A 112,403-nucleotide genomic window follows, 5' to 3' on the forward strand; every position below is an offset into this window, starting at 1 on the left:
CGCACCATGGTGTGCAGGTATTTCACATGCATATGGGATTCCTTTGAATGGGGTTTGGAGATATTGAACACGCAACCGTCTGGATTGGCCAGCCTGTTTGCAGTCGGGTGGCAATCACGGATGCGGGAAGTGGTGCGCTGAATTTGCCTGTGGATGGATCAATCCTCGCGGTTTCCAGCTTGAGACCCACAAGATATAGTTAAGAGGACGCGACAATTTTGAGTCGTTGCTCCAAGCGGATGCCTGCGCAGACGGCATTTGAAGTGGGGTGACTCTGAGGAGAAACGAGGCAGGCCGTGCAACAATATCATGATGCATTGAAGACCATTTTGGAGTTTGGCGAAGACACGGGCGACCGGACAGGCACGGGCACGCGTTCTTATTTCGGGATGCAGATGCGCTATGGCCTCGCAGATGGCTTTCCTTTGGTGACCACCAAGAAGCTTTACCTGCGCGGGATCATTCATGAATTGCTGTGGTTTCTCGCAGGCGACACCAACATCAAGTACTTGCAAGACAATCGGGTCACCATCTGGGACGAATGGGCCGATGAAAACGGGGATCTTGGACCGGTTTACGGCAAGCAGTGGCGCGATTTTGGCGGCGTAGATCAGATTGAAACGCTGGTTGAGATGATCAAAACCTCGCCTGACAGCCGCCGTTTGATAGTCTCTGCCTGGAACCCGCAGGATGTGCCCGATATGGCGCTGCCGCCGTGCCACACCATGTGGCAGGTGCGGGTGCTGAATGGCAAATTGCACCTGCAACTTTATCAGCGCTCTGCCGACATGTTCCTGGGCGTGCCGTTCAACATCGCCTCCTACGCGCTGCTGCAGCATATGCTGGCGCATGTGACCGGTTATGAGGTTGGGGATTTTGTGCATTCCATTGGCGATGCCCACATCTATTCCAATCACATTGAGCAGGTAAATCTGCAGCTGACACGCACACCAAAGGCGCTGCCGAAATTGGTGATTAAGCGGGATGTGAAGTCGATCTTTGACTTTACCTTCGAGGATTTTGAAATTGTTGGATATGAGCCGGACGCGGCTATTTCCGCACCAGTGGCGGTGTAAACTATGATCACACTTGTTGTTGCACGGGCCCAAAACGGTGCGATTGGGCGGGATGGGGACATACCATGGCGCATTCCACAGGACTTTAAACTGTTTCAGCGCGAGACCACCGGAGGCGCCCTGATTATGGGACGCAACACCTGGGACAGTCTGCCGGTAAAGCCGCTGTCAAATCGGCTGAATATTGTGGTGTCTTCACAGCCGGATGCGGCGGACATTGTGGTGCCCTCGATTGATGCTGCTGTCGAATATGCCGCAGCGCAAGGCTACGATCGGATCTACGGCATAGGCGGCGCGGGCATTTACAAGGAAATGCTCATTGCCGCCCATCGCCTGTTGATCACGGATGTCGACACCGAGATTGACGACGCAGACACCTTCTTTCCGGAGTTTGATCCTGCGAAGTGGCAGCTCATCACAAGCAGACCGCTTGAGGGCGCCACACCAAGCTGTACCGTGCGTGAGTATTTGCGCGTTTCTGAAACTGCTGCAGGGTGAGTGACTGGCATTCAAAAACACAGTAGCGCGCGTCAGCGAATTTGACAGTTTTCAAATGCGTGCAGTAGCTTAGCCAAAGCTATCTATGTTTCTAACAACAATTGGAGCCTGTGTTTATGAAAAGCCTTTCGCTTGCCACTGGAGTTGCATTGATGTTTGCCGCGCCGCTTTCGGCACAGAGCTGGAGCAGTAATGCTCCGGTCATTGGGCCGGTCAATCAGCCTGAAGGAGTGCTGATCCATCCCTATCCGACCCATACAAATTACTGCCCAAGTGGGCTTCAGCCAGTTACATTGGGTGGCGTGATTTGTTGTGGTACGCCCAACACCACCGAGCGTTTTGTAAATGCGAGCACGGGCCACAGGGGCTACAGAGCATCAAGCTGTCCACCTGGTGCGAAGGGCTGTTCATAGCAGTTTTCTGAGGAGGGGCTTTGCGCGGGGAGCGCAGGGCGGATGGGGCGCTAATGGCGCCCCAATCCATTAAAGCAGTTTGAGTTCGCCCGCCATGTCGCGGCCGTCCCGTCCTTGCGTCATTTCAAATTCAACTTTCTGGTTGTCGGACAGACCTTTAAGTCCGGACCGTTCGACAACGGAAATATGGACAAAGACATCTTTGCCGCCTTCTTCAGGTTCGATGAACCCGAAGCCTTTGGTGGTGTTGAACCACTTTACGGTACCGCGTGGCATACCGTTCTCCTCTTTATTCACTTTTAGTCAATTACGGCAAAATGCCGGAGCAACAGAAATCCCAAAATCCGAGTGCACGATTACGGAAGATTGAAACAAATGCGCCTGCCTGAGGATTGCATGGTGATGACAAAAATCAAGCAAAACCAACGTGAAACCCGAAATGAACTGGATTATACGGTCATTATGGCCATGCAAAGAGGGTGACATGACAACTGTCTACGGTTTGAAAAATTGCGATACCTGTCGTAAGGCAATGAAAACATTGGGGGATGTTGCCTTTGTCGATGTTCGTCAGGATGGGGTTCCTGATGTGGTGTTAGAAATAGCACACACACAATTTAAAGATGATCTGGTGAATAAGAGATCGACCACCTGGAGAAATTTGAGCGAAGACGAACGCTCAGAAGATCCGATTGCGCTTTTGAAAGCGCATCCCACCCTGATGAAACGTCCGCTTATAGAGCGCGGCGGGCGGTATTACCTCGGTTGGGGGAAAGACGTGCAGGCCGAACTTAGCTGAGGGCGCGAATATCGAGCTCAATTGCTCTCGGTGCCTTAGCCTTTTCAGTCGTAGAAGATTGAGTTTCTGCCAGAGTGCCGGAAAAGGTCAAAGAAAAAAGCCCGCGATTGTCTCGCGGGCATTTGTATTTCTGTAGGTTGGCGACCGCCCGGATCAGTCTCTGGAGGGCTTGCGGAACAGGGCGTCAATCGAGATTGGACCAGCGCCTTTGAAGACCAGCACCACAAAGAGCAGGATCCACATTACACGCTGGTCGATCAGACCCTGAGCGCTGTCAAACAGACCGCCAAGGGCAACACCGTGGCCCGTCACGTCCACCAGCGTTTGAACAATGATGAAGCCGATCATGCCAGCTGCGGCGAGGCGGGTCAGCAGACCAAAAACGATAAGCAGAGGCAGAACAAACTCAGCAATCGTGCCAGCAAGGATCACAATGCGCTGTAAGAAGTTCATTTGAGTGACGTCCCAGAGCACGGCTTCGGCTGCTTTTGGGAAAATCTGCCCGAATGCACCGGAAGACGGGGAGAAGATCGAACCGTCGATCTTCAGCATTGCCGAGTTCCAGAAATAGAAGAACAGCACTGCCAGAAAGCTCAGGCGGGCCAGCGTGGGAACGAGCCAATCCAGACGGTCAAGCCGGTCAAGAAGGTCGGTGTATTGGTCCAGTATACGTGTCATGCGATCCTCGGATTAGGATGGTAAATCAATAGAAATCAGGGCGTTGCCCGTTAGGAGTAGGCCGAGCGTGGCGCTCAGGTCAAATTCAGCCACTTCGTCGGTTGCGACAGCAGCCGCGGCGCCCAGTGTGCCGCCCGCGGTGAGCGCGGTGATAAATTCATAGGCTCCGGGTGCCAAAGCGTGGGGGACCGGATCATATTCAGGGCGCAGGATGATAACATCCTGGCCTCCGGCTTCAGGCTTTGGGCCATCTTGCATATTGAATGCCCAAATGGCGTGGATCGGCCAGGGAGAGCGCAGGAGTTTAACCGAGGGGGCGAAGGTCATTACCAGTTCGGTGAGGCGCTCAGGCGGGAGGGCCGCTAGGGCTTCGGGGTTCACCGCTTCTGCGTCCGCTGCGTGGTAGGAGCGGCGCATCGCCATCTCAAGGCGTGCGACATCTGCGAGGTAGCCGAGATGTGCCAGAGGCTCAAAGCCCGCCAGAAAATCCGGAAAGTCTTCGCCATAATGCATCATCATCGGCGAGGACGGTGGCGATTGGCGCAGAAACACGCCTGCAATCGCATTGAAGTTCTCACTGCCAATGAGTTTGGCGATGGTCGGAAAACCGGTGGCAAGCGCTTCTGTCAGAGAGACGGCCACATTGTTGCGATAGACGTCAAACCGCCGCCCGGCAGGCTGACCTTTGGCATCGGACAGGCCTTCAGGCCGCGCGCGTCCGCCATCAAAGATCGCGCCGCGAAATTCGTTCTGGGAGACGTTCATGCCGCAACACCGGTGGTAAGCTTGGCAAGGGCTGCATCTGCGCGCAGCGCTTCGTCGTGCAGGATCGGCCATTCCGGCACATCCGTGTCCCACTCGATCAGGATCGGTTTGGGGCCGGACAAGGAAAGGGTGTGGTCAAGCAGCGCCCAGACAGGATCAACAATCGGCGCGCCGTGGCTGTCGATCAGCAGTGGCTTGCCGTGATCATCTTCGTCTTCGTCATGGCCGCCGAGGTGAATTTCACCGACCATGTCCAGCGGATAATCCGCAATGTAGGCGCGCGGATCGTAGTCCAGGTTGGTTGCGGACACAAAAACGTTGTTCACATCCAGCAGCAAACCGCACCCGGTGCGTTTGGCGACTTCCCGCAGAAAATCAGGCTCCGACCATGTGCTTTCATCAAAAGCCAAATAGCTGGACGGATTCTCCAGCATCATCTGGCGATCAATGGTGTCTTGCAGCTGGTTTATGTGGTCGCACACGCGCTGGAGCGTGGCGTCGGTATAGGGCAGGGGCAACAGATCGTTCAGAAACGCGCCGTCATGGGTGCTCCACGCCAAGTGTTCGGAAAAAACAGTCGGGTTGAGCCAGTCAACAAGGTGTTTGAGGCGCGCGAGGTGATCGGCATCAAGTGCGCCTTCGCCACCGATTGACAGACCAACGCCGTGGACGGAAATCGGAAAACGCTCAGACAACTGGCGGAGTTGCGCGATGGGGCGGCCGCCATCTCCCATATAGTTCTCAGCGTGAATTTCGAGCCAACCCACGGTGCCGGGATCTTGGATCAGATCGGCGTAGTGCTGCGGCTTGTATCCAACGCCGGGACGGTTGGGCAATTTGCGGGGCGTTTGTTGTGCGTCAAACATCGCGTCACCTTGTTCTTGTGGCAGGTGTTGGGGGCAGGTTCTTTTGGAGTGGTGGCTTTGGGGCTCTGTAGAATTTCACCGGGTAATTTCACTGGCGGCTGGCGCGGAAATTTTCAAATAAGAATGCCTGGCATGATGCGCCATCGTGCTTGATCCTTTATACCACGCTGGGCTGCTGAGTGCTGCCCGTTAAGCGTAGTATGACAGTTCTTGGTCCCTTGCGCCAATATGGCAGGGGAAATGCGAAGCCCCATGTGGGGCGGGGCTTCGCAAGAAGGCCTTAGCTCTTCGGCAGGTCGCGATCCAGCGCTTCCAGGGAGCCGACACGTGGGGTGCCGTCTGCCAGTGCTGGCAGTTCCATGTCTACGCAGGTGCCTGCGTCAACCAGTTTCCAGGCGTTGCCCTGGTAATCAACGGTGGAGGTGCCTGCGCAGGTGGTGCCAGGACCGGCGGCGCAGTCATTGGCGCCTGCCAGAGACACACCGTAGCATTTCTCTTTGCCTGCGGCGGATGCGGTGGTTGCGTGCGCGGTCAGGGCTGCTGCGACGGCGCCGGCAACGGCGAGAGTTTTTACGGTTGTGGACATTGTATCTCTTCCCTCTTGATACAGTTAAATTCGGCCAGACGCGGCGTTTGCGCCTTAGCATGACTACAACATAGGTCGCCGCGCAGGTCACTTGCCAATCACACGACTGTGTGCCACGGCGATGTTATCTCATGTAACACTGTGGTCGGGAAGCTGGCAAAGATCTGCAACTGTTGGTGAATCTCTTGTGAATGCTGGGGGACTTTCCGGGCAAACTGCGGGGATTTTGGCGCTTGCGAAGGGTTTCGCCGACCAGCAGTTGCGAGGTCTCGCCGAAAATCACTGGCAATTGTTACAATTTTCGGTGGCAGGCAAAGCCTTACGACCCCCAAAATAGTGCAATGGCTTGCAAATGTTTCAGCTTTTGTCGCCTCAGCCCACATCAAGAAAGAAAAATGCGGCGCTCTGAGCGCCGCATTTTAGAATTTGTGGTGTGGAGCGATCACTGCATGTCGGGCGGGGTTGCCTCGACCGACAGCTGCGCCACGATTTCATCCAAGCTTTGCACCTTGCTCTGTTTCTCACCCAGGCGACGGGTGGATACGGTGCGCTCTTCAACTTCTTTTTTCCCGATGGCCAAGATCACCGGAACCTTGCCGACGGAGTGCTCGCGAACTTTGTAGTTGATCTTTTCGTTGCGCAGGTCAGCTTCTGCCCGCACGCCAGCGGCCTTGAGCGCCTCGACAACTTCCAAGCAATAGTCATCCGCATCAGATACAATCGCCGCCACAACCACCTGTCTCGGCGCAAGCCAGAACGGCAGTTTGCCAGCGTGCTCTTCGATCAGAATGCCGATGAAGCGCTCAAAGGAGCCCAGAGTTGCGCGGTGCAGCATGATGGGGCGATGCTTCTCACCGTCCGCACCAATGTAGGTCGCATCAAGACGCTCCGGCAGGTTGGGGTCCACCTGAAGGGTGCCGCACTGCCAGTTCCGGCCGATGGCATCGGTCAGGGTGAATTCCAGCTTCGGGCCATAAAATGCGCCTTCGCCTTCCAGGATCTCAAACTCGTGGCCAGCTGCGTTGCAGGCATCGCCAAGCGCCTTTTCGGCGTAGTCCCAGCTTTCGTCAGAGCCGATACGCTTTTCCGGGCGGGTGGAGAGTTTGATGGTCCAGTTGTCAAAGCCGAGATCGGAATAGACCTCTGACAGGAAGTCGATGAACTTCTTGGTTTCCGAAGTGATCTCATCCTCAGCACAGAAAATGTGGCCATCGTCCTGCGTAAAGCCGCGCACACGCATGATCCCGTGCAGAGCACCGGAAGGCTCATAGCGAGCGCAGGAGCCGAATTCAGCAATCCGCAGAGGCAGATCGCGGTAGGATTTCAGGCCCTGATTAAAGATCTGCACGTGGCAGGGGCAGTTCATCGGCTTCAGCGCGTTCACGGCCTTTTCGCGGGCGTGATCTTCGTCCACTTCGACGATGAACATGTTTTCCTGATACTTGTCCCAGTGACCGGAGGCTTCCCAGAGCTTACGGTCCACCACTTGCGGGGTGTTCACCTCGACATAGCCACCGCGTTTTTGCTTGCGGCGCATGTAGTCTTGCAGCTCGGTGTAAACGGTCCAGCCATTTGGGTGCCAGAAGATCTGACCGGGCGCCTCTTCCTGCATATGGAACAGGTTCATCTCGCGGCCCAAACGGCGGTGGTCGCGTTTTTCGGCCTCTTCCAGCATGTGCAGGTGGGCTTTGAGGTCTTCTTTGTTTTTGAAGGCCACGCCGTAGATACGCTGCAACATCGCGCGATCAGAATCGCCGCGCCAATAGGCACCGGCCACGCTCATCAGTTTGAACGCATCTGCGGGGATCTGGCCTGTATGCTGCAGGTGCGGGCCGCGGCAGAGATCCTGCCAGTGGCCGTGCCAGTACATACGCAGCGGCTCATCACCGGGGATGGCTTCGATAAGCTCAACTTTATAAGGCTCGTTGTTGGCCTGATAATGTTTGATCGCACGCTCGCGTTCCCAGACCTCTGTGGTCACGGGTTCACGCTTGTTGATGATCTCTTTCATCTTCTTCTCGATGAGGCCGAGATCTTCGGGTGTGAAGGGCTCTTCACGGTCAAAGTCATAGTACCAGCCGTGCTCGATCACCGGTCCGATAGTGACTTTTACATCGGGCCAGATTTCTTGAACCGCGCGCGCCATGACGTGTGCGCAGTCGTGGCGGATCAGTTCGAGCGCTTCGGCATCGCTGTCTTTGATGGTGTTGATTGCGATGCTGGCATCGGCCTCAATCGGCCATTGCAGATCCCAGTGTTTGCCATCCACAGTGGCAGAGACCGCTTTTTTGCCAAGCGAGGTGGAGATGGAGCTTGCGACTTCGGCAGGGGTCACCCCTGCTGCGAAAGAACGCGCGTTACCATCAGGAAATGTAAGGGAAATATCAGCCATTGGCGTCTAGCTCCTCGTCAGTTTGGCGCCCACGGAACGCCCGGTTGCGGGTATATGGTTCGTCGCTTAAATGAACCGTGCTGCCCCCCAAGTCAAGCGGGGTTAACAGTTGCGACTTGCACCGATAAAATTTGAAAAAATCTTAAGAGGATCCCCATGAGCGCCACCCAGTTCTTTGACAGCCCGCAAGGCCGCCGCATTGCCTATCACAAAACTGATGGGGCGGGGCCGACCGTCGTTTTTCTTGGTGGCCTGAAGTCGGATATGGAAGGCACCAAGGCGGTGCATCTGGAGGCTTGGGCCAAAGCGCGTGGACAAAGCTTTCTGCGGTTTGACTATTCTGGGCATGGGGAGAGCAGCGGCACCTTTGAAGAGGGCTGTATCGGCGATTGGCATGAGGATACTTTGGCCACGCTGGATGCGCTGACCGAAGGGCCGCTTGTTATTGTTGGCTCCTCCATGGGCGGGTGGCAAGCGCTGTTGGCGGCCAAGTCCATTCCGGAACGTATTCACGGTCTGGTGACCATCGCTGCAGCGCCGGATTTTACCGAAGATAGCTATTGGGCAGGCTTTTCTGACGAGCAGAAAGCAGAGCTAGACCGCGAAGGACAAGTGGCGCTGCCCTCTGATTATATGGAGCCCTACATCATCACCAAACGCATGATCGAAGACGGGCGGACCCGGCTTGTGCTGCGCGACCCGCTGTCGCTGCCATTCCCGGTGCGCTTCTTGCAGGGCACAGAGGATACGGCGGTGAGCTCGGAAGTGGCCTATCGATTGCTGGACCACGCTGAGGGGGAGGACATCCAGCTGCTGATGGTAAAGGGCAAAGATCACCGCTTTTCGGATGATGAGTGTCTGAGGTTGATCGAAACCAAAGTGGAAGAGGTGCTTGCGGCACCAGTGCAGAACTGATGCGCGCCTTTGGGAGGATTTTGGGGCGTGTGCTACTCGGGGTGATCCTGCTTGGTGCGGCGCTGTATGTTTTTGGCCCCTATGAGAAGGTTTCTCTAACGCCGAGTGCCTCTGCCAGCGACATTGGCGCAGATGTGGATGCCCATTTTGCTTCCCGCGAAGCTGCGTTTGATGATCTCACGCCCGGCGTGGCGAAACGTGTGGTTTGGCACAGGGAAGCGGGCCAACGCTCGCCTCTGTCGATACTATACGTACATGGATTTTCAGCGACCTCAGAAGAAATTCGTCCAGTGCCGGATCTCGTTGCTGCAGCCCTCAACGCCAATCTGGTTTACACACGCTTGCAAGGGCATGGCCGTGACGGTGCCGCGCTGAATGAGGCAACTGTGCAAGGCTGGGCCGATGACCTTTCTGAAGCGCTGGAGGTGGCGCGGCGTGTTGGTGACGAGGTTGTGGTCATCTCCACCTCAACCGGCAGCACATTGGTTGCAGGCATGGCCGAACAGAGTGCTAATATGGCGGATGTCAAAGGGCTGATCTTTGTGTCACCGAATTTCGGCATCAACAACCCTGCGGCAGCACTACTTACCTGGCCCGCGGCGCGCTATTGGGTGTCGCTGGTGGCGGGGGCAGAGCGCTCTTTTGAACCCAGTAATGACGCGCATGGCACTTATTGGACAACGCGTTACCCAACAACTGCTGTGTTGCAAATGGCCGCCTTGGTGAAAGACGTCTTTGCTATGGACCATTCCAAGAGTGCTCTGCCAGCGCTGTTTTGGTTTTCAGAGGATGACAAAGTGGTGGACGCGAGCAAGACAAAGGAGGTCGCCGCCCGCTGGGGCGGTGTAGCAACTGTCGCAATCCAGAATCTGGGGCCAGATGCAGATCCAGGCGCGCATGTGATTGCCGGAGATATCATGTCGCCTGGAGAGACGCAGAAGGCTGTGGAAGGTTTCGTGAATTTTATCAAAAGTTTATAGGGTGCAGCTATGACCAAGGTACAAATGGAACCGCGGGTAAGTCTAATCACACTTGCCGTGAAGGACATTGCGGCATCGGCGGCCTTCTATGAGGCGCTTGGATGGGAGCGGGAGCCGGGGAATGAAGGCGTGGTGGCCTTCAATCTGCTGGGGCAAACGCTTGGCCTTTATTCAAGAGCCGGGTTGGCCGAAGATTTAGGCATCCCTGAGGAAGCGATCGGCGGCTTTTCCGGCATAACGTTGGCGCATAATGTGCGCACAGCGGAAGAGGTTGCCCCTCTGCTTGCGGCGGCCGAAGAGGCCGGCGGGCGCATTTTGAGACCGGCAGGAGAAATCTTTTGGGGTGGATTCATTGGCTATTTTGCCGATCTGGACGGACATGTCTGGGAGGTGGCCCACAATCCGTTCTCTGAGCTCTCCAAAGAGGGTGCTTTCCGCTGGGGCGGCTATTGATCGCTTGACCTAAGCGGGCGCTATGGCACAGTTGCGCACAACAAAAAGAAGAACAGGGGGCAGTTATGCAAGAGCCGATTGTGCTGTTGCCGGGGATGATGTGTGATGCGCGGCTGTTTGCGCATCAGGTAACGGATTTGTCCAAAGATCACGCGGTGATGGTTGCGCCGGTTACCCAAGGGGAGCGGATCAGCGAGATAGCCTCTGCCTTGCTTCCGATTCTGCCGCCAAAGTTCGCCCTGGCCGGGCTGAGCATGGGCGGGATTGTCGCGATGGACATCCTGCGCAAAGCGCCGGAGCGGGTGACCCGTATCGCCTTGATGGACACCAATCCACTGGCGGAATCTCCAACCAGCGCGGCGGCATATGAGCCTTGGATTGTGGGCGCGCGGGCAGGGCGCCTTGATGAGGTGCTCAGCGATTTTATGCGGCCGGAATATCTTGCTCCAAGCGTCGCGCGCGCGGAGATCCTCAATCAAGTGCGTGACATGGGCATGGCGCTTGGGCCGGAGGTGTTTGTGCGACAGGCGCGCGCATTGCAACGTCGCCGCGACCAGCAGAGCGTTTTGCGCAAATGCAAATGCCCCGCATTGGTGCTGTGTGGCGAGCATGATGCGCTGACGCCGGTAAAGCGTCACAATTTTATGGCCGAGCTGATCCCCTATGCCAAGCTTGAGGTGATCCCTGACGCCGGGCATCTGCCGGTTCTTGAGAATCCGGCTGCGGTCACGGCAGCCTTGCGCACGTGGATGCGCCAGCCTTTTGTGCTGAAGTGATCAGGCCGCGAGGGGCGTCAGCTCTTGCATGACCTCCGCGGCTATTTTGAATGATTTCAGGCGGGCATCAGGGTCGTGGATCATATTGGTGATGATCACCTCGTCCGGTTTATGACGGGCGATCAACTCCGAAATCTGTTGGCGAACCGTGTCATGTGTCCCCACAGCCGTGACACGCAAAGCGTGGTTGACCATATGCGCTTCCACACGGTTGGCGACCTGATCAAAGCTGTCCACAGGCGCGGGCAGCGGGCCGGGTCTGCCGCGGCGCAGGTTCAGGAACCCTTGCTGCATTGAGGTGCGCAACCGGATCGCCTCGGCGTCGGTATCGGCTGCAAAGACATTCACAGCCATCATAAAACGCGGCTCTTGTGTGATCCCGGGCGTGAATCGGTGGCGATAGATCGCAGCGGCCTCTTCCAGGGCGTCAGGGGCAAAGTGGGAGGCGAAGGCGTAGGGCAGGCCAAGCTGCGCGGCGAGCTGCGCACCAAACAGGCTGGAGCCCAAAATCCACACCGGCACATGGGTGCCTGTCCCGGGCACGGCTTTCACCGGTTGATCCGGCGTGGCCTCGCCGAGGAACCCCATCAGTTCGATCACATCCTGCGGGAATTGATCTGGCCCGTTCAGGCCACGGCGCAATGCGGCGGCGGTGTTGGGGTCGGTGCCCGGGGCACGGCCCAGACCGAGGTCAACACGGTTCGGATAAAGCGTCGCCAATGTGCCAAATTGCTCCGCCACCTGAAGCGGGCTGTGGTTGGGCATCATGATGCCGCCTGACCCAACGCGGATGGCCGAGGTTGCGGCGAGCACTTGGCCGATCAATACCGCAGTGGCAGAGGAGGCAATCCCACCGGAATTGTGGTGCTCGGCCAGCCAGAACCGCCCGTAGCCCCAGGTTTCCGCGTGTTGGGCAAGGCTGATTGTGTGCTGCAAGGCTTCCGCAACAGAGGCCCCTTCCGGGATGGGGGACAAATCAAGGAGTGAAAAAGCTGTCATTGGAGCAATCCGGCCTGAGGCATTGGGAGGGATATAGGTGCGGTTGCCGCACGTACCAATGGAAGCAAGGCTTTGGCCAAAAGAAAAGAGCGGAAGTTGCGGCCCGCTCTTCGTTATTGGCATCAATAGACCTGATTACGTGCCATAGGCGCGCAGCTTGCCCATCACATCCTGCGCAGCACAGGTGAGCGCCTCTGCAATCACGTCGAGCTCTTCTTTCTTCAGGCGCGCTGGTAGGCGGACGTCACAGGCTGACATCAGCATCGTACGTGTCTTTGGCAGCTCGGGCATCTCGGGCATGAATTGCCAGTTCCAATACGCGCGGGCGTTGTCGGTAGACTGGCCAAAAACCTGTACCTTCACGCCGCGGGCATTGGCGGCCTCTTGGAAGGCGAGGATCTCTTCGTTGTTCATGCCTTCGAGGTTGAACTGGATTGAATCCGGTGCGCGCTCCTCTGGGGCCAGCTTTTCAGGCACTTGCAGCCAGGGAGAGGCGTTCAAAAGACCGGCCACATAATCGTGGTTTGCGCGGCCATCGCGCACGCGCCGGGCCACTTCGCCCAGCTGCGGGCGAATGATTGCGGCGGCCAGATTGGACAGGCGCAGGTTATAGAGCGGCAGTTGGTTCTGCCAGCGGCCAAAGGCCTCGGCCAGTTCGCCGGTATTGTCGCCCTCGCGCGCTTTGTGCTTCTTCCAGTTGTGTTCATAGGCGCCGGACATGATCACAGCGCGGGCGATCAGATCCGCGTCGTCAGAGACCATGATCCCGCCTTCGCCAGAGTTCACAAGCTTATAGGACTGGAAGGAAAAACAGCCGACGCGGCCAAGGGTGCCGATATTGCGGCCATGCCATGTGGTGCCAAGGCTGTGGGCCGCATCTTCGATCACCGGGATGTTGCGCGCCTCACAAAGCGCCATGATCGCGTCCATATCAGAGGTGTGACCGCGCATGTGGCTGATGATGACGGCAGAGATGCTGTCGTCGAGTTTTGCCTCAAAGTCAGCCAGATCAATGCGATAGTTGTCGCCCACTTCACACAATACGGGGATGCAATCTGCGTGCACAACCGAAGAAGGCACAGCCGCAAAGGTGAAGCCGGGCAGGAGCACACGGGCGTCGCGGGGCAGATCAAGCGCCTTCAGAGACAGGAAAAGTGCGGCGGAACAGGAAGAGACCGCCAGTGCATATTTGCTGCCCAGCAGCTCGGCGAATTCCGCTTCCAGCAAAGAAACAGGGGCGTTTTCGGCAGCCGTGTAGCGGAAGAGGTCGCCGGTTTGAAGAAGGCGTTCGATTTCCTCGCGTGCGGATTCCGGGATTGGCTCGGCGGCATATACATTGGGAGGCAATGTCATAGTTTTCAACTTTCTTAAGTTGGGTTTTCAAAAATATAAAACAATGCGTCGCGCCAAGCCAGCGAAATCACCCCGAGGGATGTGATGATTTCATGACATGTTGTCTCAGGGTGAAGAGGGATCAGATGCCGAGGCGGTCGCGCAGGGCGTACCAGGTCATCGCAAGTGCAAGCAGCGGGCTGCGCAGGCGCTGGCCGCCCGGGAAGGGCAAGGCCGGTACGCGGGCCATGGTGTCAAACCCGTCACTTTGCCCCGCCAGCGCCAGAGCGATCAGCTGGCCAGCGTGGGTGGCGGTGCCGACGCCATGCCCGCTATAGCCGGACGCGGTAAGAATATTGGGCGCAAGACGGCGCAGGTAAGGCATGCGCTTCATGGTGATCGCCAAAGTGCCGCCCCAGGCGTAGTCAATGCGCATGTCTTTGAGATGGGGGAAGATTTCCGTCATCGGTTTGCGCACAGTGGTGGTGATATCGGCCGGGAAACGGTAGCCATAGCTTTCGCCGCCTCCAAAGAGCAGCCGCTTGTCGTGGCTGAGCCGAAAGTAGTTGATCACAAATTTGCTGTCGGCCACTGCGACGTCTTGGGCCAGCACCCGCGCCGCATCAGCGCCCAGCGGTTCCGTGGCCGCGATGAAATTGTTGATCGGCATGACGCGGCTTGCAACTTTGGGCTCGAGATCCCCGAGATATCCATTACACGCCAGAACCAATTGATCTGCCATGATTTTTCCATCTGAGGTATGGACGGCGATCTTTGTGCCGCGTTCGATCTTTGTGACTTCGCTGGTTTCATGGATCACTGCGCCTGCCGCCGCCGCAGCGCGCGCGAGGCCAAGCGCATAAGCCAGAGGATGCAGGTGTCCTGCGCCCAAATCCAGTGAGCCACCGACATATTTGGGAGACGGGCACAGCGCTTGCATAGCGTCGCGATCCAGCGGTGAAATCTCTGTGTAGCCGTATTGTTCCTGCAGATGCGCAGCGTAGCGGTGTTCTTCTTCAACTTCCTTTGCGGAGAAACAGGCGTGGGCGACCCCGGGTTTATAGTGGCAGGCGATGCCATGCTGTTGGATGCGGGATTTGACGAGGCTCTTGGCGTCCTCTGCCAAGGCCCAGAGCTTGGCTGCATCCTCGGGTCCCATCAGGCTTTCCAGCCCGTCTTGCTCCATGCGCTGGCCGCTGCCGAGCTGACCGCCATTGCGCCCGGATGCCCCGAAGCCGACGCGGTGGGCTTCCAGCAGCACAACTTTGCGCCCAGCCTCAGCGAGATGCAGCGCGGTTGATAGGCCGGTGAAACCGCCGCCAATCACGCAGACATCTGCGCGGGTTTCCCCTTTTAAAGGCGCAAATGGGGGGAGTGGCGTGGCCGTGGCGGCGTACCAACTCTCAGGATATGTGCCTTTGCGATCATTGGCGTAGAGCAGGTTCATCGACATCGTGTGTCTGTTTCCTCTTGCCTTAAATATCCCCGCCGGAGGCAAAGCCGCCCCTAAGGCGGCTTTTAAAATCAAACGTTTAGAAGCAGGTGCTCACGCTCCCATGGGGAGATCACGGCGAGGAATTCTTCGTATTCGGCCCGTTTCACAATGCTGTAGACCCGGGCGAATTCTGGGCCGAGGACCTCGTGGAGGGCGGTGGCCTGATCGAAGAGATCGAGGGCGCCGCCGAGGATGCGGGGGATGGCTTCTTCGCCGTCATAGGCGTCGCCCTTGAATTGCTTGTCCGGACGCTCCTGCTCAATCAACCCTAGGTAGCCGCAAGCGAGGGAGGCGGCGATGCCGAGATAGGGGTTGCAGTCCATGCCCGCTATGCGGTTTTCGACGCGGCGGGCCTGGGGGCTGGAGAGGGGGACGCGGATGCCGGTGGTGCGGTTGTCACGGGCCCATTCCAGATTGATCGGCGCCGCGTGATCGCGCACGTAGCGGCGATAGGAGTTCACATAAGGCGCAAGCACGGCGATGGCGGCGGGCAGGTGGTTCTGCATGCCCGCAATAAAGTGAAAAAACGCATCCGTGTCGCCGCCCTGAGGGCCGGAAAAGATGTTCTGGCCGGTCTCAATGTCGATCACAGAGTGGTGGATGTGCATCGCACTGCCGGGTTCATCGGCGATCGGCTTGGCCATAAAGGTGGCGTAGCAATCATGGCGCAGGGCCGCCTCGCGGATCAGACGCTTGAAGTAAAACACCTCATCCGCCAGCTTGACCGGATCGCCATGCACCATGTTGATTTCGAGCTGGCCCGCGCCGCCTTCTTGGGTGATGCCGTCAATCTCAAAGCCCTGCGCTTCGGCAAAGTCGTAGATGTCGTCAATCACCGGGCCGAATTCATCAACCGCTGTCATGGAGTAAGCCTGACGGGCGGCGGCGGGGCGGCCGGAGCGGCCCATCATCGGCTTGATGCTTTGCGCGGGATCGGTGTTCCGCGCGACCAGAAAGAACTCCATTTCCGGTGCTACCACCGGCTCCCAGCCTTTGGCGCGGTAGAGATCTACCACGCGTTTCAATACGTTACGCGGGCTGAAGGGCACAGGGGTGTCGTCGGTGTTGTAGGCGTCGTGAATGACCTGAAGGGTCCAGTCGCCGGTCCATGGCGCGGCGGTGGCCGTGTTCCAGTCCGGGCGCAGGATCATGTCTTTCTCAATGAAGCCTTCCTCGCCCGCAGCTTCACCCCAATCCCCTGTGATTGTTTGATAAAACACGGAATCCGGCAGGTGGAAATAATCCTGACGGGCAAATTTGGTGGCGGGAACCGCCTTGCCGCGTGCAATGCCGGGAAGATCAGAGATGATACATTCGACTTCGTCGAGCCGGTGGCCTTCAAGATAGGCACGTGCAGCATCTGGTGTTTTGGAAAGCCAGTCGGTCATCGGGGTCTCTCTTGGCGGAAGAAGTCAGCAAATTGGTCGGCAATGGTCTGGCTGGCGGTGGCCTCATCAAGCTCGTCGATGGCGGCTTCGAGCACCTCATCAGGCACCACTCCACGGCCACGGGTGTTGATCAGACCGTCCACAAAATCGGCTGAAAATTCAGGGTGTGCCTGAACCGTCAGAGCGCGGTCGCCGTAGAGTATGGCCGCGTGTTTGCAGAAGTCATTGGTGGCAATGGTCACAGCGCCGGGCGCAAGCTCGACCACCTGATCCTGATGCCAGGCATTGAGGGCAATTTCGGTGCCCGCGAAGTCATAGGTCTGGCGGCCAACAGCCCAGCCACCCTCAAACTTCTCGACCTTGCCGCCAAGCGCCTGCGCGATGATCTGATGGCCGAAACACACGCCAACCATCGGGATATTGAGCGTCACCGCCTCGCGGATGAAATCCTCCAGCGGGGGAATCCAATCGTGATCCTCATAGACGCCGTGCTTGGATCCGGTGATTAGCCAGCCGTCGCACTCTTCAACCGTTGCGGGAAATTCACCATCGACCACCTTGTAGCCTGCGAACTCAAAATCCTGTCCGGAGAGCAGGGTTTTGAACATCTCGATGTAGTTGCCGTAGTGGGGTGCGAGCTCATCGGGAGTGTGTCCGGTGAGCAAAATGCCGATTTTCATGGGTCACCAAATTTGATCAAATTTACCGTAGCGCCGCCATGGGCGTCGCGCAAGCCTGTCATACACGTTCCAGATAGGTTTGCCAGTGTTGCTCTGCGGGGATGTCGGCGAGCTTGCGCAGTTCCTGGCGCTTGGTCATCACCAGATTGCGGATCAGCTCGGCAGGCAGGCAGCGGGCGACGAAGGCATCGTGTTCAAAGAGGTCAATGGCCGTCTCCCAGCTTTCGGCCAGCTGCGGTTGCTCCTGCGCATAAGCGTTGCCGACAACTGGAGCTGGCGGCGTCATGCGCTCCGCGATCCCGGTAAGGGCGGCGGAGAGCACCGAGGCCAGCATAAGGAAAGGGTTCACATCCCCGCCTGCAACGCGATGTTCGATGCGGCGCGCAGCTGGTGGACCACCCGGAATGCGCAGCGCGGCGGTGCGGTTTTCATAGCCCCAGCAGACCGATGTGGGCGCATGGGCACCCGGCGCAAAGCGGTCATAAGAGGGGCCGTGGGGCGCGAAGATCAGGGTTGAGGCACGCATGGCGGCAAGGCAGCCAGCAACAGCAAAGCGTAGCAGGTTGGAGCCTTCGGCCGTGCCATCGTCAAACACATTGGCACCTGTTTCATCCACCACGGAGAAATGGACATGCATGCCATTGCCTGCATCATCCGCATACGGTTTGGCCATGAAAGTGGCGGCAACCCCATGTTTTCTGGCGGTTGCGCGGATCAGTTGCTTGATCAGCAAGGCATCCTGCGCAGCCTTCATGGCGGGCTGGTGGTTCAGCGTGATTTCAAACTGGCCGATGCCGCCTTCGCAGGTCATGGTCTGCAGCGGGATGCCCATATCGGAGGCGGCCTGATAGAGATCGCTGAACAGCGCATCAAAACTGTCGAGTTCATCCAGCGACAGAATTTCGCTGGCGTCGAGGCGACGCCCGTCCCGTGGGCTGAGTGGCGGGCGCAGGGTTTTGCCGCTGTCATCCACCAGCGTGAATTCCATTTCGGTGGCGGCCATGACTGTCCAGCCGCGGGCGGCGTAGCGGTCCAGGACGTCGGCCAGCGCCGCCATGGGATCGCCCAGATACGGCGTGCCGTCCTCTTGCAGCATCTGCATCAGCGTCAGGGAAGAGGCGGTGGAGAGCCATGGCATTGGCACGGCGCCGCGTGTGCTGGGGGTCAGGATGCCGTCCTGATCGCCGCTTTCAAACACCAGCGGGCTGTCCTCGATGTCACAGCCCCAGATGTCGAGATTGAGGGCGGAGATCGGCAGGCGCGCGCCGCCCTTGGAGAGCTTTGCCTGATGTTCCGAAGGGATGCGTTTGCCGCGCAATTGACCGTTCAGATCTACGGCGGCGATGCGAAGTGTCGGAGGGAGCGCGCTGTCCATGGAGTACCTGCTTGGATAATTTGATCAAATTATCTTTGCCGTTGCGCGGCTTGTCCAGCGATTTCTCGTGATGTCGGTATCGCGTCGGTATTGCGGCTGTAACGCGACGGTGGAGAAAATACAGTAACGCCCGCCTTATAAGGGGCGGGCGCAACGTGATTTTTGCAAAGAGCGCAGGGGCGACTCAGCGAATGAGATTTGGCCGGATGCGCAGCTTTGGTGCCGCATTTTGAGGCAGATGCCGGTTCAGGCGGCGGTTCACAATTCCGAAAACCCAGATGATCACCAGAGTCAGGAGGATGAAATAGAGCGCCAGAATGGGGTAGGGCACGAAGGGGTTGTAGGTCTTATCCGCAAAGTAGTTCGCGTAATAGAGCGCATCGCCCTGTTGCCGCCACGCTGGGAAGCCTGAGAAGAACACCAGCGTTGTGGCATGGAACAGAAAGATTGCCTCGTTGGTGTAGGCGGGCCATGCCAGACGCATCATGGTTGGGAACATGATCCGGCGATAGCGATACCAGCCGGTGAAGCCATAGGCGTCTGCTGCCTCCACATCGCCTTTGGGGATCGAGCGCAATGCGCCGTAGAAGATCTCTGCCGAGTAGGCGGAGGTGTTCAGGAACAGCACGATCAGCGCGCCCAGTGCCGCGGAGGACAGCGGGTTGAAGATCGGCGAGAGGCCTTTGAGTGATAGGAACAGGAAGTAGGCGAAGAAGAACTGGATGAACAGCGGGCTGCCGCGGAAGAGGAAGATGAACCACTCCGCCGGTTTGCGCGCCAGCCGGCTGTCAGAGTTCTTGGCCACCGCCAGAAGGTTGGCAAAGAGGAAACCTGTGAGCACCGCCAGAACGCCGTAGTAGACGTTCCAGATCATGCCAGAGCCGATCAGGGTGAAATGCTCACAGAGGGTGAATTCACTGCGCGGCAGCAGGCGCTCGCCATAGCCCAGAGAGCGGAAGGCATAGGCCTGAATGGTCTCGATACAGCTCATGCGGCGCTCCCTGCTTTGCGTTGGGCTTCGCCATCCAATGTGGCCTGGCCGTGGGAGAGGCGTTTGGTGAGGCGGCCCAGGGCGATTTCAGAGACCCGTGTGAACAAGAGGTAGAAGATGAGCAGCGCGAGGAAATACCACATGCGCCAGTCGCCATGGGGGTAGTCGGTGAAGCGGGCGGTCTTGGACGCGCCCAGATCACGCGCCCAGTAGACGATGTCTTCGACACCGAGCAGGAACAGGAGTGGGGTGGCTTTGATCAGCACCATCCAGAGGTTGGAGAGGCCGGGCAGGGCGTAGATCCACATTTGCGGCAGCAGGATGCGCCAGAAGGTTTGCCGCGGGGTCATGCCATAGGCCTCTGCGGTTTCCAGCTGTGGGCGCGGGACAGCGTTCATGGCGCCAAAGAGCACATTGGCGGCAAAAGCGCCAAAGACGATGGCAAAGGTGAAGACCGCGACCCAGAAGCCGTAGATCTCATGCACCCATTGCGGGGAGGTGCTGAGCGGCATTTTGGCGATGTCACAGACCAGGAACTCGTTTCCTTGGCGGATCGGTTCGGACCAGTCCGGGCATTTCACCTTGTGGCGCAGCCATTCGATGCCCTGATCCAGAGCAATCACGAAGAAGAGGAAGAAGGCGATGTCCGGCACGCCGCGCACGATGGCGATATAGGCTTTGCCGATCCAGCGCAGCAGGAAGAAGCGCGCGCGAGCAGCCATGGCGCCGCCAAGGCCAAAGGCCAGCGCGGTCGGCGCGGTCACGGCCAGCAACAGAAGCACGGTGCCAAAAGAAGCGTAAAAGGCCATGTGCTTCCCGGTGGTGAGATAGCAGCTGAGCCAGGGCAGACTGTCTAGGACAGAGGGATCTGAGCAATAGGCAAAAATGGCTGGCCTCATTTGGTTTTCGCGCAGTACAGGCACAAAGCAGCCTCGGCGCGGGATTGGAAAAGGGGGGCAGCCGCCCCCCTTCGTGTTTGTGGATCAGCGAAGGGCTTAGAATTTGCCTTCGATTTCCCATTTGTCGAGCATCGCGTTGAGCGTGCCGTCTGCCTTCATGGAGGCGATGGCCGCGTCAAACTTGCCGCGCAGCTCGTCATCAGACTCACGGAACGCCATGCCGATGCCGCCGCCGAGATAGACGTCTTCGATGAAGGTCAGCTCGGTTTCAGCCACGAAAGGTGCCAGGAAGTCTTTGTCGGCCATCACGGCGTCGACTTCGCCTGCGTTCACAGCGGCGATGGTTTCGTCAGGTGTGTTGAATTCCACAAGCGTTGCACCAGTGGTGGCCACGTGATCGGACTGAATGGTGCCGGTTTGGGCCGCAACAACAGCGGATTTCACATCTACGTCCGCAGAGAGAGCGGCGTAGGCGGAAGGCGACGGACGCGTGTAGCCCTGTGTGAAGTCCATGGTTTCTTCGCGCTCATCGGTGATGGACATGCCCGCGATGATGGCGTCGTAGTTGCCGGACTGCAGGTTAGGGATGATGCTGTCCCAATCGTTGGTGACCCATTCACAGGTCAGCTCGGCACGTGCGCAGAGCTCGTCGCCCAGCTCACGCTCAAAACCGTCCACTTCACCAGAATCATTGATGAAGTTGTATGGAGGGTAGGCGCCCTCGGTGCCGAGACGAACGGTGTCCGCCATGGCGAAACCTGCGGTCAACGCCAGTGCGGCGGTGCTCAGGATCAGTTTGTTCATAGTGTTGCTCCCTATGGTTGGTAGATTATGTGGCGGTTGATGACAGGAACTGTTTCAACCGTTCTGATTTTGGATTGCCGAAAAGTTCGTCCGGCGCCCCTTCTTCTTCGATCAGGCCTTGGTGCAAAAACACAACGTGATCAGAGACATCGCGTGCCATCTTCATGTCGTGCGTCACGATCATCATGGTGCGGCCTTCCTCAGCCAGCGCCTTGATCACGCGCACCACTTCCTGCTCAAGCTCGGGATCGAGCGCCGATGTGGGCTCGTCAAACAGCAGCGCCTCAGGCTCCATCGCGAGCGCGCGGGCAATGGCGGCACGTTGCTGCTGACCGCCGGAAAGCTGTGCAGGGTAGGCATCATGCTTGTCCGCAATGCCCACCTTGTTGAGATACATGTGGGCGGCTTCCTCAATCTCGTCGCGATCGCGGCCCAGCACGGTGACAGGCGCTTCCATCACGTTTTGCAGGATGGTCATGTGGGACCAGAGATTGAATTGCTGAAACACCATCGACAGGTTGGTGCGGATGCGCAGCACCTGTTTGGGATCGGCAGGCTGGCGCGTGTGGCCATTGCCTTTCCAGCTGACCGGTTCGCCTTTGAACAGGATGTCGCCCTGCTGGCTGTGCTCCAGAAGGTTGGCGCAGCGCAGGATGGTGGATTTGCCGGAGCCGGACGAGCCGATCAAAGACACCACGTCGCCGCGATGGGCGGTGATATCCACGCCTTTGATCACTTCGAGATTGGCGTAGGCTTTGTGCAGGTCGCGGATTTGCAGAACGGGCGTGGCTTCGCTCACAGTGTCCCCATCAGTATCGGGTTGATCTTGGTGCCCCAATAGGGATGAAAATTTACCTAATTGCAACTTTCAAAAGGGCGGTTGAGACGCCAAGGCTGACGTTTTGATCCCCCCAAATGACCAAATGGTCAGGGTTCGGGCGGATTTGGCACAGCCTCATAAGCGCTTTGAGGCATGTCCACCAGCCCTTTGAGGATCAATTCTGACCGCTCAGTGGGCGAAAGCGCTGTTATTGCTGCACTTAAGGCTGCGCGGATGGGCGCGGGATCGCGGTAAATCGCGGAGATATAGGGCAAAGCTGGCGTCGGGGTGGTGCGCTCTATCGCGACAAGATCACGGGCAAAGCCATCGTGACGTTGCATCAACATCCAGCTCACCACATCCAGAGCGGCAAAATCTGCGCTGCCTTCGGCCACCAATTGTGCGGAGCGGCGGTGCGCACCGCTTTGAACACGCGGGCCGATTCGCAGGTTGCGGCTGTCAAAATGGTGCCAGGGCGCGGCCCAGCCCGATTGTGACAGCGGCTCGTTATAGGCCATGGTTGCGCCCTCAAGCGTGGCAAGGGGCTGGTCTGCCTGCGCGGCCGGATGGGATTTATGGACCACAATCACCGAATAATAGTGTCCGGCCGGCAGATCCGGAAGGCCATGGTCCGGCGCGCCAACCAGCGCGACTTTGCCAAGCAGTTGCGTGCGAAAGGGAAAGCCGCAGGTTTGGGCGAGCAACAGATCGGGGCTTTGCCAGAGCGCCCAGAGATCATCTGGAGTGCTACGCCGCGATGGCCCATCGCCATAGGCCTGCACAAAGCGGTGGCACAGCCGATCATGGGCCGCCGCGGTTTCCGGGCGGTCATACATCGGCAGGACAACACTCATCCCCGTGCGATCACACGTTGGCGGGCGCGGGCGCTTTCCACATCTGAGATGCCCAAGAGACTGGCCGCCAGCCGCAGCAGCGCGTCTTCGCGGCTGTCGCGCTCGCCATCGACCATTACCACCTGCCACATGGCCTCAATCACAGAGACCCGTTCTTCCAGTGGCACGGCGTCTTTGATGGCGCGGGTGAAGCGCACCGTGTCCGGGGCCTCGGACTCCAGCGTCTCGGCTTCTTTGCGCAACGAGGTGGCCTCAAACGGGGACAGGCCGTAGCGGCCGGCGATGATGCGCTCAATGCGCGCGGCCTCATCCGGATCATAGCTGCCGTCTGCGCGGGCAATGCGCACCAACAGCGCGCTCAGCGCCAGTCGGGCATCCATATCGGACAGGGGCTCAGGGGCGGGCGCCGTCAGGCGTTTCAGAAAATCTGCAAACATAGGCGAAGATGTAAGACCGTGCGGCGGGGGCGGCAAGTTCTGTTTCTCATTCGTCAAATATCCTGGGGTGGCCACCGCTTGCGGTGGCAGGGGCAAAGCCCCTGACCGGTCTGCGCCCCAAAATCCCGTTTGCAGTTTTCTCTGCATGCACTAGCGTGCCTGCCACTGTCTTTCAGCTGTCCCTCATGAGCCCAATACCATGGCCCGCCTGTCTCTGATCCTGTCTCTCATCGCGACGCTCTGCGTCGGCTTTGTGGTGCAACGCGTGGCGCTGGGGCTGTTTTTGTCAGAGGAGCTTGAAAAATCTGAAGGGCAGCTTTCGCTTTACCGCAGCACGGTTGTGGCGGAGCTGGAGCGGCACAGCCACCTGACCCATGTGCTGGCGCAGGACAGTTTTGTTTTGGACGCTTTGGCAGGTGAAGACACCGGCGCGCTCAATGCCCGGCTTGCGGATTTTGCCAGCAAGGCGGGCTTGGATGCGATTTATCTGATGGATGCCACGGGTGGCACGATCTCTGCCTCAAACCACAACACGCCGCGCTCCTTTGTCGGGCAAAGCTATGCGTTCCGGCCCTATTTTCAGGAGGCTTTGTCCGGCGGGCAGGGGCGGTTTTATGCGATTGGCACCACCACGGGGGAGCCCGGGTATTTCATTGCCGATCCGGTGCAGGGGTCTTCGGCGCTGGGTTCAGACGGGCAGGTGTCTGGTGTCATCGCGCTTAAGAAGAGCTTTGGCGATCTGGAAGAAAGCTGGGCTAATGCGGGGGAGCAGGTGATCCTTGCCAATCGGGACGGGGTTGTCCTTCTGGCGTCTGATCCCTCGTGGCGCTACCGCGCGCTGTCGCCTTTGAGCGCGGCTCAGAAGACCGAGATCGTCGCGGCGCGGCAGTTCCCCGGGCAGGCGCTGGATCCTCTGGACTGGGTGCCGAAGGGCGAAAATCAGGCGGATATCGCGGGCGAGCTGCGGCTGCATCTGGTGGCGCAGGATCTGCCGGATGGCTGGGAGCTGCATTATTTTGCCAGTGATGACCGGGCGGTGGCGCGGGCCTGGCTGGCGACGGCTGTGGTGGTTTTGCTGGCAGGATCGGCTTTGATCCTGTTTCAGGTGCAGCGTGCGCGGCGGATCGGGCGGGCGCTCAGGCGGGCGGAGCAGGAGGAGGCGCAGTTGCGTCAGGCCAATGCGCTGCTGGCGGTGGAGATTTCAGAACGCAAAACCGCGCAGACCCAGCTTCAGGCGGCGCAAAAGGAGCTGTCGCAAGCCAGCCGTCTGGCGGCGTTGGGGCAGCTTTCCGCCTCTGTGACCCATGAGCTGGGGCAGCCGATTGCCGCCATGCGCAACCATCTCGCGGCGGCGGAGCTGAACCCGAAGGGCGCTGCGGCGCTGGGGGCGGATCTGGGCGGGCTAGTGGCGCGCATGGAGGGCATCACACGCCAGCTCAAGTTCTTTGCCACCAGCGGCAAAGAGGGGTTTGAGGTGTTTGCGCTGCAATCCGCGATGGAGGCGGCGCTGACCCTTGTGGTGCCCAATCTGGAGGCGGGGGAAGTCACGGTCGCGCGGGATCTGGCGGAGGCGCCGATTTTGGTGCGCGGCAACCGGCTGCGGATTGAGCAGGTGATGACCAATATTCTGCGCAACGCCTGTGACGCCATGGAAGAGGAACCGCAGGCGGCGGTGCTGACCGTGCGGTTGTGGCAGAGCGACGGTTTTGCGGTGTTTGAGGTCACGGATACGGGGCATGGGCTGGCATCGGCCAACTTGCAGGATCTGCAGGAACCTTTTGTTACCACAAGAGAAAGTGGGCGCGGCATGGGGCTTGGTCTGGCCATTTCCGCCACCATCGTGAAAGATCACGGCGGCCGGATGGAAGCCGAAGACCGCGTGAGCGAGGGCACCTCAGAGCACAGCGGTGGCGCGGTGTTTCGGGTGTCGCTGCCGCTTGCCGGGGCAGGCACGGGGTTGACGGAAAGCGGCCCGCTTGCGGCGCAATGAAGGAGAGGCGCAGATGAACGACGGACCGACATACAGCCTGCTGATTGTGGATGATGACAAGGCGATGCGGCATTCGCTGCTGGCCTTGATGGAGGCGGCGGGCTGGCAGGCTGAGGCGGTGGCGCGGGGCGAAAAGGCTTTGGAGCGGCTGGCAACATTGGCGCCGGATGTGATCCTTTCAGATGTGCGTATGCCGGGGATGACCGGGATGGAGCTGTTGGCCGCATTGGATACCGAACTGTCCCCGCCGTTGGTTCTGATTTCCGCCCATGGGGATATTCCCATGGCGGTGGAGGCGATGCAGTCCGGTGCCTACAGCTTCGTAGAGAAACCTTATGAGCCGCGCCGTCTGCTGACCATTCTGACCCATGCGGCCGAACAGAGCCGGATGCGGGCCAGCAATCAGCGGCTTAAGGCGCGGCTATATGAGTTGTCGGGACTGGATCGGGTGCTTTTGGGGCAAACGCAGGCCGTGGCCAATCTGCGTGAAGAAGTGTTGGACCTTGCGCCCATGGAGGGCGCGGTGCTGATCCAGGGCGAGACGGGGACCGGCAAGGAACTGGTGGCGCGGGCGCTGCATGATTTGGGGCCGCGCGCCGAGCAGCCGTTTCTGGCGATCAACTGCGCGGCACTGAGCCCTGAGCGTTTTGAAGCGGAGATGTTTGGCACCGCGGAGGGCGGCAAAGGGCGGCTGCAGGCGGCGACTGGCGGCACGCTGTTTCTGGATGAGATTGGGGCCTGCCCACCCGCCGTTCAGGCAAAGCTGTTGCGGGTGATCGAAGATCAGCAGGTGTTCCCCGTAGGCGCGGCCACGCCGGATGCGGTGGATCTGCGGATCATCTCAGCCACCAATGAAGACGTGGACCAAGCCGTCGCGGATGGCCGGCTTCGGCAGGATTTGCTGTTTCGGATCAACACCTTCGTGATGCAACTTCCACCGCTGCGCCAGCGGCGGGACGATGTGACCCTGCTGTCGGCGCATTTCCTGGATGACTATGCGAGGGTGCATGAGATTGCTGCGCCGGAGCTGGATCATGAGGATGTGGCGACGCTGATGGCGCATGACTGGCCGGGCAATGTGCGCGAGCTGCGCAACGTCTGTGCGCGCCGTGTGATGCAGGCGCGCCGGGGCGGGGGCACCATGGCGGCGGCCTTGACCCAGACGGGCGGGCTTGAGGATGTGCCGGAAACCCTGCGGGAGGCTGTTGCCGCCTTTGAGCGGGAGCTGATCGGCAAGGCCATCAAGGGGCATGAGGGGCGGATGGACGCCGCTGCGGAGGCGCTGGGAATCGGGCGGCGGACGCTGAACGAAAAGATTGTGAAGCTGGGTCTGAAGAAAGAAGCGCTGCTTTGATGGGTTGCGCGCAAAGGCGCACAGCCAAAAAGTTTGCTGCGACGGATGCGCACAATCTTGTGTTGAGTGCGCGCCTTAAGGCGCTGAAACCTAAAAGAAATTGATGATTTTCTTGCCCTGCGGAAATCCGCAGGGCTGACGTCGTGTCCTGCGCAAAATCCTTCATTGGCAATCTGATGCGCGTTGCGGCATGCTTTGGCCATAAGCACTTACGCAATCGGGAGGAAATCATGCGTAAATTGATGAGCCGGACCGCCGTGGCGGCCCTGTCTATGGCCTTTGTCACCGAAGCAATGGCCACCGAGTGGAATGTCTCTGTCTGGGGCAAACGCCGCGCTTTCACCGAGCATGTTGAGAAACTGGCCGAGCTGGTGAGCGAAAAGACCGGCGGCGAGTTCACCATGAACATCAGCTATGGCGGTCTGTCCAAGAACCGTGAAAACCTCGATGGGATCTCCATCGGCGCGTTTGAAATGGCGCAGTTCTGTGCGGGTTATCACCGTGACAAGAACCGTGTGATCACCGTTCTGGAGCTGCCGTTCCTTGGCGTGGCGAACCTGCAGGAAGAGATGGCGGTGTCTGCGGCTGTTTACGGCCACCCGGCCGCAGCGGAAGAGATGGAGCAGTGGAACGCAAAGCTGCTGATGACCTCGCCCATGCCGCAGTACAACCTTGTGGGCACCGGCGATCCGCGTGACTCGCTGGCGGACTTTGACGGCATGCGCGTGCGCGCCACCGGCGGTCTGGGCAAAGCTTTTGAAGCGGTGGGCGGCGTGCCAACCTCTGTGACCGCGACCGAAGCCTATCAGGCGATGGAAAGCGGCGTGGTGGACACGGTGGCCTTTGCGCAGCATGCGCACCTGTCTTTCGGCACCATCAACCAAGCAGACTGGTGGACCGCCAACCTGAACCCCGGCACCGTGAACTGCCCGGTTGTTGTGAACATCGACGCCTATGAAGATCTGTCTGATGAGCACCGCGCGGCGCTGGACAGCTCTGTTCAGGAATCGCTGGATCACTATGTGGCGAACTACGGCACGCTTCTGGAGAAGTGGGACAGCGTTCTGGAAGAGAAGGGCGTGGCCAAGGTTGAGATCGACGATGCTGTGATCGCGGAGTTCCGGTCCAAAGCAGCAGACCCGATCCGCGATGCCTGGATCAAAGACATGGAAGCGCAGGGCATCCCTGGTCAGGAGCTCTATGATCTGGTTGTGAAAACTCTCGAAGATCACCGTGCAACCAACTGATAAAAATAATTAAAATTGCGGCCTCGGTGAGTTCCGGGGCCGTTTTGTATCTGACGTGTGTCAGGTAGAAGGGGGAAGGATATGGCCGGTGCCTCTGCCGTGCTTGAAGACAACAGTGTGCTCAGCAGACTGGATCGTCACCTGCTCAAGCTGGAACAGTTTTTTGCATTGCTGAGCGGCCTTGCCGTGTTCAGCCTGATGTTTTTGGCCGCCTATTCGGTGGGTGGGCGCAAGTTCTTTGCGTCGCCGCTGTCGGGATATGTGGATTATATCGAGGCGCTGATGCCGCTGATTGCGGTGATGGGGATCGCCTATGTGCAGCGTGATGGCAGCCACATCCGAATGGATATGGTGATTGGCAAGCTCAAGGGCCGCGCGCTCTGGGGGGCGGAGCTGCTGTCTGTGATCCTGATCCTTGGGTTGATGATTGCCCTGACCATGGGCAGCTGGGCGCATTTTGAGCGCTCTTTTGATTGCGCGCGGCCGCTGTGTTCGCGCGACAGCTCGATTGATATTGGCCTGCCGATCTGGCCCTCCAAGCTGATTGTGCCGGTGGCGTTTTCGGTGATGTGCCTGCGGCTGGCGCTGCAGGTCTGGGGCTATGGGCGTGCCTTTGTGCTGAACCTGCCAAGCCCGGTGGCGGTGCCACTGGTGCAGTCGATCGAAGAACAGGCCCGTGCAGAGGTCGATCAGCTTGGGGATGCTGACAATGGATAACATTACGATTGGCCTTTGGGTCACGGGCGGGATGCTCCTGCTTGTGGTGCTGGGGATGCGGGTGGCCTTTGCGGCTGCGCTGGCTGGCTTTGTCGGGATCGTCTGGATTTTCTGGGCCAAGTCCGGTTATGCGCCGGAAAAACTGCTCTATTGGAATGAGCGGCGGGAGATCTGGGACGGGGCGTTGGGCAAATCCATTGCCATTGCCGGATCGGTGCCGCATTCCAAAGTGTCCTCACAGGCGCTGAGCCTCATTCCGACCTTCATTCTGATTGGCTATCTGGCCTATTACGCCAAGCTGACCACAGCGCTGTTTGATGCGGCCAAGAAGTGGATCGCCTGGGTGCCGGGTGGGCTGGCGGTGTCGACCGTGTTTGCGACCGCAGGCTTTGCGGCGGTGTCCGGTGCCTCGGTGGCGACAGCGGCGGTGTTTGCGCGGATTGCGATCCCGGAGATGCTGAAGGTGGGCTACAACAAGCAGTTCGCTGCGGGCGTTGTGGCGGCGGGGGGCACCTTGGCCTCACTGATCCCGCCCTCTGCGATCCTCGTGATCTATGCCATCATTGTGGAGCAGGATGTGGGCAAGCTGCTGCTGGCGGGCTTTATCCCCGGTGCGTTTTCCGCTGTTGTCTATGGTGCGATGATTGTGGGCATTGCCATGATCTTCAAAACCGTTGGTCCCCCGGTGAGTGGCTTCACATGGCGCGAGCGTTTTGCCGCGCTGCCGCCGGCTTTGCCGATTGTTGCGGTGGTCGTGATCATCATCTTCTTTGTCTACAACCCGTTTGGCGATGCCTGGGGCACGCCGACAGAGGGCGGGGCCGTGGGGGCGTTCATCGTCTTCCTGCTGGCGCTGGTGCGCGGGATGCGCTGGCCGGAACTGAAGTCTGCGCTTTTGGATACGGCCAAGCTGACGGTGATGATTTTCACCATCATCTGGGGGGTGCTGATCTATGTGCGCTTCCTTGGGTTTGCGGATCTGCCCGGCGCGTTTTCGGACTGGATCACAAGTCTTGAGATGTCGCCGTGGCTGATCCTGATCTGTATCCTGCTGGCCTATGCGGTGCTCGGCATGTTCATGGATGCCATTGGCATGCTGCTGCTGACTTTGCCGGTGGTGTACCCTGCGGTGATGGCGCTGAACGGCGGTGAGACCGTGGCGGCGGCGGACAGCACCTTTGGCATGAGCGGTACGATGTGTGCGATCTGGTTTGGCATTCTGGTGGTGAAGATGGCGGAGTTCTGTCTGATCACCCCGCCGATTGGCCTCAACTGCTTTGTGGTGGCCGGGGTGCGCGATGATCTGTCTGTGCAGGATGTGTTCAAAGGTGTGACGCCGTTCTTCATCGCAGATGCCGTGACCATCGCGCTGTTGGTGGCCTTCCCGTCGATTGTGCTCTGGTTGCCAAGTTTGGCCTAGGGAACCGCCCAATATATCGACCAAGCCTGAAGCCACCCACATAGGCCAGCCCGCGACCCTGGGTGGGGGTGAAGCCCCCTCCCATGGGGAGGGTCGGGGGCTGGTCGGCTTCGCCGCCTACGAGATGGTGACGTTCGCGCGTTTCAGGTTTTAAGGGCGCTGCGATAAGCGGCTAAACAACAGAAAGGGCGTCGATCACATGAAGATCGGCGCCCTAAATTTTAAAGATCATTTGATTTAATCTAGGTCATTGTCCAAAAATATCTGCAACGGCTGTATCCGGTCACATAGGCCAGTCCCCGGCCCAGGGTGGGGGGGAAGCCCCCTCCTGAGGGGAGGGGCCGTAAAGAAGGACTGGGGCTGGTCGGCTTCGCCTCCTGCGCGCTGGTGGAGGCCAAGCGTTTAGAAGTTTCAGAACAATGTTTTAAATCAACCGACAGGGCTGTCTTCGGGCTTGATGCCGAGCATTGCCTCGATTTCATGCAGGCTGGCGTCTTCTTCGGGTGCGTGTTCGCCGTCGGCTTCGATCACTGAAACGAGCTTTTGCACCACTTCCAAACGATGTGGATAATCCACGGTTTCGCGGATCAGGGTGGCAAAGTCCGGCGTGCCGGGGGCGGCGTGTTCGAGCTTTTCGCAGGTGGCGCGCAGTTTGGCGGCTTCAACCGGGTTGAGATCAAAAGACGCGGCAAGGATCTTGTCGATCGCACCGATTTCTTCCACGTCATAGTGGTTGTCTGATTTGGCCACCCGCACCAGCAACGCGCCAAGGGCGAGCTTTTCGTCAGGTTCGGGAAGAGGCGGGGTGTCTGGTGTTCCACGCAGGCGGTGAAGAAGCTGGTCCCAGATCATCCGTCGTAACCCTCCACAATGACAATGTCGCCGGTGCTGACCGGGTCGCGCAGGGATTTGGCGTATTGGTAGTCTTCTGAGTGATAACAGGCCAGCGCCGCCTCATAGGAGGGGAATTCAATCACCACATTGCGGCTGCGCGCGCTGCCTTCGGGGTTTTCGAATTTTCCGCCGCGGATCAGGAAACGCGCGCCGTGATCCGCAAAAGGTTTGGCATTGGCCTCAATGTACTTCTTGTAGCCTTCGGGGTCATCCACATCGACGCGCCCGATCCAATATCCTTTGGCCATTCTGCCCTCCCTGATCGCGGTATTTCTGAAGGTGAGCGTGCCAAGCGCGCACGGGAATGGCAAGTCAGGTTTGCATCAAATACCTGCGGGTTGTTTGCGCACATAGCGCCAGAGGCGGCCATCCAGCACCAGAAGGCCCAGAGTCAGCAGGGCAAAGCCTGCAAATGCGCGTGGGTGCAGGGTTTCTCCCAGAAACAGGGTGCCAAGCAGGATCGCAAACGGCGGAACAAGCAGTGTGACCAGAAGCAGGTTGCCGCTGCCTGCGGTGGCAAGCAAGCGGTAGTAGAGCAAATAGGCCGCAGCGGTGCCCAGAGCCGCACCATATGCGATGGAGGCCCAGGTGGGCGCGGAGAGCGACAGGGTGATCGGGCCTTCAACAAAATGCGCCAGCGGCAACGACATCAGCGCGGAGCAGGTGAGCATGCCTGCGGCAGCAACTGTAGGGGAGTATCCGGCGAGATGTTTGCGCCCCCAGATACTCGCCAATCCATAAGACAGTGTGGCCAGAAGGGCGGCAATCTGCGCAATGGAGCGATGATCAAAATTGGTAAGGTGGGTGAGGCCAATAGCCGTGGCCACGCCGAGAAAACCAATAAAGACCCCAAGCGCCTTGGGGAGAGTGAGAGGTTCGTCCGGCAGAAAAAAGGCTGCGAGCAATACTCCAAAAAAGGCTGTCGCTGCGTTGAAAATTGACGTTAATCCACTTTCGATGGTGAGCTGGGCAAAGTTCAACAGGCTGAAAGGGATCAGATTGTTGAGCAGCCCCATGATGAGAAACGCCCCCCAAAGCCGCATGCTTTTGGGAACAGGCATTCCGCGCAGCAGGACAAGCGCCCAGAGAAACAACGCGGCCCACAAGGTCCGGTGCGCCACCAGTGTGATGGGACCGATCTCATAAAGGGCAATGCGGTTGGTGAAGAGAACGCCGCCCCAAAGTGCCGCGAGCAGGAACAGTTCGGCCCAAGATCGGGCGGAGAGCGTTTTTTGAACAGTGGTCGTCATGGGCGCACCTTACTGTGGGTACGTATGCACTGCACTCCGAAAGTTGCGCAAAAGAAAAGCCCCGCCGGAGGGCGGGGCTTTGTATTTGTAAGTCCGACTGATGGTATCAGAAGTGGTAGCCGATACGAATGCCTGCAACCACGGCCGAGTTGTCGTTAAACTGCAGGTCTGGTGCCGCGCCACTTTGCACCTGAACGTTCTGATCGCCGGGAATGACATACTCAAGACCACCAGAGAAAACCCAGTTTTTGTTGGTGTCGTATGTCGCCGCAATACCAATGCTCTTGGAACCGGTTGTCGGTGCCAGTGCCGTGGTGGACGGGCGTGTGCCAGAGCTTTCATAGCCAGCGACAAGCGCTAGGGACAAAGAGTCGTTGATCTGACGGCCGACACCCAGACGATAGGTGTAGGTATCATCCGCGAAGTTCACCCACTCGATGTCACCGGCAAGGCCGGAAGTTGTGAGGTTGAAACCTTCCCAGCCGACCCAGCGAACAGAACCGAACAGCAGGGTTTTGGGCGCGATGCCGGTTTGGAAATCCAAGTTCACACTTTCAGGGAATTCCACGGTGAAGTCCGTTGCTCTGGACGGTGCAAGTGTGCCTGCGCCGATAAGCTGTTCGATGTCGCCGTCAAAACCCACGTCGATGGCGGATGCGTATGTTAGTGCGACCCGCAACGCGATCTCTGGCTTTTCATAGGCAACACCCAGAACGCCACCCCAGTCGTAGTCGCTGTCTGCGTTAAGACGTCCGTCGCCTGACTCGATGATGCCGTTCACTGAGAGCGCGCGTGCACCACCGTGGATGCTAAACCCGTTGCCAAGATTGTATTGGGCCAAGAAAGTCAACGCGCGGCTGTCGATATCGGCCTGAGCATCAAAGGGGAGCGCTCCACCACTGCCCGCGTTGCTGAAAGGGCCATCAGCGTAAAGCACATGTGCACCAAACGGCTGATCTGCAATGATGGCAGCTGACCATTTTTCGTTGAATTCGTGCTTGTAGCCGAAAGACAACTGATTGAAGCTTTGAGCAACATTATTTGCGTTGCCAAATGCGCCAGCAACCGCAGGTGTGCCAGTTACGTTTGGATTGATCCGGGCGAAGGTGAATTGTGCGTAGTCTCCCTCTTCGAACAGGATGTTGACGCCTTGTCCGGAACGGTCGATGCCGCCAGCGTAAGATGCTCCTCCAACCATCGCGAGTGCGGTGGCTCCCATAAGCATTTTTTTCATAAGATAGATGTCCCGTTTAGTCCCTGAGTTATTTTATTACTTGAGCAAAGCTATTCGCGCAGCTTTGCCCAAGTCAACTTAGCCAATTGGATAAAACTTCATTACTTTGCGTCACCTCGTCGCAGTAGTACTGCGGATCTGCGACAGTATGTTTAAGTAATTGCCCGCAAAAATTATGGTGGCCCCGACCAGAACCCATATGTCCAGTGGTTCACCATATAGTGTCATTCCTACAACAGCTATCAGTGGCAGCCGGATGAAATCGATCGGCATGACTGCGGCGGCAGGGGCGAGGCTAAGCGCGGTGGTCAGGCAGAAGTGGGCCACCAGCCCGGCACAGCTGATCAGGATGATCCAGGGAAGGCTCTCCCATGACGGGAGTGCGATGTCGCCATCACAGCACGCAAACAGCAAGCCAAGACCCGCTTGCATGACCGTCAGGTAAAACAGAATGCAGGTGATGGTTTCCGTGCGTGTGAGCTTGCGGGTGAAGATCGCTGAGAGCGCGAAGCCGATGGCGGCGGTGGCGGCGGCGATCTGGCCTATGTCGACGGATTGCGGGGTCGGGCGTGCGACAATCAGAATGCCGATGAAGCCAATGAGCGCTGCCAAAAGACCGATGGGCCGAAGGCGTTCTCCGAGCAGGAGCGGGGAGAGCAGAATGGCCCAGATGGGGGAGGTGAACTCCAGCGCAAAGACCTGTGCCAGGGGGATAGCAGTGATGGCGAAGAACCAGAGGTTTTGCCCGGCGAAATGGCTGATGTTGCGGATCAGATGTAGACCGAGATTGCGGCTGGTGACCTCGTGCAAGGTGCCCGCCATGGTTGCAACGCCGACCACAAGAACGATGCCGATGAAGCTGCGGTACATCATGATCTCGAAGGTATCGAGCTCCAGCGAAACGGCGCGCCCGGCGATGGCCATGGAGGTGAAAGAGAGGATGGCACCGCTCATCCAGATGGCGGCTTTGAGGGTGTCGTTCACGCGGGCACCTCGGTGATTTGGTAATGCCGTGGGATTCCAGCTGTGACCGCGGCCCAATCGGAGGCGCTTGCACGGGCCTGATGGGCGTCAAAGGCGGCCTGATCCACGAAGAGTTCCGAGAAATTGTAGCGACCCGCATTGGCGGGATCTTGGGTCACGTCAAAAGACAGGCAGCCCGGTTCTGCGCGGGTGAGCGCAATGTGGGCGGGCAATGCCGCTGCGACGGCCTCTTGGCGCTCTGAAGGGACATCAATGTGGCCGGTGAGGCGGATCATTGGGGCGGTTTTCATTCTAAATACGCTGCCTTTGCGCAGGACTGCCGTTCAGCCGTTAACTAGCCAGATCGCGCAGTTCCAAACAAGCAATGAATAGGCCTCTCTTCCCTTCAATCAAGGCTATGTAGCGAGGCCAGTCGTTGCATTTGATAGGAGCGGCTTGACTCAGGCGTTTGAGTGGGAGGCACACGCCTCAAGTTTAAACTGAGAGCAGATGAGCTACCGAAAGTACTTGCGGATGTTTTTGGCACCTTGGATCTTGATGACAGTCTTCCAGAAGGATTTTTTGAGATCCTTTGACCCGGGAATGCTGTCAATAAATCGGAGATGTTTTCCTAGGTCTTTATGCTTCTCGTAGACGGGGTTGTCAAAGTAGCGGAAGTCTTTCGCGGACTCGCCTTTCCCACCGTTTTTGGTGTGGTGGGACAGACGTTGAGAGGCTGCACGGTTGACGTGAAAGACCACGATCGATTCAAATACCTGCACACTCCAAACGCGGGTGTCTGCCTCAGGTGTATGGAACTTTTTGAACCGCCTATTGATCCTGTCGATGTGGGATTTCACATAGTTGACGAACGAATAGCGTTTCGGACCAAAGCCCCGCATGTAAGATGTGTGGGTGTCTTCAACGACAAGCATCCCGCCATCTTTGATGTGATCCAATGCACATTCTGTTGTGATGATCTGTTGCTCATAGGTATGACCGCCATCATCCAGGAGGACATCAATGGGACCGATGGCCGCTAGCGTTTCACGCCAGAAGTTTTCGTCGCTCTGCGAGCCGATGAATATTTCAAAACCATGCTCTTCCCATTTTTGGGCTGCGGGATTCAGATCAATGCCGATTATGCGCGCTTCGGGCCCAAAAAAGTCACGCCACATGAAGAGGGAACCGCCGTTGAGAATGCCAATCTCAACAAAAGTTATATTTTGCCCCCTATATTGAGAGAACAGCTGCTCATACGGCTCAAAATAGGTCGTATGCTTCATGCTTAGAAAAGGGCTGCGGCTATAAGCTTTGTAGACTTCAGTCTCTTCCATATTTTCGTCCATTCGTCTTAGAAATCTTTATTAACAGTCAAATTTAACGCGCCTCGCAGGTAGACCTGAAGACAAAGCCGATGATCGCCCATGTTACAGGGAACACGTTGAAGGCGCTGTTCTGTGCGATGCTCGTAGGCTGCTAAAGGCGGTGTGTTAACTTCATAACCGTTCCTCCCTGCGAAGTTGTTGCGCAGCTTGGGCGGACATGGAAGCGGAAACTTGGTGTCGGCAAAAGAAAACGCCGCCCCGGTTGGGAGCGGCGTAGACTGTTGAAGACATGAGGCGGCGTGCCTCACTCCCACTCAATTGTGCCCGGAGGCTTAGAGGTAATGTCGTAGGTGCAGCGGTTGATGCCTTTGACCTCGTTGATGATCCGGGTGGCGGTTTCGCCGAGGAACTCGTGGGTGAAAGGGTAGTAGTCCGCTGTCATGCCGTCCACCGAGGTCACCGCGCGAAGGGCACAGGCGTAGTCGTAGGTGCGGCCGTCGCCCATCACGCCAACGGTGCGCACAGGCAGGATGGCCACGAAGGCCTGCCAGATCTCGTCATAGAGACCGTGCTTGCGGATCTGGTCGATATAAACCGCATCGGCTTCGCGCAGGATGTCGAGTTTCTCGCGGGTGATTTCACCGGGGCAGCGGATGGCAAGGCCAGGGCCCGGGAAGGGGTGGCGGCCAATGAAGCTCTGCGGCAGGCCAAGTTCGCGGCCCAGAGCGCGGACTTCATCCTTGAAGAGCTCGCGCAGCGGCTCCACCAGTTTGAGGCCCATTTTCTCTGGCAGACCGCCCACATTGTGGTGGCTCTTGATGGTCACCGAAGGACCGCCGGAGAAGCTGACGCTTTCGATCACATCAGGGTAAAGCGTGCCTTGGGCCAGGAATTCTGCGCCTTCGATGGTGTCGGCGTGTTTCTGGAACACATCGATGAAGAGTTTGCCGATGATCTTGCGCTTGGTTTCCGGATCGGACTGACCGTCAAGCTCGCCAAGGAAGAGCTCCTGCTCGTCGGCGTGGATGAGCTGCATGTTGTAGTTGTCACGGAACATGGTGACAACTTCTTCGGCTTCGCCTTTGCGCAGCAGGCCGTGGTCGACAAACACACAGGTGAGCTGATCACCGATGGCCTCATGGATGAGCACCGCAGCAACGGAGCTGTCCACACCGCCGGAGAGACCACAGATGACTTTCTTGTCGCCAACCTGTGCGCGGATCGCCTCGATCATTTGCTCGCGGTAGGCGCCCATGGTCCAGTCGCCGGAGAAGCCAGCGATTTTCACGAAGTTCTCATAGAGTTTCGCGCCATTGGGGGTGTGGTGCACTTCGGGGTGGAACTGCACCGCGTAGAAATGGCGAGAGGTGTCCGCTGTGATCGCAAAAGGCGCGTTGGGTGAGGTGCCATAGACCTCAAAGCCCGGAGCGATTTCGCTTACGTGGTCGCCGTGGCTCATCCAGACCTGCTCGTCGCCCTCGGCAAACCAGCCATCCAGAATGTCGAGGGAGTTTTGCGCGGTCACATAGGCGCGGCCAAATTCGGCGGTGCCATGGCCGCTTTCCACTTTGCCGCCCAGCTGCGTCATCATGGTCTGCTGACCGTAGCAGATGCCCAGGATCGGCACGCCATAGTCAAAGATCTCTTGCGGCGCGCGCGGGGAGCCTTCGCGGGTCACGCTGTCTGGGCCACCGGAGAAGATCACGGCCTTGGGCGCAAAGCTGCGCACGAAGTCCATATCGACGTTCTGGTATGGGTGGATTTCGCAATAGACATTGAGCTCGCGCAGGCGGCGGGCGATCAGCTGTGTCACCTGGCTGCCGAAGTCAATAATGAGGAGGCGGTCATGAGAAATATCGGACATGTGCGCCGCATAGGCTATGGCGGCGTTTCGCGCAAGTCCCTGTGCGCGTTGTCGCGCAGCCGGAGGGCAAGGGGCTGCTTGTTTTTGCATCTGTCTGCCCGTCTTTTGGCTTGCGTTACGTCTGTGCCTCGTGCTTCAACTCGGAAAAACGTATATTGAAGGTATATACATGAATGAGCTGATTGATGCTGGGCTGATTGATGCTGGGCTGTTTGATGCCGCGCTGTTTGATGGCACCTTGCGTGTGGCTGCGCTGAACCTTGCGCTGGCGGTGTTCTGTGGGGCGCTGATCGGATCGGAGCGTCAGGTGCGCCAGCGTATGGCGGGTTTGCGCACCAATGCGTTGGTGGCGCTGGGGGCGGCGAGCTATGTGGTGTTTTCATCGCTCTTTCCTGATGAGGTGAGCCCGACCCGTGTGGCGGCGCAGGTTGTCTCTGGCATCGGCTTTCTGGGGGCGGGCATCATTTTTCGCCAAGGATTCACGGTGCATGGCCTCAACACGGCTGCAACGCTGTGGTGTTCGGCGGCAGTGGGGCTGATGGCAGGGGCCGGAGCGCCGGCTTTTGCGGCATTGGCCACGGGGCTGGTGGTTTTTGTGAACCTCGGCCTGCGCCCATTGGTGAAATGGCTGAAGCGTAAGACCCGCGCCGGGGTGCCGCTCAATCAGGAATATGAGGTGCAGATCCAATATGCCACCCAAAACGACCAGCATGTGCGGGCCTTAGCGCTGAAGGCGCTGACGCAGATGGGGGTGATCGTCACGGAAATGGCGCGCAGTGACAGCGGCGGGGAGACCGCTGTGCTGGATGTGTTGTTGACCATCGAGGAGCGCAGCAATGCGGAGGTCAGCACATTGCTGCGCCCGCTGATGCTGGATGAGCGGATCAGCAAAGTGGCCTGGGAGGCGGGTGATGGAAATTAGGTCCGGTTGACTGGACACAGCCATCACCGGTTTCAGTCCAAACTTGTTGGCTCTCGAACGCCGCCCCAAAAGCCTGAATCGTGCCGCTTCAATCATTCTTGAGGAGGCGCAGCCGACCAGCCCCCGACCCTCCCCACGGGAGGGGGCTTCACCCCCACCCAGGGCCGGGGAATGGCCTAAGTGAATGACTTCAGGCGTTGCAGATCTTGCTTCTGACTTCTGGCGGATCATGATTTGGCCTCATGACCAACCAGATCGATACGGTTCCATCAGCTTGTCAGCGGAGAAAACTGACACGCACCGGTTTGTGTTGGCTTGTGTCAATAAAGCTCAGGCTCTGTTGAGTTGTTCGGCTTGCACCGTGGAACGAGTGGGCAAATTCGGGGCATCATGTCGCATTTTTGCGTCAAAGGCCGTTAATCAGCCGCTTGCGGGGGCGGGCACGGGCTACAAAAATGGAGACAGACCAAAAGCCTGTGAGGATGAGACATGGCAGAAGCAGCGACACGGCGGCGTGGACGTGGGGGCGGCGGAGCCGCACGGCGCGCAGAGCGTACCGGCGTAAAAATCGAAACCGCAAAGTTCATTGAGCGCAATATTCCGCTGTTTGAAGTGCTGAATGAAGAAGCGCTTCAGATCATTGAAACCAATGCTGACATCCTTCTTGAAGAAGTGGGCGTTAACTTTGTGAACAACAAAGCGGCGCTGGACATCTGGAAAGAAGCAGGCGCGGATGTGGATTACGACGCCGAGCGCGTGCGCATTCCACGCGGCATGGCGCGCGAGCTGTGCAAGACAGCGCCGTCCCGCATCACCCAACACGCACGCAACCCAGAGAAATCCGTCGAAATCGGTGGCAACACGCTGGTGTGCGCGCCGGTTTACGGCCCTCCCTTCGTGCGTGACGCAGAAGGCGGCCGTCGCTATGCCACCATGGCGGATTTTGAGAAATTCGTGAAGCTGGGCTATATGTCCAAGTGGCTGCACCACTCCGGCGGCACCGTATGTGAGCCAACCGATGTGGCGGTGAACAAGCGTCACCTCGACATGCTGCTGGCGCATATGACCCTGAGCGACAAGCCGTTCATGGGCTCTGTGACCGAGCCAAGCCGGGCGCAGGACAGCGTTGAAATGTGCGAAATCCTCTTTGGTAAGGAATTCGTGCAGGAAAACACCGTGATGACCTCGCTCATCAACATCAACTCCCCGATGACGTTTGACGACATCATGATGGGCGCGCTGGAAGTTTACGCAAAGAACAACCAGGCCTGCATCATTTCGCCGTTCATCGTGGGCGGCGCGATGGCACCTGTAAGCGTGGTTGGCACGCTGACGCAGGTTCTGGCCGAAGTGATGGCCGGTATCGCGTTCAGCCAGCTGATCCGCAAAGGGGCGCCGGTGATCTTCGGGGCCTTCGTGACCTCGATCGACATGAACTCCGGTGCGCCGACCTTTGGTACACCTGAAGCCAGCCAGATCCTCTCTGGTGCGGGCCAGCTTGCCCGCCGTCTGGGTCTGCCGTTCCGCTCCGGTGGTGGTCTTTGTGGCTCCAAACTGCCTGACGCGCAGGCGGCTTATGAGACCGCACACACCCACAATGCGGCGCTGACCGGTGGTGTGAACTTCATGCTGCACAGCTGTGGTTGGCTGGAAGGTGGTCTTGTGTCGAGCTTTGAGAAGTTCGTCATGGACGCAGATCAGCTCGGCACCCTGCACAAGATGGCTGAAGGCGTGGCCTATGACGAGAACGCCCAAGCCATGGACGCGGTGCGCGAAGTGGGGCCGGGTGGTCACTATCTCGGCTGTGCCCACACGCAGGCAAACTTCAAATCCGCTTTCTGGCGCTCTGAGTTGCTGGACTACAAGCCGTTTGAAACCTGGGCTGATGAAGGGTCGCGCGACACCCAAGCGCTGGCCTCGGCACGTGTGGAAGAGCTGCTGGGGGCCTATCAGCAACCGGCGCTTGATCCGGAGATCGAAGCCAAGCTGCGCGCCTATGTGGCGGAGAAGAAAGCCTCCATGCCGGACGCTTTTGTCTAAGATGTGTTAATTTTGGCGGGAGGCCTGCAACAGCTGGGCCTCCCCCATCATGGCGATCAATAGGTCGACATGTTCGATCAGGGAATAGGACGCAGCGCCGGTTTTCCTGGCTTCATTCAGGGCGCTTTCCAGCGCGATCAGGCGGGTGAGAGCCTCGCTGTGACGCTGATGCTTCCCACTTCCAAACGATCGTCTAAGATGTTGGTCTCGCACGTATTCTGTGCATCCGGCCCGTGCGGCGCGGATCAAAAGACGTGGGCGGCGCAGCTCTGACAACCGGCGTAAAACATCCTGCATAGAATCAACCTTTCTTTGTGAACGCGGGCAGCAGATCACACCCTTTTCGGGTGTTGCGCGTGTTGGGAAACAGCGTGCGGGCGCGCATGTTGTCGTTCACGATTTGGAAACAATCCTAGCCAAGGGACGGTCGTCCAGTGCGACCTGCACGGCGTACTCAGGCTGTGTAAAACTGTTGGATAAGGCTGTGGATAACAACGGCAGGCAGTGTGACGTAAGTGACTTGGTAAGGAGAGTAACAATGCCGAAAGATCAATTGATCCCCGAATTTCCGGATTGGGTGCCCAACAGTGTGGCGCGCTATGTGGCGCATACGGAACAGGGGGTCTCTATTCGGGCGCTGGCACGGCGGGATGGCTGCCATGCGTCCACCGTGCTGCGGCAGATCCGCAAACTGGAGACCATGCGGGAAGATCCGTTGGTGGATGCGGCATTGGCGCGGCTGCGTGACGATCAGAAAAGCGGGATCGCCTCGCCTTTGCTGGCGGCGGATGCAGATGGGCAGGATCTGCCCGAGGAAGCGGTCTTGCGGCGCGAGGGGATGCGGGTGCTGCGGCGGTTGTGTGAGACCGGGGCGGTGCTGGCGGTGGCCAGTGACATGGAGAACGCTGTGGTGGTGCGTGATGGGGGCACGCGCACGGCGGTTGTCACGCGCCAGATCGCTCAGGCCATGGCGCTGAAAGACTGGATCTGCGCCACGCAGGTGGGGCGCATTTCGCGCTATGCCATCACACCGGCCGGGCGGGCGGCCCTTCGGGAGATGCTGGCCGAAGCAGAAAACTCGGCGCAGGGGTTTCTGGAGGCGCAGAATGCCTTTGAGGGCGGTCTTTCGCGGTTTGGATCACGACGCATTCACCATGGCGGGCGGGCGCGGCAGGTGCGGTTCAACCTCACGGAAAGCCCGCTGACCGCGCTGGCGCGGCGGCGCGGCAAAGACGGGGCGCGGTTTCTAAGCGAGGATCTGGTGGCCGCTGGGGAGCGGCTTCGGGAGGATTTCGAACTGGCGCAGATGGGGCCACGGGCGGGGCAGAATTGGGAGCGGTTTTTGAGCGGGCCGAGAGGGGGCAGCTATCAACCGGACGGGGATGCGGGGCACGGATCAGAGATCGCGCGCCAGCGTGTGGTGGAGGCGCTGGGGGATTGGGGTGTCGGGCTGGGCGATATCGCCCTGCGCTGTTGTTGTTATCTGGAAGGGTTGGAGGCTGCGGAGAAGCGGTTGGGCTGGTCGGCCCGATCCGGCAAGATTGTGCTGCGGATCGCCCTGATGCGGCTCAGGGATTTCTATCAGGCCCACAAAGGCGGCGCGGGCGATTACATCGGCTAACTGGCCGGGAAGAGGCGCGGCAAGAGAGCCGCAAAAGAAAAGGGTCGGCGCGCCTGGCACCGACCCTCAGATTTCCCTCTGGCAAAGCGTTTACGCGGCGGTTTCCACGTTGGCAGCTTCCAGATACTTCAGCAGGTTTTCCGGAGCGCTCTCGCCATACGGGTCTTCGCCGTGGTTGTCTTCGAGACCTGGCTCTTCAAACCATGCTTCAACAACACCGTTGTTGATGATGGCAGCGTAGCGCCAGGAGCGCAGGCCGAAGCCGAGGTTGTCTTTGCGCACCAGCATGCCAACTTTGCGGGTGAATTCGCCGGAACCGTCAGGGATCACGTCGACGTTTTTCACGCCCTGAGCTTCGGCCCATTTGTTCATCACAAAGCTGTCGTTAACGGACATGCAGTAGATGTTGTCGATGCCGAGTTCCTGGAATTTGGCGAAGTTCTCTTCAAAACCAGGCAGTTGGTAGGTGGAGCAGGTCGGGGTGAACGCACCGGGAAGGGAGAACAGGATGACGCGCTTGCCTTTGAAGTAGTCATCGCTGGACATGTCCTGCCAGCGGAACGGGTTTGGGCCACCTACGGCTTCGTCACGCACGCGGGTTTTAAAGACAACATTGGGGACTTTTACGCCAACTTGCATCGTTGTTTTCCTTAACAGAAGTTTGATTTTCCGTGATCTATAATGATTCCAAATTGGGGTGCAATGCTGCAGTTGCGTAAGAGTCTATTGTTCTCTGAAATTAACCAAATAGTTGTGCATTCCGGCGTCAAATGCATAGCTGTCATGCACTGCTGGTAGTGGCTGCCAGATTGACGTATGTTACATTCTGCAAACCCAGACGGTCGGGAGGACCCAGAATTGCGTGATCTGAAGCTGCCAGAGCAGCGCCACCCTGAGAAGGCGCACCGCAAGGACAATGCTCAGCCCAAAAAGCCCAAGTGGATTCGTGTGAAGGCGCCAACCGGCGAAGGCTATAACGCGACCAAAAAGATCATGCGGGAGAACAAGCTTGTCACCGTGTGTGAGGAAGCGGGTTGCCCGAATGCCGGGGAATGCTGGAGCCAGGGCCACGCCACCATGATGATCATGGGCGAGATCTGTACCCGTGGCTGTACCTTCTGCAACATTGCGACCGGTAAGCCTGACGGGCTGGATGCTTTTGAGCCGGGCCGGGTGGCCATGGCGGTGCAGAAGCTGGGGCTGAACCACGTGGTGATCACCTCGGTGGATCGCGATGATCTGGATGACGGCGGGGCGGAGCATTTTGCCCAGACCATCCGCGCGGTGCGGCATCGCTCGCCCAAGACCACCATTGAAATTCTGACGCCGGACTTCCTGAAAGCCAAGCCCGGCGCGCTGGAAACCGTCGTGGAAGCCAAGCCCGACGTGTTCAACCACAATCTGGAAACCGTGCCGGGGCTTTATCTCGAGGTGCGTCCGGGCGCGCGCTACTTCCACTCCCTGCGTTTGCTGCAGCGGGTGAAAGAGCTCGATCCTTCGATCTTCACCAAATCCGGCATCATGGTCGGGCTGGGCGAGAAAGAGCCTGAGGTCAAACAGGTGATGGATGATATGCGCGCCGCGGATGTCGATTTCCTGACCATCGGCCAGTATCTACAGCCAACGCCCAAGCACCACGGTGTGGACCGCTTTGTGACGCCGGAGGAATTTGCGAGCTACGAGAAAGCCGCTTATGGCAAGGGCTTCCTGATGGTCTCGGCCACACCGCTGACACGGTCCTCCTATCACGCGGGTGATGATTTTGCACGTCTGCGTGCAGCACGTGAGGCGCAGCTGGCCAAAGGCTGACGGGTGGGGGCTTTGCCCCCGCGCAGCACACTGCGTTCCCTGTAAGCTCTGAATTTTTGTAAAGGCGCCACGACTGGGTCGGGCGCCTTTTCTTATTGCGGAAGATGGATGTTGAAGCGGGCGCGGATCGCCTGATCCAGAATGGGATCAAACTGCGCGGCAGAAGTGGTTGCAAGGATGTCCTCCTTGCGTTTCTTCGCGTTCTCGATCAGATCCGGCTTCCCGATTTCCGCCCATTCCTTTGGTGAGGTGCGATCGCCAAGTGTTGGATACACATGATCTTTTTGCATACGGGAGAGGGTTGCGTCAGTGCCAAGATAGTGGCCGGGGCCACCGATGCAGACGTCCCGGATTTGCTCAAGCGCAAGGGTTTCGTCATCCACTTCGATGCCGCGCACACAGCGCAGCGCCTGACCAATGAGATCATCCCCCAAGATCAGGCTCTCGTGGCAGAAGCCCAGCAGAGAGGCATGCATCCCGGCCGCTTCATACACCATGTTGAGACCGGACAGACCGGCCATGACGTTGGAACACATCTGCTCCCAGCCCGCCTGCATGTCTGGCAGTTTGCTGTCGCTGGCACCGGCCGCTGCGCCGCCTGGGAGGCCATAGAACTTGTGCATCTGTGCGCAGCCTGCCGACAGCAGCGCCTGCTCGCCAGAGCCCACCGTCATCGCCCCGGTGCGCAGATCAAGGCCAAAGGGCCATGTGCCAAAGATGGCGGGATGGCCGGGTGCGATGGCATTCACATAGACGATGCCTGCGAGGCACTCCGCTGTTGCCTGAACAATGGCACCGGCAATGGTGGACGGGGCGGTTGCGCCTGCCATACCCGCAGAGAGCAGCAACACAGGCATACCGCCGCGAATACAGGCCTCCATGACCTCGCAGCTTTCGGTGGCGAATTTCATCGGCGGCACCACAAAGCAATTGGTATTGCTGACAAAGGGACGTGCGCGCCAAGCGTCTTCACCGCCCGCGATCATATGCAGGAGCTCCAGCCCGTCAGCGACATAATCAGGCTCGGTGAAGTTCACGCCCACATGTTTTTTGGTGCCCGCGCAGCAGGCGTAGATGGTGTTGTAGTCTAGCTCGCGGTTGTTGGTAACATCGCGCGCCACCATAGGCCGTTGCAGGAAGTGGATATTTTCCAGCTGATCGGCAATGCGGGCGGCATCAAAGAGATCTTGTAGCGTGCTATCGCGATATTCTTTGCCGTCGATGTCAACCATATGCACAGCTGCACCGGCGGTGCCAAAATGCACGCGGTTGCCGGAGAGCTGGAGATCATATTGCGGGTCGCGGCCGCGCAAAGAGATGTCTTTACAAGCCTTTGCGAGCATATCTTCGACCAAGGCGCGGGGGAAGCGCAGGCGGCCATCCTCGCCCAGAATTGCGCCTGCGGCGGTCATGATGTCGATGCCGCTTTGCGGGGCGTCTGCGAGACCGATCTGCTCAAGTGCATCCAGCGCGGTTTCGTGGATGCGTTGCATGTCGCGCTCAGAGAGTGGTTTGTACTGGCCGCCTTCCGTACCGGGGCGAATGGGACGGATGTCTTGTGTCAGCGGAGCTGCGCGAGAAGCGCGACGGGCGGCGCGACCGCCGGACCGGCGGGGAGATGGTGCATTCATGTGTGGGCCTGTCCTGTAAGTGTTGTGAGAAAATGCTTTCTGACAACGTCTTACGGACGACCCCGTGCCGCGCGGCCGCGTTCGGCCCCGATGGTGCGGCTCACCAGTTTGATTTTGCTGCGCACGCCTTGCATTGGCTCCTCCCAATACAAGGCAGTTTGTGGGGCCAAAATCGTCGCGTCCCGTCCAAAAGCGACATTTGTCGCGAACAGGCGTTTCACAAAGATTTTAGCCGGAATTTTAGCCCGGATTTCAGCGCGGTACCGGAGGTTGTTCCCTATGCGGGGACCTGCTTTGACAGCTTTTCAGCATGGGCCACGAGGGTGCGCAGCGCCGTTTCAAAGCGGTCGTCAGCAACGGTCATGGCAACGCGGATATGGCCGTGGGCGGATTGGCCGAAGCTCTCACCCGGCATGGTCGCGATGTGGTGGGTGTCGAGCAGGGAGTTGGCAAACTCTTCGCCCGACAGGCCCGTCGCGCGCACGTCGAGCATGATATACATCGCGCCCTGTGCTGGGATCAGACCCACTGTGTTCTGCTCGCTAAGAATGGCTTTGGCCAATTCGCGGCGGCGTTTGAAGGGGGCGGAGACCTCTTCTTCCAAGGGCTCCCCTTGTGCCAGAGCAAAGACGGCGGCGTCCTGAATGAAGCCGGGCACACCGTAGGTGGTGTGGGTTGCAAGATTGATCAGATGGGTGATGGCCTCTTCCGGGCCGGCGATCCAGCCGATGCGGCTGCCGGTCATGGCGTGGCTCTTGGACATGGAACCGACCACCAGCGTACGCGCGGCCATGCCGGGCAGGGCACGCGGGCTGATATGGTCACCTTCCCAGACCTGTGTGTCATAGACCTCGTCTGAGATCAGCCAGAGGTCATGGGCGATGCAGACCTCTGCGATGCCTTCCAGTGTATCGCGGCCGTAGACGGTGCCGGTGGGGTTATTCGGCGTGTTGATCAGCAGGGACGCCGCCCCTTTGGCAGCCTCGGCAGCGATCTCCTCGGCGCGGGGTTTGAAGGCGTTGTCCGCGTGGGTGCGGATTGGCACAGGCACCGCACCGACGCCGCGGATGGTGCCGGGGTAGGTGGCATAATAGGGATCGATATAGAGCGCACGCGCACCAGCGGAACAGGTTGCGGTATGCGCGGCAAAGAGCGCAGACTGACCGCCCGGTGTGATCAGGATGTTTTTGTAGCTGGTTGGCACGCCGGTGCGCTCGGTCAGACGTGCCGCCACGGTGTCGCGCAGCTCCTGGGTGCCGGGCACCATGGCATAGCCGGTGTGACCGCCACGTGCGGATTGATCCATGGCAGCGAGGATAATCGGGTCGGTGCGGATGTCATGTTCACCGATGGTGAGCTCGGTGACATTTACGCCCTCAGCTACCATGCGGCGGGCTTTGTAAAACACATCCCAGCCGTCAGATCCGCCGCCGGTGATGTCTGTCAGACGTTCAGATAGTTTCATGTCGCGCTCCCCGAATAGTTGTTGCGCCTGTGGTGGCTGATGGAAGGGCCGGAAGTCAAATTCAATGTGGTGATGGGGGGCATTTCCGCCATTTGTGGCGGCACGATGCTGAGTGATAAGGCGGATTGGAGTGGCAAGCGACGCATACGCCGAGTTCTGGGGTGTCGGGGTTGGAAGGGGCGCTGCCCCTGCCACATCTGGGATGTGGCCACCCCGGGATATTTTAGGAATGAGAAAAGCCGGTTCTACAGGTCTGATGGGGTGTCGCCCATCAGGTAGCGCGGGCCGGTGCCGCGGGTGCGGGCGCGGTCGTCGGGGTTGTAGAGTTTGCAATTGGACAGGCTGAGGCAGCCGCAGCCGATGCAGCCGTCGAGCCGGTCGCGCAGGGCGGTCATCTGGGCGATGCGGTCATCCAGCGCGCGGCGGAATTGTTCGGAAATGGCCTGCCAGTCGGCTTTGGTGGGGGTGCGGTTTTCCGGCAGTGTTGCGAGGGCGTCGCGGATTTCGGAGATCGAAAAGCCCAGCGATTGGGAGATCATCACAAAGGAGAGGCGCCGGATGTCGGCGCGCTCATAACGGCGCTGGCCGGTATCGGTGCGGTGGGGAAAGACGATGCCCTGTTCCTCATAGAAGCGGATGGCAGAGGGGGCGAGGCCGGTGCGCTCGGCGATCTGACCGATGGTCAAACCGGTGGGACGGAGGCGAATGGGGCGCGGTGTTTTCATTGGATTATTGTTTTTAAATGGAAAAAACTTCTTGAGCTCAAGTTAACTTGAAGAATTAGCCTGTGTCCATCGATGATTTTGAGGAAGGACCAGAGAGATGAAACTTGAGCATGTGAACCTGACAGTGCGTGACCCGAAGGCGACCGCGGCGATCCTGTGTGATGTGTTTGACTGGACTGTGCGCTGGGAAGGGGAGTCCATTCATGGGGGCTACAGCGTGCATGTTGGGGAGGCCGAAAGCTATCTCGCGCTCTATGCGCCGCCTGTGGACATTCAGAACGCGGAAAGCAGCTATTACCGGGCGGGTGGGCTGAACCATGTGGGGATCGTGGTGCGCGATCTCGACCTGATTGAGGCGCGGGTGAAGGCGGCTGGATTTGTGCCGACCAGCCACGCCGATTACGAGCCGGGAAAGCGGTTTTATTTCGAAGGGCCTGATGAGATTGAATATGAGGTGGTGAGCTATGCCTGATACACGCGGAGTGGGCCCGGTGGGGCTGTTGTTGTGGTGTGGCGCGCTGTTGGGCGTTGGCTTTCCACTGAGCAAGATTTCCTTTGCTGCGGGTGTGTCGCCGATGGTCTGGGCCTTGCTGGTGTCGATGGGCGCGAGCCTCAGCCTGTTGCCGGTGCTGGGTGTGCGGGGGCGGCTGTCGTGGCCCAAGGGGCGCATGCTGCGCTATGTGGTGGTCTCGGGACTGGTGAGTTTTGCCGGGATCAATCTGATGATCTTTGGTCTGGTGCCCAAGCTTGGCGCGGGGCAGGTCGGGATGATGTTTGCCCTGTCTCCAGTGGCCACATTGGCGCTGTCTGTGCTGTTTGGCATGAAGGCGCCGGGTCGGCTGGGCCTTTGGGGCATCGGATTTGGTCTGATCGGGGCGTTGCTGGTGGCCTTTGGGCAAGGCGGCGTGGAGGGCACGCTTTGGTGGTCGCTTGCCGGGCTGGCGATTCCGCTGATTTTGGCGGCGGGTAATGTGTATCGCTCGCTGGATTGGCCCGAGGGGGCACATCCGATGGCGCTGGCGTTCTGGAGCCATGGGGTGGCGATTGTGGCGCTTATGGCGGTGATGATCTTGCGCGGCGATGGCGTGGATCTGGGGAGCATTTCTGCAGTGCCTTGGGCCGCGACATTTCAAGTGGTTGCGGCGGCGCTGACCTTTCCGGCTTATTTCCGGCTGCAAAAGCTGGGTGGTCCGGTGTTGTTGAGCCAGATCGGCTATGTGGCGGCGGCGGTGGGACTGGTGATTGGTGTGCTGTTGCTGGGCGAGCGCTACGGGATGCTGAGCTGGATCGGTGCTGCGGTGACTGCGGTGGGGATTGCGTTCACCGTGCTGGCGCAGAGGGATCGGCCGTTGGGTATTTCGCTGCCTATGCCGCTTGGCCGGCGGACCCGCGCGCGGCTTGGAGCCTGTGCCGCGCCAGTGAGTGAGACATCCGCTCCGCGCATTAAGGTGCTGTAATATCGCATTATAACAGAGATGGCCCGGGGCGGCGCGTCCTGGGCTGTTTCGCGCCTATGACGTGCGCGCGGGCAGGCTTGCTTGAAGTTTCTTGGTCAGGCCGCTGCGCACGATGTCATAGGACACCAGTATGCGGTGGCGGAGCTCCTCGGGATCAGACTCCAGCGGTAGGTGAATCCAGCTGCGGTGAAAATAGGGCGCTTTGACACCGACACCGGCATCCATCAGCATTTGCGCGGTTTCGATGCCGTCGGTTTTCACGGACACGCCGGTGTTCTGGCTGCCGATGCAGGCAAACATTTTGCCACCCACTTTCCACGCATCATGCCCGCCGCCAAAGGGATCAGACAGCTCAGCGCCCGGAAGGGCCGCGCAGATGGTGTTGACGGTGTCTCGGCTCATGCGCTGAGTTTGGGCGGAGGGCGACAGTGGGTCAACAGTGATTAGAGCGCACTTGAGGGCAGAGGTCTCTTGACGGTCGAGGGTGCGCCGCCTAGGGTCGCCCCTATGAAAACCGCACGCACCATCATTATTTGCTGCTGCATTACCTGCTGACATCGTCACGCGGGCCGGTCTTCTATTTCAAAAATGAGAGAGAGTTGGTAAGCCCGCCACGCGAAACCCGTGTGCTGAGGAGCCACTTATGACTGAGATCCGAACCGAGATCACGCTGCACAACACTCTGAGCCGTAAGAAAGAGATTTTTACGCCAATCAAAGCGGATGATGTGCGGATGTATGTCTGTGGGCCGACGGTTTATGATCGCGCCCATATTGGCAATGCGCGGCCTGTGGTGGTGTTTGATGTGCTCTTCCGTCTGCTGCGGGAGGTCTATGGCCCAGAGGCGGTGACCTATGTGCGCAACTTCACCGACGTGGATGACAAGATCAACGCGCGCGCAGCCGAAAGCGGGCGGGCGATTGGTGAGATCACCGCAGAGACCACGCAATGGTATCTGGATGATATGGGCGCGCTGGGGGCCATGGAGCCCAACCACATGCCGCGCGCCACGCAGTATATCGACCAGATGATCACCATGATTGAAAAGCTGATCGCGGATGGCTTTGCCTATGCCCATGACGGGCATGTGCTGTTCCGGGTGCGCAAATACGACGACTACGGCAAGCTTTCCGGCCGCTCGGTGGACGATATGATCGCAGGAGCGCGGGTCGAGGTGGCGAGCTACAAAGAAGATCCGATGGATTTTGTGCTCTGGAAACCCTCAAGCGCGGAACTGCCCGGGTGGGAGAGCCCGTGGGGGCGGGGGCGTCCGGGCTGGCACATTGAGTGCTCTGCCATGTCTTATGAAATTTTGGGGGCGTCTTTTGACATCCACGGGGGCGGCAATGATCTGATGTTCCCGCACCATGAGAATGAGATTGCGCAAAGCTGCTGTGCCAACAAGGGCGCGCCGATGGCGAATTACTGGCTGCATAATGAGATGTTGCAGGTGGAGGGCAAGAAGATGTCCAAGAGCCTTGGCAACTTCTTCACCGTGCGCGATCTGCTGGATGGGCATGACGGCAACCCCGGTGTGCCTGGGGAGGTGATCCGCTTTGTGTTTCTGTCGACCCATTATGGCAAGCCGATGGATTGGACTGCCAAGAAGGCGGCGGAGGCCGAGGCGACGTTGCGCAAGTGGCGGACGCTGACGGCGGATGTTGCGCCTGCTGCGGAGGTTCCCGCCGAGGTGCTGCAGCCTGTGGCGGATGATCTGAACACCGCAGGCGCGATTGCGGCTTTGCACCAGTTTGCCAGTGCTGGTGATGCGGCCAAACTCTTGGCGGGGGCGCAGTTCCTTGGGCTGTTGACTGCAGGGATGGGCGCATGGGCGGAAGGCGTTGATCTGTCAGCCTATGAGACACTTTTGGCAGAGGCGCGCGCCAAGGCGATGGAGACCAAGGATTTTGCCGAGGTGGACCGGATCAAGACAGCGCTGACTGAGGCCGGTGTTGAGGTGCGCATGAGCAAGGCGGGTGTTGAATTGTTGCCTGCAGCTGGTTTTGATGCGGCCAAGCTGGAAGCAATCTAGATGGCCACAGGCGGTCGGGCCTTAAACGGCCCGGCCGAGATCATTGATACCAAGAAAAAGACGGGCCAGCGGGAGCGAGCAATGACCAAAGAACGCCTCTATCTCTATGACACAACGCTGCGGGACGGGCAGCAGACCCAAGGTGTGCAGTTTTCAACCGATGAAAAGGCACAGATTGCAGCGGCGCTGGATACGCTAGGCATTGATTATATCGAAGGCGGCTGGCCCGGTGCGAACCCCACGGACAGCGCGTTTTTTGAAACCAAGCCCAAGCTCGACGCGACCTTTACCGCCTTTGGCATGACCAAACGGGCGGGCATGTCGGCGGAGAATGACGATGTGCTGGCGGGTGTGCTGAACGCAGGCACCGAGGCGGTCTGTCTGGTGGGCAAGAGCCATGATTTCCATGTGACCAAGGCGCTGGGCATCACGCTGGAAGAGAACACCGAGAACATCGCCAAATCCATGGCCCATATGGTGGCGCGGGGACGGGAAGCGCTGTTTGATGCGGAGCATTTCTTTGATGGCTATAAGGCCAACCCGGAGTATGCGCTTGAGGCGGTGAAGGCGGCCTATGAGGCGGGCGCACGCTGGGTGGTGTTGTGTGACACCAATGGCGGGGCCTTGCCGCGTGAGGTTTACGAGATCACCAAGGCGGTGATTGCGGCGGGCATTCCGGGCGATCATCTGGGCATTCACACCCATAATGACACCGAACACGCTGTGGCCAACTCGCTGGCAGCGGTGGATGCGGGTGCGCGGCAAATCCAGGGCACGCTGAACGGGCTGGGCGAGCGCTGTGGCAACGCCAATCTGACCACGCTGATCCCGACACTTCTGCTCAAAGAGCCTTATGCCAGCCAGTATGAGATTGGCGTGTCCAAGGAGGCATTGACCGGGCTGACGCGGACAAGCCGCATGCTCGATGACATCCTCAACCGCGTGCCGATGCGGCAGTCGGCCTATGTGGGGGCCAGTGCCTTTGCGCATAAGGCCGGGCTGCATGCCAGCGCGATCCTGAAAGATCCGAGCACCTATGAGCATATTGATCCGGCTGTGGTCGGCAATGCGCGCATTATTCCGATGTCCAATCAGGCGGGGCAGAGCAATCTGCGCAAACGGCTGAGCGACGCGGGGCTGGATGTTGCCAAGGGCGATCCGGCGCTGGGCGACATTCTGAACCGGATCAAACAGGCCGAAGCCAAAGGCTACAGCTATGACACGGCGCAGGCGAGCTTTGAGCTTCTGGCGCGCGATGCGCTGGGGCTGGGGGCGAGCTACTTTGATGTGGAGCGCTACCGCGTGATTTCCGAGCGCCGCCGCAATGCGCGCGGGGCGACAGTGGTGGAAAGCGAAGCGGTGGTGACCGTGCAGCTCCCCAATGGGGCCAAGACCACCAGCTATTTCAAAAACGATCACGCCGATGATCTGAGTGACGAAGGCCCGGTGAACGCGCTGTGGCAGGCGCTGAAGGCGGATCTTGGCCCGTATCAGGGTGTCATTGATGACGTGCGTCTGGTGGACTTCAAGGTGCGCATAACCAATGGTGGTACTGAGGCTGTGACCCGCGTGATCATAGACTTTGAGGATGACAAAGGGCGGCGCTGGGCCACGGTGGGGGTCTCTGCCAACATCGTGGATGCAAGCTTTGGCGCGCTTCTGGATGCGTTGAACTGGAAGCTTGCGCAGGACGGCACTCGGGTGGCGGTCTGATGCGGTTGCGGGCGCTGTTGAGCGCCGAGGGGCGGCGGTGATGGCATCTGATGCGGCAGAGGATATCGCCGCCTGCGCCGCATTGGTGCAGAAGGCGGACCCTGATCGGTTTGCCGCGACCATGGCGGCCAAACCGGCGGCGCGGGAAAAGCTTTTGCCGATCTATGCGTTTAACGTCGAGGTGGCGCGCGCACCCTGGGTGACGCAGGAGAGCATGATTGCGGAGATGCGCCTGCAATGGTGGCGCGATGCTTTGGAGGAAATCAAAGCGGGCGGGATGGTGCGCCGTCATGAGGTGGTCACGCCTTTGGCACTGGTGCTCGATGGCGAGAGCGCAGCACTGCTGGATCAGCTGATCGAAGCGCGGCGCTGGGACATTTATCGCGATCCGTTTGAGGATGCGGCGCATTTTGAGCGCTATCTGGAGCAGACCTCTGGCGGGTTGATGCAGGTGGCGGCGCAGGCGCTTGGGACCTGTGCGTCGGAGGTGGCGCAGGACGTCGGTTATGCGCTGGGGCTGGCCAATTGGCTCAAGGCGATCCCGGCGCTGGAAGAGGCCAAACGCGTGCCGCTGGTGGATGGACGCCCAGAGGCCGTGGCGGCGCTGGCAGAGGCTGGTCTGGCGCGGCTGAAACGGGCACGGGCAGGCCGGAAAAGCGTGAGTGCGGCGGCAGGGCAGGCGTTTTTGGCAGCCTGGCAGGCGGAGGCGGTGTTGCGCCAGGCCGTGCGAGAGCCCGAGCGGGTGGCCGCAGGGGCGCTTGGCATGAGCGAGTTTGGCAAACGCGCGGGCCTGATGTGGCGCGGGTTGTCAGGGCGCTGGTGAGACAAGTCAGACGCGGCGCCTCATGGCGCAACGTCGATTTTGAGTATTTTTGGCAGAATGAAGATAGGGGCGCTTTAGGCGGTCTCTTCCTGGGGGCGCAACACCAGCCAGATCAAGGCGCCACCGGCCAGCATAAGGAAAGGCGCCATCGCGAGGTTGACGCTGGTCCAACCGGCAACGGCGCTGCCGCCGGAGCAGTTCATCAGACCGCCGGAGGCCAGTGAGGCCACGGTCACACCGCCAAAGACGATGAAGTCGTTCATGCCCTGCATGCGGCCGCGCTCGCTTGGCTCATGTGCGCCTGCCAGCATGGTGGTGGCCCCGATAAAGCCGAAGTTCCAGCCAAGGCCCAGCAGGATGAGCGCGATGAAGAAGTTTTCCAGCTCCACGCCCTGAAGCGCCACGGCACCGGCTCCGGCGAGGATCAGCAGGCCAAGGGCGAGAATTTTTTCGACACCGAAGCGCGCGATCAGGTGGCCGGTAAAGAAAGACGGCGCAAACATCGCCAGCACGTGGGCGGTGACCACATCGGCGGCGTCGTTCTGTTCAAAGCCGCAGCCCACCACGGCAAGAGGCGTGGAGGTCATCACAAGGTTCATCAGCGCATAAGAGACCATGGCGCAGATCACGGCCACGGCGATGCGGGGTGTGGTGATCAGCTCCCAGCGGCTGCGGCCCTTGGGTGCGTCCTCGGTCGGGGCTTCGGGTGTTGGGATGTCGATGAACAGAAAGAGCAGCGAGCCGACCACATTGAGGGCGATCACGCCGAAGTAGGTGCCCATGAACGGCACGATCATCGCATCGGAGGTGACTTTGACGAGCTGCGGGCCGACAATCGCGGAGAGCAGGCCGCCCGCCATGACATAGGAGATGGCTTTGGGGCGGAAGGCATCAGAAGCGGTGTCAGCAGCGGCAAACCGGTAAAAACCCTGCGCAGACATATAGATACCGGTCATAAAGGATCCCAACAGGAAGACCGGAAAGGAGCTGAGATAAAGCCCGTAAGCGCCGATGGCGCCACCGAGTGCGCCGCCCAGTGCACCGAGCAGGAAACCCACACGGCGGCCGTATTTCTGCATGATGTTGGAGATCGGCGTGGCCGAGAGCATGGAGCCCAGAACGATCAGCGAAATCGGCAGGGTCGCGAAACAGAGGTTGGACGCCAGCGATTGCCCCGCAAGGCCGCCAATGGTGAAGATCATCGGCATCTGGGCGCCAAGGAAGGCCTGTGCCAGAACCAGAATGAATACGGTACGGCAGGCGCGGGTGTCGTCTACTACAGTGCTCATGCGCCAAGCGTTAGCTTGTTCACTAGCTCAGGTCCAGAGTTGCGACATCATTAACGCATCACGATATGTGAATGTGTTTATCTGCAAGTGTGATTGCGCAGGAAACGGGTTGCGATTGTTGCTGTGCCGGGTAGGCGGGCTGGCAGCGGTTTCAGGAGTTGAGTGGCGCGTGGTGTGCGCTTAAAGCTTAAGACGAAAAGAGGGAGGCGGGCGATGACAGTGGGTCGGATTATCAAAACGGATGCCTGTGTGGCGGAAGGGGCGGCCTGGCTTGCGGCGCAGGATGCGCGGTTTGAGCGCGCGCTGGCGCTGACCGGGGATTTGCCCCTGCGGCTGCGGCCGGATGGGTTTGATCAGCTGTTGAGCGCGATAGTCAGCCAACAGGTTAGCGTGGCCTCGGCGGCGGCGATCTGGGGGCGGATGCAGGAGGCGGGGCTGGTGACGCCAGAGGCCGTGATGGCTGCGAGCGAAGAGGATTTGAAGGCCGTCGGGCTGAGCCGTCAGAAGATGCGCTATGCGCGGGCTTTGGCGGCAGAGGGCATCGATTTTGACGCGCTGCGCGAGGCTCCAAATGAGGTGGTTTTCAAAACCCTGACCAAAGTGAGCGGCATTGGCATCTGGACGGCGGAAATCTATGCGATGTTTTCGCTGGGCCGCGCAGATGTGTTTGCGCCCGGTGATCTGGCCCTGCAGGAAAGTGCGCGGATGCTGTTTGATCTGCCGGAGCGCCCCAAGGAGCGGGCGCTGCGGGAGATGGCGGAGGCCTGGTCCCCGTGGCGCAGTGTGGCCGCGCGGCTGTTGTGGGCGTATTATCGGGTGGATAAGGGCAGGGAAGGCGTGCGTTAGACCTCTTTGAGCGGCAACTCCGTCGGCAGGGGTATCTCCCGCGCACCGCCTTTGTTCTTCTTTCGGTACTTGCTTTGATAGGCGCGCCTTTGTTTTGTCACTTCATAAAGCACAATCCCCGAACTCGTTCCCAAATTCAGGCTCTCAATCATTCCAAACATCGGAATGGCCACGCACATGGAGCTTCGGCTAACCGCAAGGTCGCTTATTCCTTGGCTTTCGTTTCCGAACCAGACAGCCAGTTTATGGGGGGAGGTGTAATCTCCTTCGTGAAGATAAAGGCTCTTTTTGTCTTTGACGTGAGGCGATGTTGCAATTGACGTGAAACCGTTCTTTTCCAGATGGCTGAGACACTCTTCAGTGCTAGAAAAGCGTTTCGCAAAAGTCCATTTGATGGCCGAGACCGAAGATTTGGCGAGTGTTTTTTGTTCCCGCATGTCTTGCCAGTTTTCAGGCAGGGCGTTGAAAGTGTCGACGATATATAGCTTCTCGACCCCCATTGCATTTACGTTGCGAATGACCGTGCCGATATTACGAACGTCGTTAGGGTTTTCGATCACGGCAATAAGGTTCTTGCACCGAAAGTCTTTGATCTCGTCTGCACGCAGACGGGCCTTGGTTTTGGCTGTTTCGGATTTGATGTCTCGGGTCATTTTGTGAAACGCTTTACTGTCGCGGCAACTATTCTCTGTGAAGGCTACATTGTCTACGCGTAAGTGTACGCCATGCAAAAAGGGCGCCCCGAGAGGCGCCCTTTCTTTTCACTGTCCCACTAAAGCTTAGCAGCTGTAGTACATGCCGAATTCGACTGGGTGCGGGGTGTGCTCGTAGTGCTCCACCTCTTCCATCTTCAGCTCGATGTAGCCTTCGATCTGGTCTTTGGTGAACACGTCGCCTGCCAGCAGGAAGTCGTGATCTGCAGTCAGTGCTTCCAGAGCTTCGCGCAGGGAGCCACATACGGTCGGAATGCCAGCCAGTTCTTCAGCAGGCAGATCGTAGAGGTTTTTGTCCATGGCTTCGCCTGGATCGATCTTGTTCTTGATGCCGTCAAGGCCAGCCATCAGCAGCGCTGCGAAGCACAGGTATGGGTTCGCGGATGGATCTGGGAAGCGGGCTTCAACGCGCTTGGCTTTCGGGCTTTCCGTCCATGGGATACGGACACAGCCGGAGCGGTTGCGTGCGGAGTAGGCGCGCAGAACTGGTGCTTCAAAACCCGGGATCAGACGCTTGTAGGAGTTGGTCGATGGGTTGGTGAAGGCGTTCAGGGTTTTTGCGTGCTTCAGGATGCCGCCGATGAAGTACAGAGCTTCGTCAGACAGGTCCGCGTATTTGTCGCCTGCAAAGAGCGGCTTGCCGTCTTTCCAGATGGACATGTTCACGTGCATGCCGGTGCCGTTGTCGCCGTAGATCGGCTTTGGCATGAAGGTGGCGGATTTGCCGTAGGACGCGGCCACGTTGTGGATCACGTATTTGTACTTCTGCAGCTCGTCTGCCTGTTTGGTCAGGCTATCAAAGATCAGGCCCAGCTCGTGCTGACAGGACGCCACTTCGTGGTGGTGCTTGTCAGTTTTCATGCCCAGACGCTTCATGGTGGAGAGCATCTCGGAGCGCAGGTCGTGGCTGTCGTCGGTTGGGTTTACCGGGAAGTAGCCGCCTTTGACGCCAGGGCGGTGGCCCATGTTGCCCATTTCGTATTCGGTGTCGGTGTTCCAGGAGCCGTCGATCGCATCAACTTCGTAAGATACTTTGTTGATTTTGTTCTCAAAGCGAACGTCGTCGAACAGGAAGAATTCCGCTTCCGGGCCCATGTAAGCCACATCGCCGATGCCGGAGGACTTCAGGTAAGCTTCTGCTTTTTCGGCGGTGCCGCGTGGGTCACGCTCGTAAGCTTCGCCGGTGTCCGGCTCAACGATGGAGCAGTGGATGCAGATGGTTTTTTCGGCATAGAACGGATCGACATACGCAGAGGTGGTGTCCGGGATCAGTTTCATGTCGGAGTTTTCGATGGATTTCCAGCCAGCGATGGAGGAGCCGTCAAACATGAAGCCTTCTTCGAGGAAGTCTTCGTCAACGAGATCCACGTCCACGGTCACGTGCTGCAGCTTGCCGCGTGTGTCGGTGAAACGGATGTCGACATAGGCCGCATCTTCGTCTTTGATCAGCTGGAGAACTGCGTCTGCGCTCATTCCCTTTGTCCTTCTGATTGCTTTAGAATTTAAGTGTGATTACAGCGCGTCCGGACCGGACTCGCCGGTACGGATGCGAATGGCTTGCTCCACTGGGGAGACAAAGATCTTGCCGTCGCCGATCTTGTCGGTTTTGGCAGCGCCCACGATGGCCTCGATTGCGCCGTCCACCTGATCGGATTCAAGCACAACTTCGATTTTCACCTTGGGCAGAAAATCAACGACATATTCAGCGCCGCGATAGAGCTCTGTGTGACCCTTCTGGCGACCGAAGCCTTTGACTTCGACAACGCTCAGACCCTGGATGCCAAAATCCTGCAGTGCTTCTTTCACTTCATCAAGCTTGAACGGCTTGATGATGGCTTCGATCTTCTTCATGTGGAGGCTCCTCCTCAGGTGCGTTCTTGTCAGTTGACAGACCACTTTCGATTGGGGGTCACAATTGGATAGGGTAACACATTGTGAATGCGCCTATCGGAAACATGCTGTGTGATTAAAAAATAGGCAATAAGGCGCGCAAATAAGCGGAACTGAATCGCAGGATGCATCGAGAATGAGCGAAATTTTGACGGCTGCCCAAATGCGCGCCATTGAGCAAACCGCAATTGAGTCGGGCGAGGTCACCGGACTGGAGCTTATGGAGCGGGCCGGGCGGGGCGTTGTTGAGGCGATTTTTGAGCAATGGCCGGCGTTGGGCGATGCTGGCGCTTTGCAGGACAAGCCGCTCCGAGAGGGCGGTTTGGATGGGGGCCAGCCCCCATTCCCCCGGGATACTTCAGGAATGAGAAAGCGGGCGGTTGTGCTTTGTGGGCCGGGCAACAATGGCGGGGACGGTTTTGTGGTGGCGCGGCTCCTGCATCAGCTTGGCTGGGAGCTGGAGGTGTTTCTTAATGGGAACGCAGAAAAACTGCCGCCGGATGCACGGGTGAATTATGAACGGTGGTGTGATTTGGGGGCGGTCCGCACGCGCGCGATTGATCCGTCACCACCAGTGGATGATCTGATGGATGATAGTGTGCACATCGAAGGTCCTTGCGATCTTGTTGTCGATGCCATGTTTGGCACTGGGCTGACGCGACCCTTTAGGTCAATTTTCTCTATGTTCGCTGATCAGAATCTGCGCAGGGCCAAAGCCGAGGTTGGCTGCAAGGTTGTGGCTGTCGATATTCCGACCGGGTTGTGCAGCGACAGCGGCGCTGTGTTGGGCACATGTATTCCGGCAGACCTTGTGGTGACCTTCCATCGCAAAAAGCTGGGTCATATTCTGAAAGACGGACCGGCTTTTTGCGGGGCTGTGGTCGTGAAGGATATTGGTCTGCTTGGAAGGCATGGTCAGGTGATCCCGGAAGAGCAGCGCGTGCGGGAGGTGGTGAACCTGCCTGTCGATTTGGATAAACAGGCGCCGCACCACAAATTCTCCCACGGTCATGCGCTGATCCTTTCCGGTGGTTCCGGCAAAACCGGCGCGGCGCGGCTTGCGGCACGTGGGGCGTTGCGGATTGGCGCAGGGTTGGTGACGCTTGGGGTGCCACCAGCCGCGCAGCAGGAGGTGGCCTGTCAGATCACCGCGCTGATGTTGCAGCGGGTGGCGGATGGCGAAGCGCTGGCAGAGGTCCTGCAGGATGAAAGGCTCAATGCACTTTGTCTTGGCCCCGGAATGGGGCAGGAGCGCGCGCGGGATTTGGTGCCTGTGGCGCTGAAGTCTAAGCGCGCAACTGTTTTGGATGCCGATGCGCTGAGCGCCTTTGCAGACGAGCCAGAGCAGCTTTTTGAGATGTTGCATGAGAGTGTCGTGCTCACCCCGCATGGAGGCGAATTTGCGCGGCTGTTTCCGGATATTGCCGAGCGACTGGCAGCGCCGCCAACCAAAGGCCCTGCTTACTCCAAAGTGGATGCCACGCGCGCGGCGGCGGCGCGGGCAGGGTGCACGGTTTTGCTTAAGGGGCCGGATACGGTGATTGCCTCCCCCAATGGAATGTGTGGCGTGCACGCGGCGGTGTATGAGCGCAGCGCGCCTTGGTTGGCGACGGCAGGTTCCGGGGATGTGCTTGCGGGCTTCATCACAGGGCTTTTGGCGCGGGGATTTGCGCCTCAGTATGCGGCGGAAACGGCCGCATGGCTGCATGTGGAATGCGCGCGGGTCTTTGGCCCCGGATTGATTGCGGAAGACTTGCCTGAGACCCTGCCTCAGGTGCTGCGCACAATGTTGAAATGAGGTGCTGCTGCGCAGTTTGAGGCTTTTGGGGCGCGATTCAGTAGTTATCAAGCTCTCTTTGTCATGCTGGGGCCACTCAGACTGACACAGGGCGCGCATGTACAATGGCACGGTACAGCTTTTGGGCGTTGGGGGAATCTCATGTTTCCCTCTCCGGCAACAGTATTTTGGACGGGATCACGCAGGGCGACGGCAGTCACCTTGTGGGGGAGATTATCACGCTGAATGACAACGCGTGGGAAGAGATCTTTGTCCGCGACGATGACGCCAATGTTGACGACAATGACAATTCGCAAGTGCTTGATGGAAATCAGAGTTTCGATGGTGTCACCTATGGCGACAATCTGCGACTTGAGGCGGAGTACGAATTTGTTGTGCAAGACCTCAGCACCGGGGAAACCTACCGTATCCTGTCGGTGAACTTCAACAATTCGCAGGTCAGCTTCAGCACAGTTGAAGGCTTGGCTTTTGTTGACAGCTTCCCGCCCATCGGTGTGCCGCTCAAGATTATCTCGGCCAAGGAAGGCCCCGGCGGCAACGCATCGGTGCATGAGAGCGAGCTGGCTGCGCCGCCGTGTTTCACCACCGGCACAAAAATTGTCGTGAAGGGCGGCGAAAAGGCGGTGGAAGCGCTGGAAGTCGGGGATGAGGTGCTGACGCGCGACAATGGGTTTCAGAAGGTGCGCTGGCTGGGGCAGGTGTCTTTCTCCGGTGCGGACCTCAAAAGCCATCCGCAATTTCGCCCGATCCGGATCAGACGGGATGCCTTTGGTCCGGGGATGCCGCATCGTGACATGCTGGTGTCGCCGCAGCATCGGGTGCTGCTGTTGGGCTGGCGCGCGGAGCTCTGGTGCGGGGAGCGCGAAGTTCTGGCAGCGGCCACGCATCTGGTGAATGACCGCACAGTCACGGTGGCCCATGACGTGCCTGCGGTGACCTATGTGCATGTGCAATTTGACCAGCATGAGATCATCACCTCTGACGGGTTGGCCACGGAGAGCTTCAATCCCGGGCCGCAGTCGCTCAAGGCGCTGCCAAATGCCAGCCGGCGGGAGCTGTTTGCTTTGTTTCCGGAGCTGAAAACCGGCGCATTTGTCAGCGAAACAGCGCGTCCAGTGGCCCATCAGCGCGAGGCGCAAATCATCGCGCAGGCGATTTAGAAAAAACCTGCGCCGGGAGTGCGTTTTTCCTCTCGCATCCCGTTTCAAGCTTTGCTAAGACGCGCGGACCGTGCGGGTGTGGCGAAATTGGTAGACGCACCAGATTTAGGTTCTGGCGCCGCGAGGCGTGGGGGTTCAAGTCCCTCCACCCGCACCACTGGCTCAATGACAGAGCCCTATTTGCAGAAAAATCAGAGACTTAGACTTGTTGACGCACAGATAATGCGACACACAGCGTAGACACATTTCAATGGGTCTGCACACGAAACTCAAATACATTGATATGGTGTGTAAAGATAAAACCACCCCACGTTACCGCCGCAGAATACCAACTCGCATTCAGGCCGCTTTGGGTCGGTAGTGGTTTCAAGTCCACTTTCGCCAGAAGTCAGGGGCTAGGATGATCGCTGTATGGGAAACCATTGGCGTGAGTTTGATCGGTTGGTTGTCGAAACCACAAAGCGGATGAAAGGCGAAGACAACCGAAGTCCCGCGATGCTTTGGCGTGATGCCATCTTGAGAGCCGAGGGTCTGCTTGATGGGGTCCAAGGTCTGGACCGTGACGAAGCGCGCACCATTGTTGCCGAAGGCTTGTTCAAGCAAGGCGAAGACCCCCTTGTGGTTAAGGCTGTCTTGGCTCCGAATTTGGAAGCACCTGCGATCACGCTTTTGGATGCCCGTAACATCTACGCTGAAGAGCGCGTTCAGGGGAGATGCTGACAAAACCAAACGGCTTGAACGTCATGTCTCCCGAATGGAACACGTTTTGGGTCCGCTTAAGGATATGCCTTTGGTCCCCCTCAAACGGGAACATGGTCGCGAGGTTCGCGACTATCTCTTGAACACGTATCGCAAAAAGGACGGAAACAAGCTCTCAGTCGATAGAGTCAGTCGAGAACTTTCCATTATGTCTGCAATGGTGTCACTGGGTAGGAGGAGGATCTGGGGGCGCAGTGTCATGAGGTGCATCCTTCGCGGGCGTCAGGTTGGGGCTGGTGAATTGCGCTGCAGATAGGGGGGAATTTGATAACGGGGTGTAAAGAGCCTGTCTAAATCGGCCATTTGGCTGCGTTGACGTAGGGGTGCAGCTATCTCTGGGGGGGCGGCATTTTGCCCTTTCTACCTTGGGTGGTTGCTGTCCCAGACTGTGATTCGCATGGGCGATTCGTGCACGACGACGTCAGAAAGCGTGCTCAGATCAGCCTTGGTCGTAGTGATCCGAGCGCCTGCCTCTTTAAGCCGTAGAAGGATGTGCTAAATGAAGGGTCACCCGATTCATCATTGGGCTGCCTATTGCGCGCAGATGCGCGTGACGGGGCAGCTCCTCCAGACACAAAGCCGCAAGGAGCGTGTGTTTTGAAACCAGACCTACACTCCGCCGCGCGCCTGTCCGTTGGCCCCATGATGGATGGGGGCGACGTTTTGTAAAACCCTTTGTTTTGTTAGGTTTCTGGGGCCCTTTTGAAATTTGTAGCACCAATTGTAGCACCGGGATTTTTTGGGTGAAGTTTCGCGTTGTATTTTTCAGCACGGATTAGCGATCAGCGCCCCGACATAGTAAGCCATTTTTGCTGAGCTGTTGAATTTTCCGGGAAGGATGAAACGAAGCAAAAGTTTCTTTAGCTTGTTTCAAGGCTATCTGCAGGGGCAGCGCTCCTCTGAGCAAGGCCAACGGTAGCAGTCGCAAGTGCAGGTCATTTTCACCGCTGGCTCGTGCGAATTGCCCGCAATCGGGGCTGGCGCAGCAAACGGTTATTGGTCCAGACCATTCAGAATGATCCGGCTTCTCCTGACGACAGCTTCTTCGATTTGACCAAGAAGCGCGTGGCCGCCCGCGGGCATGGCCTCGACCATTTTTCGGGCTGGTTCCGCCTGCTCCAGGACAGCCCGGGAAAGTGCTTCAACGCGTTCGACAGCACCATCAGGCCTCAGGCCGCATTTCTTCGCTTCGCGTTCCCAATGGCGTCTTTCGAGGTAGTCGCCGTCTCGTTTTCCTCCGATGTCCAGTGCGAAGTTCCTGGTGATGCCGTCCCAGACAGCGGCACACATGACATCATAGATCGGGGTCAATTCGATCCCGTCACCGGCAATCAGGATCGAGTAGTTCTTCATATGTGCATCCGTATTGCAGCACAGAACATTGAGGACCATCGCGTCCCAGAGCTTCAGGACTTCGCCGGCTCCGGCAACCTGTCGCAGCCGATCCGCCATCAGGGCGAAATTTCCCTTGGGGTCGCGGAATTGGGAATGCTGGTATTTCGCGGACGGCGGTAAGCCAAGAGCCTGACAGAAGTCCTCCTGGTGCAGCCGCCGAAGGGCGCCACCCTGGTCCAGACGATCGTATCGTTCGACAAGAAGGTACGTGCGCTCTCCTGCGATGCCTGTCGTCACGAGGGGGGCAGGGATGCCAACACGGTTGGCAAGCGTCATGCAAAAGGCCTCGTTGTGGACACTGCCCCAAAGGTTTTTGCTGTCTGGCTTTAGGATGTGGCTGGATGCCGCGCCATCTATGGGAATTGCGATCTGGCCGTTATCCAGGACACGTACTGCCAGCTTGGTCTGAACCCCCGCAAGCGACATCGACACGCCATCGTCACCCGCCAGGAAGGGTTTTTTGGGAAGGTCGTTGATGATCCGTTCAAGCGCGCCTTCACTTTCTACCGGAATGACCTTTAGGTCCGTCGCGCCGCGCTCGGCAAATGAAATGGCCCCTGATGTATCCCGGCCTACCTGCTGCAACAGCCCGAGAACATCGGTATGCGGGACATCAAGGATCCGGGCGATCTGTCGAATGGCGTCGTTGTCTTCCGGAAGGAGGTTGAGCAGCCATGGGCCGAGCAAGTCCCAGCCATGAGGGTGCTCCCCGATGGGCATGGTCGTCGAGATCGGGAAGGCCCCGGGTTGATCGATCCATTCCTGTGCGTATTGAAAAACAGGAGGTTCCTTCCCGTCTTCCACGATTTCCCCAACCGGGTGCCGTTCAAAGTAGATCTTCAATGTTCGGTCCTCAAAGCGGGGGCAGTTTCGTATTCGATGGCCTTGCTGCCTGCTCGAACAGGGTCGAGATATTCAGACCCAGAGCTTCGGCAGCTGCCAGCGAGGGGGCGAGGTAGCTTGTTCCCTTTCCGCTTTCCAGTTCGCTGATAAACCGGCGATTTGATCCAATCATGGATGCCAGTTTTTCCTGCGTGTATCCAAGTTTCTTCCTCCGGTTTCGGATGCCGTCCCCGAATGCCTTGGCAAGCCTCTGCTCTGCGGTGCTCAGTTCCATATTCGTTGCTCTCGGTTGTTACATCTCTGTAGCAATTTTTCCAACCATGAGGTCTTGATACAGGTATGTATCATTTTCAGGTCGAGTCACCCAGAAGTTACGTCCTTGTAGCAATTATGGTCTATCTTGGAAATTGATACAAGTCTGTAGCATTTATGTGGCTGTTTTGGCTTTGCCTGTTCCGTTCCCATGAACAGCAAGTCTTTCTTCTCGCTCTCGCACCTTGTCACAACAAGCTCATTCTTGCCCATACTCTATCATTCTGCCGATTGCTGCGGCCCGTCTTTCCTGAATGTACTTCGCCAAATGGGTAAGGGGTATCCTGGAAGTACGGATCGCGTTGGCACCCTTGGTTGGGAGATCGAACTGAATCCTCCCGTTCTTCATTTTTCGCTCAAGCGCTTCCGGCTCGAGCCCAAAGTACTCCTTGGCCATCTCGCGGAACGAGATGTCTTCTTGCCCATCATGGCGGGCCAACAGCAGCATCAGGGTTGTCATTTCGTTTCCTCACCCCATCTGCTTCAGTTCTTTTTCGGCCGCCGCTCGTCGGGTATCGACATATTCAGCCAAATCCATCAAATGCACCCCTTTGGCACATTTCTGGCTTTCTTCTTCCATGAGCACGAGCGGAATCCGGATTTCACCTGACCGGATTTTCTCATGGAACTTCCCGACAGAAAGTTTGAACCAATCGCGCGCGACCGTTTCTGAATCGATGATCGCCTGGGCGTTGTACATCGCCATCATCATGATTGCCGTATTCATTAGATTTCCTCGTTTTCGACAGCCGGTCGAAGGAGCTGCCTTGGTTTGCGAAAACCGCCACCCTTGGCGACGGTTTTAAGGAAATGGCTCAAATCGATTTTTGCAGAAGGATTTTTTGTTGGGGTTTGAAACCGCATTTCCTGCGAGCCGCCGGCGAAAGGGAAAACCTGTTTCAAACTTGCGTCAGCAACCTTTCGGTCTCACGGATCGCGGCGGTCTTGTCTTCCAGCGCGCGTTTCGCTTTGCGGAATTGGCGCCAGCGCCACGCCAGATTGATCAGGTCGATGGCTTTGACATCGAAAATGTGCTCCGTCTCGACATCGCTTTCGAGAGCGCAATCGCCGAGACCTTCCCGGTATCCATTCGTGAAACGGCGGATTTGATCTCCAATGAGCTCAATGCGTTCCTCGTCCATTTTTTCGAGACCATGACGTTCTTCGAGACTGCGAAGCAAACCCAATACGAATGGCTTGCTCGTACCCTGAGGCACCAGACCGACTTCTCGCCACTCCTGTGCCAACAGGCGGCCTTGGGTGATCACCGCCAGTACCAATTCGTGCGTTTCGCGTTCGGTTTGAATATCCATGAAGAATCCTCCTGTGGGTGAGACCGCCCCATGCGGCCTCTCAAGACGCCGAAAGGGGGAGGACCCCATCGGCGGGTGCGCTCAGGCGGCGCGATGGATATCCAGTTGATCGTAGAGCCGGAGCAGGACATCCTGGAGAGCATCAGTCAGTAGGCACAGATCCTCGACGTACGGAGCGCCAGGGTCGATATCTGCGAAATAAGCCGATTCCGGTCGGTTTAGGTCGTGCACATGCTCCAGCGAAAGCAACTCATGGAGCCGCGCCAGCCCTTGTTGCAAACGTCGAGTGAGAACTGGGGCGTTGCAGATATCGTCGATCAGCGACAGGGTCACCTTCAATTCAGGTGGGCCGCCGAGCAGGAGCGAGGCGTTCTGCAGAGCTTCGGAGTGGAATTGCAGGAAATCCTGCAACTCGCCGTGGGCTGGGGTAGTCAGGTCGAACATAGCGTTCTCCTCAGTTACCGAACGCAGGACGCGCGCGGCTTCAAGACCCGGTCGGGTTTTCGAGAGATCCCGGACTGACCTCGCATGACCGGCCCGGGTCCCCACACTCTCGAAACGAGGAACCGTTTTTATGCGATCCCTGAGGAGCTTGCGTTTCCGGTCGCGCCCTCAGCCAAAAGGGTGCGACCGGAAATGCAGGATCCATCAGGGTTTGCCCGACCATCCTGGAAGTCCTCGGATTTTTCTCCGGACATGTCTGTGCCGACGCTGTTGCCGCGGGGCTGTCCGCCGTAGGCTGCATGTCATGATTGCCCTTGGTGTGCCCCGATGGGGAGGTGGGTGGGGGCTCTTTTCTTTCCCTGGTGCGCCAAGGGCCACTGGCTACGCCCCTGAAGCGGGCACGGACCTGTCCGGCATCATGCCGCCTCAAGAACAGGGAGCATTCCGGCGCGTTTCAACTCGTAATACTTGGTTCGGCCGATGCCGAGTTTTTCCCAGGGCTTTTCACGCGAGGCGTTGTGCTTTGCCAGGTATTCCTCCCGGGACACGGCGCCATTCTCTGAGCGACGCCGCCGCTCCGCTTCCGCCTTGCGGCGCCTTCTTTCCGAATCCGGGATGACTTGCTGCAATCCAAGACTGCGCGCCATTTCCGGCGTGATGTCGAGGCCCTCTGCGATCGTCGCGCCTTTGTAGTGATAGCGTCCGTCATTCCAGACCGAGAATGTCCTGACGGACCTGGCCTTCTTCACTGCCTGCCTGGCGATTGCATTGACTTCCCCCGGCTTCAGCCCAGGTGTTGCCGTGGCGGCCATCTTCAGCACTTCCCCTTCGATGTCCCTGATGCCCGGAATGTGCGTTAGGCAAGTCGCGTGGAAATGCAGCCAGTTGTTCCGTAAGCCGGTCGGGATCACGCCGCCATGGGCATTTCTAAAGACTTCCAGATCATCCAAGATCAACTTGAAACGCTTCGCCTGCGGCAGCCCCTTGGGCACTGATATGCCACCGGGCCGCTTCTTCCCTTTCTTCTGCTTCTTACGCTCCTCCAATTCCTCGCGGGTCGGTCTGCCGCTGGCCCTGAAGATTTGATCTGCCAGGGCATCAAAGCCGTAACGTCTTCCGGTGCCGCCCGAGATACGGACCTCCTTGCTGGATTTTTCATTGATGGTGCCGGGGATACGAAAAACCCTTGTGGCATCCCCGCAGACCTTATCCGCCCCAAAAGATGTGGAGAACTCGATCAGGGCGCGCATCGCCCCCTGCCAGCGCGGGAGCGCCGAAACCGGGGTTTGCTCGATCAGCCAGATAGCAGCGAGGCCCCGGCCAGTGTGGATGAAGATGGATGGCTGTGGCATTCCTGAAACCAGCAGATGCGCTGAATATGCCGCCTGCACCTCGTCCGGTGATTTCCCACGCCATGGCGGGGCGTCGAAATAGTCGAGATCTACATAGAGCGAGTTCAGCGCAGCGAGGTGCCTGCCTTGTCGCCCCTTCCAGAAACGGTTGAGGGTCAGAAAGCTGGTTTGATCAAGGAACAATGGCATCTGCATGACCATGCCTGCGTGTTCGAGCGAGTAGTTCTCCACTTCGTCGTCGCCTTGTTTGCACAGAACCGCCGCGCGTCCGCGGGAGCCTTCAGGGTGCAAAAGGCAGAAATATTCCTCTGCAGAGAGGTCCGAAATCTGGTCGAGCGGGGCGAATTCGCTGGGATCTGCATGCTTCATCCCCAGGAATTATGTCCCGCGCCGATATCGCGGAAAAAATTGGCTTGAATTGGTTTTCAGACTAAAACCAGGCACACGCAGCAGCGGACCCGAATGTCTGTCAGAGACATTCAGACAAACTTATCTGACTTACTTATTGACAAACTTTCAGACTTAACAAACACACAAACAAACTGACATTACTTACTTTTCCAGGCTGGACGAATAATTTTTGAAAGTTTGTTTTTCCGTTTTTTGAAACGAACCCAATTCCCTCCTGCAAACGGCAACAACAGGAGTAAATCATGCCTCGCACGCCTCTCAATTCCGACGATAAGATCATCGAAACCGGTGAAACCCTGGAGAAAAAACTCGGCCGGGAGATCACCGCCACAGACATTCACAAAGCCTTCGAAGGCAAGGGCAACTACGCTCGAATTCGTAGGGTCTGGGAAGATCATCTTGCAACGAAAGATGAAGAACAGCCTCAGGCCGCCCAGCTGCCAGAGGACACACAAGAACAGATCAGCAAGGCGGTGACTGCGCTTGAGGCAAGTATGGAGACCATCGTTCGTGGACAGATCGCCCGGATGACGGAGCAAAATGTCCGGCAATTCGCCCTCCGTGAACGCGACTATGCCATGCTGGAGGCCGAACATGCGAAGAAAGTTCAGGCGCTGGAGGAAGAGATTGTTTATTTGACCGACTGCCTGGACAAGCTTGAAGCAGAAAAAGTGGTCACCTATGTCGATGCCCCCGACGACGCACCCGCACAACCCGAGGCGTCAGAACCGGCTCCGGCTGCGGCCGCCCTGGCGGCGGGTCGTAAACTTCCAAATCGACCTCTGAAGAAAACTCGTCCGGCTGCTCGCAAGATGGCTCTATCACTCCCGCCTGTGCCGAAGAAATCGCCATCTCCCACATCGAAGCCGTCCTGACGCTATCGAACTGTGCGGAGGCTTCGACGGTTTCCTCCGCTTCCGCGGCAGTACTTGCATTCTGAAGCCGGCGTTTTTCAGCGTCGGCTTTTTCCTTTCTTTCGGCTTCCCGTTCCGCCGCAATCCGGGCAGAGTCTTTCATTCGGTCCTGTTCGCGCTGTAAGGCACGCAGCTGCAACCAGGAACGCCAGAGCCCATCGTTGTGCTCGCGAACTTCAGCCCGGCGTTGCGCCGCTGTGCTGATGTCGCCTCCATCATCTTTCAGACGGCGCGACCTTTCGGCCCGACGTGGTCCCAGATGATCCTGTGGAATGAGGCCGGCTGGGGCATCCCCCGCCTTAGCCATGTCTTCGTAGGATCGCAGATCGACCCGTACCGGCGAGCCGATCCGTTTCAGCGCCGCATTGGTTCTTTTCTGCCACTCCTGACGAATGCGAAGGACCTCTTCGGGGCCGGTCTTTTTGTCATCCAGAATTCTGGTCTTGTTGCTGAACTCGCCGGTTTCCGGGCAAACCTTTCGGGTCGTGAGCAGGATGTGTGCATGAAAATTCCGATTGGTCTGCATCGGGTCGAAAAGCGCTGCCAGGTATTCCTCGGAATCCGTGCTCAGCTTGCCGGCGTTATGACGCCGTTCCACGCCCCGATCAAAAAAACGAGGCGCATGGATGTCGGCCTGGACGGCAACGCCATATTCGTCACGCAGCCATAGAGAGATTCCACGAACAAGCCTCACCTGTTCGGCCAGCGGTAGCTCGGCCGGCAGAGAGGGGCGCAGTTCCCTGATGACCCGGGCATTGCGCCGGACCTCCGCACGCTCTGCTGCGTTCCATAGAGCTTCGGCATCGTCGCTCCAGTTGATGAGTTCATGCGAAAGAAGCCCGCCACGTTTACCTGCTCGAAATCGCTGCCCCAGCCGCTCGTCTCGGTAGGACGTGCGGGCGGTATAGGCGGCAGATTTGACGGCAGATCTGCCATCAGTGCGGGAATGAACGACGACCTCAAGTCGACTTGCTGGGTGTATCATCATGAGGATATCGGGCCCAATCCCGGTATCCGCTCCTCAGCCCCGCCGGCCAGGCGCGCAGGCAAACTTTAGTTTGCGTAACTGCGCGCATCACCTTTTTGAGGTGTGCGGGGGCCGCACTGTCGACGGCCAGATGAATTCAATTTCGATTCGCAGGAGCAGAAACGAGATCAGGGATCCATTTCCTGTTCGATGAAGTGCAGAATAGAGTGATAAAATGGCAAACCTCGAAACTCAAATTGAACAGGCGCAGCAGCGCTTGCGGGATCTACAGGCGAAGGTACGCAAACAGAAGCGTAAGAATGAGACCCGAAGGTTAATCATCTACGGTGCGGCCGCTCTTAGACTGCTGGACAATTTGGAAAGCGATAAGCAGGCCCGTTTTTTAACGCGGCTACACTCCGAGATAACCCGCTCCTCGGATCGAGAATTTCTGGGCCTCAAAAAACTACCGGATACTTCAAATTAGTTTTCCGAATTCCCCGAAGCGATCCCAATTACTTTTCGGGCGAATAAATGCCCAACGCTAAAAAACTGATATGAAAGGAAAAAGCATGCCCAAATTGATTGACGGGCCAAAGGACTACATTAGCGCAAGGCAGATGGGCCATATGCGTTTTACGAAGCAAGTATATTGAACGCATACAACGTCACAGAGTGGCTTCTCGGATACGCAAAGGATGCGGTTGAAAAACCACGATACCGTTTGGGGCGATTTCGGTGATGCTGGTGGCATCCTCGCCACCTATGTTTTGCAGTTCCAAGATGACGAAACTGGTGTAATTCACGAAGAGACCTTGAGTGCTGCGGACATCACACCATGAGGTGTGAGCATTCTGAATGCAGCAGCAAAAGGTGAGGATGTAGAAGCTTTGTTAAAAGACTGGCGCGACGATATCTATGATGAAGCCAACAAACCCCAGTAACAGTCCCAGAGGTCCCCGCGCGGGTTTCGCCTGGGGACCAGAAGATATGGGCGATCACGCGATCAAGGCGGCGCGAGGCTTGCGCCGCCCAAGCAGGCCCCGCCTCTTTTGAGGAGACCTTGCCTTAGGGGGGTGAACTCCCTGACGTTCCTGATCAGGCGTTTTGGTCTGGAGGTTCGCATACAGCCGTTCCCAGCCAATACCTTCACCGGGAAACTGACCAATGACTACGTCGCCTTCGGAATTGGGTGCAAACCGCGGGTCTGATGGCTGCACCCGGACACGCCGCTTGCACATGAAACGCGTCGGCTTCATCAGGTTGAGCACCGCCAGATTGGCTGCATTCTTCACCGTCAGGGAGAATTCGATGAGTTTTTCAGGAAAGATGGATGTTCCGTAGGCTAAAACAGCTTCGCCAGTCACATCATCAACATGGATGACCAGACAGGGGCGGTCCTTGTCGCCGGGGCCGTCGGAATGAGGGAAGCGGAATGAAACGATGTCGCCAGTGGAAAGCGGACGTGCTGCGCCCGGCACATGTGCCGTCTGATGGGCTCCAAGATTTGAGGAAGATCTTGTCGCCCCTTCTTCAGATCCATCCTTCGGATGTCTCTGAATGCTCTCATCGAGTTCATGTGAACCGGAGCGACATAAGCTCTGCTCCGGTCTCACTGAACTCTGAAGAGAGCTAAGTGCAGAGTTTTTTGGGTTTTTCTCGACGCCGTTCAAGGGCGGTGAAACAAAACTTTATGCCGAAAATGCAATTAAAGTGGCTTCGGTTTTTGAATTTCGGCCAATGTAAAATACGCCACGCGACGAAGGCGACTAAAGAGGGGTACGATCCTGCGACATGAACGGAAATGGGTAGTTCACGCGATCAGAGAAGGACTCTGGGACCGTATTTCTTGGCTACCCTCGCTACAAGAACGAAATATGAACAAATTTGTGGGAAACTGAACAGATAGTTACTAATACTGGCCTGGACCGGGCCGTTATACCCATATATAGTGCATAAAAAAGAGGTGCGACCAGGATGAGCCAAGGCTTCACATTTATTGATCTTTTCGCCGGAATCGGTGGTTTGCGCCAGGCTATGGAGAGCATCGGCGGGCAATGTGTCTTCACGAGCGAGTGGGATAAGTTCTCAAAACAGACTTATGAGGCCAACTACCGCGACAACCGTCCGATCGTCGGCGATATTCGTGAAGTGGCTGCCGAAGACATCCCACCGCACAATGTGCTGTGTGCCGGTTTCCCCTGTCAGCCATTCTCCTTAGCCGGTGTTTCCAAAAAGAACTCACTCGGCCGAGAGCATGGATTTCGTGATGAAGCACAGGGAACACTGTTCTTTGATGTTGTCAGGATCCTTGAGCATCATCGGCCTGAAGCCTTCATGCTGGAGAATGTCAAAAACCTGACGAGTCATGACAAGGGAAAAACCTTTGAAGTGATCATGGGCGCTTTGCAGGAACTTGGATACTCGGTGAAGGCTCAGGTGATCGACGCTCAGCACTTCGTTCCTCAACATCGCCAGAGGATTGTGATCGTTGGCTTCAAGGAAGACACCGGTTTCACTTTTGAAGACCTCCAGATGAAGCCGAAGGGCAGTATTAAGCTTGGGTCGATCCTTCATCCTCAGAATGGAACGGAGGCAGCCGAAACTCCTTATACTGAGGGCCCGGATGCCACAGTGAACCCAAAATACACACTGACGGATAAACTTTGGGAATACCTGCAGAACTACGCTGCCAAACATAAAGCCGCAGGAAACGGCTTTGGGTTTGGCTTGGTTGGACCCGAAAATGTCTCTCGAACGCTGTCCGCTCGTTACCACAAGGACGGGTCTGAGATCCTGATTGATCAGGGGGAGGGTTGTAACCCTCGCCGCCTGACACCGCGTGAATGCGCTCGCCTCATGGGATATTCTGATGACTTCAGAATTCCGGTGTCTGACACCCAGGCCTATCGCCAGTTTGGGAACAGCGTTGCCGTTCCGGTGTTCAAAGAAGTTGCACGCATCATGGCACCTCATCTTGCGCACGTGATGGACAACCGCCCGAAGGAGGCAGTCTCTGTCTGACGTTCACGATCCAGCTACCCGCAGCCGCAATATGTCGGCTATTCGCAGCAAAAATACCAAGCCAGAACTTCTGATCCGCCGTGGGCTTCATGCCCGCGGCTTTCGCTTTCGCCTTCATGAAAAGTCGCTCCCTGGGACACCAGACATTGTCCTTCGCCGATATAACGCTCTGATTGATGTGCGGGGGTGCTTCTTCCATGGTCATAACTGCGATCTATTCCGGCTACCGCGCACTCGAAGGGATTTCTGGGAAAGCAAAATTTTCTCGAACAGAGCGCGCGACATCAAAACAGCAAAGGAGCTTCGGGCGATGGGCTGGAGGGTCGCTACGGTCTGGGAATGCGCCCTCCGTGGCTCAAAGAAAATCAATTCGGAAACTGTTATTGACTCTCTCTCCCAATGGTTGTCCTCTGACGAAAAATTATTTGAAATCAGAGGCGTCGACTCATGTTCACCTCCCTGAGCAACCTTATTTCAGCAATGCAAGATGCGGGGGCGGAGCGATTTTATGCGAAACGTCTTGCCCCAAATGACAACTCGAAGAACCAAGTTTACCTGGGTGGCGGCTTTGATGCGCTCAACATCATCCCGCATGGTGATATCGAGACCGATTTTTCTGAGAAAGCAGGATCTGTCCGGCGGCGCGACAAAGCTTCTGTCGAGTTCTATTGGATAGACAGCCAGGGAGCATGGCGAGCACCCAACGCCCAGCTCATCCTTTACCCCAAATACCCCGAAGTCAGAATGTCGGGCTTTCTGCAGAAAGCTGCGAACGCACCGAAGGGCCTCATGGTCTCTCGCGATGAAGGAAGGGTGATGTTCTTCGGTGTTTCCCCCGAGGGGCGTGTTTTTGGCTATGTAGACGCCCATGATTCAGACATAGTCGCCGAGCTTGACGATCTGGGTGAGTTTCCGTCGGAAGGTGTATTCTCGAACATCACCCGTCTGGTAACCACCGCCAGCCGCGACCCTCGTGAGATTCTTCTGGAAGCACTTCGGAACGTTCATGGAAAAGGCTGGATTTCCGGTCAAAGACTGCACTCCGATGGGGTAATCAGGCCGTATTCCGCACAGAATGGTGGTGGATATACTCTCGAAGCTGAACTGGGGATTATCCCCAACGGAATCGCGGAGCCTGACTTTATGGGATGGGAGATCAAGCAGTATTCAGTCAGGGATTTCGTGAATTTTCGGGCGAAATCACCAGTCACATTGATGACTCCTGAGCCAACCTCAGGCGTATATTCTGACAATTTTCCGCTGTTTATGAATGACTTCGGTTACGACGACACTAAAGGCCGACCGGGGCGCCGGAACTTCGGCGGCATTTACAAATACGGATCCGAAGCGCACGCGCGCACTTCGGTTCGGATGATCGTTGAAGGATACGACACGGAAAAGGGCAAGATTGACGACATGGGTGGGAGCATCTTGCTGGTCGCCTCTGATGATCGCGTTGCCGCAGGTTGGGAGTTCAAGAACCTGCTAAACCATTGGAATCGCAAGCATGCTCAAGCGGCCTACCTTCCTTCACTGTCATCCGGCAGCCCGAGGCAATATCAATATGCCGACAGGGTCCAGCTTGGCCAAGGAACTGATTTCTTAAGGTTCATGCGGCTCGTCAGCCAAGGCAGTGTCTATCTTGATCCGGCAGTGAAGGTCGAGAATGGCCGCCAAAAGAAACGCAACCAGTTTCGTGTGAACCACGCAGATCTTCCTGATCTGTATCAATCATTCGAAACCCTGCAATTCGCTTGATCGTTGTCAGATCACTTTCAACTCACCACGCTATAGTTCTTTTCAGCTGTAGAAATTGAATAACCCCGAACTTAGCTCGAAGTAACGCGTTCTTGCGAGCAAACTTGATAGAGAATTTAGGGAAAATGATTGAGAATCTTACTGTCGGAAAAACCGCTGCATTTTTCGCCATAAGAGAGAACCTCACCCATGCAGTGGTCGACGAATTGTTCAAGCAACTTCGCCAAAAGCATGGCACCACCCGAAATAATGTTTTTAGACACATTCGCGAACGCATGGGCGACGCGCGTTGGTCTGCAATCTGCTTCAAATATGAAGCACCACCTGTGTTTCTCGATTCAGCATCTGGAATGCGAGAGGAGCTCCTCGGTTACTTACTCATGGTGGAATATCAAGAACATGCGGCGCTGTTTACTTCGCGCCTCAGTTTGCCATCCGCATTCAAAACTAAACATCTTGCACCAGTAGCAACGAGCCGCGTGGAGGGAGCAATTGCTCACGAAGATGCAGTGTTCCAGAAAATGAGGATGCGAAATATGTCCGTGTCACAACACGTGATGAGAAACAAAACATTGGAAGCTCCGAATTTGGCTAATGTCGTGGGGCCAGCAGGCAGTCGTAGATATGCTCCGCAGACCTACGCTGTCACCGTCGATGGCACCTACAGAACGGCTACCCCAAGCACAGGTCGGATTGGAGTTCGATCAGGCAAAGTAGCCCATCAGGATCTGATTGACTTCGCCGTAACCACAATCGACGCGCTACGACAGGATCCTGTCGATGTTTCACCCTTCATCAAAACTTTTGCCCGGCCGATCTCGCTTTCTGACGCACTGAGGTTGTCACAGCCTTCTGCTATTGCGGTAGATACGGCGCGCCTCGCGGCCTCAGTCATTGGTGATGAAGCCACACATCGGCTGGTTTGGACCGAAGGGGAAACTTTCGCGCTTTCTGACGACGAAATCAACGGGCTCCTCGGCGACCTTGAACCTGTGCTGATCATCGAAGGTGACGGGAAGATGCGTTCAGCAAGACTTCCGGATCAGGGTGATGAGTGCGCCAGGATCAGCTTGAATAAGAGCCGAATTGCGTTGAGATCGCTGACACTTGGTGCCTCAGCCTCGGTGAAAGTTGAATCGCGCAGCGTGGCGTTGGGACAAGATCCTGATAAGCAAGCGCTTCAGTCTTTTATTGATGAAGAGAACAGCTTCATAGTTCTGTTCGACGATGTTCGTCTTTCCTACATTGGGGGCCAAGTATTTCAAGACGAAGCAATGCTGGATGGAGGGATCGGAGTTCTACCTTACTTACTTCCGGAAGCGTCCCTCCAAACCGTGGTCAGCGAGAAAGGTAATTTCGTGGCGAACCAAGATGAGTTCGACGACACCTCCACGTTCGGGGCTATCGTTAAGCACATCGCTGCGGAGGATGATGTCTTGGTCTGCGATGACCTTGGCGATGAATGGGCAGACTTCATTGGTATCAGGGAAGACGCAGGCTTTGTCCAGGTGAGTTTCTACCACGCGAAACATGGCCCACTTGAGCTCAGTGCTGGATCGTTTCACATAGCTGTAAGCTAGGCGATTAAGAACCTTGGAAATATGATGCTTCCGCCAGAGCGAATGGAGGCTAAAATCCAAGGTTGGAGCACCACTTACTATGCGCCGAAACAACAGACTCAAATCGAAAGAATAATTCGAAACAATGCAGGCGATCTTGGTGCTTCGGTCGCCCGTGGAAGAAACGCACCAGATGTGCGACGACGAGCGATAATCGTAACTTCATCGCTCAGTAAGCAGGCAGTCGAGAAGGCGTTTGCCGACATTCAGAATGGACAGCGACCATCCCACTCATTCGTTCAATTGTATTGGCTCCTTCAGTCCTTCTTCTCGGCCTGCACTGAGGTAGGCGCGACAGGATCAATTGTCTGTCGACCTTGAGCTGGCCGTTCGCCTCATTTTGTGCACTCATGCTGTGTGACCTGCCCCGAGGGTGCTTCTTGGGATGCACCCTCGGGGCATACTCTTTCTTGAGTTTGAACATCATGAGGGGATTCTCGAATATCAGGTTTCTGCGGCCAGCCCCGGAAATACTGATTATTTCACGTGAGATTCCCAATTTCCCTTAGCCTTTCGGCCCGTTTTATTCGGCATCGGCACTCTGGCACTGTCTTCGGGAGGCATGGGGCGGAGGTTACATCCTTCCATATTGCCCCAACATGAGGCCCGCGTGACCACAATTGTTGGTCTTTCGGATATCGAGGGCGATGTTTTTGCCTTTCTCGGCTTTCGACAGCCAAATAGTGGTTGCCTTGAATTCACAGAGGCGCCTTTGCAACGTCCCACCATTTCCAGCCTTCGTATTTGTCTCCGCGCTGCTTGATCTGCGTGTAGCGTTTCAGGCATTGCCATGATTGATGGCCCGAAATTTGAGCCACTTGTGGGATTGTCAGTCCCATCTCGAACAGCCGGGAAATTCCCTCATGTCGAAGATCGTGAAAATGCAGGTCTTCGATCCCGAGCAGTTTGCAGGCATCGGTGAACCGCCGACTGACGACATCTCTGTTGTATGGGAAAATCCTATCCTCAGTGCGAGGCATGGATTCGATGATCGCCCGCGCTTCTTCCTGAATCGAGAGCGTCATGTCATTTCCCTGAGTCTGCCTGGGGTGTTTCATGTTGCGGATGGTGATTTCTTCATTCTCCCGATCGTAGTCTTTCCAGGTTTGCGACACGATGGCTCCTTGGCGATGGGTTTCGAAGATCGCTGCCGGCACGATTTTGTGCATCGGTACCATTCGGGGATTTTTCCGGTATCCGTCGACGAAGTGGTTCATCAACAAGTCGAGCTCGTGGAGGGTGGGACGACGGGTTCGTTGAGCTGATTTCGTGACGATCTTCTGATGTTGAAGGGTACGCATGGCCTCTTCGAATTCGGCGCGTGGCATGGTGACGCCGCAGATTGGCCCGCCAAAACGGATCAGCGTGCCCAGGGTCACCATATATCCGTTGACCGTTTGCGGTTTGCGGGGTTTGAAAGTGTAATGTGCAGGCGTGTCTTTTTGCGGATCAACTGGGCGCGCCTGAAGACCGGACAGTAGCTCCATTGCGATTTTTACGAAATCCTGTGCCAATAGGTCTTCGATGGCAGATGCGCCAAAATCCAATCGCTGAAAATAACTCAGCATCTGGGATTTGGATTTGCCGAAACCTTCAGGGGAGGCATCAATATAGTCGTTTATGCAATCGGCAACGCTTTTGCGCGTCTTTGCCTTTGCGGCGCGTTCAAGACCACCCGGCTTTTTCAAGGCGTCTTCACGACGCTTCAGCCAGCTTTTCGCTGCCTGCTCCGAGGCAAATGTCTCGACCAGGTTAAGGATGACCTTTCCGTTTTTCTTCTTGCGGATCTGGACGGTGTAGCTCGGTTTGCCATTGGCCTTAAGGCGTTCTGTGATAGTTCCCATGGGAATTCCTTTCAGTCACGGGTTTTCCATGGCCGGGACATCTGATCGTTTGATTTTTTCGGAAGCGGGTTTGATTGGGTTTGAAACCTAAATCGGGGGCGATCGAGCCGAATGGGGCGGAACTGATGGGGTAGGATGGCAGCCTGGCAGTGCTCGAACCGGAGTGCTGGAACTTGGGGTGGAAAAAGTGCTACACGGCGCCATCGGTGCTACATTCTGTAGCACTGCACCCAAAAACGGGGCTAAATCGGGCCAAAACGAGGAAAACGGTGAAGATGGCGGATTCGAAAAACCAAGAAAAATCAGGGTTTTCCGAAGTGAGGCGCGCCGCGCGCCTGTCCGTTGCCCCCATGATGGACTGGACTGACAGGCATTGTCGGTATCTGCACCGGATGCTGTCCAGACATACGCTGCTTTATACCGAGATGGTCACGGCGCCGGCGTTGGTGCGGGGCGGGGCTGTGCATTTGCTGGACTTCAGCGAGGAAGAGCATCCTGTGGCGCTGCAGCTGGGTGGCTCGGACCCTGAGGAGCTGGCCAAAGCGGCCAAGCTGGCCGAGGCGCGGGGCTATGATGAGATTAACCTGAATTGTGGCTGTCCAAGTGATCGGGTGCAATCGGGCACATTTGGAGCGGTTTTGATGCGCACACCTGAGCTCGTTGCCGATTGCATGAAGGCCATACAGGATGCGGTGTCTGTAGAGGCGACGGTGAAATGCCGCATCGGGGTGGATGACCAGATCCCCGAAGAGGTTCTGCCGTATTTCATTGAAACCATGGCCAAAGCCGGGGTGCGCCGTATTTCGGTGCATGCGCGCAAAGCCTGGTTGCAGGGGCTCAGCCCGAAAGAGAACCGCGACATTCCTCCGCTGGATTATCCGCTGGTGCATCGCATGAAACAGGCCTTTTCGGAGCTGCATATCTCCATCAACGGCGGCATTGAAACCCTTGATCAGGCAGAGAAACATCTGGCGGACGGGTTGGATGGCGTGATGATCGGACGCTCTGCCTATCATACCCCGTCTGATGTGCTCTGCGCTGCGGATCGGCGGATTTACGGCGCGGGGACGGACAGTGATCCGATCGCCGTGGTGCAGCAGATGCTGCCCTATATCGAAGCGCATCTCTCGCAAGGCGGAAAGCTGCATCAGGTCACCCGCCATATGCTGGGCCTGTTTGCCGGTCGTCCCGGCGCGCGCGCATGGCGGCGCTACCTGTCTGAAAACGCCACCGCAAAGACCGCCGGGCCGAACACTGTTCTGGCAGCCCTCAGCCATGTGACGCAATCCGCCGCCTGAGCGGGGCGTTTGTGAGTACGCGCTCGCAGACTAAGTAGATGACATTCCCGCCAGCGGCTTTTGCGCCGCTTGCAGGGGCCTGAAAATTCGGCTTTACCTTCGCGCGCGAACAAACTGCGGAGCCGAAAATGTCCCAAGATCCAGCCCTTCTGTTGCAAATGCTTGTGCTTCTGCTTGTCATCGGCGCGCTTGCCGGGGTCCTTGCGGGACTGTTGGGTGTGGGCGGTGGCATCGTCCTGGTGCCGGCTTTCTTCTATGCGTTTTCAGCGCTTGGCTATGACGGGCCGCAGCTGATGCAGATTTGTCTGGCGACCTCTCTGGCGACCATCATTGTGACATCGCTGCGCTCTGTGGCGAGCCACAACAAAAAAGGTGCCGTGGATTGGGAGATCCTGCGCGGTTGGGCACCGAGCATTGCCGTTGGGGCCGTGATTGGCGTGCTGGTCGCGGCCAACCTGCGCTCGGTCACGCTGCAGGTTGTCTTTGGCGGTCTCGCGCTGGTGATTGGCGCCTATATGGGGCTGGGCAAAGCGCATTGGCGGCTGGGTCAGGCCATGCCCAAAGGGGCAGGGCGGCTTTCGCTGAGCCCGGCGGTCGGGTTCCTGTCTGTGCTGATGGGCATTGGCGGGGGCAGCTTTGGCGTGCCGCTGATGACGCTGTTTAACGTACCGATCCATCGCGCTGTGGCCACGGCGGCCGGATTTGGCGTCACCATTGCTGTGCCTGCGGTGATTGGTTTTCTGTTTATGGAGATCGATCCGGCCAGCCGCCCGCCGCTGACCATCGGCGCGGTCAATATGGTGGCGTTTTTCATCATCATTGCCATGACGCTCATCACCGCGCCGTTTGGGGTGAAGCTTGCGCATTCCATGGACCCCAAACCGCTCAAGCGCGTCTTTGCAGTGTTCCTGACGCTGGTGGCGCTGAACATGCTGCGAAAGGCCTTCGGATGGTAACCGATTTTGCGGCGCGCGGTTGGGCCAAGCTGCCATATGATGCGGCGGTGCGCGACTGGGCAGCCTCGGCTTGGCAGGCCGGTCAGATTGCCAAAGATGCGCCGGAGCACGCGCTTTGGTGGGATTGCGAGAACACCTGGTTCATTGGTGTGGATGCGCTGCCAAATGACACGGCGGGGGCGATTGGTGCAGGGCCAGCCCTGACCGGCGCGCCGGTGGAAAGCATTCTGGCGCTGTATGGCGAGGTTTTGCCGCTGCATCCGGGGCAGCTGTCCATCACTTATCCGGGCTATCCAAGACCGCGCATGGGCGAAAGTGAGGCGGGGTTTCGCTATCGCATCAAGCGGGACGCAGCCCATCTGGACGGGTTGCAAAAGGGCGAGGATGGCGGGCGCTATATTGCAGAGCCGCACGCATGGATATTGGGGCTGCCGCTCACGGAAAATACGGACACCGAAGCCCCTTTGGTGATCTGGGAAGGCAGTCACGAGATCATGCGCGCCGCTTTGCTGGACGCGCTGGCGGCGCATCCGCAAGACAAGTGGCATGCGGTGGATTTGCAAACGCCCTATCAGGCTGCGCGTAAACTGGTGTTTGAGACGTGCACCAGGGTGAAGGTGATCGCCCAGCCCGGCGAGGCTATCCTGATGCACCGGCTATCTGTACATGGAGTCTCGGCATGGGAGAGTGAGTCGGAGGATCTCCCCTCGCGTGAATGTCGCGCCATTGCCTATTTTCGCCCGATACTGCCGGGCGGTGCGGTGGCCTGGCTTGCGAATACCTGAGGTTTTAGAGGTTGTTATCGGGTGATTTCGCGAACAGTTCGCCCTATGGGTGTGGATTGGATACGGCTGGGAAACGCTCGTTAACTAAGCATTTATTTTCCTAAAAATTGAGTTTAGGTTTTGTCTACATCTTTATGCGAGTACGATTTTTAGGGGCACTGAATCGATGGAATTACTGATTTTGCTGGGCCTTGTGGCTGCTGGCGGCGCTGCGGCCATGGTGGCTGACTCTGACGACGGTGATGATGACGTGTCGTTTGAGGAGCAGGAAGGCACCGACGAAGGTGATGAGCTGCTGGGTGGAGATGGTCCTGACCGCATAGATGGTGGGGCAGGTGATGACACAATTGTCGGCGCAGGCAGCGGCGATGAGCTTTCAGGCAGCGCGGACAATGACAACATCCGGGGCGGCCCTGGTGGGGATCGCATTTCTGGCGGTAATGGCGATGACGTGCTGCTCGGAGAGAATGGCAACGACACCATCCTAGCTGGCTGGGGCAATGATTCTATGGATGGCGGCAGTGGCTCTGATCGTCTCGAAGGCTCCAATGGCAATGACAGTATCGTTGGTGGCGACGACAACGACACGCTTGTGGGCGAAGACGGCAATGACACCCTGCTTGGCGGTTTCGGCAGCGATGTTTTGGATGGCGGCACTGGCAATGACAGCCTCAAAGGTGGCACCGACAATGATGAACTGAGCGGTGGCGATGATGAAGACACGCTGCATGGCGGTGATGGTGATGATACCCTTTTGGGTGGTGCAGATGATGATGCATTGATCGGCAATGGTGGCGCAGACCGTCTGGATGGGGGAGCTGGTGACGACGAACTGTTGGGTGTCGACCTTGATCGCAGCAACAGTGGTGTGTTTGTTGACGATAGTGGCGCGGATACGCTGGTAGGGGGGGCCGGCGACGATATCTTCGCCCTGGGCTCTGGGGATTCTGCTGAAGGTGGCTCTGGAAATGATGTCTTCATTACCGGCGAATGGGTCCGGGAAGATAACCTGCCCCAGATTTCTGACTTCTCGACAACCGAAGACCAACTTGTGGTCTATATTCCGACTTCGGAAACCTCGGCCGCAGTTACGGTTACTCCGTCGACAGAGCTTGGGGATGGTTGGTTTACCGTGACCTATGACGGTCAGGACGTTGCTGAAGTGTTCGGGCGCGGGTTTAGCGCGGCCAACGTGGCCGTGATCAACAGCGTGCGTGCGCCTGCTTCATAAAACTCATTGTTAAACGGAGTTGTAAAAATAAGGGCACGTTGAAGACGGGCGTGCCCCTTTTTTACCGCTTCAGCCGTGCTGCCCGTCCGCCGCGGCGTTGTTTGAGTTGTGGGGCGCGTGTGGGCAGCTCTGCCATGATCGTGCCGCGTTCGTCTTGGGACATTTGCGACCAGCGGGTGATCTCGTCGATGGTGCGCAGACAGCCGGTGCAGATCCGGGCTTCCGGATGCACAACGCAGACTTGTATGCACGGGCTTTCAACCTCGTTACGTTTCCAAACGCTGTCCTTGCTCACGTCGCGCTCCCCAAATGGTTTAGCCGGTCCAAGACCCCTTGCAGGATATAGGAGGCGGCCACATGGTCGATCACCTCTGCGCGACGTTTACGTGACGTATCCGCCTCAAGGAGCGCCCGTTCTGCCGCCACGGTGGACAAGCGCTCGTCCCAGAAGCCGATGGGCACCGACACCAGCGGGGCGAGATTGCGGGCAAAGGCGCGGGTGGACTGGGCGCGGGGGCCTTCGGAGCCGTCCATGTTGCGTGGCAACCCCAGGATGATCCCGCCTATGGCGCGTTCATTGAGGAGGGTCACCAGACGCTGCGCGTCCACTCCAAATTTCTTGCGCTTCACGGTCTCAATCGGTGTGGCAACGGTGCGCAGACCGTCGCTCACCGCCACACCGATGGTCTTGGTGCCCAGATCGAGCCCCATCAGCGCTGTCATGGGCGCAAGATTGGGGGCGAGGTCTTCGATGGTTTCAAAGATGGTGGTGGTCATTGCAGCAACCCCGCACGAGCGGCACCGGCGCGCACAATCTCCAGCGCCTCCGGGACGGACACAAAAATCTGCTGCGCCTCGTTCCAGATCGCTTGCGCGCGCTCGGTTTCGCCGAGCACGCCGTAAGAGCTGATCAGCTGGGCCCATTCCTGCGGAGTGCCACCTTCGGTCGCCAGACGGTCAGACAGCTGTGCCACCATTCCCTGGATCATCGCTTGCCGATCCTCCGCGCTCAGCTCTTCGGCGGCGGCAAGATCCTCGTCAGACGGGCCGACCGGACCAGCGTGCGGGGCAGGGGGCATTTTGTAATCCACACCGGCATACCAAGCGAGTTCTGAAATGGTGTTGCGGATGGCGGGCACCCAAGGGGCGTCTGCCGGGCTTTGGCGCAGGACCTGATCCCAGAGGCGGAAAGCGGCATCGGGGCGGCCGTTCTGCCACATCATCAGACCCAGATAGTAGCGGCCAAGATTGTTCAGCGGGTCAATCCGTAGGGCGGCACGCAGGCTGGCCTCGGCTTCTGGCGAGACATAGTTCTGCGCGCCTGCGATCAGCAAATTGGCATGCAGCACATAATCACCAGCCGTCGCATTGTCGCCTTTCAGCGCGATCACCTGTGCCTGTGCCTCATAAGCGGCTTTGTGGTTGCCCAAGGTGGATTCGTTGCGCGCCAGAAGCATCTGACCGCGCAGATCATCCGGTTTTTCGGCCACTGCTGCGCGCAGTTTGGTCATAAGCTCGGCAAACTCAGGGTCAGGCGCTGGCAGGGGCACTGGGGTCTGCTCGGCTTCCATTTCCGCCTGCGAGGGGCGTGCCTTCATGTCCTCGGCCAGAGTTTCCAGCCGCACCTGCAGGGGCATGTCCCGGTGTCCGGGGGTGCCAAGCCACATATAGAGACCAAAGCTGCTGGCCGCGACGATCAGCATCAGCACAGCGGCCATGGCTTTGGTGCCGCCGCCGGCCTTTTCTGTATCGTTTTCATGGTTTTGCATCTGCGCGTCAGCAGTCAGAATGCGACGCGAAATCTCGGTGCGCATCCGCTCGGCATCCTCAGCGCCGATCACGCCACGCGCCAGATCACGGTCCACTTCCTTAAGCTGGTCGCGATAAACGCGCAGGTCATAGGCGGCGGGGTGCTCTTCGTCCTCACGGCGCCGCAAAAGCGCCAAAGCCAACATCGCAGCGGTGATCCCGGTCAGCGCAGCGGCAACAATCCAGAAAATCATGGGTACTCCATCAAGTTGGCTCCCATGTAGTGTCGCACAGGGGGCTGGAAAAGGGAAAATCACACATCTGACACCCCATGTCGCAACCAGTCCTCAAATGGGCGCTTTAATCTCGGACGACGCAGGTGCAAAAAGATCATATTCTCAGATAAGTTGCCTCATATCGGAATCACGCATCATGAGAAGATATTCAGCCTTTGCTATCGCCCGCGAAGCCGCCCGCTACCACACTGGCTGGGAACGGGCTTGGCGCTCGCCGGAACCCAAGAAGAAATATGATGTGATCATCGTTGGTGCCGGTGGGCACGGACTGGCCACCGCTTTCTATCTCGGCAAGAACTTCGGTATCACCAATGTGGCGATCATCGAGAAGGGCTGGCTGGGCGGCGGGAACACCGGTCGTAACACCACGATCATCCGCTCCAACTATCTGCAGGATCCTTCTGCGGCGCTCTATGAAAAAGCCCGCTCGCTTTATGAGACCATGTCGCAAGACCTGAACTACAACGTGATGTTCTCCCCACGCGGCGTGATCATGCTGGCGCAGACAGAGCACGAAGTGCGCGGCTATCAGCGTACCGCACATGCCAATGCGCTGCAGGGTGTGAAGACCGAGTTCATCGGCCCAGAGCGCGTGAAAGAGCTGGTGCCGATCATCAACATCGACGGCCCACGCTATCCGGTTCTGGGCGGTCTTTGGCAGGAACGCGGCGGCACCGGTCGTCACGATGCTGTGGCCTGGGGCTATGCCCGTGCCTGCTCTGACATGGGTATGGACATCATCCAGAAATGCGAAGTGACCGGCGTGCGCCAAGAGGGCGGCAAGGTCACCGGTGTGGACACCACCAAAGGTCCGATTGACTGTGACAAGCTTGGCCTTGTTGTGGCGGGCAACTCCGGTGCGCTGGCCAATATGGCGGGCTTCCGTCTGCCGATGGAATCTGTTGCGCTGCAGGCGCTGGTGTCTGAACCGATCAAACCCTGCATGGATGTGGTTGTGATGGCCAACACCGTGCACGGCTATATGTCTCAGTCTGACAAAGGCGAGATGGTGATCGGCGGCGGCACCGACGGGTTCAACAACTACACCCAACGCGGCAGCTTCCACCACATTGAGGAAACCGTGCGCGCGCTCTGCGAAACCTTCCCGATGGTCAGTCGCCTGAAGATGCTGCGCCAGTGGGGTGGTATCGTGGATGTGACCGGCGACCGTTCCCCTGTGATTGGCAAAACCCCGCTGGGCAACTGCTTCATCAACGCAGGCTGGGGCACCGGCGGCTTTAAAGCCATTCCGGGCGGCGGCTGGGCCACGGCTGAGCTGATCGCGAAAGGCGAACCAGGCCCGCTCTCAGCGGAATTTGGTATGGAACGTTTCATCGAAGGCCGCTTCATCGACGAAAGCGTCGCGGCCGGGGTGGCGCACTGATGTCAGCGCTTCATCTCGATCAACTCACGTTTCAGAAGCTCCTTCCGGTGCTTCAAAGAGACGGCGGGATCCGGTGGGATTGGCGAAGCTTCTCGAGGTTCCTGCTCGACCGTTTTGCTGATCCAATTCGAAACGGGCTTCCAGTGAAAGAAAGCAACGCAACACTGCATCAAAAACTCGATCATATCGGTGGCTCAACAATGGCTAACCATACTTATCTGGTCGAACATAATATTGATTTCAAGGAGTTCGCATCATGCTAACCCTTCAATGCCCCTATTGCGGCGTTCACGCCGAAGAAACTGAACTGCACGCCGAAGGCGAAGCGCATCTGAAGCGTTTTGGCCCCGGCTCGGCGGATGAGGACTTTGAAGGCTACCTCTTCATGCGCGAAAACCCGAAGGGTGTGCATTTTGAGCGCTGGCGTCATTCCAACGGCTGCGGCAAGTTCTTCCTTGCGGCCCGCTGCACCATGACACTTCAGGTCTTTGGCACCTATTCCGCGCAGACGCTGGAGCCGCCACAAGACATCAAAGACAAGATCACCGCGACTTACCCGGGCTGGAGCTGGCGCGAGTTCTCCTGATCTTCATCTTGCCGAAATACTCCCGTCGGAGGCATCTGACGGATCAACCCATGCAAAGGGCTGACATATGAGCACAAGACTTTCCACAGGTGGGCGCCTTCTCAATCGCTCCAAACAGGTGAAATTCACCTTCAACGGCAAGCAGATGACCGGCTATGCGGGTGATACGCTCGCTTCCGCGCTTCTGGCCAACGATCAGATGCTGATGGGCCGGTCGTTCAAATACCACCGTCCGCGTGGGGTTGTGGCCTCCGGTGCCGAAGAGCCCAACGCTCTGGTGAACCTCGGGCAGGGTGGCAAGTTTGAGCCAAACCAGCGCGCCACCACCACCGAGCTGTTTGACGGCCTGTCTGCGACCTCGCAGAACCACTGGCCCAGCCTTGAGATGGACATCGGCGTAGTGAACAACTACGCCGCGCGCTTCCTGCCGGCTGGTTTCTACTACAAGACCTTCATGGCGCCCGCAGCGGCCTGGAAACATGTGTTTGAGCCGATTGTGCGCCAGTCTGCCGGTCTTGGCAAAGCGCCAAAGGACCGCGACGCCGATCGCTATGAGCATTTCTATGCCTTCTTTGACGTGGTTGTTGTGGGCGGCGGTATCGCCGGTCTGCAGGCGGCCAAAGCAGCGGCTGACAGCGGTGCCAAGGTTCTGCTGATGGAGCAGACCGCCCATTGGGGTGGCCGCGCTGCGGTTGATGGCGGCACTGTGGATGGCCGCGATGTGGCAGACTACATCGACGCCACCGTGGCCGCGCTTGAGGCCATGGACAATGTCACCCTGCGCAACCGCATGATGGGGGCAGGGGTTTATGACCACGGCTACGTGCTGGGCTATGAGCGTCTGACCGACCACGCGCCGCTGACCGATGGCCCACGTCACCGCCTGTGGCGCATCCGCGCCAAGCAGATTGTCACCGCCACCGGTGCGATTGAGCGTCCGTTGTCTTTTGCAGGCAACGACATTCCCGGTGTGATGCTGGCCAGCGCGCTGCGCGACTATGTGGTGAACTTCGGCGTGTCCTCCGGCGACCGCACCGTGGTTGTCACCAACAATGACGACGCCTACCGCACCGCGATCGCGCTGAAGAAAGCCGGTCTGGATGTGCCTGCTGTGATCGACGCCCGCTCACTTGGCGGCGGCAAGCTGATGGATGAGGCCAAAGCGCTCGGCATCCGCGTTGAGATCGGTAAAGGCATTGCCAAGGTCAAAGGCGGCAAGCGCGTGGTGGGCGTTGCCATCTGCACGCAAGAAGGCGAAGGCGCTGCGCTGGAGGAGATCTCCTGTGACGCGGTGGCCATGTCTGGCGGCTGGTCTCCGGTGGTGCACCTCTGGTCCCACTGCGGCGGCAAGCTGATCTGGGATGAGACCCAAGCGCATTTCCGCCCCGACGCGGACCGCGCACCAACAAGCCATGACGGCAAGCCATTTGTCGCCACCGCAGGCAGCGCAAGCGGCCCGCTCGGCTTGGCCGAAATTCTGGAGAACGCCCATGCGGCCGGTGTGGCTGCTGCGGCAGCGACCGGTTTTGACGGCGGCGCGGCAGAAGCTCCCAAAGGGGAAACCACTGCAGAGGCTGCAATGCAGGCTGTGTGGCTGATGCCGCAGGGCGCTGGCCCGAAACTGCGCATGAAAGCCTGGCTGGATTACCAGAACGACGTGAAGGTTTCTGACGTGCGTCTGGCGGCTCAGGAAGGCTATGAAAGCGTGGAGCACACCAAGCGTTACACCACGCTGGGCATGGCGACCGATCAGGGTAAGTTGAGCAACATCAACGGTTTGGCGGTTCTTTCTGATGCGCTGAACCAGCCGATCCCGGCGACCGGCACCACCACCTTCCGCCCGCCTTACACGCCGATCTCCATGGGCGCGATTGCCGGTGAGGCACGTGACGAGGTGTTCCAGCCGATCCGCCGCACCACGATCCATGACTGGCATGAAGCCAATGAGGCGTTCTTTGAGCCGGTGGGCCACTGGCGCCGCCCATACTGCTTCCCGCGCAAGGGGGAGACCCACGCGGATGCGGTGACCCGCGAGATCCGCCAGACACGGGCCTCCGTGGGCCTGCTGGATGCCTCCACGCTGGGTAAGATCATCGTCAAGGGTCCGGATGCGGGCAAATTCCTCGACATGCTCTACACCAACATGATGAGCACGCTGAAGCCGGGCAAATGCCGCTATGGTCTGATGTGTAACGAGAACGGCTTCCTGATTGATGACGGCGTTGTCGCCCGCATCGACGAGGACACCTATCTCTGCCACACCACCACCGGGGGTGCCGAGCGTATCCACGGCTGGATGGAAGACTGGCTGCAGTGCGAATGGTGGGACATGAAGGTCTTCACCGCCAATGTCACCGAGCAATATGCTCAGATCGCGGTTGTGGGCCCCAACGCCCGCAAGGTGATCGAAAAGCTTGGCGGCGATATGGATGTCTCCAAAGAAGGTCTGGCCTTCATGGAGTGGAAAGACGGCAAGATTGGCGAATTTGACGCCCGTGCTTACCGGATTTCCTTCTCTGGTGAGCTGTCCTACGAAATCGCCGTGCCAGCCAGCCAGGGCCGCGCCTTCTGGGATGCGCTTCTGGAGGCAGGTAAAGAGTTCAACATCATGCCTTACGGCACCGAAGCGCTGCACGTGATGCGGGCCGAAAAAGGCTTCATCATGATTGGGGACGAAACCGACGGCACCGTGATCCCGCAGGATCTCAACATGCAGTGGGCGATCTCCAAAAAGAAAGAGGACTTCCTCGGCAAACGTGCGCAGACGCGGGATCACATGGCCTCTGAGGATCGCTGGAAGCTGGCGGGCTTTGAAACCGTGGATGGCTCTGTCATTCCGGATGGCGCCTACATCGTGGGCACCGGCACCAATGCCAACAACCAGCGCAATGTGCAGGGGCGCGTGACCTCGACCTACTACTCGCCAACGCTGGATCGCGGCATCGCAATGGGTCTGATCCATGGCGGTATGAAGCGCCTCGGCGATGTGGTTGAGTTCAACAAAGTGGACGGCACCACCGTTCAGGCCAAAGTGGTCGATCCGGTGTTCTATGACAAAGATGGGGAGAAGCAGAATGTCTAAGGCTGTGAGCGCCCTGCAAGGGGCATCGTTTGAGGGCTTTGCAAAAGTCGAGGAAACCGGCCTGCGTGGCATGATCACCCTGCGTGGTGATCTGGCAAGCGCGGAAATGGCGGCAGCGGTGAAAGCTGCCACCGGAGCCGACATGCCTGCGCTGCGCAAAGTGGTCACCGGGGACAAAGGCGCGGTCGCCTGGATGTCGCCGGATGAGCTGTTGGTGGTTGTGGACTATGCAACGGTCAACGACACTGTGGCTGTGCTGACAGAGGCGCTGTCTGGCGTGCATGCGCTGGTGGCCAATGTCTCCGACGCCCGTGCGGTTTATCGTGTGTCTGGTGAACACAGCCGTGATGTGCTGGCAAAGCTCGCACCGGTAGACTTTGGCAAAGACGCCTTTGGCGCGGGCGACATCCGCCGCTCCCGCTTTGCCCAGGTGCCGGCTGCGGTCTGGGGCAACGCCGATGGCAGCTTTGAAGTGATCTGCTTCCGCTCTGTGGCGCAATATGTCTTTGACCTGCTCAAAGTCTCCGCGGAGAAGGGCGGCGAGGTCGGATTTCACTAAGCTGCCGGCCGCCCAGCCTAGGAGCGCGGCGGCTTACCTGAGAAAAAGAGAGCACCGGCGCGATTGAAATAGATTGCCCGGTGCTTTTTCGTTTCAGGCCTTGTGAAAATCGCAAACGCCGCTGCCGCGATAGGTGGTCTCGCTGCCACGTAGCGTGCCCGCACGAATGGTGATTTTGCCGGTTTGGGTGTTGAGCGAGGCAACATAGTGCAAGCTCACCATACTATCGGTCATAACCGCGCCATTTGGGTTCACTTCCAGCTCAAGAGGCAGCGTCCACCTCAACTTGGCTTTCTTCTTTTTGCGGGTCACCTCAACAGGTGTCGCACGGCCTGCGAACCGCATACCCACGCTATCCACGACAAACACATTGCCATTTCGGTGCATGGTGAAAGCATAGGCGGGCGCAATCCAATCCCCGCCTTTGTCGCCGGGTTTCATTTGACAATTAATCAGCATGGATGCCGTTGGCAGCTGTGTCGCCAAGACCGGTGCCGCACCAAAGATGAAGAGCGCGGCTGCGGCCGTGCGGCGCAGGAAAGAGGTTGGCATTCAATATTCCTACTATAAGAGTCGGATTTTATATACACGCCTAAGGAGACCCATCCAACAGGCCAGTTGGCGTAAACCTTTGGGAAAGCGCCTGATCTGTGCCGCTCCGCGCTTTGGGACGCCTGCCGATGACACAAAACCGGCGCGGCAAATCAGGAAGTTTTCCGCTTTGCCCTTGACCTTACCTGCCATTCAGCCCCATCTGTCTTCACATAAAATTCGCGCAACAGAAGAGGATGCTGCAATGGCTTTCGAACTCCCCGATCTTCCTTACGCTCACGACGCTCTGGCCGACAAAGGCATGTCCGCTGAGACGCTGGAATTCCACCATGACCTGCACCACAAAGCTTATGTCGACAACGGCAACAAGCTCATCGCGGGCACCGAGTGGGACGGCAAAACGATGGAAGAGATCATCGTTGGCACCTATGACGCAAACGCAGTTGCGCAGAACGGCATCTTCAACAACATCTCCCAGCTTTGGAACCACAACCAGTTCTGGGAAATGATGGGCCCAGGCGCATCCGCGATGCCGGGCGAGCTGGAAAAAGCACTGGTTGAGAGCTTTGGTTCCGTTGAAGAGTTCAAATCCCAATTCGCCGCAGCTGGCGCTGGCCAGTTCGGTTCAGGCTGGGCATGGCTCGTGAAAAACGCAGACGGCTCTCTGGCAGTGACCAAGACCGAAAACGGCGTGAACCCGCTCTGCTTCAACCAGACCGCTCTGCTGGGCTGTGACGTGTGGGAGCACTCCTACTACATCGACTATCGCAACAAACGCCCGGCGTATCTGGACAACTTCCTGAACAACCTGGTGAACTGGGAAAACGTCGCATCCCGGATGTGATTTCCAGTCAGAGTTGCTGACTTTTGGCCCGCCAGACATGTTCTGGCGGGCCTTTTCTTTTGGTGTGCTGGGTTTGGGCGTGGACATGAGCGCAATCTTGCCTGTGTTAGAACGTCGCCTGCCGCCCTTATTGAAAAGGAGGAACCAAGATACATCTTTTATCGTGTGAGGACAGCAGCGGGAGCGCAAAGCGCACGCTGCGAAGGCCCGCTAATTTCGGATGTTACAAAGAGAGGAGTTTGGCGATGGGTATCGTTTCAAAAGGCACTTGGGTTGTGGTCGCAGATGGTGAGAAAGCGCTGTTTTTCAAAAATGTGGCCACTGCTTTTGATCCAAAGTTCCGATTGATTTCCTCTCTCACGTCTCAGCATCGAAATTTGCAGGCCACCACGGATCGTCCTGGGCGCCGCACGGATGGTGGGCCGGGGCAGAAGTCTGCGATGGAGCAGACAGACACGCAGCGCATCGCTCTGAAGCGTTTTGCGCAAGATCTGGCTGATCGCCTGTTGCAGCAGGAGCGCCGGGGCAGCTTTCCGAAACTGGTGATTGTTGCAGCGCCTCAACTGATGGGCACTCTGCGAAATCAATTGCATAAATCTGTGCTCTCAAAGGTGATCGCTCAGATCGATAAAACGTTGACCAATCACTCCGCTGAGCGATTGGATAAAGTGCTCAAATCTGAGCTGGTTTCGGTTTGACGAGCATGATTTATTTAATCTTGACTAAATAAATCGGATATCTATTTCTGATCCTGTTAGGAAGCAAAAAGCGCAGGACAGATCATGCCAAAACCGCCGCCCAGAAAACTTGAAGTGCTCCGCACCGAGCAGATCACACCAAATATGCTGCGCGTGACACTGGGCGGTGCAGATCTGGCGGATTTCCCTGAAGGGCGGGAGGGCGGTTATATCAAGCTGCTCTTCCCTGAGGCTCCTCACAGCACGCCGGAGCGGCCGGTGATGCGCACCTATTCCATTCGGGCTTTTGATGCGGCGCAAGGCACCTTATCCGTGGATTTTGCGCTCCATGGCGACGCCGGAGGGGTGGCGACAGAGTGGGCGCAGGGGGCGCAGCCGGGGGATCAGATCATGATCGCCGGGCCGGGCAGCATTCGGATGGCCGATCCGGAGGCCGATTGGCATCTGCTCGCGGCGGATATGACGGGCATTCCTGCGCTGATGTGCAATCTGGATCGCCTGCCGGAGAACGCCAGCGGATATGTCGTGGTGGAGATCACCTCTGAGGCTGACAAGCAGCCGTTCCCCCTGCCTGCTGGGATGGCGGTGCAGTGGATCGTGAATCCGACGCCGGATCAGACCAAAGGCCGCCTGGTAGAGGCCATCAAGGCGCTCCCGAGGCATGAGGGGCGGGTGAGTGTGTGGACGGCCTGTGAGTTTGACAGCATGCGCGCCCTGCGCAGTTATTACCGCACTGACCGCGGTGTGGACCGCGATCAGATTTATCTGTCGAGCTACTGGCGGGCAGGGCGGACCGAGGACCAGCACAAGATCGACAAACAGGCCGACAGCAAAGCCGCCGCCTGAGGCTTATGCGAGGGCGGAGTCGAGCATCGCCTGAAGCTCCGCTACATCGCTGGCGACCTGCACAAAGTCGCGCAAGGAGGCATCGGCAAAGCCTTGCGCGATCACATGGTCCACAAGACCGATCAGCGGATCCCAGAAACCGTTGATGTTGAGCAGCACGATGGGCTTGGCGTGCAATTTGAGCTGCCGCCAGGTGAGCACCTCAAAGAACTCATCAAGCGAGCCCGCGCCACCCGGCAAAACCACGATCGCATCACAATTCATAAACATGACTTTTTTGCGCTCATGCATGTTTTCGGTTACGATGAAATTGGTGAGGTCGGTCTTTCCCACCTCCCATTCGAGAAGGTGTGTCGGGATCACGCCGAAAGTCTCTGCACCGGATGCCTGCGCGGCGTTTGCCACGGCTCCCATCAAGCCCACATCCCCCGCGCCATAGACCAATCGCCAGTTCTTTTCGGCAAAGCTTGCGCCAAACTGTTCGGCGGCTGTCTGATAGGCCGCATCCCCGCCGGAACGTGAGCCGCAAAAGACACAGATCGAGCGCGTTGTCATGAAATTCTCCAGTATGATCAATGCTGTTTTGACCACAAATAAAGCGGTTGCTAAGGTCTCTCAACCAAGATGGCGACAGAATTTGGGGGTTTGTCGGCGATGACTGAGAAAGCATCAGGGCTCAGCGGAAATATTGTCTGGGTGGCCGGAGTTGTGGTGGCGATGGGCGTGTCCGTCTATGCGCTGGTTGCGACCGGTGTGCTGGATGGCAGTGCGCCGGAAGAGACCCCAGTCGTTGCCACCGAAGCGGCGCCTGCACCTCAGACAAGCACGTCTGGAGCGGCTGCGCCTGCAGACACAGCCGCAGAACCTGCGCTTTCGGATGGGCAAACTGTTGCTGAGAGCGAAACCGCGCCGAAGGCTGTTGAACAGACCGTGATCGCCGCTGAACCGAAAGCCGAGGCGGCAGAAGCCCCAACAAACGACACTGCACAAACGGCTGGCACACCTGTTGCGGAAGCGCCGACATTTGATCTTGTGCGGGTGGATGCGGAAGGCAACACCGTGGTCGCCGGGGCGGCTGCGCCCAATGCGGTTTTGGCCATTCTTCTGGACGGGGTTGAAATCGCGACCTCTCCTGCTGACAGCACCGGCCAATTTGCGGCCATATTGTCGATTGCGCCAAGTGATACGCCGCGTGTCTTGTCTTTGGTTGAGCGGCGTGACGCGGGCGATGTGCCTTCTGATGCGACGGTGATTGTGGCCCCCGTTCTGGCGGTTGCGGCACCTGTTCCGACGGCAACAGCGGAGGCCGCGCCTGCCACCGAGGTTGCGGCTGCACAAGGGGCTGAGGCGCCAACCGCTGAGACCGAGCTGGCTGAGGGCGAGACCGCACAGAATGAAGCTGACGTGGCCGTGGCTGCCACCGCGACGGCAGAAACCGTTGAGACGGCAGAGCAGGCGGCACCTGCCGCCACTGCGCCCAAAGCGCCGGCGGTGATCGTCTCAGATTCCCAAGGGGTGCGCGTGCTGCAACCCGCAGCGCCGGCGGACACATCTGAAGAAGTGCTCGCGGCTGTCTCCATTGACTCGATCAGCTACACAGATACGGGCGCGGTGATGGTTTCCGGGCGCGGTGCAGCGGGGCTGTTTGTGCGGCTCTATCTCAACAACGCGCTTGCGGCCGAGGCCGCAGTGGACGCGAGCGGCATGTGGAGCAGCCAGTTGGCCGATGTGGCAGGTGGTCTTTATGAGATGCGTGCCGATGAAGTGGACAAGAGCGGCAAGGTGACCTCTCGTGTGCTGACGCCGTTTAAGCGCGAAACGCCTGAGACTGTGGCCCAAGCGCGGGCGCAGGCTGATGCCACTGCTGCCAATCAGCAGGCCGTGGCCGATGCCGCGCCAGCGAATGAGGAAACCACCGCCGCTGCACCCGTTGAACCAGCGGAGAGCGCGGATCAGGCAGTGGCATCTGTGGAGCAGGCCGAGCCCGTGCAGGTGGTGGAAGCGCCAGAGACCGCTGAGACTGTAGAGACCGCAGCGGCCACCGAAACCGCACCTGACACAGCTGAAAGCGCCGCACCTGCCGTGACCACCGCACTTGAGACGCCGTCACCCGCGCCGGAAGCGGCAGCGCCGGACGTTGCGCAAGCAAGCGAAGATGCGCCTGTTGCAAGTGCGGAGAATGCACCAGTTGTGACAACCGCCTCAACATCTGAGGCCGCACCATCGGCGGAGGCCACCAAGCCCGCGGTGCAGATTGTCACCGTACAGCCCGGCTCCTCGCTTTGGGCGATTGCGCGGGATCGATACGGCGAAGGCCTGATGTATGTGCGCGTTTTTGAGGCCAACAAAGAGAAGATTCAGAACCCGGATCTGATCTATCCGGGGCAAGTCTTTGCGGTTCCTGAACAATAAGCACCTGAGACACGTCGCAGGGGTGGCATGTCCCGCTGCCAGTGATTAAGTTTGCCCGGCTCACCCACAAGCAAGGCAAGCAGCATGGCACAATGGCACACGGCCTCTGAAGAAGAACTGGCCCGTAACGAACAGCGCTCGGGCTGGCGCACCATTCGCAAGGTCGCCCCGCGTCTTTGGCCTGAGGATCAGCCTTGGGTAAAGCGGCGCGTGATTTTGGCAATGCTGATGCTGATGGCCTCCAAGATGGTCGCGGTCTATTCGCCCATGCTTTACAAAGCAGCGGTGGACGCGCTGGCCGGGGAGGGCGTGCCGCCGCTCGCATTGGGTGCGGTAGGGCTTACCGTGGCCTACGGTATGGCACGCCTGATGACCAACGGCTTTCAGCAGCTTCGGGATGCCATCTTTGCCAAAGTGGCCCAGCGTGCCTTGCGCCAACTAGCGCTGGAGACCTTTGAGCACATACACCGCTTGTCGATGCGCTATCACATCACTCGCAAAACCGGCGGGCTGAGCCGCATCATCGAGCGCGGCGTGAAGGGCGTTGAGTTCCTGCTGCGCTTTCTGCTGTTCTCCATCGGGCCCTTGGTTCTTGAGCTCCTGATGATCTCCGCGATCTTCTATTGGCTGTTTGACGCGCGCTATCTGGCGGTGGTGGGTGTGACCATTGCGATCTACATCTGGTTCACATTCAAAGTGACCGAATGGCGCGTGAAGCTGCGCCGCGAGATGAATGATCAGGACACGGACGCCAATCAGAAGGCCATCGACAGCCTGCTCAATTTTGAAACGGTGAAGTATTTCGGCGCAGAAAAGCGCGAGGCCGCGCGCTATGACAGTGCCATGGCGGGGTATGAGCAAGCGGCTCTAAAGACTTCATATTCCTTGGCTTTCTTGAATTTTGGCCAGTCGTTCCTGATCACCTCGGGCCTTGTCATCGTCATGGTACTGGCCGCTATTGGTGTGCAGAATGGTTACCTGACGGTGGGCGATTTTGTCATGGTCAATGCCTATATGATCCAGATCACCATGCCGCTGAATTTCCTTGGCACGGTCTACCGCGAAATACGTCAGGCGCTGGTGGACATGGGCGAAATGTTTGATCTGCTGGAGCAGCCCTCCGAGGTGGCGGACAAACCCGACGCCAAGCCGCTTGCGATTGGTACTGGCAATATCCAGCTCGACAATATTGCCTTTGGCTATGAGCAGGAGCGTCCCATTCTGAAAGGTGTGAGCTTGGATGTGCCGGGTGGTCAAACCGTCGCGATTGTGGGCGCCTCCGGCTCCGGGAAATCCACCATCGGGCGGCTGTTGTTCCGCTTCTATGACGTGCAGGGCGGCGCGCTGCGCATTGATGGGCAGGACGTGCGGGATGTGGCCCAGGAAAGCCTGCATGATGCCATTGGCGTGGTGCCGCAGGACACGGTGCTGTTTAACGACACCATCCGCTACAACATCGCTTACGGGCGGGACGGCGCTACGGAAGACGATATCATCGAAGCGGCCAAGGCTGCGCAGATCCATGAGTTCATCGCGGCTCTGCCGGAAGGCTACGACACGGCTGTGGGGGAGCGCGGGCTGAAACTTTCCGGGGGCGAAAAGCAGCGTGTTGGTATTGCCCGCACATTGCTGAAGAACCCGCCCATCCTGCTGCTCGATGAAGCCACCTCGGCGCTCGACACAGAAACGGAGCAGGGCATCAAGGAGGCTCTGGCGCGCGCCGGGGAAGGCCGTACGGTGATCACCATCGCACACCGTCTCTCAACCATTGCGGAGGCCGATCGCATCGTTGTCTTGGAGCAGGGCGAAGTGATCGAGCAGGGCACCCATGCCGCACTTTTGGACAAACAGGGCCGCTATGCGCAGCTTTGGGCCCGTCAGCTGGCCGATGAAGACGCGGCTTAAGCTATGCGCTGTCCGGGCTTTTGCGCTTGGGCAGCAGTTTCAAATCAGCTGGTCTTAGGTGACGACATAGAGCAGCGTGCCGATGACAAAGACCAACTGAAGCCAAATAATTCTGTTCAGTCGCGCGCAGAAAGGCTGTTTGCGGGTTTTGTGACGAAAGCGCTTTTGCGCCCATTTTGCGCCGGGGCTGCCGCCGATCAACGCGAGACACAAAAGACGGTTTTCCGGCACACGCCAATCGCCTGATAATGCGCGCCGTTTGTCCACGTAGAAGGCCGCGATGCAGGTCAAATTGATCACGCAGAGATAAGCCGCGCTGGCGATGAGAATGCTTGAGGCGTTCATTGAGGTTTAGCTTATAATATTTTGAAAATAAAATTTAAATTCTGATTTTGACGCTGCCGCGTTTGCGTTTGGCTACCTGTGGGTTTAGGCGGGATTTTGATCAGCAAAAAGAAAAAACGCGCCCGTGGGCGCGTTTTCTTTTTTAGGTGGACTGAGGCTTACTCCGCCGCCTGCACACCGCTTGGATCAGGATCGTCGTTGGCGGCTTTCTTCTCGCCAACGCGCGGGGCCTCTACTTCGGGGGCGAGCGCTGCTGGGTCCATCTTGTCTGCATGGACTTCCTCCACCTCTGCGGTGAGGCCGTCTTCATCCCAGATGATCAGCGGATGGCGCACTTTGCGGGCTTCGCGACGCAGGGCCCAATCCTGACCGGCGCGCGAGGCGCGGCCAAAGGAGAGGCGGGCCAGAAGCCGCATCATCCAGCCAAAGTAGGTGCCTGCCCAGACCCGCAAGGCCAGCATGGACGGGGTGAAGATCAGCGTCAGCACCGTTGCGATGCCAAGGCCAAAGACTACCGCGGTTGCCAGCTGTTTCCACCACAGGGAGGTCGGGCTGTCGATCGAGTAGCCGCCATTGATGAAATCAAGGCTCAGGCCAAACATCATCGGCGCAAGGCCCGCCATGGTGGTGATGGTGGTCAGCAGGACCGGACGGATACGGCTTTGCGCGGTGCGCACAATCGCCTCAATCCGGGGCATGTATTGGGAATATTCCTGATAGGTGTCGATCAGAACGATGTTGTTGTTCACCACAATCCCCGCCAGCGCCACGATGCCGGTGCCGGTCATGATGATGGAGAAGGTCTGATCCATCACCAGCATACCCACAAGCACACCTGCGGTGGACAGCACCACCGCGAGAAGCACCAGCACGGAGTTGTAGAAGCTGTTGAACTGCGCCAGCAGGATCACGAACATCAAACCCAAGGCGGCGGAGAATGCACTGGTCAGGAAGGCGCCGGACTCTTCCTGCTCCTCCTGATCCCCGGTCCATTCCCAGCTCACGGAGCTGTCAAAGGGCGAGGTTTCCAGCCACTTGGTCAGCTCTGCGATGCGCTCGGTCGGTGTAACCGGCACTTTGCGAGCCTCGGCATCCAGCGCCGCTTGCACGTCGCTGACGGTTTGCGCGGCCAGAAGCGTGTAGATTTCATAGCGCTCGCCAGTTGCGGCAGTGACCACATCGCCGGTGGCAGACGCGCCTTCGGCCAGTTCGCGCACCAAGGCCTGTGCCACAGAGCTGTCCGCGTCTACGGTTTCCAGCTTGATCAGGCCAGTCCTAATATCCGCTTTCACGTCATAATAGCGTTCCTGATCAATACGGCTGATCGAGGCGCGCTTTGGCACGGGGGTGCGGGTGATGAAGTTTGAAAGCGGGACAAGGCCTTCGTTGGTGCGCACCTTGATGCTATCCAGAGTGGAGAGCACGCGGTCATTTTCAGGCAAGCGCAGGCGGATTTCGATTTCCTCATCGCTGCTGTCCACACGCATGGTGTCAAGCAGGATGCCGCGGGTGACAAGCTGCACCATCGCGCCCACCGTAGCCACATCCGCGCCATAGCGGCCGGCTTTCTCTACATCCACGTCGATCTGCCAGTCGATGCCAGGCAGGGGCAGGGTGTCCTCCACCAGAGTCAGGCCCGGGGTTGCTTCAAACGTGTCGCGCGCGGCAAGCGCTGCGGCGTTCAGCCCGTCCCAGCCATCGCCGCGCAGGCGCAGGTGGATCGGTTTGCCGGAACCGGGGCCTTGCTCAATCGGTTTGGTCTCCACAAAGAAGCCCGGCAGTGTGGCCAATTCCGCATTTAGCTCGTCAAGCACCCGGTTGCCGCCGTAGGCAGGGGCGGTGACTTCGCGTTCCAGAAGGCCAAAGAACCACTCTTCGCGCACGGTCGGGCGCTCTTCCCAGGCGATGATCTCAAACTGCACCTGACCGATTGTGTCCGGTGGGGTGTTTTCTCCGCCACCCGGGCCACCCGTGTCGAGCCCGCCTTCGCCCGCAAAGGAGAAGACATTGCGCACCGCCGGGTGGGCCATGATGATCTCTTCCGCGGCGCGCACCATCGCGTCTTTCTCCGGAAGGGAGAGGTTGCCACGGGCGCGCACAAAGGCGGAGGCCTGTTCCGGCTCGGTTTCCACAAAGAACTCAACGCCGTTGTTGTTTTCACCAAAGTAGTTGAGCACGCTGACGACAGTGGCAATGACCGCGATGATAGAGATAATCGGCATGACCGGATTGCCGACAATAAAGCGGATCAGGTGACCGAATGGGTTCAGGCGATAGCCGCTTTTCACCGAGCGGCGTTTGAATTGCAGCTCTGCGGCACTGAGGGTGATCGAGGCGGCAAAGGCTGACACCACAAAGAGCACGCCACCGACGAGCAGGGGCGCCATGCCGCTGTTGTCTGCGGGCATCAGATAGCCGGGGTTCAGCATCTGCATCACGCCTGAGAACATGCCCCAGAGCGCCACCGGCACCAGGGCGGCGCGCACGATCCATGGCAGGCGCGCGCGCAGAACATCAGAGGCGTGGGAGAACATGCGGCTCATCCGGCCGGAGATCCCGCCGACAACCGGCAGATAGATCAGGGCCACGAGCAAGGATGCGGAGAGCACGAAGATCATGGTCACTGGCAGCATGCCCATAAATTCCCCGGGCACACCGGGCCAGAACAGCATCGGCAGGAAGGCACAGAGCGTGGTCGCCGTGGAGCTGATGATCGGCCAGAACATCCGCTGGGCGGCCTCCACATAGGCATGCATCGGGCCGGTACCCTCCTTGATGCGTTTGTCGGCGTATTCCACGACCACAATCGCGCCGTCCACCAACATGCCCACCGCGAGGATCAGACCAAACATCACCATGTTTGAAATCGTCACGCCCATCAGCGCGAGGAAGGCAAAACACAGCAGGAAGGAGGCCGGAATGGCAAAGCCCACAAGCATCGCCGCGCGGCTGCCAAGGGCGGCGAGGATCACAATCATCACCAGCGCGACAGCGGTCAACACAGAGCCTTCCAGCTGACGCACCATTGAGCCGACGGTGCGGCTCTGATCGTTTGAGGTGCCCACCTCAACAGCGGCCTTAAGCTCGTCAGGCCAGCTTTCCTGCGCCTCAGACAAGGTCGCCTTGATCTGCTCCACCGTGTCGATGATGTTGTAGCCCTTGCCCTTCACAATCTGCAGAGCCACGGTCTTTTCACCGTCAAAACGCGCGGTGCCTGCGCGGTCTTCAAAGGTGAAGTTGATCTCTGCCAGATCGCCCAGCGTGATCACGCGGTCGCCGTTGGTTTTGACGGGCAGGGCGTAGATGTCCTGCACCCCGTCAAAGGAGGAGGGGATCTTTACAGAGAAGGTGCCTTGGGCGGTTTCCACTTCACCGGCGGCAATCAACTGGTTGTTGTTGCGCACCACATTGATCACTTCAACGGCGGTGATGTTGTAGCTTTCAAGACGCAGCGGGTCGATCACCACTTCGACCATTTCGTCCCGGTTGCCCGCAATCGGCGCTTCCAGTACCGCGTCAATCGCTTCAAACTCGTCCTGCAAGTCCTTGGCAAGACGGGCCATTGTGCGTTCCGGTACATCGCCAGTGAGATTCACAATCACAATCGGGAACTCAGAGAAGTTGATCTCTGTGATGGTGTATTGCTCCGCCCCATCCGGGAAGTTGGCCTGCGCCGTGTTCATGGCATCGCGCACATCGGCGATGGTGGCGCTCTTGTCCCAGCCAAACTCAAATTCAAGAAGCAGCGAGGCGTGGTTTTCCGACGCGATGCCGGTCATCTGGTCCAGGCCGTCCAGATCAACGGCCTCGGTCTCCATCGGTTTGACCAGCAGGCTTTCGGCATCTTCGGCCGAAATCCCGGGGAAGCTCACCGAGACATAGAGGATCGGGATGTCGATATCCGGCTCACCTTCCTTGGGAAGGCTGGCATAAGAAAATGCCCCCACCACGAGTGAGATCGCGATGAAGGCAAGGATCATTCGGGCCCGTTCAGAGGCCCATGTGATGGCGCCGGTCATCAGTTCAGCTCCCGAATGGTTGGGGTCACTTGCACGCCGGTGGTGACAAATTCCTGACCAACGACGATCACATCTGCCATCTCCGGCAGGCCGCCAAGCCAGACACCCGAGGTGCTGTCGCGCAGGATTTCTGTGGCGGCAAAGAAAACCTTGTCGTTCTCATCCACCAGCCGCACGCCGAGCGTGCCTTCGTCGTTCAAGGTCAGTGCGGATTGCGGGAGGAGGTGTGCAGCAGCCCCGTCAGCGGAGATCGCGATCTCTGCGGTCTGACCGTCGCGGATGCTGAGATCCGGGTTGGGGACGGAGATTTCCACACGGAAGGTGCGGGTGGTTTCATCCGCGGAGCGTGAAACAAATGTCACCTGACCGGAGACCTCTTGGCCTGTGGTCAACCGTGCGCCCGCCAGCGCGCCCTCATAGACACGAGCAATTTCTGTCTCCGGCACGAAGCCGACGATCCGGATCGGGTCCAGACGCAGGACCGTGCCACAAAGGCTGCCCTGCTGCATCAGGCTGCCCAGTTCGGCGGTTTTGCTCTCCAGAAGCCCATCAAACGGTGCCTTGATGGTCAGGCGTTCGATTTCCTTTTCTGCAGCGGCGACCAGAGCCATCGCTGATTCGATGCCTGCTTGGGTCGACTCAAGGCCGGAGGTTGCGGATTGTACCGCCGCCTCAGCAGCCCGCACACCTGCCGCCGCGCTGGCCACGCGGGTGGAGGAGGCAAAGCCGCCCTCAGAGAGTTTGCGCGCCGCGTTGTCGTTGATCAAGGCTTCCTCAAGCCGCGCCTCGGCCTCGATTTTCGCCGCCGCTGCGCTTGGGATTCGGGCTTTGGCCTCACTCAGCCGTGCGCGGGCTTCCGCCAGTACGGCCTCGCGTGTGCCCACATCAAGGCGGCAGAGCTGTTGGCCGGCAGTGACGTGCTCGCCGCGCCGCAGCGGTTCTGAGATCACCAGCCCGCTGGTTTCAGCGCGCACTTCGACCTCACGATCCGCTTCGGTTTGCCCTCTGAGGATCACGGCGCTGTCGATCTCGCGGGCCACGCTTTGCATCACTACCACGCGGATCAGATCCTCTGAGGGTTCAGCATCCGACGAAGCGGGAACGTCCGCATTATCAGTGGCTTGCGCTGTCGAACCTGCAGCGGCGTCGGTATCTGTTGGAACAGCTGTGGCGGTGTCTGCGGCATCGCCGTTGGCAAAGGCGAGAAGACGCTCGCGCTCAACCACGATCATGAAAAGAAAACCGGTGACCAAAATCGCTGTGAGGAACGGAATAAGTCGCATCTGCTGTTCCCTGTAGGTTTATTGGAGCGCGAAGCGCACAAAATAGTGAAGGTTATATTGGCGCTTCTGCATATAGAAACAACCTGTAGTACGCTATTTTGAACTCATCAGTTCAGAAAATGTCAACCTGATGAAAATTCAGTGATGATTTGCGCAAGCTCCGCCCAGCTCTTGGCACTTTGAAAACAAACCGATAAGACAGAGCGAACGAATAGGAGAGCAGGCGTGAGCAACACCGACAGTTTCATCGAAGAAGTCACCGAAGAAGTCCGTCGGGACCGCCTGTTTGGCCTGATGCGCCGCTATGGCTGGATCGCGGTTTTGCTGGTGATTGCCATCGTTGGTGCGGCTGCTGCAAATGAAGTGCGTAAAGGCAATGCCCGCGATGCGGCGCAAGATTCCGGCGATGCAATCATCAATGCGGTGTCCTCAAGCGATACGGAAGCGCGCGTGGCGGCTCTGGCCGATCTGAAAACCGAGTCGCCTGATGCGCAGGTGGTCTCTGATATGCTGCTGGCCGCGCATCAGCTTGAGCTTGGTGCAGGCACGGATGCCTCTGAAACACTGGAAGGCATCGCAACCAGCGGGTTGGATATGCCGGAAATCTACCGTCAGATCGCAGCCTTCAAAGCGGTGCTGGCTGAAGGCAAGGACACACCGGCGGCGGAGCGTCGTCTGGCACTCGAGAGCCTCGCCACACCGGGCGCCCCATTGGCGCTTTTGGCGCGTGAGCAGCTTGCGCTTCTGACTTTGGAAGAAGGGGACGCGGAAGGTGCGATCACCCAGTTGCAGGATTTGATTCAGGACGCCGCAGTGACAGCAGGCTTGCGCAACCGCGCGGCTCAGTTAATTGTGGCTCTTGGCGGAACACCGGCTGAAACCAACGGACTGGTGGTTGGTCAGTAACCTGACCGCAAAAAGACGATAACGGGGTGGGGGCCTGTTCAGTGACACGTAAGACTTTGATGCTGGCAGCGGTGGCCACTGCAGCGCTACTCACAGCCTGCGCCGAACCAGAAGTCATTCTGCCCGGTGCCCGCGAAGATCTGGTTGCACAGCCAGAGGTGCCTGAAAACCAGAGCCCGGCGATCAACCTGCCGTCGCAGGTGCAGAACGCCAGTTGGACACACCGGATCGGCTCGCCAAAGTATCGCACCGCCAATGCGGCGCTGTCCACGCGTCCAAGCGTGGCTTGGACTGCCTCCATCGGCAAAGGTGAGTCGCGCAAAACCCGCATCACCGCTGATCCGGTTGTGGCGGAGGGGCGCATCTTCACCGTGGATGCCGAGGCGACCATCAGCGCGACCTCAACTTCTGGTGAGACGCTTTGGAGCCGTGATCTGACCTCGCCGCAGGACAAAACCGGGCAGGCGTCAACCGGCGGTCTGGCCTATGGCGATGGCAAAGTTTTTGTCACCACCGGGTTTGGCGCGTTGACCGCGCTCGATCCTGCAACCGGTGCTGTTCTCTGGGAACAGAAACTTCAGGCGGTCGGCAGCGGCACCCCCACAGTCTATGACGGGCTGGTTTATGTGGTCTCTGGCGACGCCACCGGCTGGGCGCTGGAAACCGACACAGGCCGCGTGGCCTGGCAGCTCGTGTCTCTGCCCAACGTGCAGAACGTGCAAAGCCCTGCCGCGCCTGCGGTGACAGATCGCCTTGTGCTCTTCCCTTATGGCTCCGGTGAAATTCAGGCGGCTTTCCGTCGCGGCGGTGTGTCGCGTTGGTCTGCAGGCCTGTCAGACGTGCGCCCGGGCCGCTCGGTCAACACGGTTGGCGATATCTCCAGCGATCCGGTTGTGGTCGGCAACACTGCCTATGTGGCCAACCATTCTGGCCGTATGGCGGCCTTTGACATGGAAACCGGCCAACGCAACTGGACCGCCGATCATGGCGCGCTCAGCCCGGTGTTCCCGGCTGGGGGATCGCTGTTCTTCGTGTCTGAGCGCAATGTGCTGTTGCGGATCAATGCGCGGGATGGCAGCCGGATCTGGGGCGTGCAATTGCCGCAGTTTGTGAAAGACAAGCCGCGCAAGCAATCGACGCTGCACGTGCACTACGGCCCCATTCTTGCAGGTGGTCAACTGGTGGTGGCCTCCTCTGACGACAAGATCCGTTTCTACAATCCGCAGGACGGCGCCCTGACAAACACCGTTGATTTGCCCCATGGCGCAGCCACAAACCCGATTGTGGCGGGTGGCGTGCTCTATGTGGTGAATCGCAAAGGTGAATTGTACGCTTTCCGTTGACGCAATAATGGTATATCGGAGCGACTTCAGACGTTCCGGAGATCTGTCATGAGTTTCACGCTCGCCATTGTGGGCCGCCCAAACGTGGGCAAATCCACCCTGTTCAATCGCCTTGTCGGCAAAAAACTCGCGCTGGTGGATGACCAGCCCGGGGTGACGCGCGACTTGCGGGAAGGCGATGCCAAACTGGCCGATCTGCGTTTTACAGCGATTGATACGGCTGGTCTGGAAGATGCCACTGATGACAGTCTTGAAGGGCGCATGCGCCGCCTGACGGAACGCGCGGTGGATATGGCTGATATCTGCCTCTTTATGATTGATGCGCGGGCAGGGGTGACCCCCACCGATATGATCTTTGCCGAAATCCTGCGCAAACGCGCGGCCCATGTGATTCTTGCTGCCAACAAAGGCGAGGGCGCGGCTGCGGACGCTGGTGTGCTTGAAGCCTATTCCCTGGGTCTTGGCGAGCCGATCCGCCTGTCGGCAGAACATGGCGAGGGTCTCAACGATCTTTACACCCAGCTTATGCCGCTGGCAGATGAATTTGCCAAACGCGCCAAAGCGCTGGATGACGAAGTCGAGACCGACGTGGATCTCGATGAAGACGAAGCCGATGAAGAGATTGATCCCGATGCGCTGCGGCCGTCTCAGATGCTCACCGAGCGTCGGCCTTTGCAGATCGCCGTTGTGGGCCGTCCGAATGCCGGTAAATCCACGCTGATCAACAAGATCATAGGCGAAGACCGTCTGCTGACCGGCCCGGAAGCCGGGATCACGCGCGATGCCATCAGCCTGCGCACCACTTGGGACGAGACCCCGATGCGGATCTTTGACACCGCGGGGATGCGCAAAAAGGCCAAGGTGCAGGACAAGCTGGAAAAGCTCTCTGTGGGCGACGGTCTGCGCGCGGTGAAATTTGCCGAGGTTGTGGTAGTGCTGCTTGATGCGGCCATTCCGTTTGAGCAACAGGATCTGCGCATTGCCGACCTTGCAGAGCGCGAGGGGCGCGCGGTGATCGTTGCTGTCAACAAATGGGATGTGGAAGAGCACAAGCAGGAAAAGCTGCGCGACCTCAAAGAAGCGTTCAACCGTCTGCTGCCGCAGTTGCGTGGCGCACCGCTGATCACTGTATCGGCCAAAACCGGCCGCGGGCTGGAGCGCCTGCATGATGCCATTCTGGATGCCTATGACACGTGGAACCGCCGCATTCCCACCGCCGCACTCAACCGCTGGCTCGTGGAAATGCTGCAACAGCACCCGCCACCCGCACCGCAGGGCAAGCGCATCAAGCTGCGTTATATGACGCAAGCCAAGACCCGCCCGCCGGGCTTTGTGGTGATGTGCTCCCACCCGGATAAGATCCCCGAGAGTTATTCTCGATATCTTATCAATGGTTTGCGGGAGACTTTTGACATGCCCGGAACACCGATCCGCCTCACCATGCGTGGGCAAGGCGACAAGAACCCCTATAAGGGCAAGAAAAAATCCACGCCTTCGCGTTTGCGCAAACATATCAAAGGGCGCGGCGCCCCGCACTGAGGGTGCAGCTCGCAGAACTGATTTGAGGGTCGTCCATTGGGCGGCCCTTTTTGCTGAAATGACAGGCAAGGCCTTGCCACATCAGCAGCTTTTGGCGACCCCGCACGTTGCCGAAGGTCAATTTCGCGTTATAGTTGGTGAAGTTGAGCCAATTTCTGATTGGTCGCGTATTTGATACAAACCCAGGCCATTTTTCAGGCCAAGGCGGAAATTTATTTGAACAGAGGGGTTTGCGATGGACATTCGCGAGCGCTTGAAAGGCTATACAATTCAGGATGACCGTATCGGCGCGGTCAGCTTCTTTGGCACCTTTGTTTTCTATTTTGCCACCCTGTATCTCGCCATTGCCCATCAGGGCACGTGGTATCTGCTGGTGCCGCTGATGGTGGTGAACGGGCTTTCTGCGGTGCGGCTGTATGTGTTGCAGCACGACACGGGCCATGCCTCGCTGTTCAAAAGCCGTAAGCACAATGACTGGGCCGGGGAGGCGCTGTCTGTGGTGACCTTCGCGCCCTATGCGGCGATGCGGCACAACCACAATATGCACCATTCGCACCTCGGCAATCTGGACCACCGCGACACGGGCGAAATCCACACGATGACCTTGCGCGAATGGGAGGTGGCCGGGTTCTGGGAACGGCTTTATTATCGGCTCTACCGCAATCCTCTCGTGCTGATCCCGCTGGGCAGCCTTTATACCTATTTCATCCGCTACCGCTGGCCCAAAAGCGCCTTAAGCATGTGGCGCTCGGTGGTGCTGCACAATCTGGTGATCCTTGTCTACATGGGCGTGGTTGTTGCGCTGGCCGGATGGAACGGGCTGTTGATCTGGTTCCTCAGCGCTCTGTTTGGCGGCATGGTGGGCGTGTTTATGGTCTACCTGCAGCATAATTTTGAGGACACCTATTGGGACCGCCGTCCGGATCTGGACCCGCGGCTGGCGGCGTTGCAAGGCTCTTCTGCGCTGGATCTGGGCTGGTGGTTGGATCTGGCCTCCGCCAACATCGCCTATCACGACATCCACCATTTCAACGCGCGCATCCCGCATTACAATCTGCGCAAATGCCATCAGATGATCCGCGATGAATATGGATTGCCAACGATCAAATGGCCGGAGGCGCTGCGTTCGTTTTCACTGAAACTTTGGGATGAAGAGGCGGAGCGTCTCGTGCCGTTCCCGAAGAAAGGCGTGACACAAAGCGCGGTGGCGGCGGAGTAGGCCGCAGGCAGGGGAGGGAGGGGCCAGCCACTCTTGCCCTCACTGGCAATTCACCCCGGGATATTTGACGAATGAGAAGAAAAAGCGCGGCCGCTGAGGAGAGTCGGGGCCGCGCTTAATTTTGTCTGTCTGGTCAGGTGTTAGGCCAGTTTGCCTTCTGCGGTTAGAACGGTTTTACCCCCCAGATAAGGTGCAAGCACCTCTGGCAGCACCACAGAACCGTCGGCCTGCTGGCCGTTTTCCAGAACCGCGATCAGGCAGCGGCCGACCGCAAGGCCGGAACCGTTGAGCGTGTGCACATATTCCGGCTTGCCGCCATCGGCGGGACGGAAACGGGCGTTCATGCGGCGGGCCTGAAAGGCGCCGGTGGTGGAGACAGAGCTGATCTCGCGGTAGGTGTCCTGACCCGGAATCCACGCCTCGATGTCATAGGTGCGGCGTGCGCCAAAGCCCATGTCGCCGGTGCAGAGCACCACGGTGCGATAGGGCACACCGAGTTTTTCCAGCAGACCTTCGGCGCAGCGCAGCATGCGCTTTTGCTCGTCTTCGCTTTTGTCCGGATGGGTGATGGAGACCATCTCCACCTTTTCAAACTGGTGCTGGCGCAGCATGCCGGAGGTGTCCTTGCCCGCGCTGCCCGCTTCCGAGCGGAAGCACAGGGTGTGGGCGGTCATGCGGATCGGCAGGGCGCTTTCTTCCAGAATGTCACCTGCGACGGAATAGGTCAGCGGCACTTCAGAGGTCGGCACCAGCCACCAGCCATTGGTGGTCTGATAGCTGTCTTCGCCAAATTTCGGCAGTTTATCGGTGCCGTACATGGCTTCGTCACGCACCAGAACCGGCGAGTTCACCTCGGTCAGTTCGTTTTCGTCCACATGGGTGTCGATCATGAACTGTGCCAACGCGCGGTGAATGCGGGCCACCGCGCCTTTGAGCATCACAAAGCGCGCGCCGGAGATTTTGGCGGCGGTTTCAAAATCCATCGCGGCGGCGACGCCTTTGATGTCAAAATGCTCCACAGGTGCAAAATCCAGTTCGCGCGGCGTGCCCCAGCGGTTCACCTCGACGTTGTCATCCTCATCCGCACCTTCGGGCACGTCATCCGCCGGCAGGTTGGCAATGCGCGCCAGCGTGTCGGTCAGCTTTGCGTCAAGCTCCTTGGCCTCATTCTGCATCGCCGCGACTTCGGATTTCTTCTCACCGACAAGCGCGCGCAGACGTTCAAACTCGGCCTCGTCCCCTTTGGCTTTGGCGGCACCAACCTCTTTGGCGGCGGCTTTCTGGGCGGCTTGGGCGGCTTCAGCGGCCGCGATCTTGGCGCGGCGCTCTTCATCAAGGGCCAGCACGGAGGAGGACATGGCCGCATCCCCACGGCGGGTCAGGGCGGCGTCAAAAGCGGCCGGGTTCTCGCGGATCGCTTTAATGTCATGCATCTCATGTGTCCTTTGATTGTATGTGATTCACAGTGCCGCCTATATGCCGGAGCGGCGGCGCGAGGGGAAGCGTTGTGTTAGGAGTAGACTACAACAGGTATTTGGATGTTTAACTCTGCCGCCCAAGCACGCCATTGGTCATGAAACATTTGGGGTTCGAGTGTCTCTTTGGGCCAATGTTGCGGCCAAGGTGTATTTGGCAAGAGGATGGTGTCACCATCCGAGAAAATTCCGTGTAGGTGGGATTTCAAATTTGGAATGCTCAGAAGGTTCAAGAATTTGAAAGAGGAACCTACGAAATGCGCATCAATTACGCTCGTTAATTCGTCAAATTGGCATCCTGATAATATTGTTCTGCCAAAGTATGTTTGCTCGAGATCTGCCCCTTTAAGGTTGACAACCGACATGTTTACATCAAACAAAGTAGCGTTTTTGAGACATGCGTCCTGCAAGTCCGCGCGATGCAGGTTTGTATCCTTTAAATAGGCTCCGGAGAGATCAGTACCTCTCAAATTTGCTCCAACAAAATCAACTGCAATTAGTTGCGACTTGCGAAGACTGGATAGCTCAAGCGATGCTCCGCTGAATGATGACAAATGTAGACTGGCGCAACTTAGGTCTGACTCGTGCAATTTTATAAGACTCAAATTTGTTGCCTCCAAACTTGCACCTTTAAAACTAGTATATTCAAACTGCAGACTGGTTAGATCCATTGCCTGCAGATTCGCACCGGTTAGGTCAATCTCAAGTGTGTCTAGGATGTCTCTTCCGATCGTTGTCGCCAGCCGCCCTAAGACCTGAACTGCATTCTGCATATCAGATCTCGGAGCCTCCAGTGTGTCGGCCCAAGTTCGCAAAACTTCAATATCCTCGTCGGGTGGCGTTTTTGCTGGATGAGTTTTTGATAGTTCACGGACATAAACGCTTAGAAGTCGTGAAACGCGAGCGGCTTCTTTAGGTTGCTCGCGCACCAAGCCTTCGAGACGGTCAATCGCCGCATTCCGGCGAACAATATCGTCTTCCCAAAGGGTCTCCCATTTGCGTGCACCAACCTTTTTTGACACCTGCCGCTGTGCATGCAAATCCGCCGCAGCCTCAGTGATCTTGTCATTAAACAGAGCGGCCTTTGCAGTCTCCGTCTGCTCTTGCGTCAGCTTCAGGCGCAGCACGGTAAAAGGCAGCGCCACAGCTGCGCCCAATGTCGCTGTCAAAGCCGCCAGCTGGATCAGCGGAAAGCGGTTGGCGGTGAAATCCTCTGCAAAAAACAATTGATGCACAATCATGCCAATGGTGGCGATCAGCCCGCCAAACAGGCAAAGCGCCAATACCGCCCAGAACATCGCCACGACGACAAACCATTTTGCAGGCCAGCGCTTTGCGCCAAGCGCCTCTTGCAACCGCGCAAACGTCGTTTCTTTCCCGCTGTCTGTTCGGGGCAGGGCCAAAAAGATCACGACTGCGGCAATCATGCTGCTCACAAATGCCGCTAGAAACTGGAAATCCTCTGTGGTGAGGGTGATCGTCGTCATGCCTGCCTCTGCTCGTAATGCATTTTCACACTAGGGTTGCGTCAATCACACGTCCACCCGACAAACGGCAGTGATGCATCCTGCATTTCCCATCATCTCGCCTTGCATGTGCCGCAAAGCCCACATAGGTTCCCTGCGACTTTGCGGGGCAACGCCTCGCCTGAATTTAGAGGACATAGACACATGCAAGAACTCGGCCAGTTTCTGCCGCTCATCCTGATCTTCGCGATCATGTATTTTCTGCTCATCCGCCCGCAGCAGAAGAAAGTTAAAGAGCATCAGGCCATGGTGGCTGGGGTGCGCCGTGGGGATCAGATCGTGACCCAGGGCGGGCTGATCGGCAAGGTGTCCAAGGTCAAGGACGACAATGAAGTTGAAGTCGAGCTGGCTGAAAACGTGAAAGTCCGTGTGGTGAAATCCACCATCGCGCAGGTGCTGGCGAAGACCGAAGCGGCCAAAGCCGAATAAACCCGCGCACTTATAAAAGACACGACCAACAGGGCTGCAAACATGCTGCAAATCGACCTTTGGAAACGGGTCCTGATCTGGCTCACCTGTGCGGTGGGCCTGCTCTTGGCCACGCCAAATGCCTTTTATCCGAAGGTTGAGGCCCATAATGACGCGCTCGCCGCTATGGAATTCGGCGAGCTGAATGACGAGCTTGAGGAGGCGGTCGCGGCGTGGCCGTCGTTCATGCCAAGCCGTCTGGTGAACCTTGGTCTGGATTTGCGCGGTGGTGCGCATCTTCTGGCGGAAGTGAAGGTTCAGGACGTCTATGAAAGCCGCATGAAAGCGATGTGGCCCGAGGTGCGCGACCTGTTGCGCGGCGAGCGGGCCACCATCGGCACCATCCGTCTGCAGCCTTCGCCTGTGGATGAGCTGCGCGTAAAAATCTCCAAGCCTGAAGCCATTCAGGAAGCCGCTACGCTGGTGCGCGGCCTGTCCCGTCCGGTGACCTCGATCACCGGGGCAGGGGCTTCTGACATTGTGGTGCGCACCGATGGTGACACCATTGTTGTGACGCTTTCTGATGCGGAGAAGCTCGCCACAGACGAGCGTACCGTGCAGCAGGCGCTGGAAATCATCCGTCGCCGGATTGACGAGGTGGGCACACGCGAGCCGACCATTCAGCGTCAGGGTGCGGACCGTATTCTCATTCAGGTGCCCGGCATTGGCTCGGCCT

108 protein-coding genes, 1 tRNA gene and 1 pseudogene (2 of these 110 cut by a window edge) are annotated in these 112,403 nt (G+C 58.2%); 53 read left to right on the forward strand and 57 right to left on the reverse strand.

The window, feature by feature from the left end; translation table 11 throughout:
- On the reverse strand, positions 1-32 hold the 5' end (the start) of the coding sequence (locus J7412_RS08080; RefSeq protein WP_209078175.1) for a VOC family protein. 397 nt of this gene lie to the left of the window's left edge; the window shows 32 of its 429 coding nt (coding positions 1-32); it begins with the start codon at positions 30-32; its stop codon lies off the left edge, out of view.
- A 264-nt stretch (positions 33-296) separates the two neighbouring features.
- Between J7412_RS08080 and J7412_RS08085 the strand changes: the two genes are divergently transcribed.
- Entirely contained in the window at positions 297-1,076 is a 780-nt protein-coding gene (locus J7412_RS08085) for a thymidylate synthase (protein ID WP_209078176.1), read from the forward strand.
- Between the two features lie 3 nt (positions 1,077-1,079).
- Entirely contained in the window at positions 1,080-1,574 is a 495-nt protein-coding gene (locus tag J7412_RS08090) for a dihydrofolate reductase (protein ID WP_209078177.1), read from the forward strand.
- Between the two features lie 482 nt (positions 1,575-2,056).
- Here the strand turns inward: J7412_RS08090 and J7412_RS08095 are convergent, their stop codons facing one another.
- Positions 2,057-2,263: a cold-shock protein gene (locus J7412_RS08095; RefSeq protein ID WP_058240518.1), complete on the reverse strand. Its 207-nt coding sequence runs from the start codon at positions 2,261-2,263 to the stop codon at positions 2,057-2,059.
- Between the two features lie 208 nt (positions 2,264-2,471).
- Between J7412_RS08095 and J7412_RS08100 the strand changes: the two genes are divergently transcribed.
- The gene (locus tag J7412_RS08100; protein WP_209078178.1) at positions 2,472-2,786 is read left to right on the forward strand and encodes an ArsC/Spx/MgsR family protein; all 315 of its coding nucleotides are present in this window, start codon (positions 2,472-2,474) and stop codon (positions 2,784-2,786) included.
- 153 nt (positions 2,787-2,939) lie between these two features.
- On the opposite strand, the gene J7412_RS08105 is transcribed toward J7412_RS08100, so the two are convergent.
- The 5 genes from J7412_RS08105 to thrS all read right to left on the reverse strand — a co-directional run bounded on the left by J7412_RS08105 (position 2,940) and on the right by thrS (position 8,073).
- On the reverse strand, positions 2,940-3,464 hold the full coding sequence (locus tag J7412_RS08105) for a DoxX family protein (protein WP_209060522.1): 525 nt from the start codon (positions 3,462-3,464) through the stop codon (positions 2,940-2,942).
- Between the two features lie 12 nt (positions 3,465-3,476).
- On the reverse strand, positions 3,477-4,229 hold the full coding sequence (locus tag J7412_RS08110; protein WP_209078179.1) for a DNA-binding domain-containing protein: 753 nt from the start codon (positions 4,227-4,229) through the stop codon (positions 3,477-3,479).
- Complete coding sequence (locus J7412_RS08115) at positions 4,226-5,095, reverse strand: DUF692 domain-containing protein (protein ID WP_209078180.1); 870 nt, start codon at positions 5,093-5,095, stop codon at positions 4,226-4,228. Before J7412_RS08115 ends, J7412_RS08110 begins: the two co-directional genes overlap by 4 nt.
- A 280-nt stretch (positions 5,096-5,375) precedes the next feature.
- Positions 5,376-5,681: a DUF2282 domain-containing protein gene (locus J7412_RS08120; protein WP_209060517.1), complete on the reverse strand. Its 306-nt coding sequence runs from the start codon at positions 5,679-5,681 to the stop codon at positions 5,376-5,378.
- A gap of 442 nt (positions 5,682-6,123) precedes the next feature.
- Positions 6,124-8,073, reverse strand: a complete 1,950-nt coding sequence (gene thrS / locus J7412_RS08125; RefSeq protein ID WP_209078181.1) for a threonine--tRNA ligase — start codon at positions 8,071-8,073, stop codon at positions 6,124-6,126.
- 156 nt (positions 8,074-8,229) lie between these two features.
- Here thrS and J7412_RS08130 point away from each other — a divergent pair, with 156 nt between their 5' ends.
- From J7412_RS08130 to J7412_RS08145, 4 genes are all read left to right on the forward strand, one after another.
- Complete coding sequence (locus J7412_RS08130; RefSeq protein WP_209078182.1) at positions 8,230-8,988, forward strand: alpha/beta hydrolase; 759 nt, start codon at positions 8,230-8,232, stop codon at positions 8,986-8,988.
- Positions 8,988-9,968, forward strand: coding sequence for an alpha/beta hydrolase (locus J7412_RS08135; RefSeq protein WP_209078183.1), 981 nt, complete (start codon positions 8,988-8,990; stop codon positions 9,966-9,968). The genes J7412_RS08130 and J7412_RS08135 overlap by 1 nt, the downstream gene beginning before the upstream one ends.
- A gap of 24 nt (positions 9,969-9,992) precedes the next feature.
- A complete protein-coding gene (locus J7412_RS08140; protein ID WP_209078344.1) occupies positions 9,993-10,421 on the forward strand; it encodes a VOC family protein in 429 nt (142 codons plus the stop codon).
- Positions 10,422-10,486: 65 nt separating this feature from the next.
- Entirely contained in the window at positions 10,487-11,197 is a 711-nt protein-coding gene (locus J7412_RS08145; RefSeq protein ID WP_209078184.1) for an alpha/beta hydrolase, read from the forward strand.
- On the opposite strand, the gene J7412_RS08150 is transcribed toward J7412_RS08145, so the two are convergent.
- The 12 genes from J7412_RS08150 to J7412_RS08205 all read right to left on the reverse strand — a co-directional run bounded on the left by J7412_RS08150 (position 11,198) and on the right by J7412_RS08205 (position 23,271).
- Complete coding sequence (locus tag J7412_RS08150; protein WP_209078185.1) at positions 11,198-12,196, reverse strand: LLM class flavin-dependent oxidoreductase; 999 nt, start codon at positions 12,194-12,196, stop codon at positions 11,198-11,200.
- Positions 12,197-12,331: 135 nt separating this feature from the next.
- Positions 12,332-13,549, reverse strand: coding sequence for an aminotransferase class I/II-fold pyridoxal phosphate-dependent enzyme (locus J7412_RS08155; protein WP_209078186.1), 1,218 nt, complete (start codon positions 13,547-13,549; stop codon positions 12,332-12,334).
- A 121-nt stretch (positions 13,550-13,670) separates the two neighbouring features.
- On the reverse strand, positions 13,671-14,981 hold the full coding sequence (locus J7412_RS08160) for an FAD-binding oxidoreductase (protein WP_209078187.1): 1,311 nt from the start codon (positions 14,979-14,981) through the stop codon (positions 13,671-13,673).
- A gap of 71 nt (positions 14,982-15,052) precedes the next feature.
- Complete coding sequence (locus J7412_RS08165; protein ID WP_209078188.1) at positions 15,053-16,411, reverse strand: glutamine synthetase family protein; 1,359 nt, start codon at positions 16,409-16,411, stop codon at positions 15,053-15,055.
- Positions 16,408-17,091, reverse strand: coding sequence for a type 1 glutamine amidotransferase (locus J7412_RS08170; RefSeq protein ID WP_209078189.1), 684 nt, complete (start codon positions 17,089-17,091; stop codon positions 16,408-16,410). The genes J7412_RS08165 and J7412_RS08170 overlap by 4 nt, the downstream gene beginning before the upstream one ends.
- A gap of 58 nt (positions 17,092-17,149) precedes the next feature.
- The gene (locus J7412_RS08175) at positions 17,150-18,466 is read right to left on the reverse strand and encodes a glutamine synthetase family protein (protein WP_209078190.1); all 1,317 of its coding nucleotides are present in this window, start codon (positions 18,464-18,466) and stop codon (positions 17,150-17,152) included.
- Between the two features lie 184 nt (positions 18,467-18,650).
- Positions 18,651-19,457, reverse strand: a complete 807-nt coding sequence (locus J7412_RS08180) for an ABC transporter permease subunit (RefSeq protein WP_209060492.1) — start codon at positions 19,455-19,457, stop codon at positions 18,651-18,653.
- Entirely contained in the window at positions 19,454-20,344 is an 891-nt protein-coding gene (locus J7412_RS08185; protein ID WP_209061992.1) for an ABC transporter permease subunit, read from the reverse strand. Before J7412_RS08185 ends, J7412_RS08180 begins: the two co-directional genes overlap by 4 nt.
- Positions 20,345-20,452: 108 nt before the next feature.
- The gene (locus J7412_RS08190) at positions 20,453-21,160 is read right to left on the reverse strand and encodes a transporter substrate-binding domain-containing protein (RefSeq protein WP_209060491.1); all 708 of its coding nucleotides are present in this window, start codon (positions 21,158-21,160) and stop codon (positions 20,453-20,455) included.
- A gap of 25 nt (positions 21,161-21,185) precedes the next feature.
- A complete protein-coding gene (locus tag J7412_RS08195; RefSeq protein ID WP_209078191.1) occupies positions 21,186-21,959 on the reverse strand; it encodes an ATP-binding cassette domain-containing protein in 774 nt (257 codons plus the stop codon).
- A 128-nt stretch (positions 21,960-22,087) separates the two neighbouring features.
- Positions 22,088-22,834: a PhnD/SsuA/transferrin family substrate-binding protein gene (locus J7412_RS08200; protein ID WP_209078192.1), complete on the reverse strand. Its 747-nt coding sequence runs from the start codon at positions 22,832-22,834 to the stop codon at positions 22,088-22,090.
- Positions 22,831-23,271, reverse strand: a complete 441-nt coding sequence (locus J7412_RS08205) for a TerB family tellurite resistance protein (RefSeq protein WP_209078193.1) — start codon at positions 23,269-23,271, stop codon at positions 22,831-22,833. Before J7412_RS08205 ends, J7412_RS08200 begins: the two co-directional genes overlap by 4 nt.
- Before the next feature lie 199 nt (positions 23,272-23,470).
- Here J7412_RS08205 and J7412_RS08210 point away from each other — a divergent pair, with 199 nt between their 5' ends.
- From J7412_RS08210 to J7412_RS08230, 5 genes are all read left to right on the forward strand, one after another.
- The gene (locus tag J7412_RS08210) at positions 23,471-25,261 is read left to right on the forward strand and encodes an ATP-binding protein (protein WP_209078194.1); all 1,791 of its coding nucleotides are present in this window, start codon (positions 23,471-23,473) and stop codon (positions 25,259-25,261) included.
- 13 nt (positions 25,262-25,274) lie between these two features.
- Positions 25,275-26,615, forward strand: coding sequence for a sigma-54 dependent transcriptional regulator (locus J7412_RS08215; protein WP_209078195.1), 1,341 nt, complete (start codon positions 25,275-25,277; stop codon positions 26,613-26,615).
- Between the two features lie 230 nt (positions 26,616-26,845).
- The gene (locus J7412_RS08220; RefSeq protein WP_209078196.1) at positions 26,846-27,862 is read left to right on the forward strand and encodes a C4-dicarboxylate TRAP transporter substrate-binding protein; all 1,017 of its coding nucleotides are present in this window, start codon (positions 26,846-26,848) and stop codon (positions 27,860-27,862) included.
- An 81-nt stretch (positions 27,863-27,943) separates the two neighbouring features.
- A complete protein-coding gene (locus J7412_RS08225; RefSeq protein ID WP_209078197.1) occupies positions 27,944-28,579 on the forward strand; it encodes a TRAP transporter small permease in 636 nt (211 codons plus the stop codon).
- Positions 28,572-29,999, forward strand: a complete 1,428-nt coding sequence (locus J7412_RS08230; RefSeq protein ID WP_209078198.1) for a TRAP transporter large permease — start codon at positions 28,572-28,574, stop codon at positions 29,997-29,999. Before J7412_RS08225 ends, J7412_RS08230 begins: the two co-directional genes overlap by 8 nt.
- A 429-nt stretch (positions 30,000-30,428) precedes the next feature.
- Here J7412_RS08230 and J7412_RS08235 read toward each other — a convergent pair whose 3' ends face one another.
- From J7412_RS08235 to guaA, 8 genes are all read right to left on the reverse strand, one after another.
- Positions 30,429-30,851 (reverse strand): TerB family tellurite resistance protein, encoded by a 423-nt coding sequence (locus J7412_RS08235; protein WP_209078199.1) that lies wholly within the window; start codon positions 30,849-30,851, stop codon positions 30,429-30,431.
- Positions 30,848-31,141 (reverse strand): DUF1330 domain-containing protein, encoded by a 294-nt coding sequence (locus J7412_RS08240; protein ID WP_209078200.1) that lies wholly within the window; start codon positions 31,139-31,141, stop codon positions 30,848-30,850. Before J7412_RS08240 ends, J7412_RS08235 begins: the two co-directional genes overlap by 4 nt.
- 75 nt (positions 31,142-31,216) lie before the next feature.
- Entirely contained in the window at positions 31,217-32,143 is a 927-nt protein-coding gene (locus J7412_RS08245) for a DMT family transporter (protein ID WP_209078201.1), read from the reverse strand.
- Positions 32,144-32,249: 106 nt separating this feature from the next.
- Positions 32,250-33,377: an outer membrane protein transport protein gene (locus tag J7412_RS08250; RefSeq protein WP_209078202.1), complete on the reverse strand. Its 1,128-nt coding sequence runs from the start codon at positions 33,375-33,377 to the stop codon at positions 32,250-32,252.
- A 111-nt stretch (positions 33,378-33,488) separates the two neighbouring features.
- Positions 33,489-34,361: a DMT family transporter gene (locus J7412_RS08255; protein WP_209078203.1), complete on the reverse strand. Its 873-nt coding sequence runs from the start codon at positions 34,359-34,361 to the stop codon at positions 33,489-33,491.
- Positions 34,358-34,651 carry a putative quinol monooxygenase gene (locus J7412_RS08260; protein ID WP_247743808.1) on the reverse strand — a complete coding sequence of 98 codons (294 nt, stop codon included), beginning with the start codon at positions 34,649-34,651 and terminating at the stop codon, positions 34,358-34,360. Before J7412_RS08260 ends, J7412_RS08255 begins: the two co-directional genes overlap by 4 nt.
- Positions 34,652-34,855: 204 nt before the next feature.
- Complete coding sequence (locus J7412_RS08265; protein ID WP_209078204.1) at positions 34,856-35,677, reverse strand: class I SAM-dependent methyltransferase; 822 nt, start codon at positions 35,675-35,677, stop codon at positions 34,856-34,858.
- Positions 35,678-35,972: 295 nt separating this feature from the next.
- Positions 35,973-37,532 (reverse strand): glutamine-hydrolyzing GMP synthase, encoded by a 1,560-nt coding sequence (gene guaA / locus J7412_RS08270; RefSeq protein ID WP_209078205.1) that lies wholly within the window; start codon positions 37,530-37,532, stop codon positions 35,973-35,975.
- A gap of 169 nt (positions 37,533-37,701) precedes the next feature.
- On the opposite strand from guaA, the gene J7412_RS08275 reads away from it, so the two are divergent.
- Positions 37,702-38,454, forward strand: coding sequence for an MgtC/SapB family protein (locus J7412_RS08275; protein ID WP_209078206.1), 753 nt, complete (start codon positions 37,702-37,704; stop codon positions 38,452-38,454).
- Between the two features lie 489 nt (positions 38,455-38,943).
- Positions 38,944-40,494 (forward strand): trimethylamine methyltransferase family protein, encoded by a 1,551-nt coding sequence (locus tag J7412_RS08280; RefSeq protein WP_209078207.1) that lies wholly within the window; start codon positions 38,944-38,946, stop codon positions 40,492-40,494.
- Positions 40,495-40,500: 6 nt separating this feature from the next.
- Here J7412_RS08280 and J7412_RS08285 read toward each other — a convergent pair whose 3' ends face one another.
- Positions 40,501-40,791: a DUF6477 family protein gene (locus tag J7412_RS08285; protein WP_209078208.1), complete on the reverse strand. Its 291-nt coding sequence runs from the start codon at positions 40,789-40,791 to the stop codon at positions 40,501-40,503.
- Positions 40,792-41,032: 241 nt separating this feature from the next.
- Between J7412_RS08285 and J7412_RS08290 the strand changes: the two genes are divergently transcribed.
- Entirely contained in the window at positions 41,033-42,115 is a 1,083-nt protein-coding gene (locus J7412_RS08290; RefSeq protein WP_209078209.1) for a DUF6456 domain-containing protein, read from the forward strand.
- Positions 42,116-42,205: 90 nt separating this feature from the next.
- Here the strand turns inward: J7412_RS08290 and J7412_RS08295 are convergent, their stop codons facing one another.
- Positions 42,206-42,754, reverse strand: a complete 549-nt coding sequence (locus J7412_RS08295) for a peroxiredoxin (protein WP_209060457.1) — start codon at positions 42,752-42,754, stop codon at positions 42,206-42,208.
- A gap of 219 nt (positions 42,755-42,973) precedes the next feature.
- Between J7412_RS08295 and lipA the strand changes: the two genes are divergently transcribed.
- Complete coding sequence (lipA, locus tag J7412_RS08300) at positions 42,974-43,924, forward strand: lipoyl synthase (protein WP_209078210.1); 951 nt, start codon at positions 42,974-42,976, stop codon at positions 43,922-43,924.
- Between the two features lie 92 nt (positions 43,925-44,016).
- Here the strand turns inward: lipA and J7412_RS08305 are convergent, their stop codons facing one another.
- The 3 genes from J7412_RS08305 to soxR all read right to left on the reverse strand — a co-directional run bounded on the left by J7412_RS08305 (position 44,017) and on the right by soxR (position 47,745).
- Positions 44,017-45,555, reverse strand: a complete 1,539-nt coding sequence (locus tag J7412_RS08305; protein WP_209078211.1) for a trimethylamine methyltransferase family protein — start codon at positions 45,553-45,555, stop codon at positions 44,017-44,019.
- 277 nt (positions 45,556-45,832) lie between these two features.
- Positions 45,833-47,020 carry an aminotransferase class I/II-fold pyridoxal phosphate-dependent enzyme gene (locus J7412_RS08310; RefSeq protein ID WP_209078212.1) on the reverse strand — a complete coding sequence of 396 codons (1,188 nt, stop codon included), beginning with the start codon at positions 47,018-47,020 and terminating at the stop codon, positions 45,833-45,835.
- 245 nt (positions 47,021-47,265) lie between these two features.
- Entirely contained in the window at positions 47,266-47,745 is a 480-nt protein-coding gene (gene soxR / locus J7412_RS08315) for a redox-sensitive transcriptional activator SoxR (RefSeq protein WP_209078213.1), read from the reverse strand.
- Between the two features lie 97 nt (positions 47,746-47,842).
- Between soxR and J7412_RS08320 the strand changes: the two genes are divergently transcribed.
- Complete coding sequence (locus J7412_RS08320) at positions 47,843-48,217, forward strand: VOC family protein (RefSeq protein WP_209078214.1); 375 nt, start codon at positions 47,843-47,845, stop codon at positions 48,215-48,217.
- Positions 48,210-49,202: a DMT family transporter gene (locus J7412_RS08325; RefSeq protein WP_209078215.1), complete on the forward strand. Its 993-nt coding sequence runs from the start codon at positions 48,210-48,212 to the stop codon at positions 49,200-49,202. The genes J7412_RS08320 and J7412_RS08325 overlap by 8 nt, the downstream gene beginning before the upstream one ends.
- Positions 49,203-49,256: 54 nt before the next feature.
- Here the strand turns inward: J7412_RS08325 and J7412_RS08330 are convergent, their stop codons facing one another.
- Positions 49,257-49,604, reverse strand: coding sequence for an MmcQ/YjbR family DNA-binding protein (locus tag J7412_RS08330; RefSeq protein WP_209078216.1), 348 nt, complete (start codon positions 49,602-49,604; stop codon positions 49,257-49,259).
- A gap of 241 nt (positions 49,605-49,845) precedes the next feature.
- On the opposite strand from J7412_RS08330, the gene cysS reads away from it, so the two are divergent.
- The 3 genes from cysS (at position 49,846) to J7412_RS08345 (ending at position 53,770) form a co-directional block, all read left to right on the forward strand.
- Positions 49,846-51,234 carry a cysteine--tRNA ligase gene (gene cysS / locus J7412_RS08335; protein ID WP_209078217.1) on the forward strand — a complete coding sequence of 463 codons (1,389 nt, stop codon included), beginning with the start codon at positions 49,846-49,848 and terminating at the stop codon, positions 51,232-51,234.
- 81 nt (positions 51,235-51,315) lie between these two features.
- Complete coding sequence (gene cimA, locus J7412_RS08340) at positions 51,316-52,947, forward strand: citramalate synthase (RefSeq protein WP_209078218.1); 1,632 nt, start codon at positions 51,316-51,318, stop codon at positions 52,945-52,947.
- A 40-nt stretch (positions 52,948-52,987) separates the two neighbouring features.
- Complete coding sequence (locus tag J7412_RS08345; RefSeq protein ID WP_209078219.1) at positions 52,988-53,770, forward strand: squalene/phytoene synthase family protein; 783 nt, start codon at positions 52,988-52,990, stop codon at positions 53,768-53,770.
- A gap of 74 nt (positions 53,771-53,844) precedes the next feature.
- On the opposite strand, the gene J7412_RS08350 is transcribed toward J7412_RS08345, so the two are convergent.
- Entirely contained in the window at positions 53,845-55,059 is a 1,215-nt protein-coding gene (locus tag J7412_RS08350; protein WP_209078220.1) for an MFS transporter, read from the reverse strand.
- 213 nt (positions 55,060-55,272) lie between these two features.
- Between J7412_RS08350 and J7412_RS08355 the strand changes: the two genes are divergently transcribed.
- The gene (locus J7412_RS08355; RefSeq protein ID WP_209078221.1) at positions 55,273-55,905 is read left to right on the forward strand and encodes a DNA-3-methyladenine glycosylase 2 family protein; all 633 of its coding nucleotides are present in this window, start codon (positions 55,273-55,275) and stop codon (positions 55,903-55,905) included.
- Here the strand turns inward: J7412_RS08355 and J7412_RS08360 are convergent.
- The 3 genes from J7412_RS08360 to J7412_RS08370 all read right to left on the reverse strand — a co-directional run bounded on the left by J7412_RS08360 (position 55,902) and on the right by J7412_RS08370 (position 58,469).
- Positions 55,902-56,558, reverse strand: a complete 657-nt coding sequence (locus J7412_RS08360) for an RNA methyltransferase (protein ID WP_209078222.1) — start codon at positions 56,556-56,558, stop codon at positions 55,902-55,904. The genes J7412_RS08355 and J7412_RS08360 overlap by 4 nt on opposite strands.
- A gap of 126 nt (positions 56,559-56,684) precedes the next feature.
- Positions 56,685-58,091, reverse strand: a complete 1,407-nt coding sequence (glnA, locus tag J7412_RS08365) for a type I glutamate--ammonia ligase (protein WP_209060426.1) — start codon at positions 58,089-58,091, stop codon at positions 56,685-56,687.
- A gap of 39 nt (positions 58,092-58,130) precedes the next feature.
- The gene (locus tag J7412_RS08370; RefSeq protein WP_209078223.1) at positions 58,131-58,469 is read right to left on the reverse strand and encodes a P-II family nitrogen regulator; all 339 of its coding nucleotides are present in this window, start codon (positions 58,467-58,469) and stop codon (positions 58,131-58,133) included.
- A 175-nt stretch (positions 58,470-58,644) separates the two neighbouring features.
- On the opposite strand from J7412_RS08370, the gene J7412_RS08375 reads away from it, so the two are divergent.
- From J7412_RS08375 to J7412_RS08390, 4 genes are all read left to right on the forward strand, one after another.
- Positions 58,645-60,306 carry an NAD(P)H-hydrate dehydratase gene (locus J7412_RS08375; protein WP_209078224.1) on the forward strand — a complete coding sequence of 554 codons (1,662 nt, stop codon included), beginning with the start codon at positions 58,645-58,647 and terminating at the stop codon, positions 60,304-60,306.
- Between the two features lie 104 nt (positions 60,307-60,410).
- A complete protein-coding gene (locus J7412_RS08380; protein WP_209078225.1) occupies positions 60,411-61,466 on the forward strand; it encodes a Hint domain-containing protein in 1,056 nt (351 codons plus the stop codon).
- 72 nt (positions 61,467-61,538) lie between these two features.
- Positions 61,539-61,623, forward strand: a tRNA-Leu gene (locus tag J7412_RS08385).
- Between the two features lie 254 nt (positions 61,624-61,877).
- Positions 61,878-62,186: a hypothetical protein gene (locus J7412_RS08390; RefSeq protein WP_209078226.1), complete on the forward strand. Its 309-nt coding sequence runs from the start codon at positions 61,878-61,880 to the stop codon at positions 62,184-62,186.
- A 1,032-nt stretch (positions 62,187-63,218) separates the two neighbouring features.
- Here the strand turns inward: J7412_RS08390 and J7412_RS08395 are convergent.
- The 7 genes from J7412_RS08395 to J7412_RS08425 all read right to left on the reverse strand — a co-directional run bounded on the left by J7412_RS08395 (position 63,219) and on the right by J7412_RS08425 (position 68,253).
- Positions 63,219-64,463 carry a type II toxin-antitoxin system HipA family toxin gene (locus J7412_RS08395; RefSeq protein WP_209078227.1) on the reverse strand — a complete coding sequence of 415 codons (1,245 nt, stop codon included), beginning with the start codon at positions 64,461-64,463 and terminating at the stop codon, positions 63,219-63,221.
- A 10-nt stretch (positions 64,464-64,473) separates the two neighbouring features.
- Complete coding sequence (locus J7412_RS08400; protein WP_102896814.1) at positions 64,474-64,737, reverse strand: helix-turn-helix domain-containing protein; 264 nt, start codon at positions 64,735-64,737, stop codon at positions 64,474-64,476.
- 237 nt (positions 64,738-64,974) lie between these two features.
- Positions 64,975-65,235: a pyocin activator PrtN family protein gene (locus tag J7412_RS08405; RefSeq protein WP_209078228.1), complete on the reverse strand. Its 261-nt coding sequence runs from the start codon at positions 65,233-65,235 to the stop codon at positions 64,975-64,977.
- A gap of 9 nt (positions 65,236-65,244) precedes the next feature.
- A complete protein-coding gene (locus tag J7412_RS08410; protein ID WP_209078229.1) occupies positions 65,245-65,502 on the reverse strand; it encodes a pyocin activator PrtN family protein in 258 nt (85 codons plus the stop codon).
- Positions 65,503-65,674: 172 nt separating this feature from the next.
- On the reverse strand, positions 65,675-66,088 hold the full coding sequence (locus tag J7412_RS08415; protein ID WP_209078230.1) for a hypothetical protein: 414 nt from the start codon (positions 66,086-66,088) through the stop codon (positions 65,675-65,677).
- Positions 66,089-66,169: 81 nt separating this feature from the next.
- Complete coding sequence (locus J7412_RS08420) at positions 66,170-66,532, reverse strand: hypothetical protein (RefSeq protein WP_209078231.1); 363 nt, start codon at positions 66,530-66,532, stop codon at positions 66,170-66,172.
- Between the two features lie 416 nt (positions 66,533-66,948).
- Positions 66,949-68,253 (reverse strand): hypothetical protein, encoded by a 1,305-nt coding sequence (locus J7412_RS08425; RefSeq protein WP_209078232.1) that lies wholly within the window; start codon positions 68,251-68,253, stop codon positions 66,949-66,951.
- 284 nt (positions 68,254-68,537) lie between these two features.
- Here J7412_RS08425 and J7412_RS21815 point away from each other — a divergent pair, with 284 nt between their 5' ends.
- Positions 68,538-69,170: a hypothetical protein gene (locus J7412_RS21815; protein ID WP_247743847.1), complete on the forward strand. Its 633-nt coding sequence runs from the start codon at positions 68,538-68,540 to the stop codon at positions 69,168-69,170.
- A 331-nt stretch (positions 69,171-69,501) separates the two neighbouring features.
- On the opposite strand, the pseudogene J7412_RS21820 reads toward J7412_RS21815, so the two are convergent.
- Positions 69,502-70,197 (reverse strand): annotated as a pseudogene (locus J7412_RS21820) (MobA/MobL family protein); the annotation flags it as partial.
- 214 nt (positions 70,198-70,411) lie between these two features.
- Here J7412_RS21820 and J7412_RS08440 point away from each other — a divergent pair.
- A complete protein-coding gene (locus J7412_RS08440; RefSeq protein ID WP_209078234.1) occupies positions 70,412-70,663 on the forward strand; it encodes a hypothetical protein in 252 nt (83 codons plus the stop codon).
- A 211-nt stretch (positions 70,664-70,874) separates the two neighbouring features.
- Positions 70,875-71,018 (forward strand): hypothetical protein, encoded by a 144-nt coding sequence (locus J7412_RS08445; RefSeq protein ID WP_209078235.1) that lies wholly within the window; start codon positions 70,875-70,877, stop codon positions 71,016-71,018.
- A gap of 156 nt (positions 71,019-71,174) precedes the next feature.
- On the opposite strand, the gene J7412_RS08450 is transcribed toward J7412_RS08445, so the two are convergent.
- Positions 71,175-71,657, reverse strand: a complete 483-nt coding sequence (locus J7412_RS08450) for a hypothetical protein (protein ID WP_209078236.1) — start codon at positions 71,655-71,657, stop codon at positions 71,175-71,177.
- A 496-nt stretch (positions 71,658-72,153) separates the two neighbouring features.
- Here J7412_RS08450 and dcm point away from each other — a divergent pair, with 496 nt between their 5' ends.
- The 4 genes from dcm to J7412_RS08470 all read left to right on the forward strand — a co-directional run bounded on the left by dcm (position 72,154) and on the right by J7412_RS08470 (position 76,538).
- Complete coding sequence (gene dcm / locus J7412_RS08455) at positions 72,154-73,200, forward strand: DNA (cytosine-5-)-methyltransferase (protein ID WP_209078237.1); 1,047 nt, start codon at positions 72,154-72,156, stop codon at positions 73,198-73,200.
- Between the two features lie 31 nt (positions 73,201-73,231).
- On the forward strand, positions 73,232-73,663 hold the full coding sequence (locus J7412_RS08460; RefSeq protein ID WP_247743809.1) for a very short patch repair endonuclease: 432 nt from the start codon (positions 73,232-73,234) through the stop codon (positions 73,661-73,663).
- Positions 73,648-74,958, forward strand: a complete 1,311-nt coding sequence (locus tag J7412_RS08465) for an MvaI/BcnI family restriction endonuclease (RefSeq protein WP_209078238.1) — start codon at positions 73,648-73,650, stop codon at positions 74,956-74,958. The genes J7412_RS08460 and J7412_RS08465 overlap by 16 nt, the downstream gene beginning before the upstream one ends.
- Positions 74,959-75,083: 125 nt before the next feature.
- Positions 75,084-76,538 carry a hypothetical protein gene (locus tag J7412_RS08470; RefSeq protein ID WP_209078239.1) on the forward strand — a complete coding sequence of 485 codons (1,455 nt, stop codon included), beginning with the start codon at positions 75,084-75,086 and terminating at the stop codon, positions 76,536-76,538.
- A gap of 737 nt (positions 76,539-77,275) precedes the next feature.
- On the opposite strand, the gene J7412_RS08475 is transcribed toward J7412_RS08470, so the two are convergent.
- Positions 77,276-78,421, reverse strand: coding sequence for a site-specific integrase (locus J7412_RS08475; RefSeq protein ID WP_209078240.1), 1,146 nt, complete (start codon positions 78,419-78,421; stop codon positions 77,276-77,278).
- 275 nt (positions 78,422-78,696) lie between these two features.
- Between J7412_RS08475 and dusA the strand changes: the two genes are divergently transcribed.
- The 4 genes from dusA to J7412_RS08495 all read left to right on the forward strand — a co-directional run bounded on the left by dusA (position 78,697) and on the right by J7412_RS08495 (position 82,691).
- Entirely contained in the window at positions 78,697-79,719 is a 1,023-nt protein-coding gene (dusA, locus tag J7412_RS08480; RefSeq protein WP_209078241.1) for a tRNA dihydrouridine(20/20a) synthase DusA, read from the forward strand.
- Between the two features lie 128 nt (positions 79,720-79,847).
- A complete protein-coding gene (locus J7412_RS08485; protein ID WP_209078242.1) occupies positions 79,848-80,675 on the forward strand; it encodes a sulfite exporter TauE/SafE family protein in 828 nt (275 codons plus the stop codon).
- A complete protein-coding gene (locus J7412_RS08490) occupies positions 80,669-81,460 on the forward strand; it encodes a hypothetical protein (protein ID WP_209078243.1) in 792 nt (263 codons plus the stop codon). The genes J7412_RS08485 and J7412_RS08490 overlap by 7 nt, the downstream gene beginning before the upstream one ends.
- Before the next feature lie 166 nt (positions 81,461-81,626).
- Positions 81,627-82,691 carry a calcium-binding protein gene (locus J7412_RS08495; RefSeq protein ID WP_209078244.1) on the forward strand — a complete coding sequence of 355 codons (1,065 nt, stop codon included), beginning with the start codon at positions 81,627-81,629 and terminating at the stop codon, positions 82,689-82,691.
- Positions 82,692-82,752: 61 nt separating this feature from the next.
- On the opposite strand, the gene J7412_RS08500 is transcribed toward J7412_RS08495, so the two are convergent.
- From J7412_RS08500 to ccmI, 3 genes are read right to left on the reverse strand one after another with little or no spacing between them, the layout of a single operon-like run.
- Complete coding sequence (locus tag J7412_RS08500) at positions 82,753-82,986, reverse strand: DUF1289 domain-containing protein (protein ID WP_209060405.1); 234 nt, start codon at positions 82,984-82,986, stop codon at positions 82,753-82,755.
- Positions 82,983-83,468, reverse strand: coding sequence for a Holliday junction resolvase RuvX (ruvX, locus tag J7412_RS08505; protein ID WP_209078245.1), 486 nt, complete (start codon positions 83,466-83,468; stop codon positions 82,983-82,985). The genes J7412_RS08500 and ruvX overlap by 4 nt, the downstream gene beginning before the upstream one ends.
- Positions 83,465-84,694, reverse strand: coding sequence for a c-type cytochrome biogenesis protein CcmI (gene ccmI, locus J7412_RS08510; RefSeq protein WP_209078246.1), 1,230 nt, complete (start codon positions 84,692-84,694; stop codon positions 83,465-83,467). Before ccmI ends, ruvX begins: the two co-directional genes overlap by 4 nt.
- Before the next feature lie 178 nt (positions 84,695-84,872).
- Here ccmI and J7412_RS08515 point away from each other — a divergent pair, with 178 nt between their 5' ends.
- The 5 genes from J7412_RS08515 to J7412_RS08535 all read left to right on the forward strand — a co-directional run bounded on the left by J7412_RS08515 (position 84,873) and on the right by J7412_RS08535 (position 90,347).
- Positions 84,873-86,120, forward strand: a complete 1,248-nt coding sequence (locus tag J7412_RS08515) for a sarcosine oxidase subunit beta family protein (protein WP_209060402.1) — start codon at positions 84,873-84,875, stop codon at positions 86,118-86,120.
- Complete coding sequence (locus tag J7412_RS08520; protein ID WP_209078247.1) at positions 86,120-86,383, forward strand: hypothetical protein; 264 nt, start codon at positions 86,120-86,122, stop codon at positions 86,381-86,383. The genes J7412_RS08515 and J7412_RS08520 overlap by 1 nt, the downstream gene beginning before the upstream one ends.
- Complete coding sequence (locus tag J7412_RS08525; protein ID WP_209060400.1) at positions 86,377-86,706, forward strand: sarcosine oxidase subunit delta; 330 nt, start codon at positions 86,377-86,379, stop codon at positions 86,704-86,706. Before J7412_RS08520 ends, J7412_RS08525 begins: the two co-directional genes overlap by 7 nt.
- Positions 86,707-86,773: 67 nt before the next feature.
- The gene (locus J7412_RS08530) at positions 86,774-89,788 is read left to right on the forward strand and encodes a sarcosine oxidase subunit alpha family protein (protein ID WP_209078248.1); all 3,015 of its coding nucleotides are present in this window, start codon (positions 86,774-86,776) and stop codon (positions 89,786-89,788) included.
- A complete protein-coding gene (locus tag J7412_RS08535; protein ID WP_209078249.1) occupies positions 89,781-90,347 on the forward strand; it encodes a sarcosine oxidase subunit gamma family protein in 567 nt (188 codons plus the stop codon). The genes J7412_RS08530 and J7412_RS08535 overlap by 8 nt, the downstream gene beginning before the upstream one ends.
- Positions 90,348-90,440: 93 nt before the next feature.
- On the opposite strand, the gene J7412_RS08540 is transcribed toward J7412_RS08535, so the two are convergent.
- Entirely contained in the window at positions 90,441-90,899 is a 459-nt protein-coding gene (locus J7412_RS08540) for a hypothetical protein (protein ID WP_209078250.1), read from the reverse strand.
- Positions 90,900-91,143: 244 nt separating this feature from the next.
- On the opposite strand from J7412_RS08540, the gene J7412_RS08545 reads away from it, so the two are divergent.
- The 3 genes from J7412_RS08545 to J7412_RS08555 all read left to right on the forward strand — a co-directional run bounded on the left by J7412_RS08545 (position 91,144) and on the right by J7412_RS08555 (position 93,287).
- Positions 91,144-91,743: a superoxide dismutase gene (locus tag J7412_RS08545; protein ID WP_209060393.1), complete on the forward strand. Its 600-nt coding sequence runs from the start codon at positions 91,144-91,146 to the stop codon at positions 91,741-91,743.
- Between the two features lie 245 nt (positions 91,744-91,988).
- Complete coding sequence (locus J7412_RS08550; RefSeq protein ID WP_209078251.1) at positions 91,989-92,441, forward strand: host attachment family protein; 453 nt, start codon at positions 91,989-91,991, stop codon at positions 92,439-92,441.
- 84 nt (positions 92,442-92,525) lie between these two features.
- On the forward strand, positions 92,526-93,287 hold the full coding sequence (locus J7412_RS08555) for a siderophore-interacting protein (RefSeq protein ID WP_209078252.1): 762 nt from the start codon (positions 92,526-92,528) through the stop codon (positions 93,285-93,287).
- A gap of 3 nt (positions 93,288-93,290) precedes the next feature.
- Here the strand turns inward: J7412_RS08555 and J7412_RS08560 are convergent, their stop codons facing one another.
- On the reverse strand, positions 93,291-93,842 hold the full coding sequence (locus tag J7412_RS08560; protein WP_209078253.1) for a TIGR00730 family Rossman fold protein: 552 nt from the start codon (positions 93,840-93,842) through the stop codon (positions 93,291-93,293).
- A gap of 99 nt (positions 93,843-93,941) precedes the next feature.
- On the opposite strand from J7412_RS08560, the gene J7412_RS21825 reads away from it, so the two are divergent.
- Both J7412_RS21825 and J7412_RS08570 read left to right on the forward strand, forming a co-directional pair.
- A complete protein-coding gene (locus J7412_RS21825) occupies positions 93,942-95,699 on the forward strand; it encodes a LysM peptidoglycan-binding domain-containing protein (protein WP_247743810.1) in 1,758 nt (585 codons plus the stop codon).
- 84 nt (positions 95,700-95,783) lie between these two features.
- Positions 95,784-97,604, forward strand: coding sequence for an ABC transporter ATP-binding protein/permease (locus J7412_RS08570; protein ID WP_209078254.1), 1,821 nt, complete (start codon positions 95,784-95,786; stop codon positions 97,602-97,604).
- 54 nt (positions 97,605-97,658) lie between these two features.
- On the opposite strand, the gene J7412_RS08575 is transcribed toward J7412_RS08570, so the two are convergent.
- The 3 genes from J7412_RS08575 to J7412_RS08585 all read right to left on the reverse strand — a co-directional run bounded on the left by J7412_RS08575 (position 97,659) and on the right by J7412_RS08585 (position 103,251).
- A complete protein-coding gene (locus J7412_RS08575; protein ID WP_209078255.1) occupies positions 97,659-97,949 on the reverse strand; it encodes a DUF1294 domain-containing protein in 291 nt (96 codons plus the stop codon).
- A gap of 158 nt (positions 97,950-98,107) precedes the next feature.
- The gene (locus tag J7412_RS08580) at positions 98,108-101,968 is read right to left on the reverse strand and encodes an efflux RND transporter permease subunit (protein ID WP_209078256.1); all 3,861 of its coding nucleotides are present in this window, start codon (positions 101,966-101,968) and stop codon (positions 98,108-98,110) included.
- The gene (locus tag J7412_RS08585) at positions 101,968-103,251 is read right to left on the reverse strand and encodes an efflux RND transporter periplasmic adaptor subunit (RefSeq protein WP_209078257.1); all 1,284 of its coding nucleotides are present in this window, start codon (positions 103,249-103,251) and stop codon (positions 101,968-101,970) included. Before J7412_RS08585 ends, J7412_RS08580 begins: the two co-directional genes overlap by 1 nt.
- 225 nt (positions 103,252-103,476) lie before the next feature.
- On the opposite strand from J7412_RS08585, the gene J7412_RS08590 reads away from it, so the two are divergent.
- The 4 genes from J7412_RS08590 to J7412_RS08605 all read left to right on the forward strand — a co-directional run bounded on the left by J7412_RS08590 (position 103,477) and on the right by J7412_RS08605 (position 108,258).
- Complete coding sequence (locus J7412_RS08590) at positions 103,477-104,157, forward strand: hypothetical protein (protein ID WP_209078258.1); 681 nt, start codon at positions 103,477-103,479, stop codon at positions 104,155-104,157.
- 41 nt (positions 104,158-104,198) lie between these two features.
- Complete coding sequence (locus J7412_RS08595; RefSeq protein ID WP_348540482.1) at positions 104,199-105,500, forward strand: PQQ-binding-like beta-propeller repeat protein; 1,302 nt, start codon at positions 104,199-104,201, stop codon at positions 105,498-105,500.
- A gap of 48 nt (positions 105,501-105,548) precedes the next feature.
- Positions 105,549-107,039, forward strand: a complete 1,491-nt coding sequence (der, locus tag J7412_RS08600) for a ribosome biogenesis GTPase Der (RefSeq protein WP_209078259.1) — start codon at positions 105,549-105,551, stop codon at positions 107,037-107,039.
- Positions 107,040-107,274: 235 nt separating this feature from the next.
- Positions 107,275-108,258: a fatty acid desaturase gene (locus J7412_RS08605; RefSeq protein ID WP_209078260.1), complete on the forward strand. Its 984-nt coding sequence runs from the start codon at positions 107,275-107,277 to the stop codon at positions 108,256-108,258.
- A gap of 140 nt (positions 108,259-108,398) precedes the next feature.
- Here the strand turns inward: J7412_RS08605 and serS are convergent, their stop codons facing one another.
- Complete coding sequence (gene serS, locus J7412_RS08610; protein ID WP_209078261.1) at positions 108,399-109,691, reverse strand: serine--tRNA ligase; 1,293 nt, start codon at positions 109,689-109,691, stop codon at positions 108,399-108,401.
- Positions 109,692-109,768: 77 nt separating this feature from the next.
- Positions 109,769-111,220, reverse strand: coding sequence for a pentapeptide repeat-containing protein (locus J7412_RS08615; RefSeq protein WP_209078262.1), 1,452 nt, complete (start codon positions 111,218-111,220; stop codon positions 109,769-109,771).
- Positions 111,221-111,403: 183 nt separating this feature from the next.
- On the opposite strand from J7412_RS08615, the gene yajC reads away from it, so the two are divergent.
- Both yajC and secD read left to right on the forward strand, forming a co-directional pair.
- Complete coding sequence (yajC, locus tag J7412_RS08620) at positions 111,404-111,688, forward strand: preprotein translocase subunit YajC (protein WP_209060364.1); 285 nt, start codon at positions 111,404-111,406, stop codon at positions 111,686-111,688.
- A 42-nt stretch (positions 111,689-111,730) separates the two neighbouring features.
- Positions 111,731-112,403, forward strand: the 5' end (the start) of a protein-coding gene (gene secD / locus J7412_RS08625) for a protein translocase subunit SecD (protein WP_209078263.1). 989 nt of this gene lie beyond the right edge of the window; only the first 673 of its 1,662 coding nucleotides appear in the window; its start codon is at positions 111,731-111,733; the stop codon falls past the right edge of the window.

The organism is Shimia sp. R9_3 (genome assembly GCF_017743755.1).
Taxonomy (GTDB): Bacteria; Pseudomonadota; Alphaproteobacteria; order Rhodobacterales; family Rhodobacteraceae; genus Shimia.

Bases quoted from the DNA above. Each gene is read 5' to 3' on its own strand.
- J7412_RS08095 (WP_058240518.1), bottom strand. From the start codon at position 2,263: ATGCCACGCGGTACCGTAAAGTGGTTCAACACCACCAAAGGCTTCGGG.
- J7412_RS08230 (WP_209078198.1), top strand. From the start codon at position 28,572: ATGGATAACATTACGATTGGCCTTTGGGTCACGGGCGGGATGCTCCTG.
- J7412_RS08175 (WP_209078190.1), bottom strand. From the start codon at position 18,466: ATGGACAGCGCGCTCCCTCCGACACTTCGCATCGCCGCCGTAGATCTG.
- J7412_RS08540 (WP_209078250.1), bottom strand. From the start codon at position 90,899: ATGCCAACCTCTTTCCTGCGCCGCACGGCCGCAGCCGCGCTCTTCATC.
- J7412_RS08555 (WP_209078252.1), top strand. From the start codon at position 92,526: ATGCCAAAACCGCCGCCCAGAAAACTTGAAGTGCTCCGCACCGAGCAG.
- J7412_RS08530 (WP_209078248.1), top strand. From the start codon at position 86,774: ATGAGCACAAGACTTTCCACAGGTGGGCGCCTTCTCAATCGCTCCAAA.
- J7412_RS08110 (WP_209078179.1), bottom strand. From the start codon at position 4,229: ATGAACGTCTCCCAGAACGAATTTCGCGGCGCGATCTTTGATGGCGGA.
- J7412_RS08350 (WP_209078220.1), bottom strand. From the start codon at position 55,059: ATGAGCACTGTAGTAGACGACACCCGCGCCTGCCGTACCGTATTCATT.
- J7412_RS08105 (WP_209060522.1), bottom strand. From the start codon at position 3,464: ATGACACGTATACTGGACCAATACACCGACCTTCTTGACCGGCTTGAC.
- J7412_RS08375 (WP_209078224.1), top strand. From the start codon at position 58,645: ATGAGCGAAATTTTGACGGCTGCCCAAATGCGCGCCATTGAGCAAACC.
- J7412_RS08345 (WP_209078219.1), top strand. From the start codon at position 52,988: ATGGCATCTGATGCGGCAGAGGATATCGCCGCCTGCGCCGCATTGGTG.
- J7412_RS08570 (WP_209078254.1), top strand. From the start codon at position 95,784: ATGGCACAATGGCACACGGCCTCTGAAGAAGAACTGGCCCGTAACGAA.
- J7412_RS08585 (WP_209078257.1), bottom strand. From the start codon at position 103,251: ATGCGACTTATTCCGTTCCTCACAGCGATTTTGGTCACCGGTTTTCTT.
- J7412_RS21825 (WP_247743810.1), top strand. From the start codon at position 93,942: ATGACTGAGAAAGCATCAGGGCTCAGCGGAAATATTGTCTGGGTGGCC.
- J7412_RS08425 (WP_209078232.1), bottom strand. From the start codon at position 68,253: ATGAAGCATGCAGATCCCAGCGAATTCGCCCCGCTCGACCAGATTTCG.
- J7412_RS08150 (WP_209078185.1), bottom strand. From the start codon at position 12,196: ATGACAGCTTTTTCACTCCTTGATTTGTCCCCCATCCCGGAAGGGGCC.
- J7412_RS08190 (WP_209060491.1), bottom strand. From the start codon at position 21,160: ATGAACAAACTGATCCTGAGCACCGCCGCACTGGCGTTGACCGCAGGT.
- J7412_RS08580 (WP_209078256.1), bottom strand. From the start codon at position 101,968: ATGACCGGCGCCATCACATGGGCCTCTGAACGGGCCCGAATGATCCTT.
- J7412_RS08475 (WP_209078240.1), bottom strand. From the start codon at position 78,421: ATGGGAACTATCACAGAACGCCTTAAGGCCAATGGCAAACCGAGCTAC.
- J7412_RS08360 (WP_209078222.1), bottom strand. From the start codon at position 56,558: ATGACCCGAGACATCAAATCCGAAACAGCCAAAACCAAGGCCCGTCTG.
- ccmI (WP_209078246.1), bottom strand. From the start codon at position 84,694: ATGATTTTCTGGATTGTTGCCGCTGCGCTGACCGGGATCACCGCTGCG.
- J7412_RS08545 (WP_209060393.1), top strand. From the start codon at position 91,144: ATGGCTTTCGAACTCCCCGATCTTCCTTACGCTCACGACGCTCTGGCC.
- J7412_RS08120 (WP_209060517.1), bottom strand. From the start codon at position 5,681: ATGTCCACAACCGTAAAAACTCTCGCCGTTGCCGGCGCCGTCGCAGCA.
- J7412_RS08100 (WP_209078178.1), top strand. From the start codon at position 2,472: ATGACAACTGTCTACGGTTTGAAAAATTGCGATACCTGTCGTAAGGCA.
- J7412_RS08400 (WP_102896814.1), bottom strand. From the start codon at position 64,737: ATGGAACTGAGCACCGCAGAGCAGAGGCTTGCCAAGGCATTCGGGGAC.
- J7412_RS08575 (WP_209078255.1), bottom strand. From the start codon at position 97,949: ATGAACGCCTCAAGCATTCTCATCGCCAGCGCGGCTTATCTCTGCGTG.
- J7412_RS08205 (WP_209078193.1), bottom strand. From the start codon at position 23,271: ATGTTTGCAGATTTTCTGAAACGCCTGACGGCGCCCGCCCCTGAGCCC.
- J7412_RS08495 (WP_209078244.1), top strand. From the start codon at position 81,627: ATGGAATTACTGATTTTGCTGGGCCTTGTGGCTGCTGGCGGCGCTGCG.
- J7412_RS21815 (WP_247743847.1), top strand. From the start codon at position 68,538: ATGCCTCGCACGCCTCTCAATTCCGACGATAAGATCATCGAAACCGGT.
- J7412_RS08180 (WP_209060492.1), bottom strand. From the start codon at position 19,457: ATGAGCTGTATCGAGACCATTCAGGCCTATGCCTTCCGCTCTCTGGGC.
- J7412_RS08200 (WP_209078192.1), bottom strand. From the start codon at position 22,834: ATGAGTGTTGTCCTGCCGATGTATGACCGCCCGGAAACCGCGGCGGCC.
- J7412_RS08220 (WP_209078196.1), top strand. From the start codon at position 26,846: ATGCGTAAATTGATGAGCCGGACCGCCGTGGCGGCCCTGTCTATGGCC.
- J7412_RS08470 (WP_209078239.1), top strand. From the start codon at position 75,084: ATGATTGAGAATCTTACTGTCGGAAAAACCGCTGCATTTTTCGCCATA.
- serS (WP_209078261.1), bottom strand. From the start codon at position 109,691: ATGCATGACATTAAAGCGATCCGCGAGAACCCGGCCGCTTTTGACGCC.
- J7412_RS08615 (WP_209078262.1), bottom strand. From the start codon at position 111,220: ATGACGACGATCACCCTCACCACAGAGGATTTCCAGTTTCTAGCGGCA.
- J7412_RS08550 (WP_209078251.1), top strand. From the start codon at position 91,989: ATGGGTATCGTTTCAAAAGGCACTTGGGTTGTGGTCGCAGATGGTGAG.
- J7412_RS08170 (WP_209078189.1), bottom strand. From the start codon at position 17,091: ATGAAAATCGGCATTTTGCTCACCGGACACACTCCCGATGAGCTCGCA.
- J7412_RS08320 (WP_209078214.1), top strand. From the start codon at position 47,843: ATGAAACTTGAGCATGTGAACCTGACAGTGCGTGACCCGAAGGCGACC.
- J7412_RS08605 (WP_209078260.1), top strand. From the start codon at position 107,275: ATGGACATTCGCGAGCGCTTGAAAGGCTATACAATTCAGGATGACCGT.
- J7412_RS08295 (WP_209060457.1), bottom strand. From the start codon at position 42,754: ATGCAAGTTGGCGTAAAAGTCCCCAATGTTGTCTTTAAAACCCGCGTG.
- J7412_RS08285 (WP_209078208.1), bottom strand. From the start codon at position 40,791: ATGCAGGATGTTTTACGCCGGTTGTCAGAGCTGCGCCGCCCACGTCTT.
- J7412_RS08215 (WP_209078195.1), top strand. From the start codon at position 25,275: ATGAACGACGGACCGACATACAGCCTGCTGATTGTGGATGATGACAAG.
- ruvX (WP_209078245.1), bottom strand. From the start codon at position 83,468: ATGACCACCACCATCTTTGAAACCATCGAAGACCTCGCCCCCAATCTT.
- J7412_RS08305 (WP_209078211.1), bottom strand. From the start codon at position 45,555: ATGAATGCACCATCTCCCCGCCGGTCCGGCGGTCGCGCCGCCCGTCGC.
- dusA (WP_209078241.1), top strand. From the start codon at position 78,697: ATGGCGGATTCGAAAAACCAAGAAAAATCAGGGTTTTCCGAAGTGAGG.
- J7412_RS08535 (WP_209078249.1), top strand. From the start codon at position 89,781: ATGTCTAAGGCTGTGAGCGCCCTGCAAGGGGCATCGTTTGAGGGCTTT.
- J7412_RS08310 (WP_209078212.1), bottom strand. From the start codon at position 47,020: ATGAAACTATCTGAACGTCTGACAGACATCACCGGCGGCGGATCTGAC.
- J7412_RS08135 (WP_209078183.1), top strand. From the start codon at position 8,988: ATGCGCGCCTTTGGGAGGATTTTGGGGCGTGTGCTACTCGGGGTGATC.
- J7412_RS08280 (WP_209078207.1), top strand. From the start codon at position 38,944: ATGGCAGAAGCAGCGACACGGCGGCGTGGACGTGGGGGCGGCGGAGCC.
- J7412_RS08410 (WP_209078229.1), bottom strand. From the start codon at position 65,502: ATGAATACGGCAATCATGATGATGGCGATGTACAACGCCCAGGCGATC.
- J7412_RS08090 (WP_209078177.1), top strand. From the start codon at position 1,080: ATGATCACACTTGTTGTTGCACGGGCCCAAAACGGTGCGATTGGGCGG.
- J7412_RS08275 (WP_209078206.1), top strand. From the start codon at position 37,702: ATGAATGAGCTGATTGATGCTGGGCTGATTGATGCTGGGCTGTTTGAT.
- J7412_RS08515 (WP_209060402.1), top strand. From the start codon at position 84,873: ATGAGAAGATATTCAGCCTTTGCTATCGCCCGCGAAGCCGCCCGCTAC.
- J7412_RS08235 (WP_209078199.1), bottom strand. From the start codon at position 30,851: ATGATCTGGGACCAGCTTCTTCACCGCCTGCGTGGAACACCAGACACC.
- glnA (WP_209060426.1), bottom strand. From the start codon at position 58,091: ATGAGCGCAGACGCAGTTCTCCAGCTGATCAAAGACGAAGATGCGGCC.
- J7412_RS08370 (WP_209078223.1), bottom strand. From the start codon at position 58,469: ATGAAGAAGATCGAAGCCATCATCAAGCCGTTCAAGCTTGATGAAGTG.
- J7412_RS08445 (WP_209078235.1), top strand. From the start codon at position 70,875: ATGCGGTTGAAAAACCACGATACCGTTTGGGGCGATTTCGGTGATGCT.
- J7412_RS08520 (WP_209078247.1), top strand. From the start codon at position 86,120: ATGTCAGCGCTTCATCTCGATCAACTCACGTTTCAGAAGCTCCTTCCG.
- J7412_RS08325 (WP_209078215.1), top strand. From the start codon at position 48,210: ATGCCTGATACACGCGGAGTGGGCCCGGTGGGGCTGTTGTTGTGGTGT.
- der (WP_209078259.1), top strand. From the start codon at position 105,549: ATGAGTTTCACGCTCGCCATTGTGGGCCGCCCAAACGTGGGCAAATCC.
- thrS (WP_209078181.1), bottom strand. From the start codon at position 8,073: ATGGCTGATATTTCCCTTACATTTCCTGATGGTAACGCGCGTTCTTTC.
- J7412_RS08380 (WP_209078225.1), top strand. From the start codon at position 60,411: ATGGCACGGTACAGCTTTTGGGCGTTGGGGGAATCTCATGTTTCCCTC.
- guaA (WP_209078205.1), bottom strand. From the start codon at position 37,532: ATGTCCGATATTTCTCATGACCGCCTCCTCATTATTGACTTCGGCAGC.
- J7412_RS08265 (WP_209078204.1), bottom strand. From the start codon at position 35,677: ATGGAAGAGACTGAAGTCTACAAAGCTTATAGCCGCAGCCCTTTTCTA.
- J7412_RS08240 (WP_209078200.1), bottom strand. From the start codon at position 31,141: ATGGCCAAAGGATATTGGATCGGGCGCGTCGATGTGGATGACCCCGAA.
- J7412_RS08165 (WP_209078188.1), bottom strand. From the start codon at position 16,411: ATGACCGACTGGCTTTCCAAAACACCAGATGCTGCACGTGCCTATCTT.
- J7412_RS08130 (WP_209078182.1), top strand. From the start codon at position 8,230: ATGAGCGCCACCCAGTTCTTTGACAGCCCGCAAGGCCGCCGCATTGCC.
- J7412_RS08525 (WP_209060400.1), top strand. From the start codon at position 86,377: ATGCTAACCCTTCAATGCCCCTATTGCGGCGTTCACGCCGAAGAAACT.
- J7412_RS08245 (WP_209078201.1), bottom strand. From the start codon at position 32,143: ATGACGACCACTGTTCAAAAAACGCTCTCCGCCCGATCTTGGGCCGAA.
- J7412_RS08145 (WP_209078184.1), top strand. From the start codon at position 10,487: ATGCAAGAGCCGATTGTGCTGTTGCCGGGGATGATGTGTGATGCGCGG.
- J7412_RS08420 (WP_209078231.1), bottom strand. From the start codon at position 66,532: ATGTTCGACCTGACTACCCCAGCCCACGGCGAGTTGCAGGATTTCCTG.
- J7412_RS08355 (WP_209078221.1), top strand. From the start codon at position 55,273: ATGACAGTGGGTCGGATTATCAAAACGGATGCCTGTGTGGCGGAAGGG.
- J7412_RS08485 (WP_209078242.1), top strand. From the start codon at position 79,848: ATGTCCCAAGATCCAGCCCTTCTGTTGCAAATGCTTGTGCTTCTGCTT.
- J7412_RS08260 (WP_247743808.1), bottom strand. From the start codon at position 34,651: ATGAAAACCGCCCCAATGATCCGCCTCACCGGCCACATTGATGTCCCT.
- J7412_RS08460 (WP_247743809.1), top strand. From the start codon at position 73,232: ATGTCGGCTATTCGCAGCAAAAATACCAAGCCAGAACTTCTGATCCGC.
- J7412_RS08390 (WP_209078226.1), top strand. From the start codon at position 61,878: ATGGGAAACCATTGGCGTGAGTTTGATCGGTTGGTTGTCGAAACCACA.
- J7412_RS08115 (WP_209078180.1), bottom strand. From the start codon at position 5,095: ATGTTTGACGCACAACAAACGCCCCGCAAATTGCCCAACCGTCCCGGC.
- yajC (WP_209060364.1), top strand. From the start codon at position 111,404: ATGCAAGAACTCGGCCAGTTTCTGCCGCTCATCCTGATCTTCGCGATC.
- J7412_RS08210 (WP_209078194.1), top strand. From the start codon at position 23,471: ATGGCCCGCCTGTCTCTGATCCTGTCTCTCATCGCGACGCTCTGCGTC.
- J7412_RS08155 (WP_209078186.1), bottom strand. From the start codon at position 13,549: ATGACATTGCCTCCCAATGTATATGCCGCCGAGCCAATCCCGGAATCC.
- J7412_RS08140 (WP_209078344.1), top strand. From the start codon at position 9,993: ATGGAACCGCGGGTAAGTCTAATCACACTTGCCGTGAAGGACATTGCG.
- J7412_RS08405 (WP_209078228.1), bottom strand. From the start codon at position 65,235: ATGACAACCCTGATGCTGCTGTTGGCCCGCCATGATGGGCAAGAAGAC.
- cysS (WP_209078217.1), top strand. From the start codon at position 49,846: ATGACTGAGATCCGAACCGAGATCACGCTGCACAACACTCTGAGCCGT.
- dcm (WP_209078237.1), top strand. From the start codon at position 72,154: ATGAGCCAAGGCTTCACATTTATTGATCTTTTCGCCGGAATCGGTGGT.
- soxR (WP_209078213.1), bottom strand. From the start codon at position 47,745: ATGAAAACACCGCGCCCCATTCGCCTCCGTCCCACCGGTTTGACCATC.
- J7412_RS08465 (WP_209078238.1), top strand. From the start codon at position 73,648: ATGTTCACCTCCCTGAGCAACCTTATTTCAGCAATGCAAGATGCGGGG.
- cimA (WP_209078218.1), top strand. From the start codon at position 51,316: ATGACCAAAGAACGCCTCTATCTCTATGACACAACGCTGCGGGACGGG.
- J7412_RS08330 (WP_209078216.1), bottom strand. From the start codon at position 49,604: ATGAGCCGAGACACCGTCAACACCATCTGCGCGGCCCTTCCGGGCGCT.
- J7412_RS08225 (WP_209078197.1), top strand. From the start codon at position 27,944: ATGGCCGGTGCCTCTGCCGTGCTTGAAGACAACAGTGTGCTCAGCAGA.
- J7412_RS08290 (WP_209078209.1), top strand. From the start codon at position 41,033: ATGCCGAAAGATCAATTGATCCCCGAATTTCCGGATTGGGTGCCCAAC.
- J7412_RS08490 (WP_209078243.1), top strand. From the start codon at position 80,669: ATGGTAACCGATTTTGCGGCGCGCGGTTGGGCCAAGCTGCCATATGAT.
- J7412_RS08250 (WP_209078202.1), bottom strand. From the start codon at position 33,377: ATGAAAAAAATGCTTATGGGAGCCACCGCACTCGCGATGGTTGGAGGA.
- J7412_RS08440 (WP_209078234.1), top strand. From the start codon at position 70,412: ATGGCAAACCTCGAAACTCAAATTGAACAGGCGCAGCAGCGCTTGCGG.
- J7412_RS08560 (WP_209078253.1), bottom strand. From the start codon at position 93,842: ATGACAACGCGCTCGATCTGTGTCTTTTGCGGCTCACGTTCCGGCGGG.
- J7412_RS08160 (WP_209078187.1), bottom strand. From the start codon at position 14,981: ATGTCGATGAACCTGCTCTACGCCAATGATCGCAAAGGCACATATCCT.
- J7412_RS08415 (WP_209078230.1), bottom strand. From the start codon at position 66,088: ATGGATATTCAAACCGAACGCGAAACGCACGAATTGGTACTGGCGGTG.